113 protein-coding genes, 1 tRNA gene and 4 pseudogenes (1 of these 118 running past the window's edge) are annotated in these 109,796 nt (G+C 71.2%); 57 read left to right on the top strand and 61 right to left on the bottom strand.

Features of this window, described 5'->3' with window-relative positions; translation table 11 throughout:
* A protein-coding gene (gene cdgB, locus AC5WS8_RS17630; RefSeq protein WP_496104341.1) for a diguanylate cyclase CdgB crosses the window boundary here: on the bottom strand, positions 1-1,498 show its 5' portion. Its footprint begins 182 nt before the window's first position; only the first 1,498 of its 1,680 coding nucleotides appear in the window; the start codon lies at positions 1,496-1,498; the stop codon falls past the left edge of the window.
* Positions 1,499-1,869: 371 nt separating this feature from the next.
* Between cdgB and AC5WS8_RS17625 the strand changes: the two genes are divergently transcribed.
* Positions 1,870-2,445, top strand: a complete 576-nt coding sequence (locus AC5WS8_RS17625) for a flavin reductase family protein (protein ID WP_496104340.1) — start codon at positions 1,870-1,872, stop codon at positions 2,443-2,445.
* A gap of 94 nt (positions 2,446-2,539) precedes the next feature.
* On the opposite strand, the gene arfB is transcribed toward AC5WS8_RS17625, so the two are convergent.
* Positions 2,540-2,977, bottom strand: a complete 438-nt coding sequence (arfB, locus tag AC5WS8_RS17620) for an alternative ribosome rescue aminoacyl-tRNA hydrolase ArfB (protein WP_496104339.1) — start codon at positions 2,975-2,977, stop codon at positions 2,540-2,542.
* 151 nt (positions 2,978-3,128) lie between these two features.
* On the opposite strand from arfB, the gene AC5WS8_RS17615 reads away from it, so the two are divergent.
* The 6 genes from AC5WS8_RS17615 to AC5WS8_RS17590 all read left to right on the top strand — a co-directional run bounded on the left by AC5WS8_RS17615 (position 3,129) and on the right by AC5WS8_RS17590 (position 6,729).
* Positions 3,129-3,704, top strand: a complete 576-nt coding sequence (locus AC5WS8_RS17615; protein WP_496104338.1) for a TerD family protein — start codon at positions 3,129-3,131, stop codon at positions 3,702-3,704.
* 121 nt (positions 3,705-3,825) lie between these two features.
* Complete coding sequence (locus AC5WS8_RS17610) at positions 3,826-4,338, top strand: GNAT family N-acetyltransferase (RefSeq protein WP_496104337.1); 513 nt, start codon at positions 3,826-3,828, stop codon at positions 4,336-4,338.
* Between the two features lie 13 nt (positions 4,339-4,351).
* The gene (locus AC5WS8_RS17605) at positions 4,352-4,852 is read left to right on the top strand and encodes a hypothetical protein (RefSeq protein WP_496104336.1); all 501 of its coding nucleotides are present in this window, start codon (positions 4,352-4,354) and stop codon (positions 4,850-4,852) included.
* 115 nt (positions 4,853-4,967) lie between these two features.
* Positions 4,968-5,642, top strand: coding sequence for a pentapeptide repeat-containing protein (locus AC5WS8_RS17600; RefSeq protein ID WP_496104335.1), 675 nt, complete (start codon positions 4,968-4,970; stop codon positions 5,640-5,642).
* A 94-nt stretch (positions 5,643-5,736) separates the two neighbouring features.
* Positions 5,737-5,922, top strand: coding sequence for a hypothetical protein (locus AC5WS8_RS17595; protein ID WP_496104334.1), 186 nt, complete (start codon positions 5,737-5,739; stop codon positions 5,920-5,922).
* A 51-nt stretch (positions 5,923-5,973) separates the two neighbouring features.
* Positions 5,974-6,729, top strand: coding sequence for a PP2C family protein-serine/threonine phosphatase (locus AC5WS8_RS17590; protein ID WP_496104333.1), 756 nt, complete (start codon positions 5,974-5,976; stop codon positions 6,727-6,729).
* A gap of 124 nt (positions 6,730-6,853) precedes the next feature.
* On the opposite strand, the gene AC5WS8_RS17585 is transcribed toward AC5WS8_RS17590, so the two are convergent.
* The 3 genes from AC5WS8_RS17585 to AC5WS8_RS17575 are packed head-to-tail and all read right to left on the bottom strand — an operon-like array spanning position 6,854 to position 9,474.
* Positions 6,854-7,363, bottom strand: coding sequence for a GNAT family N-acetyltransferase (locus AC5WS8_RS17585; protein WP_496104332.1), 510 nt, complete (start codon positions 7,361-7,363; stop codon positions 6,854-6,856).
* Positions 7,364-7,392: 29 nt separating this feature from the next.
* Positions 7,393-8,799, bottom strand: coding sequence for an NAD(P)/FAD-dependent oxidoreductase (locus tag AC5WS8_RS17580; protein WP_496104331.1), 1,407 nt, complete (start codon positions 8,797-8,799; stop codon positions 7,393-7,395).
* 9 nt (positions 8,800-8,808) lie between these two features.
* Positions 8,809-9,474, bottom strand: a complete 666-nt coding sequence (locus AC5WS8_RS17575; RefSeq protein WP_496104330.1) for a rhomboid-like protein — start codon at positions 9,472-9,474, stop codon at positions 8,809-8,811.
* Positions 9,475-9,691: 217 nt separating this feature from the next.
* Between AC5WS8_RS17575 and AC5WS8_RS17570 the strand changes: the two genes are divergently transcribed.
* The 3 genes from AC5WS8_RS17570 (at position 9,692) to AC5WS8_RS17560 (ending at position 12,344) form a co-directional block, all read left to right on the top strand.
* Positions 9,692-10,060: a hypothetical protein gene (locus AC5WS8_RS17570; RefSeq protein ID WP_496104329.1), complete on the top strand. Its 369-nt coding sequence runs from the start codon at positions 9,692-9,694 to the stop codon at positions 10,058-10,060.
* A gap of 132 nt (positions 10,061-10,192) precedes the next feature.
* Entirely contained in the window at positions 10,193-11,257 is a 1,065-nt protein-coding gene (locus AC5WS8_RS17565; RefSeq protein ID WP_496104328.1) for a right-handed parallel beta-helix repeat-containing protein, read from the top strand.
* 58 nt (positions 11,258-11,315) lie between these two features.
* Positions 11,316-12,344: a methyltransferase gene (locus tag AC5WS8_RS17560; protein WP_496104327.1), complete on the top strand. Its 1,029-nt coding sequence runs from the start codon at positions 11,316-11,318 to the stop codon at positions 12,342-12,344.
* Between the two features lie 189 nt (positions 12,345-12,533).
* On the opposite strand, the gene AC5WS8_RS17555 is transcribed toward AC5WS8_RS17560, so the two are convergent.
* The 7 genes from AC5WS8_RS17555 to AC5WS8_RS17525 form a co-directional block, all read right to left on the bottom strand.
* Positions 12,534-12,866, bottom strand: coding sequence for a TcmI family type II polyketide cyclase (locus tag AC5WS8_RS17555; RefSeq protein ID WP_496104326.1), 333 nt, complete (start codon positions 12,864-12,866; stop codon positions 12,534-12,536).
* A 20-nt stretch (positions 12,867-12,886) separates the two neighbouring features.
* Positions 12,887-13,366, bottom strand: a complete 480-nt coding sequence (locus tag AC5WS8_RS17550; RefSeq protein ID WP_496104325.1) for an SRPBCC family protein — start codon at positions 13,364-13,366, stop codon at positions 12,887-12,889.
* A gap of 1 nt (position 13,367) precedes the next feature.
* On the bottom strand, positions 13,368-13,625 hold the full coding sequence (locus tag AC5WS8_RS17545; protein ID WP_496104324.1) for an acyl carrier protein: 258 nt from the start codon (positions 13,623-13,625) through the stop codon (positions 13,368-13,370).
* A gap of 68 nt (positions 13,626-13,693) precedes the next feature.
* Complete coding sequence (locus AC5WS8_RS17540) at positions 13,694-14,938, bottom strand: ketosynthase chain-length factor (RefSeq protein ID WP_496104323.1); 1,245 nt, start codon at positions 14,936-14,938, stop codon at positions 13,694-13,696.
* On the bottom strand, positions 14,935-16,203 hold the full coding sequence (locus tag AC5WS8_RS17535; RefSeq protein WP_496104322.1) for a beta-ketoacyl-[acyl-carrier-protein] synthase family protein: 1,269 nt from the start codon (positions 16,201-16,203) through the stop codon (positions 14,935-14,937). Before AC5WS8_RS17535 ends, AC5WS8_RS17540 begins: the two co-directional genes overlap by 4 nt.
* A complete protein-coding gene (locus AC5WS8_RS17530) occupies positions 16,200-16,667 on the bottom strand; it encodes a cupin domain-containing protein (protein ID WP_496104321.1) in 468 nt (155 codons plus the stop codon). Before AC5WS8_RS17530 ends, AC5WS8_RS17535 begins: the two co-directional genes overlap by 4 nt.
* 69 nt (positions 16,668-16,736) lie before the next feature.
* The gene (locus tag AC5WS8_RS17525) at positions 16,737-17,891 is read right to left on the bottom strand and encodes a SchA/CurD-like domain-containing protein (RefSeq protein ID WP_496104320.1); all 1,155 of its coding nucleotides are present in this window, start codon (positions 17,889-17,891) and stop codon (positions 16,737-16,739) included.
* 235 nt (positions 17,892-18,126) lie between these two features.
* Here AC5WS8_RS17525 and AC5WS8_RS17520 point away from each other — a divergent pair, with 235 nt between their 5' ends.
* The 3 genes and pseudogenes from AC5WS8_RS17520 to AC5WS8_RS17510 form a co-directional block, all read left to right on the top strand.
* Positions 18,127-19,782 (top strand): FAD-dependent oxidoreductase, encoded by a 1,656-nt coding sequence (locus AC5WS8_RS17520; RefSeq protein ID WP_496104522.1) that lies wholly within the window; start codon positions 18,127-18,129, stop codon positions 19,780-19,782.
* 221 nt (positions 19,783-20,003) lie between these two features.
* Positions 20,004-20,399 (top strand): peptidase inhibitor family I36 protein, encoded by a 396-nt coding sequence (locus AC5WS8_RS17515; protein ID WP_496104319.1) that lies wholly within the window; start codon positions 20,004-20,006, stop codon positions 20,397-20,399.
* Positions 20,400-20,580: 181 nt separating this feature from the next.
* A pseudogene (locus tag AC5WS8_RS17510) lies at positions 20,581-20,931 on the top strand (tyrosine-type recombinase/integrase); the annotation flags it as partial.
* A gap of 81 nt (positions 20,932-21,012) precedes the next feature.
* Here the strand turns inward: AC5WS8_RS17510 and AC5WS8_RS17505 are convergent.
* Positions 21,013-21,086, bottom strand: a tRNA-Thr gene (locus AC5WS8_RS17505).
* A gap of 229 nt (positions 21,087-21,315) precedes the next feature.
* Between AC5WS8_RS17505 and AC5WS8_RS17500 the strand changes: the two genes are divergently transcribed.
* The 4 genes and pseudogenes from AC5WS8_RS17500 (at position 21,316) to AC5WS8_RS17485 (ending at position 24,388) form a co-directional block, all read left to right on the top strand.
* Complete coding sequence (locus tag AC5WS8_RS17500; RefSeq protein WP_496104318.1) at positions 21,316-22,404, top strand: ABC transporter ATP-binding protein; 1,089 nt, start codon at positions 21,316-21,318, stop codon at positions 22,402-22,404.
* Between the two features lie 107 nt (positions 22,405-22,511).
* Positions 22,512-22,942 (top strand): annotated as a pseudogene (locus AC5WS8_RS17495) (helix-turn-helix domain-containing protein); the annotation flags it as partial.
* A gap of 227 nt (positions 22,943-23,169) precedes the next feature.
* Positions 23,170-23,613, top strand: a complete 444-nt coding sequence (locus AC5WS8_RS17490; protein WP_496104317.1) for a hypothetical protein — start codon at positions 23,170-23,172, stop codon at positions 23,611-23,613.
* 43 nt (positions 23,614-23,656) lie between these two features.
* Positions 23,657-24,388, top strand: a complete 732-nt coding sequence (locus tag AC5WS8_RS17485) for a nucleotidyltransferase family protein (RefSeq protein WP_496104316.1) — start codon at positions 23,657-23,659, stop codon at positions 24,386-24,388.
* A gap of 508 nt (positions 24,389-24,896) precedes the next feature.
* Here the strand turns inward: AC5WS8_RS17485 and AC5WS8_RS17480 are convergent.
* From AC5WS8_RS17480 to AC5WS8_RS17450, 7 genes are all read right to left on the bottom strand, one after another.
* Positions 24,897-26,567, bottom strand: coding sequence for a DoxX family protein (locus AC5WS8_RS17480; protein ID WP_496104521.1), 1,671 nt, complete (start codon positions 26,565-26,567; stop codon positions 24,897-24,899).
* 146 nt (positions 26,568-26,713) lie between these two features.
* Positions 26,714-27,652 (bottom strand): 23S rRNA (guanosine(2251)-2'-O)-methyltransferase RlmB, encoded by a 939-nt coding sequence (gene rlmB / locus AC5WS8_RS17475; RefSeq protein WP_496104315.1) that lies wholly within the window; start codon positions 27,650-27,652, stop codon positions 26,714-26,716.
* Positions 27,653-27,742: 90 nt separating this feature from the next.
* Positions 27,743-29,143, bottom strand: a complete 1,401-nt coding sequence (gene cysS / locus AC5WS8_RS17470; protein ID WP_496104314.1) for a cysteine--tRNA ligase — start codon at positions 29,141-29,143, stop codon at positions 27,743-27,745.
* Positions 29,144-29,227: 84 nt separating this feature from the next.
* Positions 29,228-29,635, bottom strand: a complete 408-nt coding sequence (locus tag AC5WS8_RS17465) for a PPOX class F420-dependent oxidoreductase (protein WP_496104313.1) — start codon at positions 29,633-29,635, stop codon at positions 29,228-29,230.
* A 173-nt stretch (positions 29,636-29,808) separates the two neighbouring features.
* Positions 29,809-30,327 (bottom strand): 2-C-methyl-D-erythritol 2,4-cyclodiphosphate synthase, encoded by a 519-nt coding sequence (ispF, locus tag AC5WS8_RS17460; RefSeq protein ID WP_496104312.1) that lies wholly within the window; start codon positions 30,325-30,327, stop codon positions 29,809-29,811.
* Entirely contained in the window at positions 30,317-31,078 is a 762-nt protein-coding gene (ispD, locus tag AC5WS8_RS17455; RefSeq protein ID WP_496104311.1) for a 2-C-methyl-D-erythritol 4-phosphate cytidylyltransferase, read from the bottom strand. Before ispD ends, ispF begins: the two co-directional genes overlap by 11 nt.
* A gap of 363 nt (positions 31,079-31,441) precedes the next feature.
* A complete protein-coding gene (locus AC5WS8_RS17450; protein ID WP_003953493.1) occupies positions 31,442-31,924 on the bottom strand; it encodes a CarD family transcriptional regulator in 483 nt (160 codons plus the stop codon).
* A 660-nt stretch (positions 31,925-32,584) separates the two neighbouring features.
* Between AC5WS8_RS17450 and AC5WS8_RS17445 the strand changes: the two genes are divergently transcribed.
* Complete coding sequence (locus tag AC5WS8_RS17445) at positions 32,585-33,238, top strand: copper chaperone PCu(A)C domain-containing protein (protein WP_496104310.1); 654 nt, start codon at positions 32,585-32,587, stop codon at positions 33,236-33,238.
* A gap of 96 nt (positions 33,239-33,334) precedes the next feature.
* On the opposite strand, the gene phoP is transcribed toward AC5WS8_RS17445, so the two are convergent.
* Together phoP and phoR are read right to left on the bottom strand one after the other, a co-directional pair.
* A complete protein-coding gene (phoP, locus tag AC5WS8_RS17440) occupies positions 33,335-34,006 on the bottom strand; it encodes a two-component system response regulator PhoP (RefSeq protein ID WP_004000192.1) in 672 nt (223 codons plus the stop codon).
* 5 nt (positions 34,007-34,011) lie between these two features.
* Positions 34,012-35,283 (bottom strand): two-component system sensor histidine kinase PhoR, encoded by a 1,272-nt coding sequence (phoR, locus tag AC5WS8_RS17435; RefSeq protein WP_496104309.1) that lies wholly within the window; start codon positions 35,281-35,283, stop codon positions 34,012-34,014.
* 246 nt (positions 35,284-35,529) lie between these two features.
* On the opposite strand from phoR, the gene phoU reads away from it, so the two are divergent.
* From phoU to AC5WS8_RS17410, 5 genes are all read left to right on the top strand, one after another.
* Positions 35,530-36,222, top strand: coding sequence for a phosphate signaling complex protein PhoU (gene phoU / locus AC5WS8_RS17430; RefSeq protein ID WP_496104308.1), 693 nt, complete (start codon positions 35,530-35,532; stop codon positions 36,220-36,222).
* 131 nt (positions 36,223-36,353) lie between these two features.
* The gene (locus AC5WS8_RS17425) at positions 36,354-36,506 is read left to right on the top strand and encodes a hypothetical protein (RefSeq protein ID WP_388571943.1); all 153 of its coding nucleotides are present in this window, start codon (positions 36,354-36,356) and stop codon (positions 36,504-36,506) included.
* A 185-nt stretch (positions 36,507-36,691) separates the two neighbouring features.
* Positions 36,692-36,940: an SCO4226 family nickel-binding protein gene (locus AC5WS8_RS17420; RefSeq protein WP_496104307.1), complete on the top strand. Its 249-nt coding sequence runs from the start codon at positions 36,692-36,694 to the stop codon at positions 36,938-36,940.
* 181 nt (positions 36,941-37,121) lie between these two features.
* A complete protein-coding gene (gene mshA / locus AC5WS8_RS17415; protein WP_496104306.1) occupies positions 37,122-38,462 on the top strand; it encodes a D-inositol-3-phosphate glycosyltransferase in 1,341 nt (446 codons plus the stop codon).
* Between the two features lie 38 nt (positions 38,463-38,500).
* A complete protein-coding gene (locus AC5WS8_RS17410) occupies positions 38,501-39,001 on the top strand; it encodes a type III secretion system chaperone family protein (RefSeq protein WP_496104305.1) in 501 nt (166 codons plus the stop codon).
* Positions 39,002-39,101: 100 nt separating this feature from the next.
* Here the strand turns inward: AC5WS8_RS17410 and AC5WS8_RS17405 are convergent, their stop codons facing one another.
* Positions 39,102-40,355 carry an MDR family MFS transporter gene (locus tag AC5WS8_RS17405; RefSeq protein ID WP_496104304.1) on the bottom strand — a complete coding sequence of 418 codons (1,254 nt, stop codon included), beginning with the start codon at positions 40,353-40,355 and terminating at the stop codon, positions 39,102-39,104.
* Positions 40,356-40,551: 196 nt separating this feature from the next.
* Between AC5WS8_RS17405 and AC5WS8_RS17400 the strand changes: the two genes are divergently transcribed.
* The gene (locus AC5WS8_RS17400; RefSeq protein ID WP_496104303.1) at positions 40,552-41,313 is read left to right on the top strand and encodes a phosphoglyceromutase; all 762 of its coding nucleotides are present in this window, start codon (positions 40,552-40,554) and stop codon (positions 41,311-41,313) included.
* A gap of 9 nt (positions 41,314-41,322) precedes the next feature.
* Here the strand turns inward: AC5WS8_RS17400 and AC5WS8_RS17395 are convergent, their stop codons facing one another.
* Positions 41,323-41,490, bottom strand: a complete 168-nt coding sequence (locus AC5WS8_RS17395) for a hypothetical protein (RefSeq protein WP_496104302.1) — start codon at positions 41,488-41,490, stop codon at positions 41,323-41,325.
* 197 nt (positions 41,491-41,687) lie between these two features.
* Positions 41,688-42,644 carry a GlxA family transcriptional regulator gene (locus AC5WS8_RS17390; protein ID WP_496104301.1) on the bottom strand — a complete coding sequence of 319 codons (957 nt, stop codon included), beginning with the start codon at positions 42,642-42,644 and terminating at the stop codon, positions 41,688-41,690.
* A 71-nt stretch (positions 42,645-42,715) separates the two neighbouring features.
* Between AC5WS8_RS17390 and AC5WS8_RS17385 the strand changes: the two genes are divergently transcribed.
* Entirely contained in the window at positions 42,716-43,666 is a 951-nt protein-coding gene (locus AC5WS8_RS17385; protein ID WP_496104300.1) for an NADP-dependent oxidoreductase, read from the top strand.
* Between the two features lie 338 nt (positions 43,667-44,004).
* Here the strand turns inward: AC5WS8_RS17385 and AC5WS8_RS17380 are convergent.
* From AC5WS8_RS17380 to AC5WS8_RS17370, 3 genes and pseudogenes are all read right to left on the bottom strand, one after another.
* A pseudogene (locus tag AC5WS8_RS17380) lies at positions 44,005-44,199 on the bottom strand (site-specific integrase); the annotation flags it as partial.
* Positions 44,200-44,482: 283 nt separating this feature from the next.
* A complete protein-coding gene (locus AC5WS8_RS17375) occupies positions 44,483-45,622 on the bottom strand; it encodes a hypothetical protein (RefSeq protein ID WP_496104299.1) in 1,140 nt (379 codons plus the stop codon).
* 321 nt (positions 45,623-45,943) lie between these two features.
* On the bottom strand, positions 45,944-46,429 hold the full coding sequence (locus AC5WS8_RS17370) for a carboxymuconolactone decarboxylase family protein (RefSeq protein ID WP_496104298.1): 486 nt from the start codon (positions 46,427-46,429) through the stop codon (positions 45,944-45,946).
* 171 nt (positions 46,430-46,600) lie between these two features.
* On the opposite strand from AC5WS8_RS17370, the pseudogene AC5WS8_RS17365 reads away from it, so the two are divergent.
* Positions 46,601-47,540 (top strand): annotated as a pseudogene (locus AC5WS8_RS17365) (RNA polymerase sigma-70 factor).
* A 66-nt stretch (positions 47,541-47,606) separates the two neighbouring features.
* Here the strand turns inward: AC5WS8_RS17365 and AC5WS8_RS17360 are convergent.
* Complete coding sequence (locus tag AC5WS8_RS17360) at positions 47,607-48,980, bottom strand: S53 family peptidase (protein ID WP_496104297.1); 1,374 nt, start codon at positions 48,978-48,980, stop codon at positions 47,607-47,609.
* A 383-nt stretch (positions 48,981-49,363) separates the two neighbouring features.
* Between AC5WS8_RS17360 and AC5WS8_RS17355 the strand changes: the two genes are divergently transcribed.
* The 3 genes from AC5WS8_RS17355 to AC5WS8_RS17345 all read left to right on the top strand — a co-directional run bounded on the left by AC5WS8_RS17355 (position 49,364) and on the right by AC5WS8_RS17345 (position 53,140).
* Entirely contained in the window at positions 49,364-50,182 is an 819-nt protein-coding gene (locus tag AC5WS8_RS17355) for a class I SAM-dependent methyltransferase (protein WP_496104296.1), read from the top strand.
* Between the two features lie 231 nt (positions 50,183-50,413).
* Complete coding sequence (locus tag AC5WS8_RS17350) at positions 50,414-51,517, top strand: C40 family peptidase (protein WP_496104295.1); 1,104 nt, start codon at positions 50,414-50,416, stop codon at positions 51,515-51,517.
* Positions 51,518-51,805: 288 nt separating this feature from the next.
* On the top strand, positions 51,806-53,140 hold the full coding sequence (locus AC5WS8_RS17345) for a PP2C family protein-serine/threonine phosphatase (RefSeq protein WP_496104294.1): 1,335 nt from the start codon (positions 51,806-51,808) through the stop codon (positions 53,138-53,140).
* A gap of 93 nt (positions 53,141-53,233) precedes the next feature.
* On the opposite strand, the gene AC5WS8_RS17340 is transcribed toward AC5WS8_RS17345, so the two are convergent.
* The 6 genes from AC5WS8_RS17340 to AC5WS8_RS17315 form a co-directional block, all read right to left on the bottom strand.
* Complete coding sequence (locus tag AC5WS8_RS17340; RefSeq protein WP_200421102.1) at positions 53,234-53,575, bottom strand: DUF2516 family protein; 342 nt, start codon at positions 53,573-53,575, stop codon at positions 53,234-53,236.
* 156 nt (positions 53,576-53,731) lie between these two features.
* Positions 53,732-54,382 carry a hypothetical protein gene (locus AC5WS8_RS17335; RefSeq protein ID WP_496104293.1) on the bottom strand — a complete coding sequence of 217 codons (651 nt, stop codon included), beginning with the start codon at positions 54,380-54,382 and terminating at the stop codon, positions 53,732-53,734.
* Between the two features lie 145 nt (positions 54,383-54,527).
* On the bottom strand, positions 54,528-55,052 hold the full coding sequence (locus tag AC5WS8_RS17330) for a helix-turn-helix domain-containing protein (RefSeq protein ID WP_496104292.1): 525 nt from the start codon (positions 55,050-55,052) through the stop codon (positions 54,528-54,530).
* Positions 55,053-55,292: 240 nt separating this feature from the next.
* On the bottom strand, positions 55,293-56,441 hold the full coding sequence (locus AC5WS8_RS17325) for a phosphotransferase (RefSeq protein WP_496104291.1): 1,149 nt from the start codon (positions 56,439-56,441) through the stop codon (positions 55,293-55,295).
* A gap of 123 nt (positions 56,442-56,564) precedes the next feature.
* A complete protein-coding gene (locus AC5WS8_RS17320) occupies positions 56,565-57,281 on the bottom strand; it encodes an HAD family hydrolase (RefSeq protein ID WP_496104290.1) in 717 nt (238 codons plus the stop codon).
* Between the two features lie 50 nt (positions 57,282-57,331).
* On the bottom strand, positions 57,332-58,213 hold the full coding sequence (locus AC5WS8_RS17315) for a GntR family transcriptional regulator (protein ID WP_496104289.1): 882 nt from the start codon (positions 58,211-58,213) through the stop codon (positions 57,332-57,334).
* Positions 58,214-58,439: 226 nt separating this feature from the next.
* Here AC5WS8_RS17315 and AC5WS8_RS17310 point away from each other — a divergent pair, with 226 nt between their 5' ends.
* Positions 58,440-58,628 (top strand): hypothetical protein, encoded by a 189-nt coding sequence (locus AC5WS8_RS17310; protein ID WP_496104288.1) that lies wholly within the window; start codon positions 58,440-58,442, stop codon positions 58,626-58,628.
* A 5-nt stretch (positions 58,629-58,633) separates the two neighbouring features.
* Here AC5WS8_RS17310 and AC5WS8_RS17305 read toward each other — a convergent pair whose 3' ends face one another.
* From AC5WS8_RS17305 to AC5WS8_RS17290, 4 genes are all read right to left on the bottom strand, one after another.
* A complete protein-coding gene (locus tag AC5WS8_RS17305) occupies positions 58,634-59,539 on the bottom strand; it encodes a winged helix-turn-helix domain-containing protein (protein WP_496104287.1) in 906 nt (301 codons plus the stop codon).
* Between the two features lie 287 nt (positions 59,540-59,826).
* Complete coding sequence (locus AC5WS8_RS17300) at positions 59,827-61,083, bottom strand: GNAT family N-acetyltransferase (RefSeq protein ID WP_496104286.1); 1,257 nt, start codon at positions 61,081-61,083, stop codon at positions 59,827-59,829.
* Positions 61,084-61,239: 156 nt separating this feature from the next.
* Positions 61,240-62,220 (bottom strand): asparaginase, encoded by a 981-nt coding sequence (locus tag AC5WS8_RS17295; RefSeq protein WP_496104285.1) that lies wholly within the window; start codon positions 62,218-62,220, stop codon positions 61,240-61,242.
* Between the two features lie 104 nt (positions 62,221-62,324).
* Positions 62,325-62,903 (bottom strand): RsiG family protein, encoded by a 579-nt coding sequence (locus AC5WS8_RS17290; RefSeq protein ID WP_496104284.1) that lies wholly within the window; start codon positions 62,901-62,903, stop codon positions 62,325-62,327.
* A 191-nt stretch (positions 62,904-63,094) separates the two neighbouring features.
* Between AC5WS8_RS17290 and dtd the strand changes: the two genes are divergently transcribed.
* Entirely contained in the window at positions 63,095-63,520 is a 426-nt protein-coding gene (dtd, locus tag AC5WS8_RS17285; RefSeq protein WP_496104283.1) for a D-aminoacyl-tRNA deacylase, read from the top strand.
* A 245-nt stretch (positions 63,521-63,765) separates the two neighbouring features.
* On the opposite strand, the gene ygfZ is transcribed toward dtd, so the two are convergent.
* From ygfZ to AC5WS8_RS17260, 5 genes are all read right to left on the bottom strand, one after another.
* Positions 63,766-64,731 carry a CAF17-like 4Fe-4S cluster assembly/insertion protein YgfZ gene (ygfZ, locus tag AC5WS8_RS17280; RefSeq protein WP_496104282.1) on the bottom strand — a complete coding sequence of 322 codons (966 nt, stop codon included), beginning with the start codon at positions 64,729-64,731 and terminating at the stop codon, positions 63,766-63,768.
* Positions 64,732-64,741: 10 nt separating this feature from the next.
* Positions 64,742-65,179, bottom strand: a complete 438-nt coding sequence (locus AC5WS8_RS17275) for a Fur family transcriptional regulator (RefSeq protein WP_496104281.1) — start codon at positions 65,177-65,179, stop codon at positions 64,742-64,744.
* A gap of 412 nt (positions 65,180-65,591) precedes the next feature.
* On the bottom strand, positions 65,592-66,167 hold the full coding sequence (locus tag AC5WS8_RS17270) for a heme-binding beta-barrel domain-containing protein (RefSeq protein ID WP_496104280.1): 576 nt from the start codon (positions 66,165-66,167) through the stop codon (positions 65,592-65,594).
* A 209-nt stretch (positions 66,168-66,376) separates the two neighbouring features.
* Positions 66,377-66,574 carry a DUF397 domain-containing protein gene (locus AC5WS8_RS17265; RefSeq protein ID WP_496104279.1) on the bottom strand — a complete coding sequence of 66 codons (198 nt, stop codon included), beginning with the start codon at positions 66,572-66,574 and terminating at the stop codon, positions 66,377-66,379.
* Positions 66,556-67,398, bottom strand: coding sequence for a helix-turn-helix domain-containing protein (locus AC5WS8_RS17260; RefSeq protein ID WP_496104278.1), 843 nt, complete (start codon positions 67,396-67,398; stop codon positions 66,556-66,558). The genes AC5WS8_RS17265 and AC5WS8_RS17260 overlap by 19 nt, the downstream gene beginning before the upstream one ends.
* Before the next feature lie 177 nt (positions 67,399-67,575).
* Here AC5WS8_RS17260 and AC5WS8_RS17255 point away from each other — a divergent pair, with 177 nt between their 5' ends.
* From AC5WS8_RS17255 to AC5WS8_RS17240, 4 genes are all read left to right on the top strand, one after another.
* Entirely contained in the window at positions 67,576-67,944 is a 369-nt protein-coding gene (locus AC5WS8_RS17255) for a hypothetical protein (protein WP_496104277.1), read from the top strand.
* Positions 67,941-68,147: a hypothetical protein gene (locus AC5WS8_RS17250; protein ID WP_496104276.1), complete on the top strand. Its 207-nt coding sequence runs from the start codon at positions 67,941-67,943 to the stop codon at positions 68,145-68,147. The genes AC5WS8_RS17255 and AC5WS8_RS17250 overlap by 4 nt, the downstream gene beginning before the upstream one ends.
* Positions 68,148-68,169: 22 nt before the next feature.
* Entirely contained in the window at positions 68,170-68,532 is a 363-nt protein-coding gene (locus tag AC5WS8_RS17245; RefSeq protein ID WP_496104275.1) for a DsrE family protein, read from the top strand.
* A 72-nt stretch (positions 68,533-68,604) separates the two neighbouring features.
* On the top strand, positions 68,605-70,296 hold the full coding sequence (locus tag AC5WS8_RS17240; protein WP_496104274.1) for a SpoIIE family protein phosphatase: 1,692 nt from the start codon (positions 68,605-68,607) through the stop codon (positions 70,294-70,296).
* Positions 70,297-70,345: 49 nt separating this feature from the next.
* Here AC5WS8_RS17240 and AC5WS8_RS17235 read toward each other — a convergent pair whose 3' ends face one another.
* From AC5WS8_RS17235 to AC5WS8_RS17200, 8 genes are all read right to left on the bottom strand, one after another.
* Entirely contained in the window at positions 70,346-70,603 is a 258-nt protein-coding gene (locus AC5WS8_RS17235; RefSeq protein WP_496104273.1) for a DUF3099 domain-containing protein, read from the bottom strand.
* 87 nt (positions 70,604-70,690) lie between these two features.
* Complete coding sequence (locus AC5WS8_RS17230; protein ID WP_496104272.1) at positions 70,691-70,978, bottom strand: DUF1416 domain-containing protein; 288 nt, start codon at positions 70,976-70,978, stop codon at positions 70,691-70,693.
* A 32-nt stretch (positions 70,979-71,010) separates the two neighbouring features.
* Positions 71,011-71,856 (bottom strand): sulfurtransferase, encoded by an 846-nt coding sequence (locus tag AC5WS8_RS17225; RefSeq protein WP_496104271.1) that lies wholly within the window; start codon positions 71,854-71,856, stop codon positions 71,011-71,013.
* A 143-nt stretch (positions 71,857-71,999) separates the two neighbouring features.
* On the bottom strand, positions 72,000-72,080 hold the full coding sequence (locus tag AC5WS8_RS17220; RefSeq protein ID WP_355139345.1) for a putative leader peptide: 81 nt from the start codon (positions 72,078-72,080) through the stop codon (positions 72,000-72,002).
* Between the two features lie 256 nt (positions 72,081-72,336).
* Complete coding sequence (locus AC5WS8_RS17215; protein WP_496104270.1) at positions 72,337-73,092, bottom strand: LmeA family phospholipid-binding protein; 756 nt, start codon at positions 73,090-73,092, stop codon at positions 72,337-72,339.
* 138 nt (positions 73,093-73,230) lie between these two features.
* On the bottom strand, positions 73,231-74,397 hold the full coding sequence (locus AC5WS8_RS17210) for a hypothetical protein (RefSeq protein WP_496104269.1): 1,167 nt from the start codon (positions 74,395-74,397) through the stop codon (positions 73,231-73,233).
* Between the two features lie 3 nt (positions 74,398-74,400).
* On the bottom strand, positions 74,401-74,655 hold the full coding sequence (locus AC5WS8_RS17205) for a MoaD/ThiS family protein (protein ID WP_200421040.1): 255 nt from the start codon (positions 74,653-74,655) through the stop codon (positions 74,401-74,403).
* A 38-nt stretch (positions 74,656-74,693) separates the two neighbouring features.
* On the bottom strand, positions 74,694-75,560 hold the full coding sequence (locus tag AC5WS8_RS17200) for an alpha/beta hydrolase (protein ID WP_496104268.1): 867 nt from the start codon (positions 75,558-75,560) through the stop codon (positions 74,694-74,696).
* A 171-nt stretch (positions 75,561-75,731) separates the two neighbouring features.
* On the opposite strand from AC5WS8_RS17200, the gene AC5WS8_RS17195 reads away from it, so the two are divergent.
* From AC5WS8_RS17195 to pstB, 14 genes are all read left to right on the top strand, one after another.
* Positions 75,732-76,511 (top strand): winged helix-turn-helix transcriptional regulator, encoded by a 780-nt coding sequence (locus AC5WS8_RS17195; protein ID WP_496104267.1) that lies wholly within the window; start codon positions 75,732-75,734, stop codon positions 76,509-76,511.
* Positions 76,512-76,640: 129 nt separating this feature from the next.
* On the top strand, positions 76,641-77,663 hold the full coding sequence (locus AC5WS8_RS17190) for a LacI family DNA-binding transcriptional regulator (RefSeq protein ID WP_496104266.1): 1,023 nt from the start codon (positions 76,641-76,643) through the stop codon (positions 77,661-77,663).
* Between the two features lie 141 nt (positions 77,664-77,804).
* A complete protein-coding gene (locus tag AC5WS8_RS17185) occupies positions 77,805-78,902 on the top strand; it encodes a S1C family serine protease (protein ID WP_496104265.1) in 1,098 nt (365 codons plus the stop codon).
* A 67-nt stretch (positions 78,903-78,969) separates the two neighbouring features.
* Complete coding sequence (locus AC5WS8_RS17180) at positions 78,970-79,245, top strand: hypothetical protein (RefSeq protein WP_496104264.1); 276 nt, start codon at positions 78,970-78,972, stop codon at positions 79,243-79,245.
* 123 nt (positions 79,246-79,368) lie between these two features.
* Positions 79,369-80,103, top strand: a complete 735-nt coding sequence (locus AC5WS8_RS17175; protein WP_496104263.1) for a response regulator transcription factor — start codon at positions 79,369-79,371, stop codon at positions 80,101-80,103.
* Positions 80,100-81,557 (top strand): sensor histidine kinase, encoded by a 1,458-nt coding sequence (locus AC5WS8_RS17170; protein ID WP_496104262.1) that lies wholly within the window; start codon positions 80,100-80,102, stop codon positions 81,555-81,557. The genes AC5WS8_RS17175 and AC5WS8_RS17170 overlap by 4 nt, the downstream gene beginning before the upstream one ends.
* Before the next feature lie 213 nt (positions 81,558-81,770).
* Positions 81,771-82,697, top strand: a complete 927-nt coding sequence (gene mshD, locus AC5WS8_RS17165) for a mycothiol synthase (protein WP_496104261.1) — start codon at positions 81,771-81,773, stop codon at positions 82,695-82,697.
* Between the two features lie 340 nt (positions 82,698-83,037).
* Positions 83,038-85,443 (top strand): RNA degradosome polyphosphate kinase, encoded by a 2,406-nt coding sequence (locus AC5WS8_RS17160; RefSeq protein WP_496104260.1) that lies wholly within the window; start codon positions 83,038-83,040, stop codon positions 85,441-85,443.
* Positions 85,424-86,530, top strand: a complete 1,107-nt coding sequence (locus AC5WS8_RS17155; RefSeq protein WP_496104259.1) for a CHAD domain-containing protein — start codon at positions 85,424-85,426, stop codon at positions 86,528-86,530. The genes AC5WS8_RS17160 and AC5WS8_RS17155 overlap by 20 nt, the downstream gene beginning before the upstream one ends.
* Before the next feature lie 68 nt (positions 86,531-86,598).
* Complete coding sequence (locus AC5WS8_RS17150) at positions 86,599-87,012, top strand: NUDIX hydrolase (protein WP_496104258.1); 414 nt, start codon at positions 86,599-86,601, stop codon at positions 87,010-87,012.
* Positions 87,013-87,310: 298 nt separating this feature from the next.
* Entirely contained in the window at positions 87,311-88,453 is a 1,143-nt protein-coding gene (pstS, locus tag AC5WS8_RS17145) for a phosphate ABC transporter substrate-binding protein PstS (RefSeq protein ID WP_496104257.1), read from the top strand.
* Between the two features lie 126 nt (positions 88,454-88,579).
* The gene (gene pstC, locus AC5WS8_RS17140; protein WP_496104256.1) at positions 88,580-89,569 is read left to right on the top strand and encodes a phosphate ABC transporter permease subunit PstC; all 990 of its coding nucleotides are present in this window, start codon (positions 88,580-88,582) and stop codon (positions 89,567-89,569) included.
* Positions 89,566-90,645 (top strand): phosphate ABC transporter permease PstA, encoded by a 1,080-nt coding sequence (gene pstA / locus AC5WS8_RS17135; RefSeq protein WP_496104255.1) that lies wholly within the window; start codon positions 89,566-89,568, stop codon positions 90,643-90,645. The genes pstC and pstA overlap by 4 nt, the downstream gene beginning before the upstream one ends.
* A gap of 48 nt (positions 90,646-90,693) precedes the next feature.
* Positions 90,694-91,470: a phosphate ABC transporter ATP-binding protein PstB gene (gene pstB, locus AC5WS8_RS17130; protein WP_496104254.1), complete on the top strand. Its 777-nt coding sequence runs from the start codon at positions 90,694-90,696 to the stop codon at positions 91,468-91,470.
* A 109-nt stretch (positions 91,471-91,579) separates the two neighbouring features.
* Here the strand turns inward: pstB and AC5WS8_RS17125 are convergent, their stop codons facing one another.
* The 3 genes from AC5WS8_RS17125 to AC5WS8_RS17115 form a co-directional block, all read right to left on the bottom strand.
* The gene (locus AC5WS8_RS17125) at positions 91,580-91,780 is read right to left on the bottom strand and encodes a DUF5988 family protein (RefSeq protein ID WP_496104253.1); all 201 of its coding nucleotides are present in this window, start codon (positions 91,778-91,780) and stop codon (positions 91,580-91,582) included.
* 77 nt (positions 91,781-91,857) lie between these two features.
* On the bottom strand, positions 91,858-92,856 hold the full coding sequence (locus tag AC5WS8_RS17120; RefSeq protein WP_496104252.1) for an inorganic phosphate transporter: 999 nt from the start codon (positions 92,854-92,856) through the stop codon (positions 91,858-91,860).
* A 7-nt stretch (positions 92,857-92,863) separates the two neighbouring features.
* Positions 92,864-93,484, bottom strand: a complete 621-nt coding sequence (locus AC5WS8_RS17115; RefSeq protein WP_055490603.1) for a DUF47 domain-containing protein — start codon at positions 93,482-93,484, stop codon at positions 92,864-92,866.
* Between the two features lie 220 nt (positions 93,485-93,704).
* Here AC5WS8_RS17115 and AC5WS8_RS17110 point away from each other — a divergent pair, with 220 nt between their 5' ends.
* Positions 93,705-94,061 (top strand): metal-sensitive transcriptional regulator, encoded by a 357-nt coding sequence (locus AC5WS8_RS17110; protein WP_496104251.1) that lies wholly within the window; start codon positions 93,705-93,707, stop codon positions 94,059-94,061.
* Positions 94,062-94,088: 27 nt separating this feature from the next.
* On the opposite strand, the gene AC5WS8_RS17105 is transcribed toward AC5WS8_RS17110, so the two are convergent.
* Positions 94,089-94,292, bottom strand: a complete 204-nt coding sequence (locus tag AC5WS8_RS17105) for a hypothetical protein (RefSeq protein ID WP_496104250.1) — start codon at positions 94,290-94,292, stop codon at positions 94,089-94,091.
* Between the two features lie 202 nt (positions 94,293-94,494).
* Complete coding sequence (locus AC5WS8_RS17100; RefSeq protein WP_496104249.1) at positions 94,495-95,337, bottom strand: SCO4651 family lipoprotein; 843 nt, start codon at positions 95,335-95,337, stop codon at positions 94,495-94,497.
* A 587-nt stretch (positions 95,338-95,924) separates the two neighbouring features.
* On the opposite strand from AC5WS8_RS17100, the gene AC5WS8_RS17095 reads away from it, so the two are divergent.
* On the top strand, positions 95,925-97,457 hold the full coding sequence (locus AC5WS8_RS17095; RefSeq protein WP_496104248.1) for an FAD-binding oxidoreductase: 1,533 nt from the start codon (positions 95,925-95,927) through the stop codon (positions 97,455-97,457).
* A 34-nt stretch (positions 97,458-97,491) separates the two neighbouring features.
* Here the strand turns inward: AC5WS8_RS17095 and AC5WS8_RS17090 are convergent, their stop codons facing one another.
* From AC5WS8_RS17090 to AC5WS8_RS17080, 3 genes are all read right to left on the bottom strand, one after another.
* Complete coding sequence (locus AC5WS8_RS17090) at positions 97,492-98,190, bottom strand: phosphatase PAP2 family protein (protein WP_496104247.1); 699 nt, start codon at positions 98,188-98,190, stop codon at positions 97,492-97,494.
* 281 nt (positions 98,191-98,471) lie between these two features.
* The gene (locus AC5WS8_RS17085) at positions 98,472-99,479 is read right to left on the bottom strand and encodes a C40 family peptidase (RefSeq protein WP_496104246.1); all 1,008 of its coding nucleotides are present in this window, start codon (positions 99,477-99,479) and stop codon (positions 98,472-98,474) included.
* Positions 99,480-99,914: 435 nt separating this feature from the next.
* Positions 99,915-100,670, bottom strand: coding sequence for a trypsin-like serine peptidase (locus AC5WS8_RS17080; RefSeq protein ID WP_496104245.1), 756 nt, complete (start codon positions 100,668-100,670; stop codon positions 99,915-99,917).
* Between the two features lie 1,116 nt (positions 100,671-101,786).
* Here AC5WS8_RS17080 and AC5WS8_RS17075 point away from each other — a divergent pair.
* The 6 genes from AC5WS8_RS17075 (at position 101,787) to AC5WS8_RS17050 (ending at position 109,094) form a co-directional block, all read left to right on the top strand.
* On the top strand, positions 101,787-102,095 hold the full coding sequence (locus tag AC5WS8_RS17075; protein WP_451594241.1) for a DUF8827 family protein: 309 nt from the start codon (positions 101,787-101,789) through the stop codon (positions 102,093-102,095).
* A gap of 219 nt (positions 102,096-102,314) precedes the next feature.
* Positions 102,315-103,151: a DUF8175 domain-containg protein gene (locus AC5WS8_RS17070; protein ID WP_496104244.1), complete on the top strand. Its 837-nt coding sequence runs from the start codon at positions 102,315-102,317 to the stop codon at positions 103,149-103,151.
* Positions 103,141-104,466: a hypothetical protein gene (locus AC5WS8_RS17065; protein ID WP_496104243.1), complete on the top strand. Its 1,326-nt coding sequence runs from the start codon at positions 103,141-103,143 to the stop codon at positions 104,464-104,466. The genes AC5WS8_RS17070 and AC5WS8_RS17065 overlap by 11 nt, the downstream gene beginning before the upstream one ends.
* Positions 104,463-106,022 (top strand): SCO6880 family protein, encoded by a 1,560-nt coding sequence (locus AC5WS8_RS17060; RefSeq protein WP_496104242.1) that lies wholly within the window; start codon positions 104,463-104,465, stop codon positions 106,020-106,022. The genes AC5WS8_RS17065 and AC5WS8_RS17060 overlap by 4 nt, the downstream gene beginning before the upstream one ends.
* Positions 106,023-106,028: 6 nt before the next feature.
* A complete protein-coding gene (locus AC5WS8_RS17055) occupies positions 106,029-107,453 on the top strand; it encodes an ATP-binding protein (protein WP_496104241.1) in 1,425 nt (474 codons plus the stop codon).
* Between the two features lie 33 nt (positions 107,454-107,486).
* Entirely contained in the window at positions 107,487-109,094 is a 1,608-nt protein-coding gene (locus AC5WS8_RS17050) for a type IV secretory system conjugative DNA transfer family protein (protein WP_496104240.1), read from the top strand.
* A gap of 32 nt (positions 109,095-109,126) precedes the next feature.
* Here AC5WS8_RS17050 and AC5WS8_RS17045 read toward each other — a convergent pair whose 3' ends face one another.
* Complete coding sequence (locus AC5WS8_RS17045) at positions 109,127-109,708, bottom strand: GNAT family N-acetyltransferase (RefSeq protein ID WP_496104239.1); 582 nt, start codon at positions 109,706-109,708, stop codon at positions 109,127-109,129.
* Positions 109,709-109,796: the final 88 nt, after the last annotated feature.

Here is a 109,796-nt window from a genome sequence, read left to right as displayed (position 1 = left end):
GGACGGCGAGGTCCTGGGCGTCGGCCTTGCCGAGCCCGTCGGCCAGCACGACGAACTCGTCACCGCCGAGCCGGGCCACCGTGTCCCCGTCCCGTACCCCGCGGCTGAGCCTGCGGGCCACCTCGATGAGGACGGCGTCGCCCGCGTTGTGCCCGAACCGGTCGTTGATGGACTTGAAGCCGTCGAGGTCGCAGAAGAGCACCGCGAGGCCCTTGGTGCCGTCGTCGGCGTCGCCGTCCGGCGCGGCGGTGTGCACATGGTGGTCGAAGGCGTCGTACGGCCCCGGCCCGGCGTGGAGGGTGAAGGCGTGCCCGCCGACGTCGTGGACGGCCGGGTGGTCGTCTGCGAACCCGTCGCCGTACGCGGCGTCCAGGGAGTCGGCCGCGCTCGGCGCCGGCAACTGCGGGCGCCGGCACAGGCGGGCGGACAGACGGGCGCGCAGCTCCGCGGAGTTGGGCAGTCCGGTGAGCGAGTCGTGCGAGGCGCGGTGGGCGAGCTGCAGCTCGCGGCGCTTGCGTTCCTCGATGTCCTCGACGTGGGTGAGCAGGAAGCGGGGACCGTCGGCGGCGTCGGCGACCACCGAGTTGCGCAGGGACACCCACACGTAGGTGCCGTCCCGGCGGCCGAGCCGCAGTTCGGCGCGGCCACCCTCGGCGGAGGTGCGCAGCAGGGTGCCGATGTCCTCGGGGTGGACCAGGTCGGAGAACGAGTAGCGGCGCATGGCGGAGGCGGGGCGGCCCAGCAGGCGGCACAGGGCGTCGTTGGTGCGCAGGATCCGGCCGTGCTGGTCGCCGCCCATCTCGGCGATGGCCATGCCCGACGGGGCGTACTCGAACGCCTGCCGGAAGGACTCCTCGCTGGCGCGCAGGGCCTGCTGCTCCCGCTCCAGGCGGACCAGGGCGCGCTGCATGTTGGCCCGCAGCCGGGCGTTGCTGATGGCGATGGCGGCGTGGAAGGCGTACATCTGGAGGGCCTCGCGCCCCCAGGCGCCGGGCCGCCGCCCGTTGCGCGGCCGGTCCACGGAGATGACGCCGAGGAGTTCACCGTAGGAGCTGCCCTGGACGCCGGGCGTGTACATGGGGGCGAAGAGGCGGTCGGAGGGGTGCCACTCGTCCTCGAAGCGGGGCTCGGGACCGTCGGTGTACCACTGCGGCACGTCGTCCTCGTCGAGGATCCAGCCCTCCGTGTGCGGTATGAACCGCAGCGCCCCCCAGGCCTCGCCCATGGTGAGGCGCCGCTCCCAGGAGGCGCGGGAGCCGACGCGACCGGTGATCAGTGCCTCCGCGGCGGAGTTCCCGGCGAGCGCGGCGACGACCAGGTCGCCGTCCGGGCGTACGAGGTTGACGGCCGCCAGCTCGTAGCCGAGGCCGTTCACGATGCCGTCGGCGACCGTCTGCAGCGTGTCCGCCAGGCTGCGGGCGGTGTTCATGTCCGCCATCACCTGGTGCAGCTGCCGCAGGGTGGCAAGGCGGACATACGGCTCCGACTCGGTCTCCATTCGCCCTCCCCTCGAGAACTCGCAGCAACTCCAGGGACGCGTCGGCGTACCACCGTTCTCCCGGCCTTCCGCGGCACGCTACTCCGCGTACTTCCCGGACAGCATCGTGCAGCGTCTCCGCCACTGAATCACAGCGCGCTGCGCACTAGGTACACAGGGTCAACAAAATACGCTTCCTGTGACTCAAGTCACAGCCAAAGATGAACAATTACGGAGAGGTTCCGCATTTTCCCCGTGTTTTCGCCGAACCTGTCGGCCTCGCTGCGGCCCTGTGCGGACTTGAGATCGTACGACGTCCGTCGCCGGACCTAGGTCACGGTTCGGGCCCGGGCCCGATGTGGGCGGCCGGAAGCGGAGACTAGCGTTCTGACGTGCTCAAGACTTCCGCTGTCCCCTCAGTGTCCGCCGTGCCGCCCTCCTCCGGGCATGCTGAGGGGGTGAGCAACGACGAGTTCCGCGCGGCCATGTCCCGGCTGGCCGCGGGCGTGGTCCTGGTGACGTCGCACGAGCCCGCGCTGGACCCCGAGGGGCCCAAGGGCGAGGACGTCGGCATGACGGCGACCGCCTTCATGTCGGTGTCGCTGGACCCGCCCCTGGTCCTGGTCAGCCTGCGCGAGGGCGCCCGCATGGACGACCTGCTCGCCGAGCAGCCGCTGTGGGCGGTCTCCGTCCTCTCGGAGAGCCAGCGGCACATCGCGGGCCGCTTCGCGATGAAGGGCCGCGTCAGCGACCGCCTGCTGTTCGAGGACATCCCCTGCATCCGCGGCGAGGTCTCCGGCGCCCCTCTGGTGGGCGGCGCACTGGCGACCCTGGAGTGCCGCACGGAACAGCGGGTGCAGGCCGGCGACCACACGCTGGTGATCGGCAGGGTGCTCACGGCACGGGTGCCGAGTACGGGGGGCGGACCGCTCACGTACTTCCGGGGGCGTTACCGGCACTTGGCATGATCCCGTCCGCAATCGCGCGGCCGGCCTGCGAGCGGCGAGAGGAACGGCGGGCGGACGACGGGCGTTCCGGGTCCGTCCTGAACCCGCGGAGCCGCTACGTCCAGCCCCGGCCGGATCGCCCCTGCTTGGTCTCCGAGCGCTGTTTCTTCTCCCGCAGCCGCCGCTCGTTGATCCCCCGCGGGACGCGGGTCGGCTTGCGCGGCCGCGGCGGAGGTGCCGTCGCCTCGGCCAGCAGGGCCGCGAGGCGTACCGCGGCCGCCTCCCGGTTGCGCCACTGCGACCGGTGCTCGGAGGCCCGCACGGTGACGACCCCGTCGGCCAGCCGCCCCGCGAGCCGCTCCAGCGCCCGCTCCTTCCACACCGGAGGCAGGGCCTCGGTCCCGGCGAGGTCGAAACGCAACTCCACCTGGGTGTCACTGGTGTTGACGTGCTGTCCGCCGGGCCCGGACGATCGCGAGAAACGCCACATCAGCTCCGCCTCGGGGAGCGAGACGGAGCCGCGGACGACATAGGGACCGGACATGCCGTCCATGTTCCCCGCTCCGCCCGGTCCGCGTCATCCCGATTTCCGAACGGCAGGTAAAAAAGGTAAAGGAACCCGGAACCGCGGACACCCCCCTTGGCGTTGCTGGAGGTGGCGGTAGCTTCATCCGCACACGCAACGAGGGAAGGGACTCCCAACAATGGCTGTAAGCCTGTCCAAGGGTGGCAACGTCTCGCTCACCAAGGAGGCTCCGGGCCTGACCGCCGTCACCGTGGGCCTCGGCTGGGACGTCCGCACCACCACCGGCACGGACTTCGACCTCGACGCGTCCGCGATCGCGGTCAGCGCCCAGGGGAAGGTCTACTCGGACCAGCACTTCGTCTTCTTCAACAACAAGCAGACCCCGGACAACTCGATCGTCCACACGGGCGACAACCGCACGGGCGAGGGCGAGGGCGACGACGAGGCGATCAACGTCAACCTGGCGGCGCTCCCGGCGGACATCGACAAGATCGTCTTCCCCGTGTCCATCTACGACGCCGAATCCCGCTCGCAGAACTTCGGCCAGGTCCGCAACGCGTACATCCGCATCGTCAACCAGGCCGGCGGCCAGGAGATCGCCCGCTACGACCTGTCGGAGGACGCGGCCACCGAGACGGCCATGATCTTCGGCGAGCTGTACCGCAACGGTGCGGAGTGGAAGTTCCGCGCGGTCGGCCAGGGCTACGCGTCGGGTCTGGTGGGCATCGCCCAGGACTTCGGTGTCAACGTCTGACGGAGTCCCCCGGGCTCTCCGCACAGGGGTACGCCCGGCGCGTGACCGGAGCCCCGGCCATTGGAGGCCGGGGCTCCGGTTGCATTCCCGGGCCCCGACCCGTCCGCGATACGTTGCCGGGGTGATCCTCGAGCCCCTCCCGCTCAGCCCCGAGCACGGCCTCCCGGGTGAGCTGCTGACCGAACTCACCGCGCTCCACGCCTCCAACCGGGAGTTCCACGCCCTGAGCGGCGACTTCCCCGACCCGGACGACATCCGCCCGGAGCAGGTGGCGGCCGCGCTGGCCGACGAGTTGGCGCACCCCGACGCGGAGGTGCTGCTCGCCCGCAGTTTCGGGCGGCTCGTCGGGATGGCGATCACCCTCGCGCACCACCCCGACCCGGCCGACCCCGACCCGTGGATCGGCCTGCTGATGGTCGACGCGGTCCTGCATCGGCAGGGGCACGGACGACACCTGGCGTCCCTGGTCGAGGACCGGCTGCGCGCCGCCGGACGCACCGCCGTACGCCTCGCCGTGCTGGAGGACAACGCCGCGGGCCTCGCCTTCTGGACGGCTCTCGGCTACGAGGTCATCGACCGCCGCCCGGACCGTGAGCGGGGCCGCCCGTGCGCCGTGCTGCGCAAGGCCCTGTGACACCATCGCCCCCGTGCTCGACATCGGCTACGCCCTCTCCAACCGCTTCCCCGATCCCCCGCAGACCGACTACCGCCGCGCGGACGTCCACGCCCTGCGGCACGACCTCTTCTGCGGTGACGTCTACCTCGCCGACACCGAGGCGGACCGGGAGCTGTCCACAGCCTGGGGATGGGTGCCGGTGCTCGACTTCGCGTGGGCGCTGTGCGACATCGCCGAGCGGCTCGACCGGGACCCGCTCGGCGGCCGTGCCGCCCGGCCGCAGCGCGCGGAGCTGGACTTCACCGAGTCCACCGACCGCCTGCTGTTCGAGCGCCGTTTCGGCTGGGTGGACATCGAGGCGGAGTGGCTGCCGTCGGCCGGGCCCCCGCTGACGTTCTCCCACACGGAACTGCGCCGCGAGGCCCGCGACTTCCTGCACGACCTGATCGCCGACCTGACCGACCTGCACGAGGACCTCGCGGAGAACCCGGCGATCTGGACGCTGCAGGCCCGTTTCCCCAGGGTCCCCTGACCGGCAGCCCGGAAAGCCCCTCGCCGGGTGCGGCGGCCGCTCCTCACGGCTCCGGCAGCAAGGGCGACATCGCAGGTCCGGGCGATTGTCAGTGGTCGGGTGCAGCATGGGGGGCATGGTGCGGAGGGCGCGGGTGGTGAAGACGGCGCGGCGGCCGGAGGTGCGGCTGCCCGAGCTGGTGGCGTGGGCGGACGGGGAGGTGGTTCCGGACGGGGACTACGACGGGCTGGAGTTCCGGGACGCGGATCTCGCGGGCCAGGACGGCGTGGGCGCCCGGTTCATGGACTGCGCGCTGACGGGGTGCACGCTGGACGGGACGGGGCTGCACCACGCGCGCGTGCTGGACTCGGTCCTGAAGGGCATACGGGGCGTGGGCACCGACCTCGCGGAGGCGACCCTGCGCGACGTGGAGCTGGTGGACGCCCGGCTCGGCGGGACCCAGCTGCACGGGGCGGTGCTGGAGCGGGTGCTGGTGCACGGCGGCAAGATCGACTACCTGAACCTGCGCACGGCGCGGCTGAAGGACGTCGTCTTCGAGGGCTGTGTCCTCATCGAGCCGGACTTCGGGGGCGCCCGGCTGGAGCGGGTGGAGTTCGTGGACTGCGTGCTGAAGGGAGCCGACCTGACGGCGGCGTCCCTGGTGGACGTGGACCTGCGCCGCGCGGCGGAGCTGGACATCGCGCGCGGAGTGGACCGCCTGTCCGGCGCGGCGATCAGCCATGCGCAGCTGCTCGACCTCGCCCCGGTGCTGGCGGCGGCGATGGGGCTGCGGGTGGCGGAGGAGGACTGAGGGGACGGGCGCGAGCGGCGACGTACGACGCGGCTCGCCTCGCCATGGCCGTCCTGGGGGTGGACCATGGAGGGGAACGACGAAGGAGGCCGGCATGAAGTCATCCGGAGCCTCGGAATACGACACCTGGCTCTACTCGCACACCCCGTCGCAGGCCGAGGGCGAGCGCGACGAGCCCGGCGAGCGCAGTGCCAGGGAGCAGCACCCGGAGGTACCCCGCACGGAGCCGTCCCAGGCGGAGGGCGAGCGCGGGGACGAGCTGGGGCGGAAACGCCCCTGACCACGGGTGATCCGGTGATCGCCCGCATCCGGTGATCGGCGGTGGCTTGCGGTGTCGTACGTCGCTGTCAGCGCACTCAGCCACCCGGGCCTGCTGCGGGACAAGAACGAGGACAGTCTCGTCGCCGGCCCGTGGACGCTGTGCGCCACCGTCACCGAGAACCCGCAGACGCTGGTCTTCCCCCTGGGTACGCCCCTGGTCGTCGCCGTGGCCGACGGGCTCGGCGGGCACCCCGGGGGCGAGGTGGCGAGCGCGCTGGTGGCGCGGCGGTTCGCGGCCCTCGGGCCGGCGCTGGGCAGTGAGGAAGCCGTCCGGGGCGCAGTGGAGTCCTGCAACCGTGCCGTCTACACGGCCGCCGAGGGCGGCGAGGACGACGGCCCCGGCCTCGCCATGATGGGCACCACCGTCGCGGGTGCCGTCCTGCTGCCGGAGGAGCGGCTGGTCTTCAACGTGGGGGACAGCCGCGTCTTCGCCGCGCCCGCGGAAGGGCTCCGGCAGGTGAGTGTGGACGACAGCCCGCCCCTGGCGCCCGGGCGGCGCACCACCTCGCTGGTCACCCAGTGCCTCGGCGGCTCCGCGCACTACCGTGCCGTCGTGCCGCATGTGACGGCCGGGCCGTTGTCACCGGGCGACCGCTATCTCCTCTGCACGGACGGCCTCACGGATCCGGTGCCGGAGGACACGATCGACGCGGTGCTGCGGGAGCACGACGACGGACGGGCCGCCTTCGAGCTGTGGAAGGCCGCCATCAGCGCGGGCGGCCCCGACAACATCACCCTCGCGGTCGTCCGCGTCGCCGGCGACTAGGGGGTTACGAAAGCCCTGTGCGGTGCCCGCGGTGTCCGGTGCGTGCTCTGGGGGTCCCCCTGCTCGAAGAGCTTGGGGGAGCGTGCCGGGCGTCGCGACGGGGCGAACGCCGCCTGATGCGGCACTAGGACGGCTCGGCCCCGCACGCCTCCGGACGCCCGAGTTCCGCCAGCGCCCCGTCCGTCAGCCGGTACACCGTCCACTCGTCCTGCGGGCGGGCGCCCAGGGCCTCGTAGAAGTCGATCGACGGGCGGTTCCAGTTCAGCACCGACCACTCCAGACGCTCGTAGCCTCGCTCCACGCAGATGCGGGCCAGTTCCGTCAGCAGCGCCTTGCCGTGGCCGGCGCCACGGGCCTCCGGGCGGACGTACAGGTCCTCCAGGTAGATGCCGTGCACGCCCCGCCAGGTGGAGAAGTTCAGGAACCACAGCGCGAATCCGACAACCGCTCCCCCGTCGTCCTCCGCGATGTGCGCGAAGGCCGCCGGGCGCGCGCCGAACAGCGCCTCGTCCAGCTGCTCCGGCGTCGCCCGTGCCTCGTCGGCCGCCTTCTCGTAGGTGGCGAGTTCACGGATCAGGGTGTGGAGGACGGGGATGTCGTCGGGTGTCGCGGTACGGATCATGCCGGCAGTCAAGCACAGGCGGGGCCGGGCCCGCCCTTTCCTCACGTGCGTCCGGCGACCCGGTCGGCCAGCTGTGCCAGGCGTGACGACTCGATGCCGGGCGCCGTCCTCTCACGCCGGTCCGCCGTGCGGTAGGTGGCGTACATCCCGTGCACCCCCAGCCAGCGCAGCGGTTCCGGCTCCCACTTGCGCACCCGGTGGTTCACCCACGGCAGCGCCGTCAGCTCCGTCGGGCCCGACTGGCCCGCGTCCTGCTGGACGAGGTCGCGCAGCGTACGGGCGGCGAGGTTGGCGGTGGCGACGCCCGAGCCGACGTAGCCGCCCGCCCAGCCGAGGCCCGTGGAGCGGTCCAGGGTGACCGTGGCGCACCAGTCGCGGGGCACGCCGAGCACGCCCGACCATGCGTGGGTCACCCCGATCCCGGCCAGCGACGGGAAGAAGCGGACCAGGATGTCGTGGAGCGCCTGAACGGTGGCGGGCTGGGTGCGGCCGTCGTTGTCCGTGCGGGAGCCGAAGCGGTACGGGACGCCGCGCCCGCCGAGTGCGATCCGGCCGTCGGCGGTGCGCTGGGCGTACATGTACGCGTGCGCCGTGTCGCCCAGCGTCTCGCGCCCCTCCCAGCCGATCCGCTCCCACTGCGCGTCGGTGAGCGGCTCGGTCGCGATCATGGAGGAGTTCATGGGGAGCCAGGTGCGCCGCTGTCCCTTCAGAGAGGCCGTGAAGCCCTCCGTGCAGCGCAGGACGTAGGGGGCGCGGACCGTGCCGTAGGGCGTCACCGCGTGCTTCGGACGGATCTCGGTGACCGGGGTGTGCTCGTGGATCTTCACACCGAGCGCCTCCACGGCCGCCGCGAGGCCCTTGACCAGCTTCACCGGGTGCAGCCGCGCCCCGTGCGGGGTCCAGGTGGAGCCGACCGCGTCCGCGACCCTGATCCGCTCGGCGGTCTGCCGGGCGCCGTACAGCTCGCGGTCCTTCTCGCCGTAGGACAGCTCCCGCTCGTGAGACGCCTTCAGACGGGCCAGCTGCGCGGGTGTGTACGCCACCTCCAGGACGCCGCCGACGTGCACGTCCGCCTCGATGCCCTCCGTCCCGGTGACGCGGACGACCTCGGCGACCGTGTCGTTCATCGCCTGCTGCAGGCGGACGGCGGCCTCGTGGCCGTGCAGCTTCGCGTACCGGTCGCGGCCCGCTATGCCGTTGTAGAGCCAGCCGCCGTTGCGGCCGGAGGCGCCGTAGCCGCAGAACCGCTGCTCCAGCACGGTGATGCGCAGAAAGGGTGCCGCCTTCTTCAGGTAGTAGGCGGTCCACAGGCCGGTGTAGCCGCCGCCGACGATCACCACGTCGGCGGACGCGTCCCCGGCGAGGGGTTCCCGGGGCTCGGGGAGGCCGTCGTCGGCGTACCAGAAGGAGACGCCGCCGTTGACGACGCCACTCACCGCAGTGTTCATGCGCGGACGTTAACCCTTGAGAGTGACCAGTGTCTCCTTCGGATTCCATGGTTTTCCGCGGCCACGGGTGAGCGGATAGCAGGCCAGACCGATGAGCACAGCGATGAAATGCCCGAAATCGGTGAAGGTGGGGGTCGCGGCCAGGGGTATGGAGTACACCAGCAGGACGACGGTCAGATACGCGTAGCTCCAGGGTGCCGCGAGCCGGTAGGTGAGCACGCCGACCACCCCCGCGAGCGCGTAACTGACCCCGAAGTCGAGTGTGTTGACCGCCGACTGGGGGGCCATCCCGTCTCTTATCGCCTGCAGCAGCGCCCCCTCGCTGACGAGCGAGGCCAGCACGTGCGCGGCGGCGCACACGGTCAGCCAGCGGACGGTGCCCAGCCAGCGCTCCGCCTGGGCGTGGAAGACCGTGTAGAGCGCGGCGTACGGCAGCCAGTGTCCGCCGTCGATCCACATCGCGCTGGTGATGAACGCGTGCAGCGGGTCCTGGGACAGCTGGTGGATGTTGGTGGACCGCTGCCGCAGGAAGCGCTCCTCGAAGTGCGGTGACATGTGGTGCAGCGCGATGGTGGTGAAGAACAGGACCAGCAGCCACACGTACGTCCCCGGGGCGCTGCGGAGGTACGCCGCCGCCGCCCCGAGGCCGCGCCGAAACCGCCTGACCCCGTCCACACAGGCCAGTATGGTCGGGAAGGTGATCGAGGTGCCTGGTGAGCCGGCCGCTTCTCAGGAGAAATTCAACGGGCCGGCGGAGCGGGCGATCGTCGCGGAGCCGCCCGACGGGCGGAGGAGTTCGCGGGCGGAGGAGTTCGCGGGTGGTGGGGGCTGCGGGTGGACGGGCCCGCGAGGTACGGCGTGTGCGCGCCGGCGGTTCCGGTGCTGCGGGGGGATGCGACGCCGGCCGTGCTCAAGCTCCGGTTCCTGGACGAGGAGACCGTGGGCGAGCCCCTGCCCCGCGGGTGCGGGACGGGCAGGGAGCCGTCCGTCTGCCGAGTACGACACCGCGCCCCCCTGCCCGGCCATCGACCTTGAGCCGCTCGCCGGCGACCCCGGCTCGGAGCCGCTCCCCGCGAACCGCCGCCGCCACGACCCCGCGGAGGCCCGGTGGCGTTTCGGCGCCCTGACGGACGCGCTGGGCCCGCAGCGGGAGCGGGCGTGGACGCCGGGCCGGGTGCTGCAGCACCGCCTCTGGGACCTCGAGGTCGGCAGGCCGCCGGAGAGGGGCCTGCTGGAGATCGGGCGGACGCTGCGCGGCTGACCACGACCCGGGCGGCCGCCGGCGCGCCGCGCCCGCGTTGCGGCGGCACGCCGGGCCACCACCCGGACCGAGACACGCCCCCGTATGGCCGATCCGGCATTCAACGACTTATCCGGTCATAGCGTATCGAATATGACGAAACGCCATCTCGCTTTCCTCGCGTGTGCCGCAGCGCTCGTCGCGTCGGGGTGCGGCGCCACCGCCGACCCCCTCCCCGCAACCCCCGGCACCCGCACGGTACGCCCGGGTGACTCCATCCAGAAGGCGGTGGACGCCGCCAGACCGGGAGACACCATCCTCATCTCCGCCGGCACCTACCGGGAGAGCGTCCGGGTGACCACCTCCGGGCTGACTCTGCGCGGCATGGGGCGGAACACCGTCATCGCACCGCCCCTCGGGGCGACATCGAACGCCTGCGCCAAGGCGGGCAACGGGATCTGTGTCGAGGGGAAGCGGGGGCACCCCGTCACGGACACCACCGTCGCCTCCCTCGCCCTGACCGGCTTCCCCAAGAGTGGCCTGTGGTCCACGTGGACCGACCGGCTGACCGTCCGGCACGTGACCGCCGAGAGGAACAAGGTGTGGGGCATCGCGCAGGAACGCTCCACCCGGGGCGTGTTCCTGGACAACACCGCCCGCGACAACGGCGACGCGGGCCTGTTCCTCGCCAACTCGGTCGCCACCGAGGGCGGGGCCACGGACACCAAGGGTGCGGTGATCGCGCAGAACCACCTCCAGGGCAACCGGATCGGCGTCACCATCCGCCGCCTGAGGGACCTGACCGTCATGAGCAACGACATCACCGCCAACTGCGCGGCGCTCTTCGTCGTCGGGGACGAGAACACCCCGCGGGCCGGCGCCCTGACCGTGAGCGACAACTTCATCCACCGGAACAACAAGTCCTGCCCGAAGACCGCCCGGCTGCCCGCCCTGCAGGGCACGGGGATCGTCCTGACCGGGGCCGAGAACACCCTGGTGACCCGGAACACGGTCACGGACCACGCGGGCAAGTCCCCGCTCTCCGGCGGGATCGTGCTCTTCAAGAGCATGGTGGGCGCCCCGAACGAACGCAACCAGATCACCGGCAACACGGTGCGGCGCAACACCCCGGCCGACCTCGTCAACGCGGACACCGGCAAGGGCAACACCTTCCAGGGCAACACCTGCGGCGCCTCCAAGCCCGCGGGACTGTGCTGACGCCGCGGCACCGCCGCCTGGGCAAGACCCTCGCGGACCCAGAGAGGAAAGGCAGCACATGACGACCGTAAGCCCTGCCCCACCGCCCTCCATGCGGCTTCGGGAACTCGCGTTCGGGGCGGCGTGTGCCGCCGCCCTGCGCGCCGCCGCCCGGCTGGGTGTCGCCGACGCGCTCGGGGACGGCCCCATGGCCGTGGCGGACCTCGCGGCCGCGGTGAAGACCGAACCCCGGCCACTGCGGCGGCTGCTGCGGGCCCTGACCTGCTACGGCGTCTTCGCCGAGCAGGAGGACGGGACGTTCGCGCACACCGACATGTCCCGGTTGCTGCGCGAGGACGACCCGAACAGCCTGCGCTGCATCACCCTGTGGTGCACCGAACCGTGGACCTGGGACGCCTGGCCGAAGCTGGACGAGGCGGTGCGCACCGGCCGGAACGTCGTCGAGGACCTGTACGGCAAGGAGTTCTTCACCTACCTCAACGAGGACGCCCCCGAGTCGGCAGACGTCTTCAACCGGGCCATGACGACCTCCAGCCGGCAGTCCGCCCGGGACGTCGCCGAACTCCTCGACCTGTCGGGCAGCTCCTCGGTCGCCGACATCGGCGGTGGTCAGGGACATGTGGTGGCGAGCCTGCTGGACAAGTACCCGTCGATGCACGGAACGCTGCTGGACCTGCCGCGCGTGGTGGACAACGCCGATCCGCGGCTGCGTCCCGGAGGTGACCTCGCCGGCCGGGTGCGCATCGTGCCCGGCGACTGCCGCGAGGCCGTCCCGGTCAGGGCCGACGTCTACATCATCAAGAACATCCTCGAGTGGGACGACGACTCCACCGCCCGGTGCCTGCGCAACGTCGTCACGGCGGGCGGGCCGGGGGCGCGGGTCGTGGTCATCGAGAACCTCGTCGACGACACGCCCTCGATGCGGTTCTCCACCGCCATGGACCTGCTGCTGCTCCTCAACGTGGGCGGGGCCAAGCACACCGAGAGGAGCATGGTGGACCGGATCACCGCGGCGGGCCTGCTCATCGACGCGATCCGCCCGGTCAACCCCTACCTGCACGCGTTCGAATGCACCGTCCCGCACTGAACGACCGCGCTGGACGCCCCGCGCCGAACGGACCGGCTGAAGCCGCACCGGACGACCCGCACCGGACGACGAGCGCGACGGGCCCGCCGGGTCCGCCCCCACGGGCCACCGGTCGCCGGGTCCGCGGTGGACGCGGGCCCGGCGACCGGTGGCCGTTCGGGTGGTGCGGACGGTGGGGTCGGGGGTGGTTCAGCGAGCGGCCTCCCGCTCCCAGCGGTAGAAGCACTGCGCCATCGCGTCCTTGGGAGAGCGCCAGGTGGCCGGGTCGTAGGCGCTGACGTACGCCGTGAGCCGCTCGCTGACGTCCCGGAACGCCGGGTGCTCGGCCACCTTGGCGACGGCCGGGCCGGGTTCCCGGTCGGCGTCGATCAGGTGCATGTAGACGTCGCCGAACTGCCACAGGGTGCGCCGGGTGACCCCGACGAGGTGCGGCAGCTCTCCCCGGTCGGATTCCTCGAACACCTTGGCGATGTCCGGGGCCGACCCGGGGGCCATACGGGCGACGATCAGGGCCTGGTGCATGGGTGTGTCCTCCGTCCGGTTCAGTCGGCCAGCACGGGCGCCGGCCGTGACTCGGCGGCGGCCTTCTCGATGCGGTCCCGGATCAGGGCCATCTGCACCTTGGAGTTCCGGTTGATGTTGTCGGTCATCCAGGCGTCGTCGACCGGGGCGTCGGGCTTCATCGCGAAGTCCTGCGTCCACATCATCCGGGTGCCCTCGGGGACCTCCTCGTACTGCCACCGGATGTTCATGTACGCGAAGGGCCCCGGCTCGACCCGGCGGGCCTTGACGGTGAGGGTGGGGCGGTCCGTCTCGCGCTCCGAGACCCAGCTCCACACCGTGCCGTTCTGGTCGGGGTGCATGGTCAGCCGGAAGGTCGTCCTGTTCCCCTCGCGGGAGAGCACGTCGACGGAGGCGTACTCGCTGAACAGGCCGGGCCAGTTCTCCAGGTCGTTGGTCATGTCCCAGACCAGGTCCACCGGCGCTGCGATGGTGATGGCGTTCTCGGTGTGTCCGGCCATGTCAGGCTCCTGCCATAAAAGTGCTGTTGACGAGGTCGAGGAACTGCCGTGGCGTCTTGCAGCGCTCCGCGTCGGGCGGCAGCGGGGTGCCGTGCCGGTTCTCCAGTTCGCCGACGATGCCGAGCAGACCGAGCGAGTCGATGCCGAGGGCGTCGAAGCCGGAGTCGCACCGCTGCTGCAGTTCCTGCGGGGCGACGGTGACTCCGGCGGCCTTCCTCATCAGCTCGGACAGTTCTTCCAGGGTGATGTGGTCGTTCATACGGTGGGTCTCCTTTGCTCCAGGGCTGCCTCGCCGCGAGGCGCCGCTGCTTGGTCGTTCGCTCGGGCTCAGTCGGCTGCGCCGTGCCGCAGCACGAGCGCCGTGTTCGACCCCATGAGGCCCCGGCTGAGGACCAGCGCCGTGCGCGGCTCGGCGGCGCGGGCCCGGCCGGTCACCAGGTCGAGGTCGTGGCAGACGTCGTGGACGTTGGGGGTGGGCGGGATCAGGCCGTGCTCCATCGCGAGCACCGCCGACGCGACGTCCAGCACCGGCGCCGCGCAGTAGCCGCGGCCTATTCCCGTCTTGGGCGCCGTCACGGGTACGCGCCCGCCGTGCGCGCCCAGCGCGTCGGCGATCGCCAGCGCCTCGGCGCGGTCCGCCTCCGGTACGCCGAGGGCGTCGGCGAACACCACGTCGACCTCCTCGGGGGCGCAGCCGGCCTCGTCCAGAGCGCCGCGGATCGCCTGGGCGAGCCCCTCCCGGGACCGCTCCCACCGGGAGGCGCCGGTGAACGTCGCCGCGTGCCCGGCAAGGACGGCCCGCACCCGTACGCCCCGCGCACGGGCGGACGTCTCGTCCTCCACGACGAGCATGGCGCCGCCCTCCGCGGGCACGAACCCCGAGGCCTCCGAGGTGAAGGGGCGGTAGGCGCGCTCCGGGTCGCCGACGGTGCTCAGCTCCTGGTAGCCGAGCTGGCAGACAACCGAGTACGGCGCGAGCGGCGCCTCGGTGGAGCCGGCCACGATCACATCGGTGCCCCGGTGCACGGCCCGCGCGGCGTGCGCGAGGGCGTCCAGTCCGCCGGCCTCGTCGGCGGCGACCACCGAACAGGGGCCCTTGAACCCGCGGCGGATGGAGATCTGACCGGTGCTGGCCGCGTAGAACCAGGCGATGGACTGGTACGGGCCGACGAACCGGCTGCCTTTTCCCCACAGCTGCTGCAGCTCCCGCTGCCCGAACTCGCCGCCGCCGGAACCGGCCGCGGTGACCACGCCCAGGGAGAACGGCGAACCGTGCTCGTCGGCGCGGCCGATCCGGGCGTCGGCCAGGGCCAGGTCGGCCGCGGCCATCGCGAAGTGCGTGAACCGGTCGGTCTGCACGAGGAAACGCTCATCGACCACCGCCGCCGGGTCGAAGGCGCGGACCTCGCCGGCCACCTTCAGCGGCAGATGCTCGCACCCCTCGCGGGTGACCCGGTCCAGGACGCTGATGCCCTCCCGGCTGGACTTCCAGAAGGTGTCGGTACTCGTTCCGTTGGGCGCGACGACGCCGATTCCGGTGACGCCGGCGCGCCTGACGTGGGGTGCGCTCATCGTGTCCTCTCCCTCTGCCGGGTCAGGATCACCGCGGACTGGAAGCCGCCGAACCCGCTGCCCACGGAGAGCACGCTGGTCAGCTTCCGCTCCCGGGCCACGCGCGGGACGTAGTCCAGGTCGCACTCCGGGTCGGGGGTCTCGTAGTTCGCGGTCGGCGGTACGACCTGGCGGTCCAGGGCCAGTACGCAGGCCACGACCTCGATCGCCCCGATCGCCCCGAGAGAGTGGCCCACCATGGACTTGATGGAACTCATGGGCGTGTCGTAGGCGTGGTGGCCCAGGGCCCGCTTCACGGCGGCGGTCTCGTGCCGGTCGTTCTGCCGGGTGCCGGAGCCGTGCGCGTTGACGTAGTCGATGGCCGAACCGTCGAGGCGGGCGTGGTCGAGCGCCGTCTCGATGGCACGGGCCATCTCCAGGCCCTCGCTGGTCAGTCCGGTCATGTGGTAGGCGTTGCCGAAGGTGGCGTAGCCGCTGAGCTCGCAGTACACCCGCGCGCCGCGGGCCCGGGCGTGCTCCAGCTCCTCCAGGACGAGCACCGCGCCGCCCTCGCCCATGACGAACCCGTCACGGTTGTTGTCGAAGGGCCGCGAGGCGTGCGCGGGGTCGTCGTTGTTCGGGGACGTGGCCTTGATCGCGTCGAAGCAGGCCATGGTGATCGGGGAGATCGGCGAGTCGGAGGCACCGGCCACGCAGATGTCGGCGCGGCCCTCCTCCACGGTGTGGAAGGCGTACCCCACCGCGTCCAGCCCCGAGGTGCAGCCCGTGGAGACGGTCTGCACCGGGCCACAGGCGCCGAAACGTTCCGCCACCATCGAGGCCAGCGTGCTGGGCGAGAACGCCCGGTGCAGATACGGACCCGCCTCGCGGTGGTCCACGTCCCAGCGCTGCCCGCGATGGCTGACCAGCACGTAGTCGTGCTCCAGCCGGGTGGTGCCGCCCACCGCGGTCCCCAGGGACACCCCGACCCTCCAGGGGTTCTCCCTGGAAAGGTCGAGGCCGGCGTCCCGTACGGCCTCCTCACCGGCGACGAGGGCGAACTGGATGTACCGGTCGGCACGTTCGATCTGCTCCGGCTCCAGCCCGCACGCCACCGGGTCGAAGTCGCACTCCGCGGCCATCCGAGAGCGCAGGCCGGTCGGGTCGAAGAAGGTGATGCCCCGCGTCGCGGTACGGCCGTTGGCGAGCAGATCCCAGAACGCCGGTACGCCGATGCCGCCCGGTGCCACGACGCCTATGCCGGTGACCGCCACGCGCCGGGTCATGAACGGACCTGACCTCGGTCGGCCGGCCGGGCACCGCCCGCCCCGGCTCCCTCCGCGGCGGCCGCGACCGCGACGGCGTCGGTCTCCTCGGTGTCGACGTGGCCGAGCTGCGGCGTCGGGGCGAGGGGGCCCAGATGGAAGACGAGGCGCGCCTCCTCGTCGCCCACGTTGCGGAAACGGTGCCGCATATAGGCGGGGATCAGCAGTCCCTGCTCGGGCCGCAACGGCTGCGGTTCGCCGTCCAGGTCCACCTCGAGCCGGCCGGACAGGACGTAGACGAACTCCTCGGAGTAGGGGTGGTAGTGCTCGCCGATCCGATCCCCCGGCTGCACGATGGCCACACCCATGAAACCGCTGGTGGAGCCGACCGTGGCCGGGGTGAGCATGGCGCGCAGATCGCCGCCGCGTCTGGTGTTGGGCTCGATCGCGCCGAGCTCCACGATTCTGGGACGGGGTTTGGTCACGTCGTTCCTCCGATGGTGTGCTGCGTCGACATGGGGGGGGGCGGGCCCACCGCGGCCCTGTGGTGCCGGTCAGGCCTCGGCCGAACGGCGGTCGGTGACGAGGTCCATACGGGCCAGCGTGAGGAAGCGCGCCAGGTCGCCGCCCTGAAGCGCACCACCGTCCGCACCGACGGCGGCGCCGTCGAGGAGAGTGGTCAGCTCCGCCACCTGCCCCGGATCGGTCAGACCGAGCGTCAGCACCGGGTCGGCGTCGACACCGCCACGGACATCGATCAGCCGTACGACGATCTCGTCGCGCTGGAAGATCGTGCTGCCGCAGACCGGGCCGCGCTGATCGTCCGCCCGCGCCTCGTCCTGCTCCGCGAGCAGCCTGGCCAGCCGCATGCCGCAGCCCGGCCGGGCCGGGTAGTACAGCGCCAGCCGCTTCGCCTCCGGGCACTCCTGGTCCGACGTCACATGATGGACGGCGGGCAGCGCCGCACGAGTGAAGAAGACCCGTGCCGACTCCGGGTCGTTCAGGTCCCGGTCCTGCTCCAGATAGGGGTTGATGGCCTCCTCCACCGCCCGCACCTCGGGCTGCCGGGAGACGTGCCGCAGCGCCGCGAGCAGGTCGCCGCGCACCTCGATGGCCCGAACCACCCGGTTGCCGTGCATGAACAGCGAGGTCCGGACCAGCCGGGTGGTGTCGTCGACCCGGGCCTCGGGCGAGGCGTAGTCCGCGAGGATCTTCGCCACCGTCTGTTCGCTGCCCGGCTTGACCGTGAAGGTGAGCGCATGGCGGATCACCCCGTCACCGATCCGGGGGGACCCCTGCAGCCGGCGGTTCGCCGACCGGGCGGACGGCTCGCCACCCGTCTCCCGGACGATGTGGAAGCGCAGCGACCGGGTGTCCCGGACACAGCTGTGCAGCGGCTGCACCATCCGCACGTGCTCCTCGCTGTTCACCCAGGCGAGGAACGGCGGCGCGCTCTCCCACTCACTGGTGATCAGCCACTGGGAGGGATTCTCGATCGACTGGCAGAGCTGGTCGCTGACGTGCCCGGGAACAGACGCGACCTGGTTGCACAATTGCTCGTACGCCTCCAGGAACTGCTGCTGCGCTCCGTCGTAGACGTCCACCAACAGGACGACCCGGAGCGGGGAGCCGTCGAACACCGACTGCGACACCCGTTTCGACACCCGTCGCGTCACCGGTTCTGAAAGACGTTCAGACATCGTGGTCATGCTGCGCTCTCTCCTTCGGCGGGGCAGAAGCCGACGTCGGCCGCGGGTGACACGACGTCAGCGTTCCTCGATCGTGTTCCGGCCGCCGGTGGTGCGCGACTCGTATGAACCACGTGGGTGATCACATGGCTGATCACGCGGGTGATTGGCCACGCCGGAGCACGCGGAGCCGCCCGGAGCGGGCATGGAAACCACAACGCGCCCCACACCCCGCACCCCTGCCCTGGAGGCACCGATGCAGCAAGAAGCCGACCACCGGGTTCCGGTCCTCATCGTCGGCGGCTCCCTGGTGGGCCTGTCCATGTCCCTGTTCCTGGGCCGCCACGGTGTACGGCACACCCTCGTCGAGCGGCACGCGGGAACCTCGGTCCACCCGCGCGGGCGCGGCAACAACGTGCGGACGATGGAACTCTTCCGGGTGGCCGGCATCGAACCGGACATCAAGACCGCCGCCTCGCTCCTGGCCGGCAACCACGGCATCCTGCAGACCCCGACACTCGTCGGCGACGCGGGTGAATGGCTGTTCCGGCACATCGACCCGGGTGGCGGACTCGCCCGGTTCAGCCCCACCAGCTGGTGCCTGTGCAGCCAGAACGACCTCGAGCCGGTCCTCCTCGACAGCGCCCGGGAGCTCGGCGGCGACCTGAGGTACTCCCACGAGATGGAGTCCTTCGAACAGGACCCCGAAGGGGTGACGGCCGTCGTCCGCGACCGGGCCACCGACGAGCGGTACACCGTCCGCGCCGACTACCTCGTCGCGGCCGACGGCCCGCGCAGCCCCGTACGGCGTCGGCTCGGCATCGGACAGACCGGACCCGGCGACCTCTTCGCCAACGTCAGCATCACCTTCCGCTCCAAGCTGCTCGCCGACGTGGTCGGCGACCGCCGCTTCATCTGCTGCTACCTCACCGATCGCGAGGCCGACGGCGCCCTGCTGCCCGTCGACAACAGGGAACAGTGGGTCTTCCACGCGCCCTGGCACCCCGAACGCGGCGAAACCCTCGAGGAGTTCACCGAGGACCGGCTCCAGCGGCACATCCGCCGCGCCGTCGGCGTGCCCGACCTCGACGTCGAGGTCACCGGCAGGGCGTCCTGGCGCGCCGCCGAACGCGTCGCCGACCGGTACGCGGCCGGGCGCGTGTTCCTCGCCGGCGACTCCGCCCACGAGATGTCCCCCACCGGAGCGTTCGGTTCCAACACCGGTATCCAGGACGCCCACAACCTGGCCTGGAAACTGGCCGCCGTCCTCGGCGGCTGGGCCGGACCCGGCCTGCTGGACACCTACGACACCGAACGCCGGCCCGTGGCCCTCGCCACCAGCGCCCGCGCCTCGGCCCGCTCCGTGGAGCACAGCCACCCCGGCTTCTCCCCGGCACCCGGAATGCGCGGCGACGGCCCGAGAAGCGGCATCCTCAACGTCGTCCTCGGCTACCGCTACCCCGAGGGCGCCGTCGTGGGGGGCGACCCCGCGCAACCGGTCGTGCCCGACGCGGTGCGGCTGACCGGGGAGCCGGGCAGCCGGGCCCCCCACCTGTGGCTGCGCCGCTCCAGCGCCCGGCTGTCCTCGCTCGACCTGTACGAACGCGCCATGGTGCTGCTCAGCGACGCCCGCTCCACGGCGGGGTGGCACGACGCGGCCCGCCGCATCGCGGTGACGGACCACGTACGCCTCGAGCCGTACCGGATCGGCTCCGGACCGGACGCCGACCTGACGTACGACGAGGGAGAGGGCGCCGGGACCGGCGACTGGGCCCGGGCCTACGGCACGACGCCGGACGGGGCGGTCCTGGTACGGCCGGACGGGTTCGTGGCGTGGCGGGCACCGGGGGCCGTGCCGGACCCGGTGGGGGCACTGCGGGAAGTGCTGGGGGCGGTGCTGCGGAGGGGATGAGCGGCCGACCCGTCCCGGCGGCCCGCCACCCCGTGCCACTTCTTCGCAGGTCAGGGGCCAGACGTCCCGCCCGGTGGCCAACCGGGCGGAGACCGTGGCCGGCGCCCGAGCCGTCGAGCAACATCGTCGGAGCACACGGGCGGCGCCGTCCCGGCGTCCCCGCCGTCCGGCGCCGGCACCTGACGCCGCGCCCGCAACGGACGGGCACCGAGAGGAGAACCATGAGCACACGAAGGACCCTTGTCCGGGTCGCCGCCGCGGCCGTCGCCGCGGGTTTCGCCGTCACCCCGCTCGCCGACGCCGACGCGGCCACGTCCGGGAGTTCCGGCGCCCTGAGCGCACCGGCGAACTGCCCCGCCACGTACGCCTGCGTCTACCCCGAGACCAACTTCCGCGGGACCCCCGTCCTCATCCACGACAACAACCGGTACATCGCCGGCGGAGCCCTCGACCGGCCCGGGTCCGCCTACAACCACGGAAGCCACTGCGTGGTCTTCTACCGTTCGGTCGGCCGCAGCGGCCCCCGGTACCCGCTCAACCAGGGCACCGGCTGGAAGGTCATCGGCTCCAACCTGCCGCAGATCCGCTCCGACCAGTGGACGACGACCTGGTGCTGAATCCCTTCCGGTGGCCGGCCGAGCGCCGGCCACCGGAAGTCGGCACGCGACCGGGTCACACGTGCCGGATGTCGGCCGTGTGGGGGCACCCGTTCGGACCTCGCCGAACGGGACGTCGGTGGCGGTTGCGGCCGTCGTACCCGTACCTCGTCATGAGGACGCTTCCCCCGGGCTCCAGCAGCGTCCCAAGCAGGCGGCACGGCGCGAGGAGGCCGGCCACGACCGGCACGAGAGCGACCTCGGGTTCACGACCCGCGGCGGCCGGCCCCATCGGCCCGCGGAACCCCTACCGGTCATTCCTGCGGACCCCGGAGTCGCAGGTCTCCCGACAATGCGTCCGCACGACACTCGTCATGGCCGCGCTTCTCTGCTCTTCGCGGCCGGCGTCGCGCCCCGCGTCGTGCTGGAGACCCTGGGGCACAGCCGGATCAGCATCACGACGGACGTCCACACGCACATGACCTCGGACATACAGCGGGAGGGCATCAGCCACATGGACCGCCTGCTCAGGCGCCGTGTCGACCGTGAGTGACCGCCCCGGTCGAGGTCACCCGTGGATGTCGAACGCCCCGGACCGATCATCGGCCGGGGCGTTCGTGCTGTTCGGCGAGAGAGCCCCCTGTCGGATTCGAACCGACGACCTTCGCTTTACAAGAGCGGCGCTCTGACCAGCTGAGCTAAGGAGGCGTGCACCTGTGTGCTCGTGCAGTGTACCCAGACCCCGGGGCCGGTCCGTCGAAAATTTCCGCGAAGTTCACATGCCCCCAGGTACTGACAGCCAGGCGAACGCCAGGTACCGTCTCGGTCCAAGTTCACTCTCGTGGACTACACCACAACGGAACTCCGTAGTGGCACACCACCTTCCTACAACGGATCGTCCGGCACGTTCCTGCCGGTAGAAGGGGGCCCATTCACCATGGCCACTGTCACGTTCGACAAGGCGACCCGGATCTACCCGGGTTCCGAGAAGCCCGCCGTCGACTCTCTGGACATCGCGATCGAGGACGGCGAGTTCCTCGTCCTGGTCGGCCCGTCCGGCTGCGGCAAGTCGACCTCGCTCCGCATGCTGGCGGGGCTCGAGGACGTCAACGCCGGCGCCATCCGCATCGGTGACCGCGACGTCACGCACCTGCCGCCCAAGGACCGGGACATCGCCATGGTGTTCCAGAACTACGCCCTCTACCCGCACATGACGGTCGCCGACAACATGGGCTTCGCGCTCAAGATCGCCGGCGTCAACAAGGCGGAGATCCGCAAGAAGGTGGAGGAGGCCGCGAAGATCCTCGACCTCACCGAGTACCTGGACCGCAAGCCGAAGGCGCTCTCCGGTGGCCAGCGCCAGCGTGTCGCCATGGGGCGCGCCATCGTGCGTGAGCCGCAGGTGTTCCTCATGGACGAGCCGCTGTCCAACCTGGACGCCAAGCTCCGCGTGTCCACCCGTACCCAGATCGCGTCGCTGCAGCGCCGTCTCGGCATCACCACCGTCTACGTCACCCACGACCAGGTCGAGGCCATGACGATGGGTGACCGTGTGGCCGTACTGAAGGACGGTCTGCTCCAGCAGATCGACACCCCGCGCAACATGTACGACAAGCCGGCCAACCTGTTCGTCGCCGGCTTCATCGGCTCGCCCGCGATGAACCTCGTCGAGGTCCCGATCGCCGACGGCGGTGTGAAGTTCGGCAACAGCGTGGTGCCGGTGCAGCGTGAGGCGCTGTCCTCGACCACGGACAAGACCGTCACCGTGGGTGTCCGCCCGGAGCACTTCGACGTGGCCGGCCCGGACTCCGGCCAGGGTCTGGCAGTCACCGTGAACGTCGTCGAGGAGCTGGGCGCCGACGCGTACGTCTATGGCACCGCCAAGGTGGGCGACCAGCCCAAGGACCTGGTGGTCCGTGTGAGCGGCCGTGACGTGCCGGAGAAGGGCAGCCTGCTGCACGTCGTGCCGCGCTCGGGCGAGACCCACGTCTTCTCCACCTCCACGGGCGAGCGTCTCTCCGACTGACGCCGACCGACGCCACGGCCTCGGCTGGTTCGCCCGGGTCGACGCACAGGGCCCCGCGGCATCCTGGGTTCCAGCGGTTGTCGCAACACCCCGGCCGGAGGGGTGCGATGGACTTCGGGATCCGTAAGGACCGGAGGCCGCAGGGACGGAAGAAGCCGACCCATGAGCGGGCGGCATGCTTCCAGCTCAGGCAGCAGGGCTACGGCAGCAGGGAGGCCTGCCGGACCGTCGGTGTCGACGTCCGGACCGGCAAGAAGTGGCGCGACGGCCGCCACGCCCGCAAAGGCCGCACGAAGGCGGAGCCTCCGATCCACCAGGAGGCGCCGCCTTCGTGCGGTCCGTCCCGCTGCCGGGGCGAGGCCGGCCGCCTCACACAGCCGACCGGCTGCGCGGGAGAAGGCCACCGTCCGCGCCATGGCCGCGGAGCTGGGCCGCAGCCCGTCCACCGTCAGCCGCGAGATCCGCCGCAACCGGCACCCGTGCAACGGCCGGCGGCCGGTACCGTCCCCACGCCGCCCGGGCCCGGGCAGAGGACCGGACCCTGCCCGGCCGCTGGGAGGGCGGCCTGATCAACACGACCACGTGTGGCGACGCCCCCTGGAAGCCGCCATGCCACGGGTCCTTTTCACCGTCGCCTCATACCCCGACACAGGGGACATTTCATTCGGCCTGCGTCAACCCCTTACCCAGAAATCAGCACGTCCCCATCACTCGAACCGGTGACTAAATGTCGCCAAATCACTACGAGGCGCTACCCTCACTCGCGTGAAGCACACCACTACTCCACCGGGACGGCGCGGCCGGGGCCCCGCCCGCCGGATCGGCCGCACCCTCGCCCTCGTTCTGCCCGTCGTCCTGGTGCTGTCCGGGACGCTGGCGGTCACCCGCGTCAACTGGTCGGGCGGCCCCCACTCGGTGCTCGCCGCCTCTTCCGAAGACGTCTCCACGCGCGCGTCCTCCCGGGCCCCGCAGGACGTGCTGCGCGACAAGCTCCTGCTGGAACTGCAGGAGAAGGACCCGGGTGTCGCCCTCACCCACCTCCAGGAGGCCGTCAACGGCCGCCCGTCGCTGGCGAAGCACTGCGTGTCCATCGCCAGGGCGCTGGGCCGCGCCGCGGTCCGCGTGTACGGTCCCTCGCGCGCCCAGGCCTACGCCCGGCCGGTCTGCGACACGTCCTTCGCCTCCGGCGTGGCGGGCGGGCGCGGCTGAGCCCCGGGCCGGACGGGGGCGTGCGGCGACGTACAGTGCGGTCATGACCGATCCGCACGCCGCCGCACGCCCCGTCCAAGCCGTCGTCCTGGCCGGAGGCCAGGGCTCCCGGCTGCGTCCGTACACCGATGACCGGCCCAAGCCGATGGTGGAGATCCCGGGCACCGGGACGCCGATCATCGGGCACCAGCTCGTCTGGCTGGCCGAGGAGGGGGTCACGGACGTCGTGGTCTCCTGCGGCCATCTCGCCGAGGTCCTGCAGGACTGGCTGGCGTCCGCCGACCTGCCGCTGCGTGTCACGACGGTGGTGGAGTCGGAGCCGCTCGGCCGTGGCGGCGGCCTGCGCTACGCCGCGGAGCACCTGCCACACCCCGACAAGCCGTGGTACGCGACGAACGGCGACATCTGGACCCGGTTCTCGCTGCGCGACATGGCGGACTTCCACACCGAGCGCGACGCGGTCGCCACACTGGCGCTGGCGCGGCCGCGTATCCCCTGGGGCGCGGTGCAGACGGACGGCTTCGGGCACGTCACGGACTTCATCGAGTCCCCGCCGTCGACGTTCGAGATCAACGCGGGGGTCTACGTCTTCTCCGCCGAGTTCGCGAAGATGCTTCCGGAGCGGGGCGACCACGAGCGTACGACGTTCCCGCACCTGGCCCGCGAACGCCGCCTGGCGGGCTTCCCGATCCCGCAGGGCGCGTACTGGCGGGCGATCGACACGGCGAAGGACCTCACGGAAGCGGCAAAGGAACTGACCGCCCAGGGCCACTGACGCCACGACACGGCTCCGCCCTCGCCGGGGCGCTTTCGGCGAGGGCCCGCCCGCCCCGCACCCGAGCACATCCCGCCGCGGACCCACCGGTACCCGAGCACATATCCCGCCGAGGACCCACCCGGTGCCGGAACACATCGGGCCGAGGACCCACCCGCCCCGCGCCGGACACATCAGGCCGCGGACCCACCCCTCGCCGGGGCGCAACCGCCCGAAGAGACGCCCCGCGCCAGGCACAGACCCGGCAGAGCTCGCCCCGCAGACAGCCGCCCCGCCGCGTTCCACCCACCCACCGGACAGCCGCCCGGTCGGGTCACCCGCGGGCCCAGCTCTCACCGGGCGGACCTCGCCGGCCGGGGCCCGCCCGGCCGCGCAGCGGCCCGAGGAGCGGGCACGGGGATCGACGGGCCGCCGGCGGCAGGAGGGCGGCTCGGCTGCGCCGGCCCCGCCTCTCGCACAAGGGCCCGCACACGGCCGTGTGCGGGCCCCCTGCATGACCGTCGTCGGGCTACCCCAGCAGTCCGCCCACCAGGTGTTCCGACCCTCCCGAGCTGCCGCCGCCCCCTGTGCCGCCCGTTGAGCCGCCCGTGGGGCCTGCCGTGCCCGTGCCGCCCGAGGAGGAGGGGCCCGCGCTGGTGCTGGGGGCGCGCCCGCCCGGGGACGAGTGGCGGCGTGGTGTCTGGCCCACGCTGCCCTGGGTCTGGCTCGGCTGGCCGCCGTTGACCGAGCCTGTCGCGCCCGCCGTGGTCGGCGTCCTGGCCGTGCCCGACGGCGACGACGTCGTGCCCTGGGTGGTCGGCGGCTTGGAGGCCGAGGGACTCGCCTTGTGCTGCCGCGCACCCGGCGTGCCGGGCAGCGGCGACCCCGGCAGTTCGTTGCGCGGCGCCTCTCCGGGCCCCGGCACGACCACGCGGTCCGCGTCCCGTACCGCACCGCCGAGCAGCGAGCCGACCAGCAGGGTCACACCGGCCACCAGTCCGGTCATCACCGCTCCCCGGCGCAGCACGTACTGCCGCAGCTCCCAGATGCCCGCCCGCGGCCCGAGCCGGCGCCACGCGCCGCCCGCCAGGCGGCCGTCCACGGAGTACACCGGCGCCCCCGCGATGACCAGCGGCGACCAGGCGGCGAGGTAGATGATGTCGGGCGCGTCGTATCCGTGGCCGACCCGCCAGCTCACCGTCACGATCAGTGCCGCCGACAACAGCGCCCCGGCCCCGGCCGCGACCCGCTGCCACAGCCCGAGGACGGTCAGCACACCCACGATCACCTGGGCGAAGGCGATGACCAGACCGGTGCCGACGGGGTGCTGGAGCGCGAACTGCCGTAGTGGTTCGGCGACTTGCCAGGGGTGCAGGCCGCTGAGCCAGGTGACCATGGATCCCCGTTTGCCGCCGTCGAAGTACACGGGGTCGCACAGCTTGCCCATGCCGGCGTAGGCGGAGGCGGAGCCGAGGAAGACGCGCAACGGCAGCAGCACCACGCCGAGGTTCATCCGGCGCCCGGGGTAGTAGGCGTGCCGTACGTGGTCGCCGCCGTGCCGCCTGCCGCGCGGCCCGTGCTCCAACTCCTCGGTGCGCGCCACATCCGCGAACCCGGCGTCCTCGTAGGGCGGTTGGCCATAGGCGTGCCCCTCGTAGGCGGGTTCGTCGTACGCGCTCCCCGCGCTCCGCATCGGCGGCAGCAGCCGGGTCTCCTCACCCAGCGGCCCGCGCTGGGCACCGACGACCGGCGTCGGAAGCGTCTGTGCGGTCGGGTGGCCGTCGTAGCCCCCCACCGGGCCGTCCACCCCGAGGCGCGGGATGACCCGGGTGGCGCCCGCGTCCCCACCGGCCTCCTCGCCGTGCAGCACGCTCGACGTCCGCACGGCCTGCAGCAGCCGGTGCGCGCCGGTGTCGTCGGGCGCCGACCTCCCGCTCCAGACGACGGGTCGGCGGCGGCCGGCCCCTCCCGCCGTACCGGCGGCGGGCGTGCCCGCGATGCCCTGCGCCCCGCCCGTCTGCCGGGCGACCCGCAGGACCTGGGCGCGGCGCGCCGACGCACCCAACTGCACGCGGAAACTCGCATGATTGACGATGACCTGCGCCGGGTCGCTCGGCACCTTCACCATGCTCAGCGCGGGAGTGTCGTCGAACCCCGACGACCGGTCCCCCGTGGGTGTGCGGCGTGTTCTGGTCTCCACACTCATCTAACCGAGTGACGTGTGGATAGGACACTGCTTTGACTCCGCAGATCTGTCCGGACCCCGTCAAGCTCGCCCTGCACGCCCCGATTCCCTCGCACGAGCGAGGATGCGAACATCCGTCCGCATCCTCCGGCCCGTCGACGTCAGGCGCGTCGGCGGGCCGCCTCGTACAGCACGATCCCCGCCGCCACACCGGCGTTGAGCGACTCGGCCCCACCGGGCATCGGAATGCGCACCCGCAGGTCGCAGGTCTCGCCGACCAGCCGCGACAGCCCCTTGCCCTCGCTGCCGACGACGATGACGACCGGCCCTTCCAGGGCGTCCAGTTCGCCGAGTTCGACGTCCCCGTCTGCGGCGAGCCCGACGACCGTGATCCCGGCCTTCTGGTACGCCTCCAGGGCACGCGTCAGGTTGGTGGCCCGCGCGACCGGGGTACGGGCGGCCGTACCGGCGGACGTCTTCCACGCACCCGCGGTCATCCCGGCCGCGCGCCGCTCGGGCACGACGACCCCGTGCCCGCCGAAGGCGGAGACGGAACGGACCACGGCGCCCAGGTTCCGCGGGTCGGTGACCCCGTCGAGCGCGACGATCAGCGGGTCCTCGCCCTCGTCGTGGGCGGCGTCGGTGAGGTCCTCCGGGTGTGCGTACTCGTACGGCGGGACCTGCAGGACGAGGCCCTGGTGGTTGAGCCCGTTCGTCATCCGGTCCAGCTCGGGGCGCGGCGCCTCCATGAGGTTGATGCCGCCGCGCTCGGCCGCGAGCTGCAGCGCCTCGCGCACGCGCTCGTCGTTGTCGATGAACTGCTGGACGTAGAGCGTGGACGCGGGCACGCCCCCGCGCAGCGCCTCGACGACCGGGTTGCGCCCGACGACCAGCTCGGAAGAGGACTTCCCGCCCGTACGACCCTGCGGGCGACCCTGCACGCGGCGCGACTTCGCCTGTGCGGCGCGCTGCTTGGCGTGTCCCTTGCGCATCTCGGCGGGCGGAGTCGGGCCCTTGCCCTCCAGGCCCCGGCGCCGCTTGCCTCCGCTGCCGACCTGCGCGCCCTTCTTGCCGGACATGCGGCGGTTGTTCGCGGCCATGACCTACCCGTTCTCTACGAAAAAGTGTGCGTACGTCTATGCAGTGTGCCGCCCGGGTGGCCGGGCGGCACAATCGATCAAGGGCCGGGGCTACCGGGACCCGAGGGTCCAGCGCGGTCCCTGCGGGCTGTCCTCGATGGCCAGGCCCGACTGGCCCAGCTGGTCGCGGATGGCGTCGGCGGTGGCCCAGTCCTTGCGGGCGCGGGCGGACTCGCGCTGGTCGAGGACCAGGCGTACGAGGCTGTCGACGACGCCGTGCAGGTCCTCGCTCCGGTCGGACTCGCCGGCCCAGCTCGGGTCGAGCGGATCGAGGCCGAGGACGCCGAGCATGGCGCGCACCTCGGCGAGCCGGGCGACGGCGGCCTCCTTGTCGTCGGCCGCGAGCGCGCTGTTGCCCTGGCGGACGGTGGTGTGCACGACGGCGAGCGCCTGCGGCACGCCCAGGTCGTCGTCCATCGCCTCGGCGAAGGCGGGCGGGACCTCGGTGGCGGGCTCGACCGCTCCCCCGGCCTTCTCCACCACGCGCTGCACGAAGCCCTCGATCCGGGCGAACGCGGACTCGGCCTCGCGTAGGGCCTCCTCGCTGTACTCGATGGTCGAGCGGTAGTGCGGGGTGCCCAGGTAGTAGCGCAGCACGATCGGCCGCCACTGCTTGACCATCTCGGAGACCAGGACGGAGTTGCCGAGCGACTTGGACATCTTCTCGCCGCTCATGGTGACCCACGCGTTGTGCACCCAGTACCGGGCGAAGTCGTCGCCGTAGGCCTTGGCCTGGGCGATCTCGTTCTCGTGGTGCGGGAAGATCAGGTCCAGGCCGCCGCCGTGGATGTCGAAGGCGGAGCCCAGGTACTTGTGGGCCATGGCCGAGCACTCCAGGTGCCAGCCGGGGCGGCCGCGTCCCCAGGGGGTCTCCCAGTCGGGCTCGCCCGGCTTGGCGGCCTTCCACATGGCGAAGTCGCGCGGGTCGCGCTTACCGGTGATGCCCTCCTCGGCGGGCTGGCGCATCTCGTCCAGGTCCTGCCTGGACAGCTCCAGGTAGGACGGCCAGGAACGGACGTCGAAGTAGACGCTGCCGTCGGCCTCGTAGGCGTGGCCGCGTTCGATGAGGGTGCGCATCATCTCGACCATCTCGGTCACGTGCCCGGTGGCGCGCGGCTCGTAGGTCGGCGGGAGGCAGCCGAGGGCGTTGTAGCCGTCGTTGAAGGCCCGCTCGTTCTCGTACCCGATCGACCACCAGGGGCGGTTCTGCTGCTCCGCCTTCCAGATGATCTTGTCGTCGATGTCGGTGACGTTGCGGATGAACGTGACGTCGTAGCCGCGGTACTCGAACCACCGGCGCATGATGTCGAAGTTCAGGTACGAACGGACGTGCCCGATGTGCGGGGCCGCCTGCACGGTGGCGCCACACAGGTAGATCGAGACGCAACCCGGCTTGAGCGGGGTGAAGTCACGGATCTGCCGGGCGCTGGTGTCGTACAGGCGAATAGTCACGAGTCCAGAGTAGTGGGCCGGGGCCGGTGCCCGGCGCCCAGCCCGCCAAGACCGTCACCCGGTGAGGCAGCCGCTCGCGCCTCCTCAGAGCCGCCCCGCCACCTTCCGCGGCACCACCCGTACCACCACCCGGTCCGCGTCCTGCGCCGACGCCGGATTGAACTCCGCGTACTTCTTCCCCGTGTACTTCAGCGACAGTTCGTCGATCAGCTCCCGGGCGCCCTCGGTGGTCGTCTCCGCAGTGCCGCGGATCTCCGCGTACTCGTAGGGCGCGTCCGGGTCCAGGACCACCACGCTCACCCGGGGGTCGCGGTCCAGGTTCAGCTTCTTGCGGCGGTCGACCGTCGTGGAGAAGAGGATGTCGTCGCCGTCCCGCTTGACCCACACGGGGGACAACTGCGGGCTGCCGTCGGGCTGGATCGTGCCGACGACGATGAAGACGGGGCCGTCGAGCAGGCTCTTGAGGCGGTCGGAGAGTACGGCGGTCGGCATGGGTGCCTCCGGGACCTGGGTCGTGTGTCGCTGGTCACTCTGCCGGTACCCTCCCACGCTCTCCGCACACGCGCACCACGAGCGCCGTCGTCACGCATTCAGCACACGTGCGCCACGGAGCGCAGTCGCCCCGCACTCAGCACACACGCACCAGGAGCGCCGTCGCCGCGCACTCAGCACACGCGCACCACGAGCGCCGTCGCCACCGCCATCAGGCCCTCGTCCCGGCCGGGGAAGCCGAGACCGTCCGTCGTCGCACCGGAGACCGACACCGGTGCGCCGGCCGCCTCCGAGAGGATCTTCTGCGCCTCGTCGCGGCGTTTGCCGATCTTCGGGCGCGGCCCGACAACCTGCACGGCGATGTTCCCGATCCGGAACCCCGCCTCGCGCACGATCCGCGCCGCCTCCGTGAGCAGCGTCACCCCGGACGCCCCGGACCACTCGGGCCGCCCGGTGCCGAAGTGCTGTCCCAGGTCACCGAGGCCGGCCGCCGAGAAGAGCGCGTTGCACGCGGCGTGCGCGACCACGTCGGCGTCGGAGTGGCCCGCGAGACCGGGCCCCTCGCCCTCCCACTTCAGGCCCGCGCACCACAGCTCCCGCCCCTCCTCGAACGCGTGGATGTCGGTGCCGATGCCCACCTGGGGCAGCAGCGCGCCCGGCGGCAGCCGGACATCGGACGCTTCAGAAGCCATCGGTGAGCCTCCTGCGAGCGAGGACCGCCTCCGCGAGCACCAGGTCCAGCGGCCGCGTGACCTTGAAGGCCTCCTCGTGGCCGGGCACCACCACGACCGGCAGCCCGAGTTGCTCCACCATGCTCGCGTCGTCCGTGACGTTGTCCGTGACCGTCTCGTGGGCCCGGACCAGCGTCGCCCGGTCGAAGCCCTGCGGGGTCTGCACCGCGCGCAGCCGGGCTCGGTCCGGTGTGGCGACGACCGGTTCCGGCTCGGCGGGCGCGGCGGCCGGCCGGACCTCCTTCACCGTGTCGGCGAGCGGCAGCGCCGGGACGACGGCCGGCGCGCCGTCCCGTACCGCCTCGATCACCGCGTCCACCGTGTCCACCGGCACCAGGGGGCGGGCCGCGTCGTGGACCAGGACGATCCCGTACTCGGGCGGCAACGCGTCGAGGCCGAGCCGTACGGACTCCTGGCGCGTCTCGCCGCCGGGCACGACCAGGAAGTCGGTGCGGTCGGGCAGCGCGTGGGCGTCGAGCAGCGACTTGACCTCGGCGGCCCCGTCGGGCGGGGCCACGACGATGACGAGCGAGACCGCACGGGACGCCGCCATCGCGCGCACGGCGTGGATGAGCATGGGAACGCCACCGAGCCCGCGGAGCGCCTTGGGGGCGCCCGGGCCGAGGCGTACGCCCCGGCCGGCGGCCGGGATCACCGCGGCGGTGCGGACGGCGGGGGGCTCGGTGGTCGAAGGGCGCGAATCGTCAGACATCGGTTCCTGTCAGGTTTGTGTGCTCGGCCGGGATGGGTATGGCCACACCGTGCCGGGCGCGACGCCTTGACCGGACCCTTCCGTGACTTCTGGTCGAGCCGACTGCCCGGGCCCGGCACGCCAAGTATCGGGGGTGTCCCCGACGGCACAGGGATCCGGGCAGGGTTGTCACGTTGACCGGCTGTCGCACCCGAGGTTCCGACCGCGGCGTTTCGGGTACGTCAGGACGGGTCCGGGTACGAACATGCCGCAGCGCCCGGCGACATCCACTGCGTCATCGGGCACCGCGGCATTCGCGTGTGTGCTGTGCGCCGGTCGGTCCGCCGCGCTCCTGGCCGGGGAGCGAGCGGGCCGGGGCGGGCGTCAGGACGCGAGGACCTCGTCGAGCAGAGCCTCGGCCTTGTCCTCGTTCGTGTTCTCCGCGAGGGCGAGCTCGCTCACCAGGATCTGCCGGGCCTTGGCGAGCATCCGCTTCTCACCGGCGGAGAGTCCGCGCTCGCGCTCCCGGCGCCACAGGTCGCGCACGACTTCCGCGACCTTGATGACGTCGCCGGAGGCGAGCTTCTCCAGATTTGCCTTGTAGCGACGAGACCAGTTCGTGGGCTCCTCGGCGTACGGTGCGCGCAGCACCTCGAAGACCCGGTCCAGCCCGTCCTGACCGACCACATCACGCACGCCGACGAACTCCGCATTGTCCGCTGGCACACGCACCGTCAGGTCGCCCTGGGCGACCTTCAGCACCAAGTAGGTCTTGTCCACGCCTTTGATCTGGCGAGTTTCGATGGCCTCGATCAGCGCGGCCCCGTGATGGGGATAGACCACGGTGTCGCCAACCTTGAACGTCATGTGACAGGTACCCCTTCCGTGGCTATCCAGGGTAACACGGAAACCGCGTCTTCTGAATGGCGTTTTCGCAGGTCAGGGCATATCTCGGGGCTTGACAAGCGCGACCGGGACGTGCTTCGAGGGGCGAGCGGAGCAGGGTATTCGCAGGTCGGAGCGGCTGTACGGGCGGGGCGAAACCCGGGCGTTACGCACACTGGAGGACTCCGAACGAGCCCGGAACATCCACTTTTGTCCACTCTCAAGTGATCGACTTCCGCTACTCCGTTCGGTGCGGGGAGGCGGGTACGAGACGAATCCGGAATTGATCAAGAGGCTCGGCGAGGCGTGGTTGTTGTGCCGGTGATCGATTTTCGGCACCCGCCCTCGCATTCCTTGCGGGAAATCTCCGGGCGGGACGAGGAGACGCTTATGTGAATGCTGAGCCAAGCGTTGTCAAAGTGATGGATGGGACCACTGGGGAAGGCGGCACCGTCGTCACGGCGGCGGGAGGGGCGCGCCGCGGCCCGGCCGCACCCCGTGGAAGCGAAGTGCCGGGCTTGGGGAGGGTCGGGTGCGGTGGCCCGAGGGCGGCTCGGTAACCTAAGGCCGCTGACAGATACTTAGGGCGGCTTTATAAGGGAGTCGCTCTGCTACGCCCACGTACAAGGAGTTGCCGCCGCCGTGAGCAGCAGCCTTCGACGCGGCGCCCTCGCCGCCGCCGCCATCGCGTTCTCGATCGCCTCGCTCGCCGCATGCGGCGCCGGCAACGACAGCCAGACGCTCCAGATCAAGCCGGACAACGCGGCGACCAGCGTCGGAAACATCAAGATCCAGAACGCGCTCGTCATCACCCAGCCCGACCCGAAGTCCACCGGGCCCGCCGTGATCTCCGCGACGGTCTTCAACACCGGTCGCACGGACGAGACGCTGGACTCCGTCACGATCGACGGCACCGGCAAGACCGCACAGCTCAGCCCCGCCTCGGGCAAGGGCAAGCTGACCATCCCGGCCGGCGGCTCCCTCGTGATCGGCGGCAAGGGCAACGCCTCCGCGGTGCTGCCCAGCAGCCGGGAGGCCGTCCAGGACGGCAACGCGCAGAAGATCACGTTCAGCTTCAGCCAGGCCGGGGACGTCAGCCTGCGGGCGTTCGTGGTCCCGGCGGAGAGCTACTTCACCAAGTGGGGCCCGAGCAACATCCCGTCGCCGTCGGCCACCGGCTCCGCGTCCCCGTCCATGTCGGGCTCCCCCAAGCCGTCCACGTCGGTGCAGGGCTCCCCGGCTGCGGGCGCCGAGGGCAAGCCGTCGGCCACGGCGTCGAAGTCCCCGAGGCACTGAGGGACTTCCCGGGCACGGCACGAGGGCGGCACCCCCAGGGGGTGCCGCCCTTCGTCGTACGGGTCGTCGCCGAACCCGTCAGCTTCCGCTCACGGCTTACGGCTCGAACTTGTAGCCGAGGCCGCGGACCGTCACCAGGTAGCGCGGCGCACCCGGGTCGGGCTCGATCTTGGCGCGCAGGCGCTTGACGTGGACGTCGAGGGTCTTGGTGTCGCCCACGTAGTCAGCGCCCCAGACCCGGTCGATGAGCTGCATACGCGTCAGCACGCGGCCCGCGTTGCGCAGCAGCATCTCCAGCAGGTCGAACTCCTTCAGCGGCAGGTCGACCTTCGACCCGGACACCGTGACCACGTGCCGGTCGACGTCCATCCGCACCGGACCGGCCTCCAGCGCGGCCGGCGTGACCTCCTCCGGCTCGCCGCGGCGGCGCAGCACGGCCCGGATCCGGGCGACCAGCTCCCGGGAGGAGAACGGCTTGGTGACGTAGTCGTCGGCCCCTATCTCCAGCCCGACGACCTTGTCGATCTCGCTGTCCTTTGCGGTCACCATGATGACGGGGACGTTGGAGCGGCCGCGCAGCTGGCGGCACACCTCCGTGCCGGGCAGCCCCGGCAGCATCAGGTCGAGGAGGACGAGGTCGGCGCCGTTGCGCTCGAACTCGTCGAGTCCGTCGGGCCCGGTGGTCGCGACGGCGACCTCGAAGCCCTCCTTGCGGAGCATGTACGACAGGGCGTCGGAGAAGGACTCCTCGTCCTCGACGACGAGCACACGGGTCACGGAAGGACCTCCGGGGCGGGAAGCGGTTCGTACGGTGATGAGACGGTGGGGGTCGTCCCGGCGGGCCGGCCGTCCTCTTCGTCGAGGCCGGACGGATGGTCGGTCGCACGGTCGCGGGCCGCACCCGCTTCCGGCAGCCGCAGGGTGAAGGTGGAGCCCTGACCCTCGGAGCTCCACACCGTGACCTCCCCGCCGTGCGAGGCGGCCACATGCTTGACGATCGCGAGACCGAGGCCCGTGCCGCCGGTGGCGCGGGAGCGGGCCGGGTCGACGCGGTAGAAGCGCTCGAAGATGCGCTCCTTGTCCTTCTCGGAGATGCCGATGCCCTGGTCCGTCACGGCGATCTCGAGCATGTCGCCGCCGGGCTCGGACACCCGGCGGGCGGCGATGCCGACACGGGTGCGGGCGGGCGAGTAGTTGACGGCGTTCTCCACGAGGTTGCCGAGGGCGGCGGCGAGCTGCCCGCGGTTGCCCCAGACGTGCAGATCGGCAGTGCCTCCCGCGGCCATGGTGATCTGCTTGGTGGTGGCCGCGTGCCGGCAGCGGTCGATGGCCTCGGCGACCAGTTCGTCCACGCGCACGGGCTCGGCGTCCTCCAGCGGGTCGTCGTTCTGCACCCGGGAGAGGTCGATGAGCTCCTGCACGAGGTTGGTCAGGCGGGTGGCCTCGATCTGCATCCGGCCCGCGAAGCGCTGCACGGCCTCGGGGTCGTCGGAGGCGTCCATGACGGCCTCGGAGAGCAGCGACAGGGCGCCCACCGGCGTTTTCAGCTCATGGCTGACGTTCGCCACGAAGTCGCGGCGCACCGCCTCTATCCGACGGGCCTCCGTGAGGTCCTCGACGAGCAGCAGGACCAGCCGGGAGCCGAGCGGCGCCACGCGCGCGGAGACGGCGAGGGCCTCCCCGCGTCCGGTGCCGCGCCGCGGCAGGTCCAGCTCGACCTGGCGTATCTCGCCGTCGCGCCGGGTGTCACGCGCCATCTGGAGCATCGGCTCGACGGCGAGCCTGCCGCCGCGCACGAGTCCGAGCGCGTAGGCTGCCGAGCTCGCCTTGACGACCGCGTCGGCCTCGTCGAGGACGACGGCCGAGGAGCGCAGCACGGACAGCACCGTGTCCACGCCGGGCGGCAGCACGGGGTCGGTGTGCAGGGAAGTGCGGGTGGGGCGTTTCTGGTCGCGCTCGCTCCAGCGGAACGCCAGCATGGCGATGACACCGGTGAGAACCCCGGCGATCGCTGCCGCTGCGGCGACCGCCGCGTTCACGTCCATGCCTCCAGATTAGGCAGGTCCCCGCGCCTGCCCACAGCCATCGGAGTGGGACCTCGAACACTCGTCGCCCAGAGTTCACCTTGGAGCCAGTACTGGTTCATTTGGGATGGCGGAAACCGTCGCGTTCGGGCCGGAACGTGGGAGCGTGGGGTGCATAGGGCGCCGTGTGCGCCGTGTTTTCGCCATGGCGACGACGGGCCCCGGCCCCCCGGCCCCCCGGAGCAGACGTGAGAGAGGGACACCCAGATGCGGGACGCGTATCACGAGGAACTTGACTCGATCGGTGACAGCCTGGTCGAGATGGCCCGGCTGGTCGGGTCGGCGATCGGGCGTGCCACGACGGCCATCCTCGACGCCGACCTCAAGCTGGCGGAGGCCGTGATCGAGGCCGACAAGAAGGTCGACGACCTCCAGCACGACCTGGAGGCACGCGCCATAGCCCTCCTCGCCCGCCAGCAGCCGGTGGCGACGGACCTGCGCATCGTCGTGACGTCGCTCAGGATGAGCGCGGACCTCGAGCGCTCGGGCGACCTCGCCCAGCACGTCGCGAAGCTGGCCCGGCTGCGCTTCCCCGAGCGTGCGGTGCCGCACGACCTGCACGCGACCATCCTGGAGATGGGCCAGCTCGCCCAGCGCCTGATGGCCAAGGCGGCGGAGGTGATCATCACCAAGGACGTCGACCTGGCGCTGCAGCTGGAGCAGGACGACGACGAGATGGACCTGCTGCACCGCACCCTCTTCCAGCACCTGATCGACGATCGCTGGAAGCACGGCATCGAGACCGCCGTGGACGTGACCCTGCTGGGCCGTTACTACGAGCGCTATGCCGACCACGCGGTCGCGGTGGCCAAGCGGGTGGTGTACCTGGTGACGGGTGAGCACGCGGACGAGCTCCAGCAGCAGGACGTCCAGCCGGTGACGGGCGTCGAGGGCGCGTGACGGGGAGCTCGCAAGGGGCCTGAAGAAGGCCGGCCGAGCGCGTGCGAGCCTCCGTGCGCCGTTGATGCGCCCGGCCGGACGGGCATGCAATGGACGAAGGCACAGTCTCGACATCCTTCGAGGAGGGACCCATGGCCGAGACCCCGAGCACGCCCGACCCCACGCAGGAGCGCGAGACCCAGCAACCCGCCGAGATCAAGAGCCTGCCACTGGTCGGCGCGTGCGGCTGCGGCTCCGGCTGCGGGTGCGGGTGCCAGTCGGGTGCGCCCTGCCAGTGCGGCTGACGGCGCATCGCGGAGGACAACCGAAAACAGAGCCACGACGAGGGGCTCCGGCGCGCTGCCGGGGCCCCTCGTATGCGCGGGGACGCCCACGAGCGCAGCATGAGAAAGGAGGAAAAGAACAGAACTGTGCAAACAGGGACGGACCCAAGCAATCACGGAGCGCGAGCAGGAACGAGGTGACGGACGTGGCCCAGTTCATGGACATTCACCGCGGAATGAAGGGCATCACGGCGGATCAGCTGAACGACGCCCACCAGGCCGACCTCGCCGTCGAGGCGGAAGAGGGCGTCCACTTCCAGCGGGCCTGGGCGGACCCGGAGTCGGGAACGGTCTACTGCCTGTCCGAGGCCCCCTCGGCCGAGGCCGTCCAGCGCGTCCACGAACGCGCGGGGCACAAGGCGGACGAGATCCACGAGGTCCCCCTGACGGCCTGACGCCGACGCCATCCGGACCCCGGCCCCACACCTTCACCCCATCGAACAGTTGAGCGGCGAACGGCAATGATTGAGTAAAGCCGCCTCCATGGGAAATGGTGTGCGCTCGAGCGGTGTTCGACCCCTTGGAGGGTGTTCCGCGCCGTCCGACCAGGCAGCCCGCAGCAAGGAGGAACGCCACGTGAGCCAGTACGTCACCAGGCTCGGGCGTCGCTCCCCGGCGACCACCTCACGGCTCCGGCTGCCGCACCGCAGGCCGCGCCGTGTGGCCATGCTCTCCGTGCACACCTCGCCGCTGCACCAGCCCGGCACGGGCGACGCCGGCGGCATGAACGTCTACATCGTGGAACTGGCCCAGCGCCTCGCCGACCTGGGCATCGAGGTCGAGATCTTCACCCGGGCCACCACGGCCGCCCTCCCGCCCACCGTCCAGTTCGCCCCCGGCGTGCTCGTCCGGCACGTCGACGCCGGACCGTACGAAGGACTGGCCAAGGAGGACCTCCCGGCCCAGCTGTGCGCCTTCACGCACGGCGTGATGCAGGCCTGGGCCGGTCACCGCCCCGGCTACTACGACCTCGTGCACTCCCACTACTGGCTTTCCGGCCACGTCGGCTGGCTGGCCGCCCAGCGCTGGGGCGTCCCCCTGGTGCACGCCATGCACACCATGGCCAAGGTCAAGAACGCCAACCTCGCCGAGGGCGACACCCCCGAGCCCGCCGCCCGGGTCATCGGCGAGATGCAGATCGTGGCCGCCACCGACCGGCTCATCGCCAACACCGCCGAAGAGGCCGACGAACTCCTCCACCACTACGCCGCCGACCCCGGCAAGGTGGCCGTCGTCCACCCCGGGGTGAACCTGGAGCGCTTCCGGCCCGCCGACGGCCGGGCCGCCGCCCGCGCCCGCCTCGGCCTCCCCCAGGACGCGCTGGTCCCCCTCTTCGCCGGCCGCATACAGCCCCTGAAGGCCCCCGACGTGCTGCTGCGCGCCGTCGCCGTGCTTCTCGACGAGCGCCCCGAGCTGCGCCCGCGCATCGTCGTGCCCGTCGTGGGCGGCCCCAGCGGCAGCGGCCTCGCCAAGCCGGAGGGGCTGCAGAAGCTCGCCGCCCGGCTGGGCATAGCGGACGTCGTCCGTTTCCGGCCGCCGGTGCGGCAGGACCAGCTCGCCGACTGGTTCCGCGCCGCGTCCGTCCTGGTGATGCCGTCGTACAGCGAGTCCTTCGGGCTCGTCGCGATCGAGGCACAGGCCGTCGGCACGCCGGTGCTGGCGGCGGCCGTCGGCGGACTGCCCGTCGCCGTACGGGACGGGCACACCGGGTTCCTGGTCCAGGGCCACGATCCCGCCGCGTACGCGCGCGTACTGCGCGATTTCGCCGACGACCCGCGGCTGTGCGCCCGCATGGGCGAGGCCGCGGCCCGGCACGCCCGGTCGTTCGGCTGGGACGCGGCGGCCTCCGCGACCGCCGGGGTGTACACGGAGGCCATGCAGGCCCACCGGCGCCGGGCGCGCGCCCACCACAGCTGACGCCCGCCCCGGCTGACGCCTCGCGTACGCTGCCTGGCATGTCCGATGAGCAGCGGGCCGCACAGGTCATCGAAGGGGTCCTGAAGGACGCCGAACTGGAGTGGGAGAGCCCGCGGTCGGGCTCGTACGTCGTGAAACTCCCCGGGACGCGCAAGCTGTCGACGACCGTCTCACTGATCGTCGGCAGGCACTCGCTGTCCCTCAACGCCTTCGTGATCCGCCACCCCGACGAGAACGAGCCGGCGGTGCACCGCTGGCTTCTGGAGCGCAACCTCAAGCTGTACGGGGTGAGTTACGCCGTCGACCCGCTCGGCGACATCTATCTCACCGGTCGGCTGCCGCTGGCAGCGGTCACCCCGGACGAGGTCGACCGGCTGCTCGGCTCGGTGCTGGAAGCGGCGGACGGCAGTTTCAACACCCTTCTGGAGCTGGGGTTCGCCTCCGCGATCCGCAAGGAGTACGCCTGGCGGGTGTCCCGCGGGGAGTCCACCCGCAACCTGGACGCGTTCAGCCACCTGACCCGGCAGCCCGAGGACTGACCTCCACGGGAGCATCCCTCCGGGCCCTGCTCCGCACGTCGTTCACCGCGGCCGGGAGCGCCCGCAGGCAGGTGGGCGGACGGTGACGCGGCGGCCCGCCTCAGGCCGCGCCGACCTCCGCCCCCGCTGTCTCCCTGTCCGCCCCCCGGGACTTCTCCTCCGTCTCGAGGCCGCGCATCAGCACCCCGTACCCGACACCGGCCACCGTGCCCACCCCCGCGCACAGGGCCCACAGCCATCCCGGCCCGAGCCGGTCGATGACGAGGCCGGACAGCAGCGGCGCAACCAGTGCGGCCACCGACCAGGACAGGGTGTACATGCCCTGGTAGCGGCCGCGCCCGTGCACCGGGGAGAGGCGTACGACGAGGCCGGTCTGGGTGGGCGCGTTGACGATCTCCGCGAGGGTCCACACGCACACCGTCAGTGCGAAGACACCGACCGACCCCGCGAAGGCGGTCAGCCCGAAGCCGTACCCCGCGAGGACCGACGACACCACCAGCAGCCGGCGCGGATCGCGGTGCTCGATGAAGCGGGTGACCGGGATCTGCAGCGCGACGATCAGCACGCCGTTGACGGCGATCGCCAGGCCGTAGTCCGCGGGCGAGAAGCCTGCCTCCCCCATGGCGACGGGCAGACCGACGGACCCCTGCTGGAAGACCAGCGCCACGAGGAAGGACAGCCCGACGACGCTCATGAATCGGCCGTCCCGCGCCACCGTCCCCAGGCTGACGCCGTCCGCCGTCTCCTTCGCCGTCCGCGCGGGCCGCGACTCGGGCAACTTGGCGAAGACGACGAGCGCGCAGACCAGCGTCATCCCCGCCTCGATCAGGAACCCGGCGAGATAGCTGAACTCGGCGATGAAACCCGCCGCCATGGAGGACACGGCGAAGCCGAGGTTGACCGCCCAGTAGTTCAGGGAGAAGGCGCGCACCCGGTCCTCGGGCCGCACGATGTCCGCCATCATCGCCTGGGCCGCGGGCCGGGACGCGTTGCTCGCCATGCCGACGAAGAAGGCGACGACGGCGATGGACACGGGATCCCGCACGAATCCGAGCAGCGCCACGGCCCCGGCGGTGGACGTCTGCGCGATCAGCAGCGTGGGCCGCCGCCCGAAGCGGTCGGCCAGCACACCGGCACCGAGGGAGGAGACGACCCCGCCGAGCCCGTTCAGCGAGGCGACGAGACCCGCGTACGAGGCGGAGTACCCGCGGTCCAGGGTCAGGTAGAGCGCCATGAAGGTGGCGACGAAGGCGCCGAGCCGATTGACCAGCGTGCTCGTCCACAGCCACCAGAACGCGCGGGGAAGCCCCGAGACGCTCTCGCGGGCGGCACGTCTGACGGCGGCGATCGACATGAGGTTCCCCCACGGACTCAGGCGTGTGTAAGCAGCTCGAACGGTGATCACAACTTACAGAGGCGGAGCGTGGAGCGGCCACTCGATTAACAGATGCCGTCAACTGCCGTACGGGGCCGGAACCGCCCGCCGCACGGCTGTCCGCCTGCCGGGCAGCCCGTACGAGGGGGCGAATGCGTGGATTACGCTCTGGGGCATGGCCGACGCACCGTACAAGCTGATCCTCCTCCGCCACGGCGAGAGCGAGTGGAACGCGAAGAACCTGTTCACCGGCTGGGTGGACGTCAACCTGAACGAGAAGGGCGAGAAGGAGGCGGTCCGCGGCGGTGAGCTGCTCAAGGACGCCGGCCTGCTGCCCGACGTGGTCCACACGTCCCTCCAGAAGCGCGCGATCCGCACCGCGCAGCTGGCACTGGAGGCCGCCGACCGTCACTGGATCCCGGTCCACCGCTCCTGGCGCCTGAACGAGCGCCACTACGGCGCCCTCCAGGGCAAGGACAAGGCGCAGACGCTTCAGGAGTTCGGCGAGGAGCAGTTCATGCTCTGGCGCCGCTCCTACGACGTGCCGCCGCCGCCGCTCGAGGACGGCGCGGAGTTCTCCCAGTCCGACGACCCTCGCTACGCGACGATCCCGCCGGAGCTGCGTCCTCGCACGGAGTGCCTGAAGGACGTCGTCGCCCGTATGCTCCCGTACTGGTACGACGGCATCGTCCCCGACCTCCTGGCCGGCCGCACGGTCCTGATCGCGGCCCACGGCAACAGCCTGCGTGCCCTGGTCAAGCACCTCGACGGCATCTCGGACGCCGACATCGCCGGCCTGAACATCCCGACGGGCATCCCGCTCTCCTACGAACTGGACGCCGACTTCAAGCCGGTCACCCCCGGCGGCACGTACCTCGACCCGGAGGCGGCCGCGGCGGCGATCGAGGCGGTCAAGAACCAGGGCAAGAAGAAGTAGGGTTGGCGATCATGCCTCCCACCTGCGCAGACGGCGCGAGTGGGAGGCATTTTCGTGCTCGTCCGCGCCGAGTACGCGTTCGGCCTCGGCGATCGTCTCGGGGCGGCTGAGCGGCTCCGGAACGGCTGCTCCCGGATCCCGGAGGGAAGGACGCAGCTCGGTGATCCAGCTCGCCATGGAACGACCGGTCTCCTTCCATACCGCTCATGCCCGGCTCACGCACCCGTGCCCGCGGCCGGCGCCTCCCGGCAGCTCTTGGGGTCACCTCGGAAGGTGGACACCGGTTCGCGGCGTTGTGCGGCGAATGTCATGGTCGCCGGTGCTGACCTTGGGAAGACCGGGCGGCCCCGCGATCGCACTGTACGTGAACAAGGTCAGCGGGCCTTCCGAAAGGTCCGCCGGTACGCCTGCGGGGACACCCCGATCGCCGCCTGCAGGTGCTGCCGCAGGGAGGCGCCGGTCGCGAAGCCGACCTCGGCGGCGATCCGGTCCACCGGCAGGTCGCTGGACTCCAGCAGGTGCCGGGCGCGGGCGAGGCGCTGCTGGATCAGCCAGCGGCCGGGACTGAGGCCCACCTCGTCGTTGAAGCGGCGGGCGAAGGTGCGCAGGCTCATCCGGGCGTGCCCGGCGAGGTCGGAGAGGGTGAGGGGCTCATCGAGGCGCTCCAGGGCCCAGACGCGGGTGGCGGCGGTGCTCGCGGCGCCGCTGACGGGCACCGGCTGCTCGATGTACTGCGCCTGGCCTCCGTCGCGGAACGGAGGCACAACACAGTGGCGGGCGACGGTGTTCGCCAGGTCGCTGCCGTGGTCGGTGCGGACGATGTGCAGGCAGACGTCGACGCCGGAGGCGGCTCCGGCCGAGGTGAGGATGCGGCCGTCGTCGACGAACAGGACGTCCGGGTCGAGCTCGACCTTGGGGTACCGGCTTCGGAACTCGTCGGCCGCCTGCCAGTGAGTGGTGGCCTTGCGGCCGTCGAGGAGCCCGGCCTCGGCGAGGATGAAGGCGGCGGTGCAGATGGAGACGATGCGCGCGTCCGGGCGGATGCGGGCGAGGGCGGCCGTGACCTCGTCGGGCAGTCGCGTCGGGATGTAGTCGGGCGGCATGGAGGTGACCACCACCGTGTCCGCCGTGTCGAGGGTCTCCGGGCCGTGCGCGACGCCGATCGTGAAGTCGGCGTTGGTGCGCACCGGCCGGCCGTCGACGGTGCAGGTCAGCACCTCGTAGCGGCCGTCGGCGGCGCCGAGGATGCGGCTGGGGATGCCCAGCTCGAAGGGGTAGACGCCGTCGAGCGCCAGGACGGCCACGCGCTCCGGTTCCCGCTTGCCACTCATGGCACGATCCTATCGAGTGTTGGCAATCATGCCGTTTCCGGGCCGGGCGGACCTTGGCAGGCTGGGTGACCATGAACGATGCGAACACGATGCGAGCCATCAGCCAGGACGTCCTCGGCGGTCCCGAGGTCCTGAGGGAAGTGCGGGTCGGGCGGCCCGCGCCGCGCCCGAACGAGGTGCTGGTCCGGGTGCGGGCCGCCGGGGTCAACCCCACCGACTGGAAGCACCGGGCCACCGGCGGTTTCCTGGGCGAGCCGCCGTTCGTCCTGGGCTGGGACCTCTCCGGCGAGGTCGCCGAGACCGGGATCGGCGTGGCCGCCTTCAAGCCCGGCGACGAGGTCTTCGGCTTGCTGCCCTACCCGTTCGGCCACGGCTCGCACGCCGAGTACGTCACCGTCCCGGCGCGCGCCCTGACGCACAAGCCGGCCTCGATCGACCACGTCCAGGCGGGCGCGCTGCCGCTGGTGTCGCTGACCGCGTGGCAGGCGCTGACGGAGTACGCCGATGTGCGCCCCGGGCAGCGGGTGCTGGTCCATGCGGCGGCCGGCGGGTTGGGGCACGTCGCCGTGCAGATCGCCAAGGCGCGCGGCGCGTACGTGATCGGTACGGCGAGCGCGGGCAAGCACGACTTCCTGCGGGAGATCGGCGTGGACGAGCCGATCGACTACCGGTCCACCGACGTGACGGAGGCCGTCCGGGACGTCGACGTCGTCCTGGACACGCTCGGCGGTGAGACGTCGGTGCGGTCGCTGCGGGTGCTGCGTCCCGGGGGGATCGTGGTGTCGGTCCTGCCGGTCGGCCCGCCGGAGTTCTACGAGGAGGCCGAGCGGCTGGGCGTGCGGGCGGTGCGGATGCTGGTGGAAGCCGACCGGGCCGGGATGGAGGCGGTCGCGGAGCTGGTGGAGTCGGGGAAGCTGAAGGCGACGATCGCGGGGACCTTCCCGCTGGCCGATGCCGCCAAGGCGCACGATCTGGGCGACACCGGCCGGACGACGGGCAAGCTGGTGCTGCTGGTCGACTGACCGGGGCTCAGAAGGTGAGTCCGGGTCGCCACTTCACGTGGTGGCGACCCGGTCGCCCTCGTTCTTTCGTGGCGCCGCGCAGCGCGAGCACCTGCGGGTTCACGCCATCCGCTACCGCGACAGCCTCGCACTCGCAGCGTGATCACCGTCCCTCAAACAGAGCCGCACCCATCCGCCCAGCCGCGGGTCAGTTGAGGTGCCCGCCGTGCTGACCAGCGCCAAAAACGGGGCGGTCGAAACCCAGGGCAAGAAGAAGTAAGCCTCACCGGTCAAGCCCCCTGCCTGCGGGTTCTCCGCCGGGAGGGGGCTTTTCGCCGCCTCTGGGCCGTCTCTGGGCGTCAGGTGCCGGAGGGGGCCGACCGGGCCGTGTCGAAGACGGTGGCCACAGCGTTGCGGGTGTGCTCCCGGCTCGACGGCATGAGATGGGCGTACACGCGGAGCGTCAGGCCCGGGTCGGTGTGGCCGAGGGACTCGGCGAGGGCCTTGATGTTCTCTCCGGCGGCCAGGAGCACCGAGGCGTGGAAGTGGCGGAGCATTTCGCCCCGCCGGAGGCCGCGGCCGCCGCCCAGGTCGACCATGGCCCGGTACCGCTCAGGCATGCCGGCCCGGACGGCGAAGACCCGTCCCCGCTTCCAGGGGCGATGCGCCGGTTGCCCACGGCGCGTGGTCGAGGGCGTGTGGGGCGACGGCAGACGGGACGGGAACAGGGAGGGTGGCGGGTTGAGGAGGTGGCGAGGTCCAGCGATCCTCTTCGTCACGGTGCGCCGGGGTCTTGAACGGTGCGCCCGGATGCCCGCCGGGTTTGCGGCGTGAGGGTCAGCCGACGCAGCCGGTGACGATGACGAGGCTGCCGGCACAGTTGGTGGGGATGTTGTACCGGATCTCCGACTGGTTCACCGTGAACTGGGTGTCGGTGTACACGCCGCCCGGCGCGACGGTGGAGGCGTTCCTGTCCACCTCGCTGTGATCGAGCGTCACGTTACCGCCGCTGTTGTAGATGCCGCCGCCCTGTGAAGTACCGCCACCGTTCGCGCTGTTGTGGTCGACCGAGCTGTCCTGCAGCACCAGGGTGCCCCCGGCTTCGTAAATGCCGCCGCCCTCGCTGCCGGAGCCTCGTGCGACGTTGCCGACGACCCTGGTCTTGATGAGCGTCAGCGAGGCTCCGTTCCAGATTCCGCCACCGGTGGAGCCCGCGGTGGTGTTGTCAAGGATCTTGCTGTTGACGAACTGCGCGGTGCCACCGTCGAGGTCGATGGCGCCGCCGTCGCTGCCCGAGGTGTTGTTCTTCAGGGTCGTGTCGCGGTAGACCGAGTCACCGCTCTCGTGGTCGATGGCCCCGCCATAGGAGGCGGCGAAGTTGCCGGTGAACTCGACGCCGTCGGTGGTGACGGTACCGTCCGACTGCATGCCTCCGCCGATGCTGCCCGAGGTGTTGGAGGTGAATTCGCTGCGGGTGATGTTCGCCGTGGCTCCGGACTCGACATCGACGCCGCCTCCCTCGCTGCCGGCGGTGTTGTTGTCGAGGGTGACGTCGCTGAGCTTCAGCTTGCCGGAGCCGTCGACGAGGACGCCTCCCCCGTCCCCGGGGGCGTTGCCGCCGCGGATCGTGAGGTCGTCGAGCCGGAGGTCACCGGTGGAGGTGACGTGGAAGATGCGGAAGAGGGCGGCCGTTTGCCACTCACGGACGATGGTGGAGTCACGGCCCTCGATGGTGAGTTGCTTGTCGATGGGGGGCAGTCCGTCGTCGCCGGCGTAGGCGGTGGTCAGGCGGTAGGTGCAGCGGCGGGCGAGGACGAGCGTGGATCCCGCCGGCGCCGTGGCGATCGCGGTGGTCAGGGCCGTGGTGCCGCATGGCACCGCGATGCCCGATCCTCCCGCGACGGCCGGTACCGCGCTCACGCCGTTGACCACCATCGTGGCCAGGACAGCGACGCCGGACAGTGTGGTGTATCGCATGGCTCTCCTTGAAGTGCAGGCACCTTCGGAGCACGGACGGCCCCTCGTCCGCGTCCCGGACACTGGGAGCAAAGCCCCCTCCCGCACCTCTCCCAGTGAGCCGCCACCCCACCTCACCCAGGCACAGCAGAAAATACGGCCAAGTAGCTGAATCCATCGCCCGACAGGGTTGCAAGACGACGGCACTTCCCCGTCACACCCTCCCGGCGAGCAGTGTGACGCCGGGCCCGGCCGCCGGCCGGGCCCGGGGCTCGTGTCGCTGACATCGGCACGGCCCGGCCCTGGTCCGTCGGCCCGGGTCGGGCCCGATTCGTCCGGCGATCAGTTGAGCGCGGCGGCGAACATGCCCGGCTCGTAGGAGCCTCCCCGCTGGTGCACGATCACGGCCAGCCGGTTGGCCGCGTTGATCAGGGCGACCAGGCAGACCAGCGCGGCGATCTGGTCGTCGTCGTAGTGCTTGCGCACCTGGGCCCAGGTCTCGTCGGACACGCCGTGCTGCGCGTCGGCGAGCCGGGTGCCCTCTTCGGCGAGCGCCAGCGCGGCCCGTTCGGCCTCGGTGAACACGGTGGACTCGCGCCAGGCGGCGACCAGGTTGAGCCGGACCGCGGTTTCGCCGGCGGCCGCGGCCTCCTTGGTGTGCATGTCGATGCACCAACCGCAGCCGTTGATCTGGCTGGCGCGCAGCGACACGAGCTCCTGCGTGGACCTGGGCAGCGGCGACTGGTGGATCACCAGGCCCGCGTTGGCGAACCGCTTGAAGAACTTGGCGGCGACGTCGTTGTCGAACATGTTGAACCGAGCGTCCATGACTTCGTCCTCACTCGTGGTGTCGCGGGTACGGACACGAGATGCCGGTGGCCCGCCGCTTGTGACGGGGATGAGGTGTGACGCGGGCCACTTCCCGCGGGTGTCACAAAGCCGCCGGGACCGGCGTCCTGTGCGCGTAGGTAGTCGAGAGCGAACAGGCGGGAGCAGCCGGTGGACAGCGAGCACAGCGAGCGCACGGAGGACACGGCCGGACGGCTCGCCGGCGGTGGCCGCACGGACCCCGCCACCGAGGTGTTCGTCGCCCATCGCAACCTGCTGTTCAGTCGCCTACGAGATGCTCGGCTCGGCCGCCGACGCGGAGGACGTCCTGCAGGAGACCTGGCTGCGGTGGGCGGGTGTCGATCTCGGCACGGTCCGGGACCAGCGGGCCTACCTGGTCCGGATCACCACCCGCCAGGCGCTGAGCCGGCTGCGCACGCTCGGCCGCCGCAGGGAGTCCTACGTCGGTCCCTGGTTGCCCGAGCCGTTGCTGACCGCGCCGGACGTGGCCGAGGACATCGAGTTGGCCGACAGTGTCTCGATGGCGATGCTGCTGGTGCTGGAGACGCTCACGCCGACCGAGCGGGCGGTGTTCGTGCTGCGCGAGGTGTTCGATCTCGGGTACGAGGAGATCGCCGAAGCCGTCGAGAAGAGCCCGGCCGCGATCCGCCAGATCGCGCACCGGGCACGGTCCCACGTCGCGGCACGCCGGCCGCGCGGGATCGTCTCCCCGGCCGAGACCCGAGACGCGCTCGATGCCTTCCGACGGGCCGTGGAAACGGGGGATCTGCAAAGCCTGTGCGACATCCTGGCGCCGGACGTCGTCCTCATGGGTGACGGTGGCGGAGTCAAGCAGGCCGTCCTGCGGCCCGTGGTGGGGGCGGACAAGGTCGCCCGCCTGCTGGTCGGTGGGCTGGGCAAGGTGGCCGCCGCGGTGTCGATGCGGCCGGCTCAGGTCAACGGCCACCCGGCGCTGATCGTCCGGCTCGACGGCGAGCTCGACACCGTCATGGCGGTGCGCATGGACGACGGTCTCGTCACCGGGCTCTACGCCGTGCGCAATCCGGAGAAGCTGTCCCGCATGCGGCGGGAGACCGCCCTGCGCCGCTGAGCGGGCGGCCCGGGTGCGCACCCGGGCCGCCCGCTGCCCGCCGAGCCGGAAGCCGGCGCCGTGGCGTCAGCCGCGGCGGCTCGCCCGGGCGAGGGCCTCCACGAAGCGCAGGGCGTCCACCGTGCCCACGCCCGTGGCCATGTCGTAGCCGTTGACGGCCGTGTAGCCGGTGACGCCTTCGTAGCTGTTGTTCGTGCCGTCGTTGACGTCGACGATCCCGGTGCCCCTGTGCTTGGACAGGGTGTACAGCGCCTTGTTGATGTTGCCCACCCGGTGGCCGGCCGCCTGGTCGGCGAGGGCGACGACGCCGGAGAAGAGCGGGCTGGCCTCGCTGGTGCCGCCGGAGACGTCCCAGCCGGTGGCGGTCGGGTCGAAGCTGGAGTAGACCCAGGCGCCCCCGTTGACCGCGGCGGCCATCGAGATGTCCGGGGTGCCGCGGCGGGTGCCGACGACGCTCTTCACACCGTTCTGGAAGGCGGGGCGGGAGAAGACGTGCGACTGGCCGCCGCCGCCCGCGCCGTAGTCGTTGTAGACGCTGTCCGGCTTGACGCGCCGCCCCTTGTCGTTCAGGTGGAGCTGGGTGCCACCGATGGAGGTGACCAGCGGGTCCGAGGACGGCCAGGAGTTGACGCGCTTCTTGTAGTAGGTCTTGCCGTCCGCCTCCATGTCCGTGGCGCCGCCGTCACCGGAGGAGGCGAGGACCGTCACGTGCTTGCGGTTGGCGTCCCGGAAGGCGTAACGCAGGTTCCTGATGCTGGAGAAGTCGCCCTTGTCGAAGCCCGGGAACGTGTTCTCCGTGGCGCCGAAGCTCTGGCTGATGACATCGCCGACCCCATGGTCGATCAGGTACTTCTCGGCGTTCATCATCTCCGGGAGCCCGGTGGTGCCCTCGGTCTCGGAGACCGCCGTCTCCACCAGGACGATCTTGGCGTCGGGCGCCACGGCGTGGGCCATCTCCACGTCCAGGGACGTCTCGCCGGCCCAGCCGGCCATGTCCCGGTTCTTCGGGTCGAAGCGGGGCACCTTGCCCCACTTGACCACCTTGACCTTGGTGCTGGGCAGGCCGAACTGCTTGCTGTAGACGTCGAGGTCGTGCTGGACGGTCGGGGACCCGAACGAGTCGACGATGACGATGGTGCGGCCCTTGCCTGTGATGCCCTTCCGGTACAGCGCGTTGAGGTTGTACGCGGTGCGGTACTGGAGCGGGTTGTAGCAGGCGATGTGCCACTTGGCCTGGCACTGCTCGCTGGAGAGCGGGCTGGCCACACCATGGACGAGTGTGTGCCCGGCGACGGCCGGGACCGCCTTGGTGTGCGGTACGGCGGCGGGCGCGGCGGTGGTGACGCCGGCCGGCGAAGCGGTCGCCAGCGCGGCGACGGCGAGGGCGGCGGTGGCGGCCGTGGAAGCCGCGACACCCCGCCCGGTACGGGCTGTGGGCATGAATCCCCCCTGAGTGGTCCGGAGTCGTACGAACTGAGTCGTACGAAGTGGAGTCGCACGAACTGGAGTCGTACGAAGTGGTCTCCGCACATCCCACCCAGTGAGTCATGCACAGGACAAGATCGTTGAACCGTAGATGTCGAATCCTTTACCGGCCGGGGGGACAGCCCTGACCGAGTCGGCCGCCGCGCGGAGGCGCGAGCGGTGGTGCCGACCGCGCAGGCGGTGGCCCGACCGCGCAGGGTTTCCAGGAGGGCATCCGCACTCAGCTCACCGCCGCTCCCCACGCTCGGCACTGAGCTCGCCATGCGCTCGTCACCCGCCGCACCAGGGTTGTCCACAGGCCGCCAGGCGGTCCGGCCCGGCCCCTTACTCTCGTAGTCATGTCAACCCGCGTCGCGTCCCGCCCCGTGGGTACGGTGACGCGCGGGACCACCAATCCGAATCGACTGCGCCGGATGGATCGCTGGATCGCAGCGGCCCATGGGGCCGAACTTCGTCGTGCGGCGGAGCCCGTGGCCGTCGACCTCGGGTACGGGGCCGCGCCCTGGACCGCGGTCGAACTGCTGCGACGACTGCGTGCCGCCGCGCCCCGAACCCGGGTCGTGGGGGTGGAGATCGAGCCCGCCCGGGTCGCGGCCGCGCTGCCGTACGCCCGTGAGGGGCTGGTCTTCCGGCACGGCGGGTTCGAGGTGCCCGTGCCGGGGCGGCCGTCACTCATCCGGGCGGCGAACGTCCTGCGGCAGTACGAGGAGGGCGAGGTCGCCGCCGTGTGGGAGCGGCTGTGCGCCCGGCTCGCCCCCGCCGACCCGACGTCCGGCTCCCGTGGCGGGCTGCTCGTCGAGGGCACGTGCGACGAGATCGGCCGCCGTCATGTGTGGGTCGCCCTCGGCCCCGAGGGCCCGCGCAGCGTGACGTTCGCCACCCGACTGGGTTCCCTGGACCGCCCGTCCGACCTGGCCGAGCGCCTGCCGAAGGCGCTCATCCACCGCAACGTCCCGGGCGAGCCCGTGCACGCCTTCCTGCACGACTTCGACCGCGCCTGGGCCGCCGCCGCGCCCTACGCCGCGTACGGCGCGCGCCAGCGCTGGATACGCAGCGTCCGCCTGCTGAGGGCGGACTGGCCGGTCACCGACGGCCCGGCGCGCTGGCGTCAGGGAGAAGTCACCGTGGCCTGGGGGGCCTTGGCGCCCCTCGCATGACCCCTGCCGGACCTGCGGGGAACGATCTTCCGGAGTCCTTCGTCACACTCGCGGGAAGATCTCCGTACGCGGGCCGACGGCAGGGAAGGGAGATCGTCGTACGAGGTGCGGCAGGTGGGGGACTTTTCCGCACGGACGGGTCCCGCCTCTGGGACTTTGCGCTCCGGCGTGGCACGATCCCCGGACGTCCCGTAGGTTACTGACGGTAAATCAGCTTTTTGGGGGCGAAGTATGGGATCCGGGAAGCGGACCCTGATCACGGCGGCCATCGCTCTGGCCTGCACGGTCACCGTGCTGGGCACCCCGGGCGCGGCGTACGCGAGCTCGGCGCGGCCGGCCCCGAGACCCACCTCGTCCGACGGCTCGGACACGGCCACGGCCGACGCGCCGGTCTCCGACGCGGCTCTGGAAGCGCTCCGCAGGGAGCTGGACGTGCTGTACCACGACGCGGCGGTCGCCACCGACGCCTACGACGCGGCCGAGGAGAAGACCGAGAAGCAGTCGTCGCAGATCGTCCGGCTGGCCCGGGAGATCGTCAAGGGGCAGGAGCGGCTGACCGAGTTGAAGGACCGCGCGGGCGCCGCGGCCCGCGCCCAGTACCGCGGCGGCGGCCTGCCGCCCGAGATGCGGCTCTGGCTGAGCCGCGACCCCCAGGAGTTCTTGGACGACGCCGGCACGATCCGCCAGGGGGAACACGCGACCACCGGACTGATCGCCGAATTGACACGCACACAGGAGGACTTGAAGCAGTACGCGAGCGACGCCGCCGACGAGTGGAAGAGGCTCGACGCCAACCGCAGGGCCAAGGCGGAGGCCAAGAAGGAGATCGAGAAGCAGATCACCGCGGCCGAGAAGCTGCAGTCCCGGCTGAAGAAGCAGGAGCGGGAGCGGCTGCAGAAGCTGGAGGACGAGGCCGCCCACCAGGCACAGACCACCTGGCTCGACTCCGGAATACTGCAGGAGGTTCGCGGCAAAGCCTCTGAAGCGGGGCAGAAGGCCGTGCGGTTCGCGACCGACCAGATCGGCAAACCGTACGTATGGGGAGCGGAAGGACCGACGTCGTACGACTGCTCGGGGCTGACCTCCCAGGCCTGGGCCGCGGCCGGCGACCCCATCCCCCGCACCTCTCAGGAGCAGTGGAAGCAGCTCAAGCACGTGGACATCAAGGACATGCGCCCCGGAGACCTGATCATCTACTTCTCCGACGCCAGCCATGTGGCGATGTACATCGGCGACGGCGCGATCGTCCACGCCCCGCGCCCGGGACGGACGGTGACGATCGCGGGCGCGGGGTCCATGCCGATCCTGGGGGTGGTACGACCGGATGCCGACTGACGACGGGCGCCGGCCGAAAGAGAGACGTGTCATGGCGTGACCCGCCCCACGTGACGCGGCCCACCCTCGCACCGGCCGAAACCCGCGCGGGACGTGACATTCGTCATCTTCGCCGGGACGGTCCCGTGTCCAACTGAGGTAGGCGATGCGGCATATGACGCTGGCCGGTTCCACCACCTCCCTCCCTCGGGCATTCCATTGCGGCCTCGGCTACCGCTATGGTCCCCGTCGGTGGGTCGAGTCCCTCGTCCCGCCGTGCCCTCGGGGGGAGGGAAGGAACCGAAGACGATGCCCGTACCCGTGCCGCGGCCCCGAGCGATCCCGGCCGTGGAGGGTGGTCAGGCTCAAGCCGCGTCCCTGCCCGGCGCTCAGACCGCACAGGGGCCGTCCGCCCGTGCCAAGGCCCAGAACGACACGCTCACCCTGCTCGTGATCGAGGACGATCCGGCCGGTTCGCCGATCGTGCCCGAGATGCTCGACGCGGCGGGCCGCCCCATACGGCTGCGCACCGCCCGCAACCTCACCGAGGCCGAGCGGCTGCTCACCGACGACGTCCACTGCATCCTGCTGGACCTCGCCCTGCCCGCCCCCGGCCGTGCGGCCGAGGAGAACGACGAGCTGGCCGTGCTGCGGCACGTCCTGCAGCTCGCGCCCCGCCATGCCGTGCTCGCGCTCACCGCGTCCGGTGACGCCGAGCGCGGTGCCGAGGCCGTGCGCGTGGGCGCCCAGGACTACCTCTTCCGCGAGGAGCTGGACGGGCGGCTGTTGAGCCGTGCGATCCGGTACGCGGTGGAGCGCAAGCGGTCCGACACGGCCGAACGGCGGCTGACCGAGTCCAGGCTGCGCGCGCAGGAGAACGCCCGCCTGGAGCGCGGCCTGCTGCCCACGCCGCTGCTCGAGGGGTCCCCGCTGCGGTTCGCGGCCCGCTACCGGCCCGGCCGTTCGCGTGCCCTGCTCGGCGGCGACTTCTACGACACGGTGCGCACACCGGACGGCACGGTGCACGCGATGATCGGCGACGTCTGCGGACACGGCCCGGACGAGGCGGCGCTCGGCGTGGAGCTGCGCATCGCCTGGCGTGCGCTGACACTGGCGGGGCTGTGCGGGGACGAACTGCTGTCCACACTGCAGCAGGTCCTGGAGCACGAGCGGGACAACGACGAGATCTTCGCCACCCTCTGCACGGTGGACATCGCACCGGACGGCCGTCGCGCCGGGCTGTGCCTGGCCGGCCACCCGGCCCCGCTGATCGCCCGCCCGCCCCTCCCCCACGCCCGCGGCTCCGCTCGAGCAGGGGGAAGCCCCATCGCCGAACTGCTGCCGTACGACAACAACGGCCCCGCGCTCGGCCTGCTGCCGGGTGCGCGCTGGCCGCGGATGCAGGTGGAGCTGGGACCGGTCTGGAGCCTGATGCTCTACACCGACGGACTGATCGAGGGACGGGTCGGGCAGGACGGGGAGCGCCTGGGCCAGGACGGCATGGTGGAACTGGTCCGCCGTCGGCTGGCCGAGGGCCTGACCGGCGAGGAACTGCTGCGCGCGACGGTCAACGAGGTCCGCGACCTCAACGGAGGGGAGCTGGCCGACGACGTGGCGGTGGTCCTGCTCGACCGGGCGCCGTGACCCACAGCGGCGGACGGACCGGGTCGCGACGGACCGGCCGGGCCGCGGCGGACCGACCGCCGTCGCAGCACGGTCCCTGCGGACAGCCCGCGCCTACCGCCCGCCGTTGTACGGCCCGTACGGACCGTCGCTGCTGCTCCCCCGGCGGCGACGGCCCCAGCCGCCGCCCGAGACCTGCTTGAGGGCGGGGCGGACGTCCACGAAGAAGACGATCGTGGCGACGAGGCCGGCGAGCTGCAGGAAGAGCATCGGCACGAACAGGTTCACCGCGACCGCGATACCGAGGATGATCAGCCAGAAGCCCTTGTTCTGCTTGTCGGCGGCGCGGTACGCGTCCTCCCGGTACAGCACGGCCATCGCCAGCGCCACCACGGCGAGCACCAGCATGGCGGTGAAGAGCAGCCACATCAGGCCGCCGAATGCCGTCATCAGCACAATGCCCACCACCCGAGTCGAGTCGTCTCCAGAGCCAACCGTACCCGTGTCCGGCTGCCGCGTACCCGTACAACGGGCCGGGCACCTCGGAAGTGCCCGGCCCGTCGTCCGTCATCCGTCATCCGTCACGCGGCTCCCGCCGGAGTCGCGTGTGCCTCACTTGGCCGGGGGCGTGGTCTTCTTCGCCACCGGCTTGCGGGCCGCCGGGGCGGCCTTCTTCGCCACCGGCTTCGGAGCGGCCTCGCCATTGTTCTCGGGCTCGGCCGGCTTCGGCTCGGCCCTGACCTCTTCCGGCTCGGGCTTGCCCTCGACGGCGATGGCCAGTTCCTCGATCTCCTCGGCGGCCCCGCCGCGCCAGGTCTTCACGGCCTGCTCGCCGTGCTCGGCGACCTTCTCGTAGGTCTCGCGGGCCTTGACCGCGTACTCGGCGGCCACGCCCACACCCCGCAGCGCGAGGTCCTGGGCGCTCTCGCCGAGCTTCTTCAGGTCGGCGTCCAGGCTGCTGCCGAACTTCTTGAGGTCCGAGTCGAGGCTGCCCAGGAACTCGCCCACCTTGGCCTGGATGGTCGACTGCGTCTCCTTGACGCGGGCGCCGGCCTCCTTGGCGCGGGCCGCGGCCTTCTCCTGGACCGCCTTCGGGTCGGTGTTGCGGACGGCCTCGATACGGGCCGGGGCCTCGGCGCGCAGCTGCTCGACCAGCGCCGGAACCTTCTTGGCCTGCTTCAGGGCCAGATCGGCGGTGCCGGCGGCGAAGTAGAGCGGGGTGGGGTCGCTGAGGGTCTTGCGCAGGTCGTCGGTGATGGCCATGGGATGGTCCTCCCGTTTTCGGCTTCGGTTGAGGGTTTTGGGGCGGTCCGCGGGACGTCCGGCCGTCGTCCCGGTGTTCCGGTGTTCCGGTGTTCCGCCGGTCTTCCGGTGTTCCGGCGGCTGTCCGTGGTCCCGGTGGTCCCGGTCAGCCGGCGGCCTGCCGCGGACCGGCATCTCTGCCGTCGGCCGTGCGGGGGCCGGCGTCGGCGGTGTCCTGGGCGTCGTCCGTATCGTGCGCTTCCTGAGACTGCCGAGCCTCCCGGGCGCGAGCCTCCTGAACCGCCTGGCCGTCCTCGTCCGCCGCGCCGGACCGGGCGATCTCGAAGCCGTTCTCCTTGCGGAAGGACTCGTAGATCTGCAGCAGCACCTGCTTCTGCCGCTCGGTCAGCGTGGGATCGGCGAGGATGACGGCACGCGTCTCCACCTCGTCCCGGTCCCGCTCGGCGTCGAGGATGCCGGCCCGCACGTACAGCGTCTCGGCGGAGATCCGCAGCGCCTTGGCGACCTGCTGCAACACCTCCGCGCTCGGCTTGCGCAGCCCGCGCTCGATCTGGCTCAGATACGGGTTGGACACCCCGGCGGCGTCGGCGAGCTGCCTGAGCGACAACTGCGCGTTGCGCCGCTGCTCGCGCAGGTACTCACCGAGATTGCCGACGTTCAGCGATGCCATGCCTCCACCTTGCACCAGAAGCGCTAACAATTGCAAGCACGCCGCTTGCAAGAGTGCGCCAGGCCGCGCGAATGCCGCACCGCGCCGCCCATCCCACACCGCTCGCGCCGGGGACGGCGGGAGGCGCCGTCGTGCGGACGGGTGACGTCGCAAACCGCTGGTGTGCGCTCGCGTACCCCGACAACGTGTCGCGCTGCCCGGGGTGGAACGCCTCACCGCCGAGCTGGAGGCCCATCCGGCCTACGAGGAGGAACAGTTGACCCCCGCTGCTCGGGTGACCGGGCCTTTGCCGACCTGGGCGGGTCGCACCGCCGCGCGCTGCCAGTCGCGGAGCGCTGCCGTGATCTCGTCCGGGCGCGGAACGGAGTCCAGGCCCAGCGGCTCCGCGGCGGCGGTCAGGACCTGTCGTACCTTCAGGGTCTCCTGGCGGAGGACCGCTTCGCCGGACCCGGGCGGGGAGTCGAGGAACTGGGTGGCACGGACGATGTCCGTGAACACGGACTGGGCCCGCTTGAAGTCGAGCAGTCGCGGCAGGTCCTTCTCCCAGCCGCGCGAGCTGCCGGGCCTCGCCTCCTCCATCACCTCGCACCACCGCTCGGTCATCAGCTCCTGCTGTGCCTCCGGGTAGCGCATCAGGTACAGGTGGGTCGCCAGGTCGTAGAGCGGGTCGCCGAGCAGCGCCAACTCCCAGTCGATGGTCCACAGCCGTCCCCCGCCGTCGACGACGAAGTTCTCCCGGTGCAGATCGGCGTGCAGGAGGCAGAAGGGCCGCTCGCTCAGGCCCGCGACATGCTTCCGGAGGCGTTCGAAGGAGTCCGCGTCCACGCCCAGGGAGGCGAACAGGCCGGGAAACCTCTCCGTGTTCTCCCGGTACACGCGCTCCTCGGCGAAGCAGACGAGCCGGTCGAGGAACCCCCCGGTGTCCCCCTCGGTGGACCGGTCCTCGGGACGGCACTCGCGTTCCACGTCGAGCGACAACTGGGTCACCCCGGCCAGTTCCCGGAAGAGCTGGAGGATCTGATCGGCGAGGTCCCCGGGGACCTCGGTCCCCGACGGGTGGAGCGCGCCCAGGGTCCGCCCCTCGATGAACCGCTGCAGCCGCACTCCCTCGGTCACCTCGATGAGGTCCGGGATGGCGCTGATACGTCCCTGCAGGGCCCGGAGCAGCTTCTCCTCCGAGGCGAAGCACCGGCGGTCGAACCAGAGCAGGTTGCTGCGCGGCTCCCGGCACTTGCCCCGGGTCCGGCCGGGCCCGGCGACCCCGGCGGGCAGCGGGATGACATACGTCTCGTGGTGGTAGCCCTCGAGCGGCCCCTCGACCAGGCTCGGGTCGGCGCTCATCCGGGCGGCGCGGGCCCGTGCGGGGGAGGTGAGACGTTCGGCTGACATCGTTCGTTCCTGGCCTGTGGCGCACCGGTGGTGCGGAGGTGAAGCACGGTACTGGCCCGCGGACGAGCATGCTGTCAGAAACGGGTTGCGCGTGTCGCTCCCGTCACCGGGCGATACGCGGCCTCAGTCCGGCTCGCGCAGCACCCGCAGCACCCGCAGCACCGAGTCCAGCGACCGTACGACCGTCTCGGCGCCCGCCTCGCGCAGCAGCTTCTCCTTGCGGTCGTTGCTCCCGTAGCCGAGGAACGGGACGCCGGCCCGGCGCGCGGCCTCGAGGTCGGCGGCGGTGTCGCCGATCATCAGCGCGCTGCCGGAGGCTGCCCCCATGGCCCGCAGGGCGCGGTTGAGGTGGTAGGGGTCCGGCTTCTGCTGGTGCAGTTCCTGGGTACGGCCGTAGATATGGGGGTCGAAGCAGGGCACGAGGTCACGGTTCTCGAGGTACCGGCGGACCGTGACGCCGGCGTTGTTGGTGGTGACCGCGAGGCGTGCTCCTGTGGAGCTCCAGGTGCGTATCAGCGGATCGGCGTAGGGCGTGGGCCGGGCCGAGGGGACGGCTTTCAGCTCCTCCCGTGTCAGCATCTCCTTCAGCGCGTCGACCAGGTCGCTGTCCGGGTGCCGCTCGTCGACCGTGCGCAGGACGAACTGCGGGTCCGGGTGTGTCCGTTCCTGCTCCGTCAGCAGCCCCTGCAACCCCTGCCGAGCCAGCCACCCCACCATCTCCTGCGCGATCTTCTGCGCGGAGTACCCGGCGAACAACCGGCAGATCGGCCCGTCGAAGTCGAAGAGCACACAGCGCGCACCGTTGATCAGTTCACGCAGCCTTCCCGTCCCTGCCGCCATCGGACCGGTCCGCGTCGTGTCGGAAGTCGCATCAGAAGTCGCATCAGAGGTCACCAGGAAAGTGTCAGGTCCGTGGTGATGGTTTCCCAGAGGGCGTCGAACCACTGCTGTGACTGGTCCACGAACAACGCGTCGCGCTGGCCCGTGCGGCGTTCGAAGGAGAAGAGGAGCGAGGTGGCGCCGAGCGTGTCGTACATCTCGAGCGTCCGGCTGTTCACCTCCTCCTCGCGCCGGGTGAGCATGTAGTACGCCATCAGGGCCTCGGCGCCGTTGAGGAGGTAGAGCTTCACCGGTGGGGTGAAGGGCAGCGCCCGGAAGGTCACACGGACGTCGATGCCGTGCGACGAGCGCAGGGCCAGGAGGTTGTGGCGCAGCACGTGGCCCTGGGCGTTGCGCTGTTCGAGCCAGCGCTGGTGGACCGGGTCCCCGTCGTCGCCCGGGTTGTCGACCGAGATCGGGAACGCCAGGTTGATCTTCCGGGAGGGCAGCAGGATCCGCACGTCGATCGACCGGGGGCGGATGCGGCCCTCGTGGATCTGCCGGAGCGGTTCTCCCAGGGCCAGCATCAGGGTCTCGGCGGTCAGGCAGGCGGCGTCGACGCGCACCTGCGAGGCGGCGAACGCCTCCGCGAGCCTCGGCGCGAGCGCCACCATCGTCGGCTGCGGCTCGTCGCCGGTCGGCGAGTGTTCGGCGATCCGGGGCGGGCTGCCCCGGCTGACGCTGCTGAGCAGGCCGTCGTCCTGGAGGGCGCGCAGCGCCTGGCGGACCGTACCCCGCTCGACCCCGAACTCCTCGGCGAGTTCGGCCTGGGTCGGCAGACGCTCGCCCGGCTTCAGGTCTCCCGTGCGGATGCGGTTCCGCAACTCGTCGGCGATCTCCTGGGCCGAGCGCCTTCTGCCGTTCACTGCGACGTTCTCCTGGGTCACGACCAAACGCTACAACCCCCGTCCATCTACCGGGAGTTGTTTGAAAGTTGTTTATAAGGACCGGCCAACTGGGGATAACTTAATCATAGTTGGTTGCCAACTTGCAAGAGTTGGCGGAGGGTGCTCCTCCTCTCACACATCGTCCGCAGGTAGTCCCCGGATGCAGACTGCTCGATCCCCTCTGTCCCGCCACCCGGATCCCCGAGGTCCGCCCCCTGGAAAGAGGTCCGCCATGCCCGCCCTCGCCCTGTTCTCCGCCCTCCTCGTCGTCGGATTCGACCAGTTCGTCCAGTGGAAGTACGGGACGATCGGCATCATCGGGCTGACGCTGCTCATGGTCGGGCTCAAGGCCAACAGTCCCGCCTGCAGCTCCGTAGGAGCCGTCGTCCTCGCCCTGCTGGTCGCCCAGCCGGCACTCTGACCGGGTCAGGCAGACCCCGGATCCAGCTCCGAGCTGATCGTCTCCCACAGGGCGTTGAACCACAGGTGCGACTGTTCCACGAACGTCGTGTCCCGCAGCCCGGCCCCCTGCGCGAACGGGAACAGCATCGACCGGGTGCCCTCCGCGTCGTACAGCTGCAGCGGCTCCTGGTCGATCTCCTCCTCGCGCCGGGTCAGCGTGTAGTACGCGAAGAGCGCCTCCACGCCGTTGAGCAGGTACAGCTTCACCGGGGGCGTGAAGGGCAGGGCACGGAAGGAGACGTGCACGTCGATGCCGTGGGTGCTGCGCAGCGCCAGCAGGTTGTGCCTGAGGACCTGGCCCTGGGCGTTGCGCTGGGCCAGCCAGCGGCGGTGCAGACGGTCGCCGTCCGTGCCTTCCACCGGGGTGGGGAACGCCAGGTCGATACGGCCGCTGGGCAGCAGCACGCGTACGTCGACCTTGGCCGGTTCCATACGTCCCGCGTGAATCTCGCGCAACGGCTCGCTCATCGCGAGCGTCAGCGACACCGCGGTCAGGCACAGGGCGTCGATCTCCACGTGCGGGGCCGCGAAGGCGGCGGATATCCGCGGGGCCAGCGCCACCATCGTGGGCTGCGGCCGGGCCTGCGGCCCGGCCTGCGCCCTCCCCGCGTGCTGCGCCACGGTCGCCGGGCTGCCCTTGGAGACGTTGGTGAGCAGGTGCTCGGTCCGCAGGATGCGCAGCGCCTCGCGTACGGCTCCCCGCTCCACTCCGAACTCGTCCGCCAGCTCGGCCTGCGTGGGCATGCGCTGACCCGGTCGCAGCACCCCCGCCCTGATCCGGCTGCGCAACTCGTCGGCCACGTCCTGGTGCGATCTCCGCGGCCGTTGCGACTTCTTCCGCCCGCCCGCGGCAGCGTGTTCCGGCTCCACGACCGAACACTACAACTTCACGCCATCTTGCGGCAGTTCTGAAGAAGGTGGTTATGAGACGACTCCAAGCGGAGATAAGTGAGATGGAGTTGGTCGCCAACTTCAGCAAAGTTGAACGAGCTTGAGCGTTCCTGACCGACATGGTCGTACAAGTGACCGGGCTCCCTTCCGGAGGGGAGCCGGGAGCCCGGCCGGCACCACCACAACCACAACTGAATCGCTACGGATGCACCAGCCCAGCAGTCACCACCCGCACGGAAGGAGCACCACTCAGGAGCCCGTGGGGCTCAGAAGATGTCCGGGCACCACGGTCGCCTGGAGGTACGCAACAGGGCGTCGGCGACGGAGGCGGCGCCCTCTTGCTGTTCCCGTATCCGTCCGAGCGCCGTGAGCCGCACCGCGGACTCGTCACCCAGCCACAGGGTCGCCAACTCGCCCACCGGCAGGGTCAGCTGGGGCTCCTGGTCGGTCGGCCGGCACTCGGCGCCGTCCGGCCCGGCCTGGAGCCGGTAGCGGCCGCCGGCGAGTCCGGCCTCGTCGGCCACTTCGAGGACGAGCGTGCCGGACGTCGCGTACGTGCGTGCCTCCAGGGCGCGTACGACGTCGAGGATCCGTACCCAGAGCACGTCCGCGTACGTGGTGAGGCGGGCCGCGCGCGGGTCGGGGAGGAAGTGGGGCAGCAGGTCGTCCGGGGCGCGGTGTCCGGACTTCACGGTGGTGACCCAGTCCAGCGAGCACAGGTAGTGCCACAGGGCGCGCTCGGCGGAGGGGCTGGTGGTGATCAGGCCCTTGACGGTCGCGGTCTGCCGGGGCCGCTTGTCGTCGCCCCAGTGGTCGTCGCAGACATAGGCGGCCAGACCGTCGATCTCGCCGGAGGCGGAGCGGTGGACGGCGTAGAAGGGTTCCGTCCAGGAGTGGTCGTCGAAGCGCAGGGCGCCCGTGTTGAACTGCCACCAGCGGTCGTTGCGGGAGATCGCGCCGGGCGTGGCGCGACGGAAGCGCTCGTGCAGCTCGGGGCCGAGTTTGCGGACGTCGTCCGCATCCACGAGGTCGATACGTCCGTCGTCGGGAACCGGGCGGTGGCGGTCGAGGCCGGTGCGGGGGACGTCGATGGTCCACTCGGCGATGTGGGCGGCGGGGCCGAAGCCGTAGCGGCCGTAGATGGGGTATTCGGCGGCGACGAGGGTGGCGACGACGTCGCCGCGTTCCTTCGCGGCGGCGAGGTCGAGGGCCATCATGCGGGTCAGAAGGCCACGGCGGCGGTGGGTTGCGGTGACGGAGACGTTGGTGACGGCGTCGGCGGGGACCGGTGCGCCGCCGACGGCGGTCAGCTCCTGGGGGAAGGAGCGGAAGGTGGCGACACAGCGGGCGTCGTCGAAGGCCGCGAGGGTGCGGGCGGGAACGATGTTGCCGCCGCGTACGGCGAGTTCGTGGTCGGAGACGTGGGGGGAGCGGAGGAACCCGGTGTGCAGGGCACGGATCCAGTCGGGGATCTCGGAGTCGGTGATGGGACGGACGTCGAGGTCCTGAGGAGCGCGGCTCATGGGGCCACGGTAGGAGGGCGGGGGCGGGGGTGTCGCGCGGATTTACGGCTGCGCGGTGGCGCGCGGATTCAGGCTGCGCGGTGCCGCGCGGATTTCAGGCTGCGCTCCCGGGCCCCGCCAGTGGTGTCCGGCCTTCCCGCCAGGTCCCCGACCGGCTCAGAACACCGCCCGTATCTCCCCCACCTCGCGGCCCCCGCCCAGTAGCGGTGCCCTGCCGATCCGCCGGCCCACCGGGGCCTCGACCCCTATCAGGGCCAGTGCCCTGGACAGGACCGGGCCCAGGGTCCGGGCCGCGCCGTCGTCGATCTTGAAGGCCAGGGCGCGGCCGTCCGGGAGGGCCACCGCCTGGACCGCCTCCGCGCCCATCTTCGACAGGGTGCCCGGGATCTCGCGCATCAGCCAGGTGTCGGGGCGTCGCGTGCCCGCCACGTACTCGGGGTGTGCCCGCATCGCGTCCGCCACGCGGCGTTCCGCCGTGCCCGGGGCCGCCAGGACGAAGGAGCGGTAGGCGCGGGCCAGGCCGGTGAGGCTGATCGCCGTCAGCGGCGCCCCGCAGCCGTCCGTGCCCACCGCCGCCACCGGCTCCCCGGCCGCTTCCTCCACCACGGAGTGGATCAGCTGCTGGAGCGGGTGCGCGGGGTCGAGGTACGTCTCCAGCGGCCAGCCCCGCAGCGCGCACGCCGCCAGCATCGCCGTGTGCTTGCCGGAGCAGTTCATGGTGACCCGCTCGCGTACGGCGCCCGAGGCCAGGTACGCCTCCGCCTCCTGCGGGTCCAGCGGCAGGTCCGGCGGGCACTGGAGGCGGTCGGCGGTCAGTCCGTGCTCCGCCAGCATCTTCCGCACCAGGTCCAGGTGGAACGTCTCGCCCGAGTGGCTCGCCGCCGCGAGCGCGAGCCGCTCCCCCGTGAGCTCCAGGCCCGCACGCAGCACACCGGCCGCCTGCATCGGCTTGTTCGACGAGCGCGGGAAGACGGGCGCCGTCACGTCACCGAGCGCGAACTCCACGGAACCGTCCTCGGCGAGCACCACCAGACTCCCCCGGTGGTGCCCCTCGACGAACCCCGACCGCACCACCTCGGCGAGCACCGGGGGTGCGGCGGGCCGGGCGGACACGGAGGGCCGGGCGGAGGTCGACATGGGGTGGCTGCCCTTCGGGACGGGGACCTGGCCGGCACGGCCCGGGACGGGCTCCCTCCCAGGTGGCGGGCACGCCAGGGCCCCGGTGTACCGGGGCCCTGGCGTCACACGAGCAGGTCGTCGACTTGTGCTTCCCCTTCACGGTACCTGCGGGCGATTTCGGCACTGCAGTCGTCCGCCGTGCGCTGCAGTTTCTGCCGCCGCCGGGACACCTGCTGCTCGTACCGCACGAGCCGCCCCATCCCCGCGCCCAACTCCGCATCGGTGCGCGCCTGGAGGTCCGACAGCTCCACCTCGGCGAGCATCTCGGCCGCCAGCCGCCGGTACTCCTCGCCGTGCGGTGTGCCGAGCGTCACATGCCGGGCCGAGGACCGCTGGCGGGCGGGGGCGTCCTTGAGGATCTCCGGAAGCCGCTGCATGACCCCGTCGGGGGCCGCGCCGCCCCCGCGCCGGGCCAGCTCCGCGCGCAGGATGTCGATACGGCCCTGCAACAGCCGCCGCACGTAGCTGAGGTCCGCCTCGTCCCGCTGGGCGTCCCGGCGCAGCGCGCGCAGCTCCGGCAGCCCCAGGACGGACAGATCGGGCCCGGGCAGCGGGGGACTGTCCGTGCGCTGCACGGGTGCCCGGCACTCCGCCATGGTCGCCGTACGGGCGGGCTGCTGCCCGGTGCTCGGTGTGCTCATGTACCTACCGTCCCCTCGACCGGCGCGGCACCCCCCACGGATGCGCCGCTAACACACGCATCGTGCCACTGCAAGTAGCCGTAATGTGGCCAAGTGACCATGGACAGCCCAGATGGGGGTGTTGATGGTCAAGAAGGGACGACCAGTCGGCCCATCCCGGCGCCGTCGGACGGCACGGCATCATGGTCCTCATGCGTGCGGTGGTGCAGAGGGTCGACGGCGCGAGCGTCGTCGTGGACGGCGAGACGGTCGGCGAGATCAGCGGCGAGGGGCTGTGCGTGCTCGTCGGGGTGACGCACGACGACACCAAGGAGAAGGCGGCCCAGCTCGCCCGCAAGCTGTGGTCGATCCGCATGCTGCACGACGAGAGGTCCTGCTCCGACGTCGACGCGCCGCTGCTGGTGATCAGCCAGTTCACGCTGTACGGCGACGCCCGCAAGGGGCGCCGCCCGACCTGGAACGCGGCCGCCCCCGGCGACGTCGCCGAGCCGCTGGTGGACGAGGTGGTCGCGCAGCTGCGGGCGCTGGGGGCGACGGTGGCCACGGGGCGGTTCGGGGCGAGTATGCGCGTGTCGCTCACCAATGACGGGCCGTTCACGGTGCTGCTCGAGCTTTAGGGGCCCCTGCACTGCGCCCGCCCGGGTCGCGCGGCCCGGCGCCGCACTCCCCCAAGCCCTTCGAGCAGCGGCCCCGGCGCCCACCGTGCCGCCCCTGGGGCTCCCCCAGGCCGTCAAGGCTCGGGGGAGGCGGACTGTCCGCAGCCGGGGCACGGCACAGCCGACGGCACCGCGGCTCCCCCGGGAGGCGCGGGAGGCGCGGGGAACTGCGCGATCAGCCACGACCGACCCGCAGTCGCGACTACCTACGGCTGAACCACGACCTCCTGTGCGGCCGCTGTCTCTCCGGCCAGGAGCCTCGCATCCACCGGCACGTTCCGTTTGACCAGGGCCAGGGCGATCGGGCCCAGTTCGTGGTGGCGTACCGAGGTCGTCACGAAGCCGATCCTGCGGCCGTCGGGGCCGTCGTCCGCGAGGCGCAGTTCCGTGCCGTGCGGGGGCAGGTGGACCTCGCTGCCGTCGAGGTGGAGGAAGACCAGGCGGCGCGGCGGCTTGCCCAGGTTCTGGACGCGGGCCACCGTCTCCTGGCCGCGGTAGCAGCCCTTGTGGAGGTGGACGGCCGAGCCGATCCAGCCCAGCTCGTGCGGGATGGTGCGGTGGTCGGTCTCGAAGCCCAGACGCGGGCGGTGCTGCTCCACGCGCAGCGCCTCGTGGGCGAGGATGCCGGCCGCGGGACCGTTCTTCTCCGCATAGGACTCCAGGTCCGTGCGCGGGAGGAACAGGTCGCGGCCGTAAGGGGTCTCGCGGACCACGACACCCTCGGGGGCCTCGGCGATGGAACCGGCCGGCAGGTGCACCACCGCGAAGTCGTCCGTGCGGTCGGCGACTTCCACGCGGTAGAAGAACTTCATCGACTCCAGGTACGCGATCAGCGCGCCCTGGGTGCCGGGCTCGACGTGCGCCCAGACCCTCTCGCCGTCGTCGACCAGGTACAGCGCGTGCTCGATGTGGCCGTTCGCGGAGAGGATCAGCGCCTCGGTGGCCTGGTGTGGGGGCAGTTCGCTGACGTGCTGGGTGAGCAGCAGGTGCAGCCAGCTCAGCCGGTCCTCTCCGCTGACGGTGATGACACCGCGGTGCGAGAGGTCCACGAATCCGGAGCCGTCGGCGAGGGCGCGCTGCTCGCGGAACAGGTCGCCGTAGTGGGCGGCGACGCCTTCGTCCACGCCCTCGGCGGGGACGGCGCCGGGCAGGGACAGCAGGGGACTCTTCATGGTCTCAAGCCTACGACGGGGTAGTTGAAGTCTTGAGGGAACAGTCCCTGCACCGGCCGAAGATCGCGAAGTGCTTCATGTCCGTGTCGAAGCCGAACGTCTCGCGCAGCTTGGCCGTGAACTCGGACGCCACCGCGACGTCCGCCTCGATCACGTTCTGGCAGTCCCGGCAGACCAGGTGGATGTGATGGTGCCGGTCGGCCAGGTGGTAGGTGGGAGCGCCGTGGCCCAGGTGGGCATGGCTGACCAGCCCCAGTTCCTCCAGGAGTTCCAGGGTCCGGTAGACGGTGGAAATGTTGACCCCCGACGCGGTCTTCCTCACCTCGCCGAGGATGTCGTCGGGGGTCGCGTGCTCCAGGGTGTCCACGGCTTCGAGCACGAGTTGCCGCTGCGGGGTCAGCCGGTAGCCGCGCTGCCGCAGATCACTCTTCCAGTCGGTGCTCACCACGCCGTCCAGTCTAGGGCTCCGTCACGAAGCCGGGCCGGGTCGCAACGGCGGTGCCCCCGTCATCCGGGCGGATGTGCGGTGCGACGTGCAACGAACACGGGCCCCGAAGGGCAAGGCGCTGCCACCCCGCGGGCAGAGGCACCGGGTCCGGCTCACGCCGGTCACGGTCCGTACCTCCTCAGCCGTTCTTCGGGGCGCCGTCGGCGGCCGGCGCCCGTGCGCCCACGGTGGTCGAGCGCCGCGATCGCCTCAGGGTCCACCAACCCTGCTGAGCCCCGGCGTACCGACGTGGTCCCGCCCCGCCTCCCGGCCTGGCGCCAGGACGCGTACGCGTGAACCAGTGGGTCGATGCCGCTGTCCGACAACGAACGGCCCCGCGGATGCCCGCGAGGCCCTCTCCTTGTCGCTTGCCCTACTTGAAGAACGCGATGCCGTCGTCCGGGAGGTCGTCCGGAAGGGCCTTCGCCCAGCGCTCGACGTCCTCCGGGGTGACGACCTTCTTCAGGTGCGCCGACATGTACGGGCGCAGCTCGACCTCCGGCGTCTGCTTCTCGCCGACCCACATCAGGTCGCTCTTGACGTAGCCGTACAGGCGCTTGCCGCCGGTGTACGGGCCCGAGGCCGCCGTACGGGCCACCGCGTCCGTCGCCAGATCGATCTGCGGCTTCTTGTCCGCCAGCTCGCCGTACCAGACCTCGACGACGCCGTCGTTGCGGACCATGGTCACCTCGACCCTGCGCTCCGCGTCGATCCGCCAGTAGCCGGACTCCGACTCCAGCGGCCTGACCTTGTTCCCGTCGCCGTCCAGCACCCAGGTGTGCGAGCGGTACTCCAGGAAGTCCCGCCCGTCGTGGGTGAAGGACACCTCCTGCCCGAAGTTGCACTTCTCGGCACCGGGGAAGTCGTGCACACCCGCGCCGGTCCAGTTGCCGAGCAGGAAGGCGAGCGGGACGAGGTCCTTGTGCAGGTCGGACGGGATCTCGATCATGAGCTGCTTTTCGTCGTGGAGGGCGTAGGGGTCAGCGCTGGCCCTGGAAGAGCTTCTTCACGGTCAGTCCGGCGAAGGCGAGCACGCCGACGCAGACCAGGACCAGCAGGGTTTCGAAGAAGATCTCCACGGGGTGCTCCTCGGATGAGCGCGGTACACGTACACAGGGCCAGGTCCCACTGTAGTCGGGTGGGACCCGAGCCTCTTTGTCAGGTCCGCTTGACCTCGTCGATGAAACGGGTCCATGCGGCGGCCTCGAAGACGAGGGTGCCGCATGCCGGGTCCTTGCTGTCGCGGACGGGGACGACGGAGGGGAGGTCGGGGGCGATCTCGACGCAGTTGCCTCCGTCGGAGTTGCTGTAGCTGCTCTTGCGCCAGGTCGCGGTGCTCAGGTCGATCGCTCGCACGGCACTTCCTCCAACATCCGCAGGATGAACTTCCGCGACTCGGCAGGCCCCAGAGCCACGTCACGTACGGAATCATAGGTGCGGTGCAGGCGCTCAACCCTGCCTGTTTCTTCGACGAGTTCACCCCGTACGTCGTTCTCGGCGTACGCCACCGTACGGCCGTCCAGCAGGCGCAGGAACATCACGTCAGTACTGTCCAGGCCGTGAAGTCCGGTGCCGAACGGCAGCACGTGAAGGGTGACATGCGGACGCTCTGAAGCCTCCGCCAGGTGCTCCAGTTGCTCCTTCCACGCTCGAGTGTCGCGCGGCGTGTTTCGCAGCACCGCTTCAGAGAGAAGGACACGGAACGGCGGTGCCTCATCCCCCTCCAGCACCTTTCGCCGGCCAATGCGGGCCTCGACCTGCTGATCCAGTTCTTGCCCCTTGAAACCGCCCGCCGCGAGGGCCTCACGCGCGTACCCGGCCGTCTGAAGCAGTCCGGGTGGCCTGCTCACCGAGTACTGCCACAGGCTCACCGCCTCCGCCTCCAACATCATGTACCGCCGGTACTGCTCCTTGAACTGCGACGGATCCCCCACCGCCAGCTCCCACAGCGCCAGCAGCAACCCCGGAGTCCCGTAGTACTGGTCCAGCGCCTGTACGACCTCCGGGCCGCCCAGTGTCTGGCCGCTCTCCATCTTTCCGAACTGGGAGGCGTCCCAGCCGACCGCCTTCGCCAGCTCCCGCAGGCTCAGGCTCCGCTCCGTCCGCAGCAGCCGTAGCTCCTCCGCGAACCGCTTCCTCGGCTCCTGGCTGCGTCCCGTGATCACCCGTCGAGGCGGCATCGCGCTCCTCCATGCGAGAGAGCCGTGGAAGGTGTGGAAAAAGCACCGACTGGCGGAGAAGCAGACCTCGTCCACGGCGTTTCGGCCCTGCTCGGGGGCCATGCTCGTAACGTCCGACCACGCAGCGTAGTTCACGTGTCGCGCTGCGCGCAGGCGTTGTGGAAAGGAAGAGAACCGATGACGGCCCTGGAACGCGGAGCACTCCTCTACGACCCGGCCACGCGCAAGGTGGGCGAGTACCGGGCCAGATCAGGGCCGTACGCGATGCTGCGCCCGGTCGGTGGTGGCCGGGAGTGGCAGGCGGACCCCGCCGCCCTGCGCCCCGCCACCCAGCGGGAGCGGCTCAGCGCCGGGGTGCGGGCGGCGAACGAGCGGGCCCGGGCCGCCGACGACACCAGCCGCCCTCCCCTGCCGGTCCGGGGCTGCGCCAAGTGCGAGGAGCTGGCCGGTTCACGGGAGGCCGCACGGGCGGTGCACGACCGCAGTGCCGAGACCGACGCCAACGTGCTGCTGCGTCAGCACCAGCGAAAGGAGCACCGCCCATGACCGACCGGCAGCGGCCCGCCCACGCGCAGGAGTACCCGGCCTTCGCACTGCCTCCCTTCTCACCCGTCCACGGGCCCAAGCCGCCAAAAACGCCCCCTCCCGCACGCGTCCGCACCCGTACCCGCCGCCGTGTCCGACCCGACGGCGCCTGCGAGCCCCGGCTGCGCCCGGGCCCGGACGCGCCGCGGGTCGAGGCGACGTGACGGCCGGGACTACGCTTTCGGCATGGCCAACAAGCTCGTGATCAAGGTGACGGCGGGGGCCGATGCGCCCGAGCGCTGCTCTCAGGCGTTCACGGTGGCGGCGGTCGCCGTCGCCAGCGGCGTGGACGTCTCGCTCTGGCTGACCGGTGAGTCGTCGTGGTTCGCGCTGCCGGGACGGGCCGCCGAGTTCGAGCTGCCGCACGCCGCGCCGCTGCCCGACCTGATCGAGTCGGTCCTGGCGGCCGGCCGGATCACCCTGTGCACGCAGTGCGCGGCCCGCCGCGAGATCACGGAGAAGGACGTCATCGAGGGCGTACGCATCGCGGGGGCGCAGGTCTTCGTACAGGAGGCACTGGCGGAGGACACCCAGGCGCTCGTGTACTGACCCGACCGGCCGCAGGACGCGTCGCCTCCGCCTCACGGGGAACTCCGACGAAGGGGGGAGTGGAGGCCGACCATGACGGACCCCGAGGCAACGGGCATACCCGATGAGGTCGCCAGTGCGCTGGAGGCTCTGGGGGTCGGCGCGTACCTGAACGACGAGCGCGGGTGCATCCTTCACGCCAACACCCGGGCCGAGCAGCTCGTCGCCCGGCCGCTCGCCGAGCTGCTCGGGCAGGACGCACACGACGCGCTGCACCGCACCCGCCACGGGGCGACCATGCCGAGGGCCCAGTGCCGGATGCGGCAGGCCATCCTGGCCGGACGCCCGGCGCAGGGCGGCGAGGAGTGGGTGGAACGCGGCGACGGCTCCCTGCTGCAGATCTCGTGGCTGGCGACGCCCTTCCGCATCGGTGACCGGCGCCTCGACGGCACCCTCGTCCTCTTCCACCCGTCCGGCGAGGAGCAGTCGCCCGGTGAACGCGGGGAGCGGGTCACCGCGTCGCTCTCGGAGCTGGATCGGCTGGCGCTGCTGGCCGAGACCACCACGACGCTGAGCTCCACCCTGGACGTCGACGAGGCGATGGACCGGCTGGTGAACCTGGTCGTGCCCCGCCTCGCGGACTGGGCCGTCATCGACCTCATCACCGAACGCGACGAGGTGCGGCGCTTCGCCGTCGTGCACGCGGAGAACGGGGTCCTGGTGCACCGGGAAGACCTCGAGGGAGCGATGCCACCGGTGCCCGAGGAGTCCCCGATGCCCCTGTCCCGGGCCCTGCGGGGCGTGGCGTCCACGCTGGCCGGGCCGGAGACCTACCAGGGCCCGCCGGACTCGGGCATCGCGGTGGAGCAGCGCCGCCTGTTCGAGGCGACCGGCATGCACTCGGCCGCCATCGCTCCCATCCGCACCGTGCGGGAGGTGCTGGGAGCCCTGACCCTCGGCCGCTCCGAACGGCCCGAGCGGTTCACCCCGGCGAACATCGCGCTGCTCGAGGACATCACCCGGCGTGCCGGGCTGGCCCTGGAGAACGCGCGTCTGTACCAGCAACAGCGCAAGGTCGCCGAGACCATGCAGCGCTATCTGCTGCCCCAGCTGCCCCGCGTGCAGGGATTCGCGATGACCGCCCGCTACCTGCCCGCGCCGGACGCCTCACAGGTCGGCGGCGACTGGTACGACGCCTTCACCCTGGCGGACGGCGCCATGGCCGTGGTCGTCGGCGATGTGGTCGGACACGACCTGGACGCCGCGGCGGGCATGGCACAGTTGCGCAACATCCTCCGCGCCTATGCCTGGTCGGAGGAGAAACCACCGAGCAAGATCGTCGAGTGGCTGGACCAGGCGTCCCTGTCCATCGCCGAGGTCCCCCTGGCCACCATGGTGTTCGCCCGCATGACCATAGCCTGCGACGGGCACTGCGAACTGTGCTGGACCAATGCCGGGCATCCGCCGCCCCTGCTGGTCAGCCACGAAGGCGTGACCCGCTACCTCACCGACGGGCACGGCGTCCTCCTGGGCCTCGCGCCGGAGCAGAAGCGCGACGACGCGACCGTGCTGCTGCCGCCCGGATCCACCCTCGTGCTGTACACCGACGGGCTGATCGAATCCCCCGGTCACTCCCTCGACGAGGGTCTGGAGCGGCTGCGCCGCACCGCCGCGTCCCTGGCCCACCGCGACCTGGCCCCCTTCACCGACCACCTGCTGGAGCGGGCCCGTCCGACGCACAACGACGACGACGTGGCCCTCCTGGCCGTGCGCATCCCCGGCTGAGTCGTCCGGCCGAGTCGTCCGGCCCGGACCGGAACCGCCGTCACCGCCGTCACCGCCGTTTCTTGCCGTCCAGCTCGTCCCACCACTCGTCCGACTGCGGGTCCCCGGACGGGTCGTCCCACCAGCGGTCCTCGGGACCCCGGCGGTTCGCCACGATGGCGGCCAGGGGCGGGATCACCATGGCCACCACGCACATCGCCACGGCCGCCGGAACCGACCAGATGCGCACGACTCCCCAGGCCAGGACGAACAGCACCAGGCAGGTGCCCATCATGGCGAAGTACACGTGACGTCGTCGTGCGTACATACCTTCACTATGCCCCGCGGACATGCGGAAGGACCGCACCCGAGGCGTCCAACCCGTGGGTGCGGCCCTTCAGCCGTGCGGTCCCGCTCAGACCGCGATCGCGACCTCCGCGAGGCCGCCCTTCCGGGCGACGACGGTGCGGTCCGCGGTGCCGCCCGGCACCAGGGCGCGGACGGTCCAGGTGCCCTCGGCCGCGTAGAAGCGGAACTGGCCCGTGGCGGAGGTGGGGACCTCCGCGGTGAACTCGCCGGTCGAGTCCAGGAGGCGGACGTAGCCCGTCACCGGCTCGCCGTTGCGGGTCACCTGGCCCTGGATGGTGGTCTCACCGGGCTTGATCGTCGAGGCGTCGGGGCCGCCGGCCTTCGCTCCACACATGTGCTTCTCCGTCTTTTCCGTAGAGGTCGGTCTTACTTGCCGGCGCCGAGCTCGATCGGCACACCCACGAGGGAGCCGTACTCGGTCCACGAACCGTCGTAGTTCTTGACGTTCTCCTGGCCGAGCAGCTCGTGCAGCACGAACCAGGTGTGCGCGGAGCGCTCACCGATACGGCAGTAGGCGATGGTGTCCCTGGCGAGGTCCACGCCCTCGGCCCGGTACAGCTCCTTCAGCTCCTCGTCGGACTTGAAGGTGCCGTCGTCGTTGGCCGACTTCGACCAGGGGATGTTCCTGGCGCTGGGGACGTGGCCCGGGCGCTGCGACTGCTCCTGCGGCAGGTGCGCGGGCGCGAGCAGCTTGCCGGAGAACTCGTCGGGCGAGCGGACGTCGACCAGGTTCTTGGCGCCGATCGCCTCGACGACCTCGTCGCGGAAGGCACGGATCGAGGCGTCCTGCGGCTTGGCCTTGTACTCGGTGTTGGCGCGCTCGGGCACCTCGGAGCCGTCGACCAGCTCGCGGGCGTCCAGCTCCCACTTCTTGCGGCCGCCGTCGAGGAGACGGACGTCCTCGTGGCCGTAGAGCTTGAAGTACCAGTAGGCGTAGGCCGCGAACCAGTTGTTGTTGCCGCCGTAGAGGACGACCGTGTCGTCGTTGGCGATGCCCTTCTTCGACAGGAGTTCCTCGAACTGCTCCTGGTTGACGAAGTCGCGGCGGACCGGGTCCTGAAGGTCCTGCTTCCAGTCGATGCGGACGGCGTTCTTGATGTGGTTCTTCTCGTACGCCGTGGTGTCCTCGTCGACCTCGACGACGACGACCTTGGGGTCGTCCAGGTGCTGCTCGACCCAGTCGGCGTCTACCAGGACGTCGCTGCGGCTCATGCTTTTTCTCCTCCGGGGCAGTTACGGCGGGGCGTTGCGAGTCAGAAGGGGTGCGGGTACGCGGTGTCGCGGTGGCGTACGCGGCGCACGAGTGGCCCTGTGTCAGGAGCCAGGGCGGCGATACGGGAGTGGAACCCTCCCGCTCAGGAAGTGCGACAGAGCATGGCGGCGACGCGGCACAGGTCTACTGCCCGCCGCTTCGTGAGATCCGCCTGTCGCTGCATGGGGTCGATCGTAGGGACCGGGTGCGGGGCGTGTCACCGGCGTGTCGCATCCTGAGATGCGATCGTCCGGAATGTGGGACAGGATGCGATGCGCGGCGGCCGCCGTCCGGCTCTCCGTCGCGGGGGACCGCCCCCATCTGCGTTACGGACGGGAGTGTCTCACCCATCGGACAATCGGCCTGCGCCCGATCCATGCTCGCCCCGGGGCCCTTGGCCGCCGGTCGCCGGTCGCCGGTCCGCGCGACCGGCAGTCGTCCTACCCGGCGAGACGGACGTGCGAACCCTTCACCGTGATCTCCACGCCCTTCTCGCCGGCCTGGACCCGGTCGAGCTCGATGCCGCCGGGAAGCCGGTCGATGCGCTGCTGGAAGTCGGTGATGGCGCGGATCCGGGAGCCCGCGACCTCCATGCCGGCGAGCCTGGGCAGGCTGTCGGCGTGCACCCTGACGGTGTTGCCCCGGGCGGTGACCGAGCTGAGGACGTAGACCGGGTTCGGCAGCTTGATGCCGAGGGCGGGCGCCTCGACCTTCACCGCGACCTTGATCTTCCCGTTGCCGCCGTCGGACAGGCCGATCACCCGGGCGGTGACGCCGGGGGCGACATCGGTGGGCTGTGACGTGGCGGTCTTCAGCAGCTCGTCGTAGGTGATGAGCGCGGTGCCGGTGGCGGTGGCCGCGGTCGCGGAGCTGTAGCCGCCGGAGAACGTCACGTCCTTCATCGAGGCGTTCAGGTCGTCGATGCGGATCTTCTCGGAGCCGGAGCCGGAGCCGTTGACGGTGGTCGCCTCGTAGTCCTTTATGCCGACCTCGACGTCGTCCAGCCGACCGGAGACGACCTGGGTCAGGAAGGGGAAGCCCTTGATGGACACGTCCGGGGTGGTGGTCAGGTTCTCCGTGGTCCTGAGCTTGTCGGCCGCCTCGTTCTGCGCGAAGTGGACCGCGACACGGTCCGCGATGACGAACAGGCCGCCCAGGACCACGACGAGGATCAGCAGTATTCGCAGTGCTCGCATGCTCGGTTGTCCCCCACGTCGGCAGTCGTCACGGCGGTCCGACGACCCGGCGGCCGTCCTGCGTGACAGTACCCGCCGGGGGAAGGGGCGCCGGGGAATTGTCGATCAGCTGTGACACGGAGGGGCGGGCCGGCTCGCTCAGCCCAGCGCCCGGCCCAGTACGTAGATCACCGGCGCCGCCGCCGTCAGCGGCAGGGCCACGCCCGCCGTGAAGTGCACGAAGCGCGACGGGTAGTCGTAGCTCGCCACCCGGTGGCCGATCAGCGCGCAGACGCCCGCGCCCAGGCCGAGGAACGCGCCCTGCGCACCCGACGCGCCGAAGCCCGTCGCCCCGCCCACCGCGATGCCCGCGCCCGCGGCCGCCAGCAGGGCCACCACCACCGACGCCGCCGTCGGCAGCGGCAGCGCGCGGGCCAGGACCGCCGCGGCGACCGCGATCGCACCCACCGTGACCGCCTCGGGCCCGGCCGCCAGATGCCCGGCCGCCACGATCGACAGCGCGGCCGAGGCGACCGTCGCCATCAGGCCGTACATCCGGGTGTCCGGGTCGGCGTGCGACCTGAGCTGGAGGACCAGGGACAGCAGGACCCAGACGCCGAGCGTGCCGAGGATCGCCGCCGGCGCCTGCTCCCGGCCCGCCACCAGCAGCGCCACGTCCGCGGTGACCGCGCCCAGGAACGCCAGCGCGATGCCCTGCCGGGCCGGCCACATGCCGTTCAGCCGGAACCATCCCGCCGCCGTCACGGCCTGCAGCACCACCAGGGGCAGGACCAGCGCGTACGTCCCCACGGCCGCGGCCCCGGCCAGCAGCGCCCCCAGCAGCGCGGTGAGCGCGGCCGGCTGCAGCCCGGGCTCGATGATCGGCGAACGGCCTTCGAGCCGGGCCCGCTGGTTGGCGGGGAGGGCGGACAGGTCGACGGCGTGCGGCTCGGGCTCGGTGGTGGTGGCGGCGGTCCTCGTCGTGGTGGCGGCGACGCCGGGCGCGGCGTGAGCGTGCGGATCGTACGCTGCCGCCTCCGGCGGCAGGGGCTGCGCCGCCCCGTAGGGCTGCTGCTGCCACTGCTGCTGCGGGTGGGCCGCGCCGCTCGGGTCGTACCAGCCCTGTTCCGGGTGCCCCTGACCCCGATGGCTGTGGGGGGACTGCCGGGGTTCGGGCCCCTGGATGCGGTGCGGCTCGGGGGCTTGGGGGCCTTGGTGGGAGCGGGCCTGGTGGGCGTCATGGCCCCCGTACCCGGGGGCCGCGTACCCCTGGTGCCCCTCGTAGCCCTCGTAGCCCTCGTAGCCCTCGTACGGCTGGTTGCTCATCGCTCATCCTCCTGCGAACGGCGGGAGCACCTCGACCGTGCCGCCCTCGGCCAGCCGTACCGTCTCGTGCTCACGGGTCCCGACGGGGTCACCGTCGACCAGGAAGGAGCAGCGCTTCAGAACACGGACGAGTTCCCCGGGATGCCTTTCGCGCGCCGCGTCGAGCGCCTCCGCGAGCGTCGTCGCGTCGTACGGCTCCTCGGCGACCCCCGCGGCTGCCTTGGCGGCGGCCCAGTAGCGCACCGTGCCCTTTGCCATCTGCTTCCTCGACTCGGTCGTGGTGAACACCGCTCAGGCTAGCCCGCCCGCGCGGCCACCCACTCCCCGATGCGGGCCAGCAGGGCGTCGTCGCTGGCGTGCTCGGCGTGGCCCATGCCGGGTTCCAGCCACAGTTCGGCGTGGTCGGGGGCGGCCTCGGCCAGCATGCGGGGGTGGTCGACGGGGAAGTAGCCGTCCCGGTCGCCGTGCACGATCAGCAGCGGGGTCGGCGCGATCAGCGGGACGGATTCGACCGGCGAGGCGGGGACCGGGTCCCAGTCGCGGTGGTGGATGCGGGTGCGCAGGCCGTAGCGGCCCACCAGGCGGCCCTCGGGCCGGGTCACCAGCCAGTGCAGCCGCCGCATGGGGGCCGTCCCCCGGTAGAACCAGCGGGCGGGCGCGCTCACGGACACCACCGCGTCCGGGTCCGCGCCCTCCTCATGCGCTGCCGCGTGCCGCAGCACCACCGAGCCGCCCATCGAGAACCCGACGGTGGCCACGCGCGTGTGCCCCAGCTCCCGCGCCCACCGCACGGCGGCCGTCAGATCGTGCACCTCGCGGTCGCCGACCGTGGACCGGCCGCCGGACGCCCCGTGGCCGCGGAAGGAGAACGTCACCACCGCGCCGTACCGCCTGAGCACGCCCGCGACCCGGCGGACGTGGGGCCGCTCCAGGTCGCCCGTGAAGCCGTGCGCCACGACGATCGCCGGCCCGGTCACCGGCCCGTCCGGGTGGCCGGAGGATGGACGTCCGGTGTCGTATACAACGGATCCCGGATCGTATGCGGCGTCGATCGTCACCCCGTCGACCGTGTGCAGAAACGTCCGCACGGGCCCGGGACGAGCCGTCCCGGATTGCGGACGAACGGTGGATCCTGCCGTTCCACCTGCCGTGCCAGTGCTCATGTGGGCTATTCTGCTGGGCAGAGGACTCGGGCAGCGTAGCCCCCGGGTCCTTTTGTGCTTTCGGACGTGTTGTATACGACGCGGGAAACCGCAGGTGTACGGGCCCCGGGATGCGCAGAGCAGTGCCGCCCCGCCAAACGTCCTCGCAGGGACCGAGGAGGAACCAGACGTATGAGTTCTCTGCTGCTCCTGACCAACGCCCTTCAGCCGTCGACGGAAGTGCTTCCCGCCCTCGGCCTTCTGCTGCACAACGTGCGCGTGGCCCCCGCGGAGGGGCCGGCCCTCGTCGACACCCCGGGTGCCGACGTCATTCTCGTGGACGGGCGACGGGACCTCCCGCAGGTGCGCAGCCTGTGCCAGCTGCTGCGCTCCACCGGGCCCGGCTGCCCGCTGCTCCTGGTCGTGACCGAGGGCGGTCTGGCGGCCGTGACCGCGGACTGGGGCGTCGACGACGTCCTGCTGGACACCGCCGGCCCGGCGGAGGTCGAGGCCCGGCTGCGGCTGGCCATGGGCCGCCAGCAGATCGTCAGCGACGACTCCCCGATGGAGATCCGCAACGGCGACCTGTCCGTGGACGAGGCGACGTACTCGGCCAAGCTCAAGGGCCGCGTCCTCGACCTCACCTTCAAGGAGTTCGAGCTCCTGAAGTACCTCGCGCAGCACCCGGGCCGGGTCTTCACCCGCGCCCAGCTGCTGCAGGAGGTCTGGGGCTACGACTACTTCGGCGGCACGCGCACGGTGGACGTCCACGTACGACGGCTGCGTGCCAAGCTCGGGCCCGAGCACGAGTCGCTGATCGGCACCGTGCGGAACGTCGGCTACCGCTTCGTCACCCCGGAGAAGGTCGAGCGCGCCGCCGAGGAGGCCAAGGCCAAGGCGGCCCGGCCGCAGGCGGACGATGCGGACGACCCGGCGCCGGTGGCCGGGGTCGAGGTGACCGCCGAGGCGTGAGCCTGTGCCACCGCGGCGGCACAGGCGTACGTCGCCGCGGAGGAGACGCAGGCACGGCCCAGGTCACAGGTGGGGCATAGAACGGCGAAAGCCCTGCCCAGAGGTGGTCCATCCGCGTAGACTCCGCGCGTGGCCAAGGTGACTCGGGATGATGTGGCGCGACTGGCGGGGACATCCACCGCCGTCGTCAGCTATGTCATCAACAACGGACCCCGGCCGGTCGCCCCGGCCACGCGCGAGCGCGTCCTCGCAGCCATCAAGGAACTGGGGTACCGGCCCGACCGGGTCGCCCAGGCCATGGCGTCGCGGCGCACGGACCTCATAGGCATGATCGTGCCGGACGCGCGCCAGCCCTTCTTCGGCGAGATGACGCACGCGGTCGAGCAGGCCGCCGCCGAGCGCGGAAAGATGGTGCTCGTCGGCAACACCGACTACGTGGCCGAGCGGGAGGTCCACTATCTGCGCGCCTTCCTCGGCATGCGCGTCTCCGGGCTGATCCTCGTCAGCCACGCGCTCAACGACCACGCCGCCGCGGAGATCGACGCCTGGGACGCCCGGGTCGTCCTGCTGCACGAGCGGCCCGAGGCCATCGACGACGTCGCCGTCGTCACGGACGACCTGGGCGGCGCCCAGCTCGCCGTGCGGCACCTCCTCGAGCACGGGTACGGGTACGTCGCGTGTATGGGCGGCACGGCCGAGACCCCGGCGGTCGGCGACCCGGTCTCCGACCACGTCGAGGGCTGGCGGCGCGCGATGCAGGAGGCCGGGATCTCCACGGAGGGCCGCCTGTTCGAGGCTCCGTACAACCGGTACGACGCGTACAACGTCGCCCTGGAGCTGCTGTCCGGGCCCCACCGCCCGCCGGCGATCTTCTGCTCCACCGACGACCAGGCGATCGGGGTACTGCGGGCGGCCCGCGAACTGCGGCTCGATGTGCCCGGGGAGCTGGCGGTGGCCGGGTTCGACGACGTGAAGGAGGCGGCGCTGACCGACCCGCCGCTCACCACGGTCGCCTCGGACCGTTCCGCCATGGCCCGCGCGGCGGTCGATCTGGTGCTCGACGACGGGCTTCGGGTGGCGGGATCACGGCGGGAGCGGCTGAAACTGTTCCCCTCACGGTTGGTCGTGCGCCGTTCCTGCGGCTGCGAGTAGGTGCCGGCCACCCGCCGGAGTCCACGAACCGGGCGCCCTGTTCCGCGAACCGGGCGCCCTAATATCGGGCATACACGGTTCTGTCGGGCTTCTCAGCGGGGACTCAGGATGCTCTCATGATCACGGGACACTCTCTTTCACATGACCGAGAGCTTCCGCCGCAGCAGCGAGTACGAGTACCCCCAGGGTCACGGACCGCAGTCCGCGTACCCCGAGCAGCAGCACGCCTCTTCCCCGGTGAACCCGGAGTGGCCGCCCCCTCCGGCGTACCGCCCGGCGCCGCCGGCGGCCGCGCCCGGCGGCGGTCATGACGGCGACGGCGGCGGTCATGACGGCGGGGACGGCACCGCCGCCCCCACCCACCCCGAGCCGAAGCAGCGCGCCAAGAGCCCGCTCGCGCTCCTCGCGGCCGTGGCGATCGCCGCCGCCGCGATAGGAGGCGGCACGGCGTACGGGATCCAGGAGCTGACCGGCAAGAACACCGTCTCCTCCAGCGCCACCGGTACCAACGTGGTGCCCTCCAGCGCGAAGGGGACGATCGCCGGAGTGGTCGCCGCGGTCAACCCGAGCATCGTGGAGATCAACGCCACCTCGAACGCCGGTCGGTCGACCGGTTCCGGCGTGATCATCACCAGCAACGGCCAGATCGTCACCAACAACCACGTCGTCTCCGGTGCCACCTCGGTCAAGGTGACGACGAGCGACGGCAAGTCGTACACCGCACAGGTCGTGGGCACCGACAGCAAGAAGGACCTGGCGCTGATCAAGCTGCAGGGCGCGTCCGGACTGAAGGCCGCCACGCTCGGCAACTCCGACGGCCTCCGGGTCGGCGACCAGGTCGTCGCCATCGGCTCCCCCGAGGGCCTGAGCGACACGGTGACCAGCGGCATCGTCTCCGCCCTGAACCGTGACGTCACCGTGCCGACCGACGAGAACCAGCAGCAGGGCGGCGACGGCCGGTGGCCGTTCGCCTTCGGCGGCCGGCAGTTCAACGGCGACACGGGCTCGTCCACGACCACGTACAAGGCGATCCAGACGGACGCCTCTCTCAACCCGGGCAACTCCGGTGGCGCCCTCATCGACATGAACGGCAACGTCGTCGGCATCAACTCGGCGATGTACTCGGCGGGTTCGGACTCGACCTCGTCGAGCGCCGGCAGCGTCGGCCTGGGCTTCGCCATCCCGATCAACACCGTCAAGTCCGACCTGGCGACGCTGCGCTCCGGCTCTCAGAGCTGACTCTCCGAGCCGGCTCACTCTCAGAGCCGAGCGGGCACCCCGCCGGGCGAGTGGTAAGGAGTACGACATGATCACGACGGCTGTGCACGAGGTCACCGATGCCGCCCAGCCCGGCGGAGTCCTGCTGGCCCTGGCCGTGGCGAACCAGCTCCACGCCCCGGCACGGCGCCGGGTCCGGACCCGGCCCCAGCCCCGGCCACGGACCCGGCCACGGGTGGAGCGCGCCCCCCAGGTGGCGATTCCGCAGGTGGCGGTGCCGCAGCTGATGGGGCTGCGGATGACGGACGCGCGACCGCACCGCCGCAAGGTTCCGCTGAACCGGCTGACCGCGGTGACGGGCTGACCACGGCCGCCGCCCGCGGCACGCCTGCCCGCAGCCACGTCCCGCCCTTTCCGTACCCGACCCGAATCGTGCGAGTCTGGATCCGTTCAGTCCGTCCGTCGCACCTTGAGGAACTCAACATCCATGAGCCCCGCCGAAGGCGACCGTGACCCCCAGCGCATCCTGATCGTCGACGACGAGCCGGCCGTGCGTGAAGCACTCCAGCGCAGCCTCGCCTTCGAGGGCTATGCCACCGAGGTGGCCGTGGACGGTGCGGACGCGCTGGAGAAGGCGACCGCGTACAAGCCGGACCTGCTGGTCCTGGACATCCAGATGCCGCGCATGGACGGCCTCACCGCCGCCCGCCGGATCCGGGGCGCGGGCGACACCACCCCCATCCTGATGCTCACGGCCCGTGACACGGTCGGCGACCGTGTCACCGGCCTGGACGCCGGGGCCGACGACTACCTGGTCAAGCCGTTCGAGCTGGACGAGTTGTTCGCCCGTATCCGCGCCCTGCTGCGCCGCACCTCCTACGCGGCGGCCGTGGCGGGCACGGCCGAGGAGAACGACGTCCTCGCCTTCGCCGACCTGCGCATGGACCTCGCCACCCGCGAGGTCACGCGCGGCGGGCGCCCGGTGGAGCTGACCCGTACCGAGTTCACGCTCCTGGAGATGTTCATGGCGCATCCGCGCCAGGTGCTGACCCGCGAGCAGATCCTGAAGGCGGTCTGGGGCTTCGACTTCGAGCCGTCGTCGAACTCGCTCGACGTCTACGTGATGTACCTGCGCCGCAAGACGGAGGCGGGCGGTGAGCCGCGCCTGGTGCACACCGTGCGGGGCGTGGGCTACGTCCTGCGGCAGGGCGGCGCCGAGTGATCAAGCGGTTCCGCTCCCTCCCGCTGCGCTCCCGGCTGGCCCTGCTGGTGGCGGCGGCGGTGGCGTTCGGGGTGGCGGCGGTCTCGGTGACCTGCTGGTTCATCGTGCAGGGCAAGCTGTACGACCAGGTGGACCACGACCTGCAGAAGTCGGTCGGCGACAGGAGGATCCAGGCCCTGGCCTCGGCCGCCGTGGCCAACTGCACCCGGTCCCCCGCGCCGAACGGTGACAACGGCCCCCCGAACATGTACTTCGAGGTGGTCCTGGAGGACGGGACACCCTGCGTCATGTCGTTCTCCAAGGGCCAGATCAAGGTCACCGGAACCGACAAGGAGGTGATCAGGAACGGGGGCCGCAACGGTGACCTGATCATCCACAACAGCGTCGACGGGGACGGCGATGCGGTACGCGTGCTGAGCCTGCCGATCACCGTCACGGACACCAACACCCAGACGACGTCCCCCGCCGCCCTCCTGATCGCGCTCCCCCTGAGGAGCACCCAGGCGACACTCAACGACCTGTCCCTGATCCTCCTCCTCGTCTCCGGCATCGGCGTCCTCGGCGCCGGAGCCGTCGGCCTGGCGGTCGCCCGTGCCGGGCTGCGCCCCGTCGACAAGCTCACCGAGGCCGTCGAACACGTGGCGCGTACGGAGGACCTGAACATCCGCATCCCCGTGGAGGACGACAGCGAGGACGAGATCGCCCGTCTCTCCCGCTCCTTCAACTCGATGACGTCGGCCCTGGCGAGCTCCCGGGAGCTGCAGCAGCAGCTGATCGCGGACGCGGGCCACGAACTGCGCACCCCCCTCACCTCCCTCCGCACGAACATCGAACTCCTCACCCGCAGCGAGGAGACCGGCCGTCCGCTCCCCCCGGAGGACCGCAAGGCGCTCCTCGCCTCGGTCAAGGCACAGATGACCGAACTGGCCTCCCTCATCGGCGACCTCCAGGAACTCTCGCGCCCGGAGAAGGGCCAGCACACCGGCACCACACAGGTGGTGCCATGGCAGGACGTCGTCGAGTCGGCGCTGCGCCGCGCCCGGCTGCGCGGCCCGGAGCTGACGATCACGGCGGACCTCCAGCCGTGGTACGTCCGGGCGGAGCCGTCCGCCCTGGAGCGCGCGGTGGTCAACGTCCTGGACAACGCCGTGAAGTTCAGCCCGGAGGGCGGCACGGTCGAGGTCGTCCTGGCGAACGGTTCCCTCACGGTGCGTGACCACGGCCCCGGGATCCCGGCCGACGAACTCCCCCACGTCTTCGACCGCTTCTGGCGCTCGCCGTCGGCCCGCTCCCTGCCCGGCTCGGGCCTCGGCCTGTCCATCGTGGCCCGCACGGTCCAGCAGGCGGGCGGCGAGGTGTCCCTGACCCCCGCGGAGGGCGGCGGCACGGTGGCGACGGTACGGCTGCCGGGGGCGCCGACTCCGCCGCCCGGGGATCTCCCGGCCGTCCCGTAGCGGCGGTGAAACGGCCGAGGCGGGGCCCCGGAAGGCGGTTCGGGGCCCCGCCTCGTGGTGCGCTGTGCTTCTCCGCGGCGCCGCACAGAACGCGCCAAGACGGCGGTTCGGGCAGCTCGGGGTCAACGCACGTGGCACAAAAGGGGGTTCGAGGTGAGGGCCGGGTTGCCCGCTACCTCCCCTTTCCTTCCCCCGCCCCGTACCCTCATACCCATGACCAGCGACGACACCGCCCGCCCGGCCACGACCCGCTCCCTCGAGACCGTCACCGCGCTCTCGCCCGAACAGGCCGACGGCGTACTGGCGCTCCTCGCCGACGCCGCCCGGGTCGACGGGCAGCAGGCCGTGTCCGAACAGGGGCGGCTGCAGTTGCGCGGGGGCGAGCGGGAAGGCGTCTCCCATCTTCTGCTGACGGTCGACGGCACGCTCGTCGGGTATGCCCAGCTCGAGGACGCCGACCCGGTGGAGGCGCCGGCCGCCGAGCTGGTCGTGCACCCGGCGCACCGCGGCCGCGGGCACGGCCGGGCGCTGGGCTCCGCGCTGCTGGCGGCCTCCGGCAAGCGGCTGCGGGTGTGGGCGCACGGCGGCCACGCCGCGGCGCGGCACCTGGCGCAGGTGCTCGGCCTGACCCTGTTCCGCGAACTCCGCCAGCTGCGCCGCTCGTTGACGGACTTCGACCCGCCGGAGCCGACGCTGCCGGAGGGCGTCACGGTGCGCACGTTCGTGCCCGGGCAGGACGACGCGGCCTGGCTCGCCGTCAACGCGGAATCGTTCGCGCACCACCCCGAACAGGGCTCCCTCACCCAGCGGGACCTCGACGACCGCAAGGCGGAGCCGTGGTTCGACCCGGAGGGCTTCTTCCTGGCGGAACGCGAGGGCGAACTGGCCGGCTTCCACTGGACGAAGGTCCACGCGCGGGAGCGGCTCGGCGAGGTGTACGTCCTGGGGGTCCGCCCCGGGGCCCAGGGCACCGGCCTGGGCCGCGCCCTGACCACGATCGGCCTGCGCCACCTGGCGGGCCGGGGCCTGCCGACGGCGATGCTGTACGTGGACGCGGACAACAAGGCTGCGCTGGCGGTGTACGAGCGGCTGGGCTTCACCACGTACGAGACGGATCTGATGTACCGGACGGAGACCTGAGCCTGCCCCGGTCGGCCCGGTGGGTTTCCGCCCCCGCCGCCCCTCCCCCTCCCTCTCCCCCTCCCGTCCCCAGGGGCTCCCCTCCCGGAATCCCGCTTCTCAGAGGCCGGACGGGCTGAATACGGGCTGGATCCCGGCCCGTCCAGGGGTCCCGCCCGCTCGAAGAGACGGGGGGAGTCCGAGGACGAGGCCGTCAGGCCGACAGCGGGGGCCCGGGGCGCGGCGCCAGGGACGGGACGGGTGGGGGGCGGCGGGGGCGATTTTCCCGGGCCTCCCCCCGCTATCCCGCACGTCATGTCGCCGTAACCATTGATTCAGACGAACTTGCGACCCTCACCCAATGAACCCCGCCGTGCCAGAGCCCTTGCCGCCCCCGGAGAACGGGGCCGGCGCGCACCGTGCGCGCTCGCTGCCGGGCGTTTCCTCCGACGCGCCCCTCACCCGTTCGGCGCGGAACAATGGGTTTATGAGCCAGCAGAACGCCCAGGCGCCGGTCACCCCGTCCCCCGTCACCCCCCGTGAGGGAGAGCCCTCGGGTCGCGCGAACGTGCAGAATCAGCAGCCCTCCGTGGGTTCCATCGCCGCGCACCGCCCGCACACCGTGGCCGCGGCGGTGTCCGGACTCGATCCCGACCTCGACGCCGACCTCGACGCCTACGAGGAGGCCGAGGGCGCCCAGCTGCCCCAGGGCCGCTTCCTGGACCGCGAGCGCAGCTGGCTCCAGTTCAACGAGCGGGTCCTCGAGCTCGCCGAGGACCCGAACACGCCGCTCCTGGAGCGCGCGAAGTTCCTCGCGATCTTCGCCAGCAACCTGGACGAGTTCTTCATGGTCCGGGTCGCGGGTCTGAAGCGCCGTATCGCCACCGGGGTGGCCACCCGGTCCGCGTCCGGGCTCCAGCCCCGCGAGGTGCTGGAGATGATCTGGGCGCGTTCCCGCGAGCTGATGGCCCGGCACGCCGCCGCCTTCCAGGAGGACGTCGCCCCCGCCCTCGCGGAGGAGGGCATCCACATCGTCCGCTGGAACGAGCTGACCGACAAGGAGCAGGCGCGGCTCTTCACGCTGTTCCGGCACCAGATCTTCCCGGTGCTGACCCCGCTGGCCGTGGACCCCGCGCACCCCTTCCCGTACATCTCGGGCCTGTCCCTGAACCTCGCGGTCGTCGTGCGCAACCCGGTCTCCGGCCACCGCCACTTCGCCCGCGTCAAGGTGCCGCCGCTGCTCTCCCGCCTCCTGGAGGCCTCCCCGCAGCGCTACGTCCCCATCGAGGACGTCATCGCCGCACACCTGGAGGAGCTGTTCCCGGGCATGGAGGTGCTGGAGCACCACACCTTCCGGATCACCCGCAACGAGGACCTCGAGGTCGAGGAGGACGACGCGGAGAACCTGCTCCAGGCCCTGGAGAAGGAGCTCATGCGGCGCCGCTTCGGGCCGCCGGTGCGCCTGGAGGTCGAGGAGTCCATCGACCGCTACGTCCTCGACCTGCTGGTGCGCGAGCTGAAGATCTCCGAGGCCGAGGTGTACCCGCTGCCCGGCCCCCTGGACCTCACCGGCCTCTTCGGCATCGCCAACCTCGACCGGGCCGAGCTGAAGTACCCGAAGTTCGTCGCCGGCACCCACCGCGATCTCGCGGAGGTCGAGTCGGCGTCCGCGCCGGACATCTTCGCCGCGCTGCGCGAGCGGGACGTCCTGCTGCACCACCCGTACGACAGCTTCTCCACGTCCGTGCAGGCGTTCCTGGAGCAGGCCGCGGCCGACCCGGACGTCCTCGCGATCAAGCAGACGCTGTACCGCACCTCGGAGACCTCGCCGATCGTCGACGCGCTGATCGACGCCGCCGAGTCCGGCAAGCAGGTCCTCGTACTGGTCGAGATCAAGGCCCGCTTCGACGAGCAGGCCAACATCAAGTGGGCCCGCAAGCTGGAGGAGGCGGGCTGCCACGTCGTCTACGGCCTCGTCGGACTGAAGACCCACTGCAAGCTGTCCCTGGTCGTCCGGCAGGAAGGCGAAACGCTCCGCCGGTACAGCCACGTCGGAACGGGCAACTACCACCCGAAGACCGCACGCCTGTACGAGGACCTGGGATTGCTGACGGCCGACCCGCAGGTCGGCGCGGACCTGTCCGACCTGTTCAACCGGCTGTCGGGCTACTCCCGCCGGGAGATATACCGCCGCCTGCTGGTCGCCCCGAAGTCCCTGCGCGACGGCCTGGTGTCCCGGGTCGACAAGGAGATCCAGCACCACCGGGCCGGCCGGCCCGCGTACGTCCGCATCAAGGTCAACTCGATGGTGGACGAGGCGGTCGTCGACTCCCTCTACCGGGCCTCCCAGGCGGGTGTCCCGGTCGACGTGTGGGTGCGCGGCATCTGCGCGCTGCGCCCGGGGGTGACCGGCCTGTCGGAGAACATCCGGGTGCGGTCCGTCCTCGGCCGCTTCCTGGAGCACTCCCGCGTCTTCGCCTTCGGCAACGGCGGCGAGCCGGAGGTGTGGATCGGCAGCGCCGACATGATGCACCGCAACCTCGACCGCCGTATCGAAGCTCTCGTCAGGGTCACCGACCCGGCGCACCGGGCGGCCCTCAACCGGCTCCTGGAGACCGGTATGTCCGACACCACCTCCTCCTGGCACCTGGGCCCGGACGGCGAGTGGATCCGGCACGCCTTCGACGCCGACGGCCAACCCCTGCCGAACATCCAGGAGATGCTCATAGACGCCCGGAGGCGCCGGCGTGGCACAGCAACACCTTGATCCCCCCACCGGCCCCACCGCCGATCCCGCGGCGCTCGTGACCGGGGACGCCCTCGCGGAGTACCTGCGGGCCCGGGCCACGGAGTTCCTCCGCTCGCTGCGCCAGCACCGCGAGGCCGGCGAGGGGGGTTCCCCCGCTCGGGCGAAGGCGAGAGGGGGAGACGGGGGCGGCGCCGAGGACCCCGGCGACCCCGCACTCGCCCTGCGCCGCTCGGCCCGGCGCATCAGCGGCACGCTGCACACGTTCCGCGCCCTGCTCGACACCGAGTGGTCGGAGGCGATGCGGCCGGAGCTGGCCTGGCTGTCGGGCACGCTGGCCCGCGAGCACGCGTACGCGTCCCGGCTGGAGCGCCTGCTGCTCGCCCTGCACCGGCTGTCGGGCTCGTCGGCCTTCCCGGCACAGTCGACGGGCACCGCGGACGGCGCCGGACCACGCGAGCGGGCCGCCGGCGTCCCCGAACGCGGCAACCTGACCGTGGGCGCCGCGAAGGCGGGCGCCCTGCTGGAACGTCAGCTGACCCTGGCCCGCACCCGCGCCCACTCGGCGGCCCTGCAGGCGCTCGGCTCCGGCCGCTTCCACGCGGTGGCGGACAGCGTCGCCGTCCTCGCCAGCGAGGTGCCGCTCACCCCGGCCGCGGCGACCGCCGACCTGCGCCCGCTCGCCGCGGCGGCCGAGGAGCGGCTGGCCGACGCGGTGGCCGCGCTGCCGCTGGTCACCGCGGGCCATCCGTACAACGCGGAGGCCCTGGTCCACGGCCTGTCCCCGGACCCGGCCCCGCACCCGCAGGACGGCCCCTGGCACCAGGTGCGGCTGCTGCTGCGGCTGCACCGCTACGCCCGGGAGGTGCTGCAGGGCGAGGACACGGCCGTCGATGTGCGGCTCCTCGCGGCCGGACAGGCCCTCGACCGGCACCGGGACGCCTCGGAGGCGGCGGCCGCGGCGGCAGCGGCGGCCCGCACCCCGCGCATCGCCCCGGCGACGGCATACGCGCTGGGCGTGCTGCACGCCGACCAGCGGCACGAGGTGGAGGCGGCCCGCTTCGCCTTCCAGCAGTCGTGGCAGAAGCAGGCGGTGGGTACCCGGTAGGCGCCGCGGGGACGGCAGGGCTCATGGGGGACGCGCACGTATGCGCGAGAGAGGAGCCGGAGCATCCGATGACCGAGGAGACCATCCGTGCGGCGGGCTGTGTCCTGTGGCGCCGCTCGCCCGTAGACGGCACGCTGGAGATCTGTCTGGTCCACCGGCCGAAGTACGACGACTGGTCCCACCCGAAAGGCAAGCTGAAGCGCGGCGAGGACCCCCTTGCCGGGGCGCTGCGGGAAGTGACGGAGGAGACGGGCTACACCGCCGTGCCCGGCGCGGCCCTGCCCACCGCCCACTACCTGGCGAACGGCCGCCCCAAGCAGGTCCGCTACTGGGCGGCCGAGGCGACGGACGGCTTCTTCGCCCCGAACCGCGAGGTCGACCGCGTCCTGTGGCTCCCCCCGGCAGCGGCCCGTCACCGTCTGACGCAGCCGCGGGACCGCGACCTGATCGACGCGCTGCTCGGCTCGCTGCACCAGGCGTGAGCGAGAGGCCCCCGACGCAGTCGTCCGCCCTCGCCCCGGGCCCCGTCCGCTCGGGCGCGGTGAGGCGTATCGGAGGAGAATCCGGGACAACGCCGTGTCCTCAACGTAAGCGTTCCGTGACCTAACCACACCGTCCGCAGGGGTTCACCCTCCGTTCACTTTCGGCCATAGGCGCCTTCACCTGATCTGCCTAATTTCAGCCTTGTCCGGTGGCGGGCGCGCTCTCGCGTGCGCGCCCCACACCACCACCTCGCACGCCGCCGATCAGGACGGCGGCTCCTGGAAGGAACTCCCGAAAGTGAAGCTTCAGCGCATGAACCGGCGGGCCCTCACCCTCGGTGCTCTCGCCGTCTCCGGCGCCCTGGCCCTCACGGCGTGCGGCTCCGACAACAACAGCGGCAGCAACACCGGCAGCGGCAGCGGAAACAGCTCGGCGGCCGCGAGCAACAGCAACATCAAGTGCGACAACGCCAAGGGTCAGCTGCTGGCCTCCGGTTCCACCGCGCAGCAGAACGCCATGGCCCTGTGGGCCAAGAACTTCATGCAGGCCTGCACGGGCGCCCAGATCAACTACAAGGGTGTCGGCTCCGGTGCCGGCATCCAGGAGTTCCTGCAGGGCAGCACCGCGTTCGCCGGCTCCGACTCCCCGCTGAAGCCGGAGGAGATCCAGCAGTCCAAGAAGGTCTGCAGCGGCGGTCAGGGCATCGACCTGCCGATGGTCGGCGGCCCGATCGCGATCATCTACAACCTTCCGGGTGTGGACAACCTGGTCCTGGACGCGAAGACCACCGCCCAGATCTTCGACTCGAAGATCAAGAAGTGGAACGACCCGGCCATCGCGAAGCTGAACCCGGGCGCCAAGCTGCCGGACATGGCGATCCAGCCCTACCACCGCACCGAGGACTCGGGCACCACCGACAACTTCACCAAGTACCTCAAGGCCGCCGCCCCGGACGACTGGAAGTACAGCGGCGGCAAGTCCTGGCAGGCCTCGGGCGGCCAGTCCGCGAAGGGCTCCTCCGGTGTCGCGGCGGGCGTCAAGCAGACCCAGGGCGCCATCGGCTACGACGAGCTGTCCTACGCCACCTCGAACAGCCTGCAGACGGCCAAGCTGAACACCGGTGCCTCCCAGCCGGTCGCGCTGTCCACCGACTCCGCCTCCAAGGCGATCGCCGCCGCCAAGATCGTCGGCACCAACGGCGACCTGGCCCTCAAGCTCGACTACGCCACCAAGGCGGAGGGCGCCTGGCCGATCGTCCTGGTCACCAGCGAGATCGTGTGCTCGAAGGGCAACAAGGCCGACACCCTGCCCGCCACCAAGGCGTTCCTGAACTACATCGCCAGCGAGGACGCCCAGTCCAAGCTGCCGTCCATGGGCTACGCCCCGCTGCCCACGGAGATCGCCACCAAGGTCCGGGACGCCATCAGCAGCCTCTCCTGACCGACAACTCAACGGCGCCGGGTCCCGGTCCCGTGGTCGAACCGACCGCGGGACCGGACCGGCGCCACCACCCATCCGGTGCACCGCCATCGGGGGAACCGTCCCCCATCCAGACCGGAGAGAGTCATGGGAATACCGGCACAGACACAATCGCCTCCGCCCCCCGCCGCGAAGAGCACGAGCGCCGTCACCCGACCCGGTGACCGCGTCTTCTCCGGCCTGTCCCGCGGTTCCGGCATCCTGCTGCTCGTGATCATGGCCGCCATCGCGGCCTTCCTCACGGCTCGCGCCGTGAACGCCATCGCGAAGGACCACGGCAACTTCATCACCACCTTCGAGTGGAACGCCAACAGCACCCCGCCGGTCTTCGGTATCGCGGTCCTGCTGTACGGCACGGTCGTCAGCTCGGTCATCGCGATGATCATCGCGGTGCCCATCGCCGTCGGCATCGCGCTGTTCATCACCCACTACGCGCCGCGCCGCCTGGGCGCCCCCATCGCGTACGTCGTCGACCTGCTCGCAGCCGTCCCCAGCATCGTCTACGGCCTGTGGGGCGCCCTCTTCCTGGTGCCGCACCTGAACGGGCTGACGTTGTGGCTGGACCAGTACTTCGGCTGGACCGTCGTCTTCGACCAGACCAACCGCGGCACCGCGGCCCGTTCCCTTTTCACCGTGGGCATCCTGCTGGCCATCATGATCCTGCCGGTGATCACCAACGTGAGCCGTGAGGTCATCCGCCAGGTCCCCAAGGCACACGAGGAGGCCGCGCTGGCCCTCGGCGCCACCCGGTGGGAAGTCATCCGGATGTCGGTGCTGCCGTTCGCCCGCTCCGGGATCATCAGCGCCTCCATGCTGGGCCTGGGCCGCGCCCTCGGCGAGACCATGGCCGTGGCCACCGTCCTGTCGTCGTCGGACACCCTGAGCCTGCACCTGCTCGACCCGGGCGGCGGCACCTTCGCCGCGAACATCGCCTCCCATTTCGGTGAGGCCTCGGACTTCGGCCGCGACGCCCTCATCGCCTCCGGTCTCGTCCTCTTCGTGATCACCCTCCTGGTGAACGGCGCGGCCCGGCTGATCATCGCCCGCCGCAAGGAGTACTCGGGGGCCAACGCATGAGTGAGACCATGACCGACCAGCGGCCGACCGCGGACGCCGACGCCCCCCGCCGGATGCTGACCCAGCGGAGGCTGCCCCGGTGGGCGCCCGCCGCCATCGCCGGCGCATCGATCGCCGTCGCCGTCGCGATCGGGGCCGGCTTCGGCCTCACCAGCCACATCCAGTGGGGTCTGATCGCCCTGGCCCTGTTCGTCGTCGGCACATACGTGGTGACCTCCGCCGCGGAGGACCGTCGGCAGGCCAAGGACCGCGTGGCCACGAGCATCGTGTGGGCGTGCTTCATCATCGCCGTCGTACCGCTGTTCTCACTGGTCCAGGAGACCGTCGCGCGCGGTGTGAAGGTTCTCGACGGGTACTTCCTGACTCACTCCATGGCCGGAGTGATCCCGACCGATCCGGGCGGCGGCGTCTACCACGCCATCATCGGCACGCTGGAGCAGGTGGGCCTCGCCTCCCTGATCGCCGTCCCGATCGGCATCCTCACCGCGGTCTACCTCGTCGAGTACGGGCGCGGGAAGCTCGCCCTGGCGGTCACGTTCTTCGTGGACGTCATGACCGGCATCCCGTCGATCGTCTCCGGCCTGTTCATCCTGGCGTTCTGGATCCTGATCCTCGGCTTCGGCTACTCGGGATTCGCCGGCTCCCTCGCGCTGACCATCCTGATGATCCCGGTGGTCGTGCGGTCGACCGAGGAGATGCTGAAGCTCGTACCCAACGAACTGCGCGAGGCCTCGCTGGCGCTCGGCGTCCCGAAGTGGCGCACGATCCTCAAGGTGGTCATCCCCACCGCGATCGGCGGCATCACCACCGGCGTCATGCTGGCCGTGGCCCGTATCGCCGGTGAGACCGCCCCCGTCCTGCTGCTCGTGTTCGGTAACCAGCTGATCAACAACGACCCGTTCAACGGGCCGCAGTCGTCGCTGCCGTTCTACATCTACGAGCAGTACGTGTACGGCAACGACGCCGCGTACGACCGCGCATGGGCGGCAGCCCTCGTGCTGATCGCCTTCGTGATGATCCTCAACCTCGTGGCCCGGGCCATCGCCCGCTGGAAGGCCCCGAAGACGGGCCGCTGACGCGGCCGACCAGCGACCCGACCCCGTTTTTGAAAGAAGCAGTGACTCATGGCCAAGCGAATAGACGTCAGCGGCCTGACCGCCTACTACGGCACCCACAAGGCGATCGAGGACATCTCGATGACCGTCGAGCCGCGCTCGGTGACGGCCTTCATCGGCCCGTCCGGCTGCGGCAAGTCCACCTTCCTGCGCACCCTCAACCGCATGCACGAGGTCACCCCCGGCGGCCGTGTCGAGGGCAAGGTCCTCCTGGACGACGAGGACCTCTACGGCACCGGCGTGGACCCGGTCGCGGTGCGCCGCACCGTCGGGATGGTCTTCCAGCGCCCGAACCCCTTCCCCACGATGTCGATCTTCGACAACGTGGCGGCGGGCCTGCGGCTGAACGGCAACTACAGGAAGAGCGAACTGGCGGACATCGTCGAGAAGTCGCTCAAGGGCGCCAACCTCTGGAACGAGGTGAAGGACCGCCTGAACAAGCCGGGCTCCGGCCTGTCCGGCGGTCAGCAGCAGCGTCTGTGCATCGCGCGGGCGATCGCCGTGGAGCCGAAGGTGCTCCTGATGGACGAGCCCTGCTCGGCCCTGGACCCGATCTCCACCCTCGCCATCGAGGACCTGATCGGCGAGCTGAAGGAGCGCTTCACGATCGTCATCGTGACGCACAACATGCAGCAGGCGGCGCGCGTCTCGGACCGTACGGCGTTCTTCAACCTGGCTGCCGTGGGGCAGCCGGGCAGGCTCATCGAGATCGACGAGACCGAGCGGATCTTCTCCAACCCGTCGGTCCAGGCGACCGAGGACTACATCTCGGGTCGCTTCGGCTGATCCGGCGGTCGTCCGAGAACCCCTCGCGGTGCTGCATGGCGGTGCCACCGCGAGGACGAAGAGGGCCCGCCCCCGGTTCCCGGGGGCGGGCCCGCTCGCGTCCGGCCCGCTACTCGGCCACTTCCGTCCGCTCCCACCACCGGTACACGGTGACGTTCTGCTCCTCGACGTCCTCATGGCGCGTGGTGACCTTGTAGTGCTCGTACCCACCACGGTGCGGGATCTTGAGTTCCTGGCCGGGAGGAACGACCGGCACGACCTTCCCGGCCAGCTCCTCGGGTCCACCTTGAAGAAGTGCCTTCGTACCCATATATCCAGTTTTGCCGGCCTGCCGGCACCCGCATCTCGAGACCGCGGGCCGGCCCGGTGACACCGGAGAGCGGGTGCCTACAGGAACGCCAGGTTGATCAGCCCGTAGGCCGTCGCCGCGACCAGCGCCGCCGCCGGCATCGTGATGAACCAGCCCAGGACGATGTTCTTCGCCACGCCCCAGCGCACCGCGTTCACCCGCTTCGTCGCGCCCACGCCCATGATCGCCGAGGTGATCACATGCGTCGTGGAGATCGGCGCCTTGAACAGGAACGCCGTCGCGAACATGATCGACGCCCCCGTGGTCTCGGCCGCGAACCCCTGCGGCGGGTCCAGCTCGATGATCTTGCGGCCCAGGGTGCGCATGATGCGCCAGCCGCCCGCGTAGGTGCCCAGCGACAGCATCAGCGCGGAGATCAGTTTCACCCACACCGGGATGGGGTCCCCGTAGTGCTGGACGTCCGCGATGACCAGCGCCATCACCACGACGCCCATCGTCTTCTGCGCGTCCTGCAGACCGTGGCCGAGGGCCATGCCGGCCGCCGACACCGTCTGGGCTATGCGGAAACCGCGCTTGGCCTTGTGCGGGTTGGACCGCCGGAAGAGCCACATGATGACCATCATCACCAGGTAGCCGACGATCAGGCCCACCACCGGGGACAGGAACATGGGCGTGATGACCTTGTCCACGACGCCGGACCAGTGCACCGTCGTACCGCCCGCGAGGGCCGCGCCCACCAGTCCGCCGAACAGCGCGTGCGACGAGGACGACGGCAGGCCGTAGTACCAGGTGATCAGGTTCCAGACGATGGCGCCGAGCAGTGCGGCGAACAGGATCCCCATCCCGTTGCCGCCCGCAGGCGTCTGGATGAGTCCCTCGCTGACCGTCTTCGCCACGCCGCTGCCCAGGAAGGCACCGGCGAGGTTCATCACCGCCGCCATCGCCAGCGCCGCGCGTGGGGTCAGCGCCCGCGTCGAGACGGAGGTCGCGATGGCGTTCGCGGAGTCGTGGAAGCCGTTGGTGTATGCGAAGAGGAGTGCGACCAGGATGGTCAGGATCAGAGCGAAGGTGTCCATGGACGCCTCAGGACTCCTTGACCGCGATGGTCTCCACGGTGTTGGCCACGTGCTCGAACGCGTCCGCGGCCTCCTCCAGCACGTCCACGATCTGTTTGAGCTTCAGGACCTCTATCGCGTCGTACTTGCCGTTGAACAGATGGGCCAGCAGCTTGCGGTGGATCTGGTCCGCCTGGTTCTCCAGCCGGTTGACCTCGATCCAGTACTCGGTGAGGTTCTCCATCGTGCGGAGGTTCGGCATCGCCTCGGCCGTCAACTCCGCCGCCCGCGCCAGCACCTCGATCTGCTGCTCGACGCCCTTGGGCAGTTCCTCGACGTTGTAGAGGACGACCAGGTCGACGGCCTCCTCCATGAAGTCCATGATGTCGTCGAGGGACGACGCGAGGGAGTAGATGTCCTCACGGTCGAACGGCGTGATGAACGAGGAGTTCAGCTGGTGGAAGATCGCGTGCGTGGCGTCGTCACCGGCGTGTTCCGCGGCCCGCATACGCTCTGCGATCTCGGCCCGGGCGGAGGCGTCAGCCCCGAGCAGTTCCATCAGGAGTTTCGAGCCGGTGACGATGTTGTCCGCGGACGCGGCGAACATGTCGTAGAAGCTCGTCTCCCTGGGGGTCAGACGAAAGCGCACGTGGGGTCCTCAGGATGCTTCGGTTTCGGTCAGGCTGATGCTAAGGGCATCATCCGGCCACGGCTAAGGGGCCGTCCTCCAGTGTCACCCATCGGACAGTGTGGTCCTCACGGGGGCGCCGCGGAGGTGGCCGGACAGTGACCAAGAGCCGTATACCCAGCAAAGTTCGTTACCATATACCGGTGGGGGGTATATGTCCGCGGGGCACGAGGAGGACGCGATGACGACGACCGAGGCCGGCGCGACGGTGCCCCCCGAGGGCACCGAAGCCGTGGTGACCGACCACGACCGCGGCATCCACGGCTACCACAAGCAGAAGGACGAGCACCTCAAGCGGCTGCGCCGCATCGAGGGCCAGATCCGCGGCCTGCAGCGCATGGTCGACGAGGACGTGTACTGCATCGACATACTCACGCAGGTCTCCGCCTCCACGAAGGCCCTGCAGTCCTTCGCGCTCCAGCTGCTGGAGGAGCATCTGCGCCACTGCGTCGCCGACGCCGCACTGAAGGGCGGCACGGAGATCGACGCGAAGGTGGAGGAGGCGACGAAGGCGATCGGGCGCTTGCTGCGGACCTGACGGCGGAACGGGGCGGAGCGGTGCGGATCACTCGCCGAATGTGTCCCGTTCGCCCCCTTCGACCAGTTCGTTCCGTTCCTCGGCCACCTTCAGCACCTCGTCGATGCTTTCCAGACTCAGCCGGTCCTCGTGTGCGGCCGAGGCCGCGATGATCAGGTCACCGCACAGCTCGATCTCGGCGAGGGCCACGTGGTCCTGAACTGCCGTACCGCCGACCGGAGCCACGTGCATCACCTCTTTCTGCCGTCACCGGCTTCCTAGGGCCAGGCCCTAGCGTAGGGAGCGGCCGGGCGCCGCGCATGGCACGGACGGACCATTTCCGGCCCCCTCGACCGCGCCACTTCCGACCGTCGCCCACGACCACATCCGGCCACTCCCCGGCGACCGGGTCCGGCGACTCTCCAACGGCCGCTTCCAGCCACTCGCCCGCATCTCACTGCTCGGCGATCTTCCCGGCGAAGATGTCCCCGGACGCTGGCAGCCGCACGCCGACCGGGGACCCGAAGTCGTACAGCACCGTCGTCGAGGCCACCGCCACCGGCGTCCTCCGCCGCCCGCCCGCGAAACTGAACCGGTGGCGGACCTCGCGGATGCGCCCCTCGTCGTCGAGGTAGGCGTCGAACGGGACCTCGGCCGTGGCGAACCCTTTCGCCGCCGCCTGGAGCGCCCTCCTGTCCCCGGCGGACGCGTCGCGCGCCGCGAGCCCGATGTCGGCGACCCCGCGGTAGTGCCACACCCGGGCCCCACCGATCTCGGTCCTGCCGACGTACGTCGCCTTCCGCACCCCGCGCAGCAGTTCGGCGGCCGCGTACGGGTCGGTGGCGCCGCCGGTGACCAGGTTGCCGTCGGAGAGGGTGGTCGTGTCGACCCGCACCCACTTGTCCGCGGGCACCCCCGCTCCCCGGTTCTTCATGAACAGCGCGCCCGGCGCGAGCAGTTCGGTGATCGGCCGGTGTTCCTCGGCGCCGGCCGGGTCCTGAGGGAGCGTCACCGTCAGTCGGCCGAGCCGGCTCCGGTAGTCGTAGACGCCCTCGCCGCGGATGGTGACCCGGGTGCCGCCGGTCGCCATCTCCATCGACGTACGGGCCTTGGAGCTGCCCGCGCGCTCCAGGGCCGCGGCCGCCCGGTGCAACGCCTGCACGGCGCCCGGGCCGGAGCTCGCGTCCTCGGCGGCGGCCCCACCGCCGGCACAACCGGTGAGCGAGGGGGAGCAGACCAGAAGCCCCACCGTCGCGACCACCGCCGCACCGACCCGACCGCGCTGCCGCACCACCATCGCCTGCCTACCCCCAGCCGGTCCGTCCCGGTGCCCTCCTGTCGTTCCGGTTAACGACCGGTAGGAGGACCCGTCACGCGCGCCACCGGGACTTCACGTGCCCTGGGTAACCTTGTCGGAGTGGAGCAGCAGGACGCCCCCGGCCCCGAGGAACACCGCACGACGACGGTCGAACAGGGCCGTTTCTGTGTGGCCCGGTGCAGTTGCGGCTGGCGGGGGCCGGCCCGCAGGGCGCGCAGCCTGGCACGGTCGGACGCGGAGGTTCACGCGCCCGGCTAGTAGGGCTCCGTTAGGTGTCATTTGCCGGTTGTGTTCGTCCGGGGGCAGGGTGGAGCATCGCAAGGCGGAGCATCGCCCGCGTACTGGATGTACGCGGGTGATGCGACAACGCGGCGAGGTGCCGTGCCGGGCGTCGCGAGCCGGTGAACCTCTCCGGTCACAGCACTGGGCGGCGTCCCCGCACTCCGTCTGCGGCTCCGGCCCCCACGCCCGCACCGCGCTCACCCTGTTGCGATTCTGTGGCACTTCCCGGCGCAACCCCTCGCGAGGAGGCCCCGTCTCGTTCTGCAGAACCAAGGGAGGCGCACATGCGACGGCGTACGTTCATCGGCGGGGCCACCGCCGCGCTCGCGGCGACGGCCACCACCACCGCGTGCGGCAGCGGCACTTCGGCCGGCATCGGCACGTCCCTGCGCACGGGCGGAGCCGGCGCGCAGTCCCCCGCCGACTGGACGGCCCTGGCCAGGGACCTGGACGGCACCCTGGTGCGCCCCGGCGACCACGCCTGGCCCACCGCCCACCAGCTCTACAACACCCGCTTCGACGGGCTGAAGCCGGCGGCGGTGGCATACGTGGCACACACCGACGACATCCGCACCGTGCTGGCGTACGCGCGCATGCACCGCGTCAAGGTCGCCATACGCAACGGCGGCCACTCCTACGCCGGTTGGTCCTCGGGGGACGGGCGCCTGATCGTCGACGTGAGCAGGCTGAACACGATACGGGCGAGCGGGAGCGCGGCGGTCGTGGGCGCCGGTTCCAAGCTGATGGACGTGTACCGTGCGCTCACCGCGAAGGGCGTGACGATACCCGCCGGTTCCTGCCCCACGGTCGGCGTCTCCGGCCTCACCCTCGGCGGCGGCCACGGGGTGGTGTCCCGGGCGTACGGCCTGACCTGTGACAGCCTCACCCAGGCGACCCTGGTCACGGCGGACGGCAAACAGGTCGTGGCCAACGCCACCGAGAACAAGGACCTGTTCTGGGCGCTGCGCGGCGCGGGCAACGGCAATTTCGGCGTCGTCACCGAACTGCGCTTCCGGACCCACCCGGCGCCGCAGGCGGTGTCGGCCTACCTGACCTGGCCGTGGTCCGAGGCGGCCGCAGTGCTCGGGGCCTGGCAGGAGTGGGGCCCGGGCCAGCCCGACGAGATCTGGTCCTCCTGCCACCTCGAGAACGGCGGCACGCCCACCGTCTCCGTCGCCGCCTTCTCGCTCGGCAGCTACGGCGAACTCCAGAACGCCGTCGACCGTCTCGCCGCGAAGGTCGGCTCCCCGGCACGCGGCGTCTCGCTCCGGCGGCACTCCTACGAGGGCGCGATGGAGGCGTACGCGGGCTGCTCCTCCTTCCCCACGGCCGCCCAGTGCCACCTGCCGGGCTCGACGCCGGGCCGCAACCCGCAGGGCGCCCTCGGCCGGGAGACGTACGCGGCCCGCTCCGACTTCTTCGACCGCTCGATCCCGGCGGACGGCGTCCGGACGCTCCTGCGGCAGATCACCCGGGTACGGGGCGGCGCGGGCAGCATCGCGTTCACCGCGCTCGGCGGCGCGGTCAACCGGGTGGCTCCGACGGCGACGGCGTTCGTGCACCGCCGGTCGCGGATGCTGGCGCAGTACATCGCGAGCTGGCAGGCCGGCACCTCGGGTGCGACGGCCCAGTCGTGGCTGAACTCCGCGCACGCGTCGATGCGGAACTACGCGTCCGGGGCGGCGTACCAGAACTACACGGACCCGACGCTCGCCGACTGGCGGAAGGCGTACTACGGGGACGCGGCAACCCGCCTCGCCCAGCTGAAGCACCGGTACGACCCGGACGGCTTCTTCACGTTCCCGCAGTCGCTGTGAGGCGGTGTGAGGCGGTGTCAGGACCTGAGGAGCACTACGCCGCCAGGTCCCTGTCCTGCGGGCGGGACTCCCGCCGCGACCCGGAGATCACGGTCTTCGCGGCGCGCTCCCCACGGGCCCGGACCAGCCGGCCGGCGCGCGGCGCGTGTTCGACGGCCTTCATGACCGGGGTGAGCAGGGCCGTGGCGAGCGGGGAGAGCAGCAGGGCGACGGCGGTGCCGAGGGCGAAGCCGCCGATGACGTCGGTCGGGTAGTGCACGCCCATGTAGACCCGGCAGAAGCCCTCGAGGAGCGCCAGGCCGAGACCGAGAAGCCCGAACTTCCGGTTCGCCACGAAGAGTCCGACGGCCATCGCCATGGTCAGGGTGGCGTGGTCGCTGACGAAGGAGTAGTCGGTCTTGCCGGTGACGAGGACGTCCAGCCCCTGGTGGTCGACGAACGGCCGGGGGCGCTCCACGAAGCCCCGGATCGGCACGTTCACCAGCACCCCGACACCGGCGGCCAGGGGCGCCCAGACGATCGCCGCCACGGACGCCGCCGCGTTCTCGCCGCCCCTGCGGCGCACACTCGTCCAGCACCACAGGACGAGCAGCACCATGACCAACGGCAGACCCCACTCGCCGACGAACTCCATGACCCGGTCGAACCAGTGCGGCGCTTCCTTGGCCAGGCCATTGATGTCGTAGAGCAGGTCGACGTCGGGGTTCGACCCTGATTCGGCCAGTCCAGCCATCGTGCGCGGCCCCTTCGTCGTCCGTCCCGTCCGCGGACACGCCGTGCGCGCGCCGCTGCACCACCGCCGTGGTCGTAGATCCGCTCCACGTCGAGCCCGCAGCCATACGTCAACGCTCTACGGGAGAAGGAACGCACAGTCCTGTTCCCCACGTTCCGCATTCCACCGAATGATCACGCCAACGTTATCGAAGAGAGACACGTCTTCGCAGCTCACGGGGGTGCGTGTGAGGGAGAGTTCCAGCCGGCGCACCCCTGCGCGTGCGCCGTTCACATCCCGGTTCACACCGTCGTGGGCAGCGCTTTCGCGCCATCCGCGGTGACACGCGTCGCCCCGAAGTAGTCGGAGCCGTCGATCGGGTCGAAACGGATCACGGCACCGGTTCTCGGCGCGTCGATCATGTAGCCGCCGCCGACGTAGATCCCGACGTGGTGGATGGCGCGGGAGTCGGTCGGGTCGTGCGAGAAGAACACCAGATCGCCGGGGAGGAGCTCGTCACGGCGGGGGTGCGGCCCGGCGTTGTACTGGTCGTTGGCGACGCGCGGCAGTGTGATGCCGACGCTCGCGTACGCGGCCTTGGTCAGGCCGGAGCAGTCGAAACGTCCGCCCTCCTCGGGCGTGCCGTCGCCACCCCACAGATACGGGGTGCCGAGCTTCTGCTGTGCGTAGTTGATGGCCTCGGCCGCCTGCTTGGAGGGGTCGAGCCGCTGGACGGGTGCGGCGAAGCTCTTCGCCAGGGTCGTGATGGTCTTGACGTAGTTCTGGGTCTCCTTGTACGGCGGCACGCCTCCGTACCGGATGACCGCGTAGGCGCCGGCGTTGTACGCGGCCAGCATGTTCTCCGTCAGGTTGCCGGGCTGGTCCTTGACGTAGGAGGCGAGCTTGCAGTCGTAGGAGGCGGCCGACGGGATCGCGTCCCGCGGGTCCCACACGTCGGCCTTGCCGTCGCCGTTGCCGTCGATGCCGTGGATGGCCCAGGTGCCGGGGATGAACTGCGCTATGCCCTCGGCCTTCGCGGGGCTCTTGGCGTTCGGGTTGAAACCGCTCTCCTGGTAGAGCTGCGCGGCGAGCAGCGCCGGGTTGATGGCGCTGCACATGTTGCCCCACTTCTTCACGAGGGCGGAGTACGCGGCGGGGACGGCGTTCTTGGCGAGGCCGACGGACCCCCCGCCGATACCGTTCGCGAGGTTCCCGGCGACCGTGTAGACCCCGACGACGAGCAGCATCACGAAGCCCAGCGCGGCACCGACGGCTGCGGTCGCCCAGATCCACGCCTTACGCACCGTCAACCGCCCCTCGCCGCCCGGGAGTACGCCGAGGGTCAGTGTAGGCGGGAAGCCGGCCGCCGACCCTGAAAAGGCCTGGCCGGGCCACCCGGGACCGCACAGGACCGGCCACCGCCGAAGCGATGGCCGGTGGTACTGCTCGTGGGAGGCGACGGGGTGCCGCTCGCGGCCTCGCGGGATGCGGCACCGGCCCTACCGGCAGGTCGCGGCCCCGGTCCCACGCGCCGATCGCGGCCCTGCTCCTCCCCGGCGGACGGCGCCCCTGGCCTTGGCTCCCGGAACGGCACCCCAGGCCCTACCCGCCGGACCCGGTGCCGGCCCCACCCGCCGGACGACGACCCTGGCCTTGGCTCCCGGAACGGCACCCCAGGCGCCACCCGCCGGACCCGGCGCCCGACCTACCCGCCGGACCCGATGCCAACCCCCTACCCGCCGGACCTACCCGCCGGACGCGGTCCGGTACAGATCCGCGGCCTCGCGCCCGAGGACCACGCTGTAGGAGATGTCCGGGGTGGAACCGCCCTGTTCGTGTCCGCCGAGGACCCCCACGACCTCGCCGTAGCCGTTCACCCAGGGGCTTCCGCTCGTGCCGCTGGTGAAGCTCGGGCAGTCGATGCGCTGCTGGGTGCGGCTGTGGACGGTCGGCCTGTTGGTACAGGTGATCGGGGACTCCTCGGAGTCCGGGTAGCCGGTGACGGTCACGGCGGTGGCGCCGGTCTCGTGCCCGGTGACGAACCTGTTGCCGCCCACGATGCTCTCGACCTCGACGCCCCCGATGGACTCCACGGTGCCGAACGCCACGTCGCTGTCCTCGTCCTGGCCACCGCTCCAGCGGTCACCGACGAAGGTCTTGGTCACCTTCCACACGCCGTAGGGAGCCTTGCCGTCCCGGTAGCCGGGGGCGAACCAGAGCGTGCCGCTGCCCGCGCAGTGCGCGGCGGTCACGATCAGGTTGCCGTGCTTGCTGTGCACGACGGAGGCGGTGCAGAAGTGACCGCCCTCCAGACCGCCGGACGCGCCGAACAGCGGGCCGATGCGGGAGCTGGCCTGAGAGGCGGGCGCCTGCACGGTCACGCCCAGCGGTCCGGGACTGCCGGCGGCCGCCGCCACGGAGGAGGAGGTGGCAGCGAGCAGCACGACGGCGCCCAAGAACGCGTGCCGCCGGTTACCAGGGGGGCGTGTGATGCCGTTCATCACCTCTTACTGTGGCCCAGAAAGGTGAGAAAAGCTCCGTGACCAATCTGAAATCTTCCTATGAGGTTTCGTTTCCCCAGGTCAGCAAGAGCATTCGGCGCAACGCACGCCCTCTTTCCGGAGGCATCCCGTCCGGTCACCCACGGATACCCGCCCCTCTGCGCACACATCATCCTCGTACACATGCACGATGCACTCCCGTTCCCATACGTAAGTTCGAACGAGTCGGAGCGGCGGCAAGTCGGCGCCACACCCCGCCATCCCGCGGGCATCGACCGGTAAGGCGGGCGCCCGGGTTCGGCGATGCGGAAGTCAGGACTCCAGGAGTCCCTCGTAGGCGCGTACCGAACAAGTCGAAGTCGTCCCGGGCCGCCGCCTCGTCGCCGGGAACACCGAACCGGCGACGCACCCGCACGCACGTCCCCGTCAACCGGAACCAGCAGAACGCACGTTGTGTAGGACACCCCCAACGGACCGACCCGCCCGGCAGGTGGCGCCGTAGGGACTCGGCCGTCGCCGCCACGCCGGCCGCGGCCGTCGCCGTGCGCCCTCGCAGGAATCCGCGCCTTCCCGGGCTCCGCGCCTTCCCGGGCTCCTCGCCTTCCCGGGCTCCTCGCCTTCCCGGGGTTCTCGTCTTCCCGGGCTCCTCGTCTTTCCGGGGTTCTCGTCTTCCCGGGCATCTCGTGCTTCGGCGCACATCGGTGCGATCTGACGTGCCCCCACCCGACGCGTACGCGCCCCCCGTTCAGGGATAGCCTTCCGCTCGTACGGGTGACGCCCGTACGCCACGGGCCGGCCGGTCGGCTCGCGTCACGGGGCTCACCAGGCCCCACGGCGCAGAAGACGTTAACGACGGAACCACACACCAGGTTCCGCTGCGACTTCATTGCCCGGCGTGACCTGCCGTGATACACACAGTAACCATACGCGCCCTCACACACCGGTCCACGCCCCTCGCGAGGGTCCCACGCGGGCCGAACGCAAGGGACACGCACGAAAGCCGCCAACCAATGACGCCAAGTCGACATGCGACAGCGGCATTGTCGGCGAGAATGGCCCTGACCTCTGCGACGGTGACAGGGGGTACGGAACAACCCAACAGGGGCGGTGACTTACATGCAGCTCGCGGCCGCAAAGGGCGACATCAACACGATTATCGGCGGTATCGCCCCGGACTGGGGACCGTTCGGCAGCCTGGGCAACGAGGCTCGCGTGATGGTCGAGGTGGTGATGGCCGTAGCCATCCTGCTCTGCCTGGCGATCGCGATCTGGGGTGCGGCCAAACAGCGCATCGGCGCGACCGCCCTGCGCGACACGTTCAGCGCCGAGCAGGGCAAGGGCCTCATCATCGCGGGTCTGACCGGGGTCTTCATCATCGGCTCCCTGGGCACGCTGTTCACGATCGTGTACGGCATGGCCGTCTAGGCCCGGCCCTGGACCGCCGGGCCCCTCCGGCGCGCCGTCAGTCCCCGGCCGGGCGCGCCCGGTAGCCCCTCCGACCCATTCGTCCGTCGCGCCCACCGGCTGAGGTTGCGTTTCCCTGATGTCGAGTCACCACACCGCGCCCGCGCGGCGACCAGCACGGCTACCGTCGTACTTCTACGCGGTTCAAGTAGGCCAACAGCTGAAGGGGGCGTGCGCGGCGTGAGTCTCGGTGACGGTGCCTCCGGCGGGGGCGACACGGAGTACGGCGGGGTCGGACAGACCCGCACCCGACTCCCCGGCGGCCGGGGCGGTGACGTGTACGGGGGTGCCCGGCGGGGCCGGTCCTCGTCCCGGAGCCTGGTCACGGTGGTCGGCGTGGTCGTCCTGCTGATCGCAGCGATCGCCTTCGCGAACCGGGGGGGCGAGGGTGCGTCGTCGGCGGACGGCGGCCAGAGCAGAGCGGACTCGGCCCCCACGGCGGCGTCGGGGGCGCGGCCGGTGCGGTCGAAGAACGGGGGGATTCCTTCGGGGTTCGCTCATGACCAGCAGGGAGCGGAGTCGGCTGCGGCGAACTACGCGGTGGCGCTGGTGTCGGCCGACATCCTCAAGCCGGTGCGGCGCAGCGAGATCCTGCAACAGGTGTTCGTCCCCAGCCAGGTGTCCGCCCTGGAGGCCAAGTTCAACAAGGTGTACAGCAAGGAGTTCCTGAACAAGCTCGGCCTGGATGACAACGGCAATCCGACCGGGGGCCACACATACGTCTCACGCACCATGCCCATCGGTACCAGGACCACCCAGTACTCGGGCACGGCCGCGACCGTCGAGGTGTGGTGCACAGGTGTCTTCGGTACGACGGGCGACGACTCGACCAACCCGGTCAGCAACGACTACTTCACCATGACGCTCCAGATGCGCTGGTCCGGCGGCGACTGGAAGGTCGACAGCTTCTCCCAGAAGGCAGGACCTGCGCCGGTCAACGGCGACAACAAGGTCTCAACGTCCGAGGAGATCTCGAAGGCCGTCGAGGAGTTCGGAGGCTTCACCTATGCCCGGTAGCCCGCGCCTCGCCCTCAAGGTCACCGCAGCGCTCACAGCCCTGCAGACGGCCACCGTCCTGCTGGCCACCCGAGCCGCTGCAGCGCCCTCCCCGACTCCGTCCCCGTCGGACAACGGGTGCGACCTCATCGTCGGCCCCGCCAGAAGCCGCTGCGACCTGGACCACCACTCCCGCTCCGGCAGCGGTCCATCCCTCGTCCCCGACGACAACCCCCTCGACCCCCTCTCCTCCCTGGCAAAGGGCTGCGCCAAAGCCGCCTCCTGGACCATCGACAAGCTCAGCGAGGCCGTCAAGGAGACCGCGAGCGTCGACTTCACCAACCAGAAGTTCCTCCAGCAGTACGCCATCGTCTTCGCGGCCTCCGCGATCCTCACCCTCGTCCTGTGGCTGCTGGCCGTGGCCAAGCGCGCCGTGCGCGGCGTGCCGCTCGGTACCGCCATCAGCGAAGCCGTCGGGTTCCTCTGGCTCACGGTGCTGGCCTCCGCGTTCACCCCGCTGATCCTCTACACCGTCGTCTCGGCGACCGACGCCGTCAGCGACGTCCTGGCCAAGGCCACCGGCGACCAGACGAACACGTTCTTCGGCACGTTCTCCGGCGCCCTCGCCAAGGGCACCGACATCGGCGGCGGCCCGATCATGCTGATCATCGTCTCGCTGGTGTCGATCCTCGCCGCCGGCGTCCTCTACCTGGAGCTGTTCCTGCGGGCCGTCCTCCTCTACGTCGGCGCCCTGCTCGGCGTCGTCGTCTACTCCGGCCTCGTCGACAAGAACCTCTGGGGCCATGTCCGCCGCTGGGCGGGCATCATGATCGCGGTCATCCTGGTCAAGCCGGTCATCGTCATCGTGCTCGGCCTCGCCGGCGCCCTCGCCTCCGACGGCGGCCCGGACTCCCTCGCCGCCGTGGTCTCCGGCCTCGCCATCATCCTGCTCGCCATCTTCTCGAGCGCCATGATCTACCGTTTCGTGCCCGGGTTCGGTGACGAGATCGTCAACTCCCGCAACAACCGCATCATGCAGGGCGCGGAGCGCAAGGCCGCGGCCGTCATCAGCTCCCCGGCGACCCTCGTCGCCCAGGGCATCAAGACCCACAGCACGCGCGCCGACAGCAACGGCGGCGGGGCCGCCGGCGCCACCCAGCCGCCCCGTCCCGCCAACCCCGCCTCCGGTGGCGTGGCCGCGCACAGCACCCGTACCCCGGGCGGCGGCGGAGCCGTCCCCTCCGCGCCCCCGCCGCGTACCAGCCCGGCCCAGACGCCGCACGCGAGCAGCACCCGCAACAGCAGTACCAACCGCACGGGAGGTGAAGGGCGTTGACGACCGAGTCCCACGTGTCCCATCCGGTCACGCCCCGCCGTACATATCTGATCGGCCGCGCCCGGCCGAACGCGATCATCGGCCGCAACCGCGAGACCGGCGAGATCGCGCTGATCATCGCGGGCGCGTTCCTCGGCATGATGTGCGGGCTCCTCGTCCCCGTCCTGTCCCTGCGCATCGTGCTGCTGATGGGCTTCCCACTGCTGGCGCTGGCCGCCGTGTACGTGCCGTACAAGCACCGCACGTTCTACAAGTGGTTCGAGATCAACCGCAGTTACAAGCGGACGCTCCGGCAGAGCGCCGCCTACCGGTCCGGGGTCATGGAGGCCGGCACCCGGCTCGACGGGCGCGAGGTCGAGATCGGGCCGCCTCCGGGCATCGGCCGCATCGCCTGGCTGGCCGCCCCCTTCGGGCCGGACGAGATCGCCGTCCTCCTGCACGCCGACCGCAGGACGGTCACCGCCGCCATCGAGATCGAGGGCCCCGGCGTCGGCCTGCGCGACAGCGAGGACCAGGAGGCCCTCGTCGACCGCTTCGGCACCCTGCTGAAGCACGTCGCGAACGGCGACGGCTTCGTCACCCGCCTGCAGATGCTCGCCCGCACCCTGCCCGCCGACCCGGACGCGCACGCCAAGGACGTCGCCCAGCGAGGCGACGGGCGCTCGCCGAACTGGCTGCAGCAGTCGTACGACCAGCTGCTCTCCATGGTGTCGACGAGCAGCGAGCAGCACCGCGCCTACCTCGTCGCCTGTATGCACTACACCCGCGAACTGGCGGCCGAGGCACAGGCCATGGCGCGCGCGGCCCGGCCGCAGGGCGGTAAGAAGGTCGACCGGGACGCGGGACTCGCGGTCGTCATGGCGCGCGAGCTGACCGACATCTGCTCGCGGCTGCAGGAAGCCGACATCCGCGTACGGCAGCCGCTGGGGCAGGGGCGGCTCGCCTCCCTCATCCACTCCATGTACGACCCGGACCACCCCATCGACCACATCCAGGCGATGACCAGGCGCAACGCCTGGCCCGCGGAGCTCGACGCCACGGAGCCCACCTACCTCCAGGCCAAGACCCGCGAGTCCTCCACCCGCGCGCCCTGGTGCCACGCCACCGCGTGGGTCAAGGAGTGGCCGATGACCCCGGTCGGCGTGAACTTCCTCGCGCCCCTCCTCGTCCACACCCCGGACGTCATCCGCACCGTGGCCGTCACCATGGACCTCGAACCCACCGAGGTCGCCATCGAGCGGATGCTGACGGAGAAGACGAACGACGAGGCGGAGGCCAGCCGTGCCGCCAAGATGAACCGCACCGTCGACCCCCGCGACATCGCCGCCCACTCCCGCCTCGACCAGCGCGGTGAGGATCTGGCGAGCGGCGCCGCCGGCGTCAACCTGGTCGGCTACATCACCGTCTCCTCCCGTTCCCCGGAAGCCCTGGCCCGCGACAAGCGGACCATCCGTGCCTCGGCAGGCAAGTCGTACCTGAAGCTGGAGTGGTGCGACCGCGAGCACCACCGGGCCTTCGTGAACACGCTCCCCTTCGCCACCGGCATTCGGAGGTAATGCCTGATGCGGGATCCGTTGTCCGTCCTGACCGACGCCTTCACGTCCTTCCTCTTCGGCAAGGTCGAGACGACCCGGCTGCCCGTCCGCACCTCCACGGGCCAGGCCCAGGCCGTCTACCTGCCGACGGCCGCGCCCGGCCTCGGCGACTCCGGCGTCATCATCGGCCGCGAGGTGTACTCCGGTAAGGGGTACGTCTACGACCCCTTCCAGCTGTACGGCCAGCAGCTCCCGGCGCCGCACTGGCTCGTCCTCGGCGAGTCCGGCAACGGCAAGTCGGCACTGGAGAAGACCTACGTGCTGCGCCAGCTCCGCTTCCGCGACCGGCAGGTCGTGGTGCTGGACGCACAGGGCGAGGACGGCGTCGGCGAGTGGAACCTCATCGCCGAGGAGCTGGGGATAACACCCATCCGGCTCGACCCGACGGCCGCCCTGGACCACGGCATCCGGCTCAACCCGCTCGACCCGTCGATCACCACGACCGGGCAGCTGGCGCTGCTCCGCACGATCATCGAGGTGGCGATGGGCCACGGCCTGGACGAGCGGTCCGGCTTCGCCCTGAAGGTCGCACACGCCTACGTCAACGAGACGATCGTCGAACGCCAGCCCGTGCTCAGCGACATCGTCGAACAGCTACGGCACCCCGAGCCCGAGTCGGCGGAGGCCATGAACGTCGCCCTGGACGACGTACGCGCCTGGGGCCTGGACGTGGCCCTCGTCCTGGACCGCCTGGTCGACGGTGACCTGCGCGGCATGTTCGACGGCCCCACCACGGTCGGCATCGACCTGGACGCCCCGCTGATCGTGTTCGACCTGTCCCACATCGACCGGAACTCCATCGCCATGCCGATCCTGATGGCGATCGTCGGTGTGTGGCTGGAGCACACCTGGATCCGCCCCGACCGGAAGAAGCGCATCTTCCTGGTCGAGGAGGCCTGGCACATCATCAACAGCCCGTTCGTCGCCCAGCTGTTCCAGCGGCTGCTGAAGTTCGGCCGGCGCCTCGGCCTGTCCTTCGTGGCCGTGGTCCACCACCTGAGCGACGTGGTGGACGGAGCGGCGGCCAAGGAAGCGGCGGCGATCCTGAAGATGGCGTCGACCAGGACGATCTACGCCCAGAAGGCCGACGAGGCACGGGCGACGGGCCGGGTACTGGGCCTGCCGCGCTGGGCGGTGGAGATCATCCCGACTCTGAGCCCCGGTATCGCGGTGTGGGACGTCAACGGCAACGTGCAGGTCGTCAAACACCTGGTCACCGAGATGGAACGGCCGCTGGTCTTCACCGACCGCGCCATGACGGAGTCGTCGAGCGACCACCTCGCGGACGACGCGCTGCGCGCCGCGGAGCGGGAGGCGGAGGAACGCGCGGCGTCCTTCGTCGAACAACGGCTGAGCGACCTGGACGGCTCGTCCGAGACCACGGTGGCGTAGAGACATGAGAAACATGGGGTTCATGGGGTCCCGATGAAACCGGTCAAGGAACAGCAGGGGCGGCAGCAGGACGGCCAGGGCGGGATCCCCGACGGGCTGTTGGTGGGTGTGCTCGCCTTCCTGCTGGGCGTGACGCTGATGGTGTGGACGGCCACGGGCCTCGCGGGCTGGATCGCCCGGGGCGCGTGGCCGCACGGTGTACGGATCAGCAGCACCCCGGTGGCCATGCGCCACCTGATCACCCGTCCTCACGACATCACGGGCGCCTGGCCGGACACACCGCCGGGCCAGCTCGCCGGATACGGGCTGTTCTGGGGGCTGTTCATAGGCGAACTGATGGTGCTGTTCGTGCTCACGGTGTTCGCGATCGGCACGGTGGCACGTTGGAAGGCGGTACGAGCCCGGAGAAAGGCGGAGGCCGCGGCGGCGAGAGCCCACCGGGCGACACGCGGGAGACCGTACGGGGACGTGACCTCGTCCGGTGGACCGCAGGGGACGGCGCCCGGCGCGGCGGCCGATCCGCTCCCCGCCGTCGCCCCGGGCTCGGCCCCCCACCCGGCCCCGGCTGCCGCACCTCTTCCCCAGCACCTCGGCACACAGCCGCTCGCGCCGGCCACCGGCCCGGGCGCCGCGACCACCGGTGTCGAACAGGCCCTGCCCGCAGGCGCCGCACCCGTGGCTCCCGGCGCCCCCGCTCCCGTCACCGGCACCGGGAAGGCGCCCTCCGTGGTCCTCGGCGGCCCCGATGTCCGTCATCCCGTCGCGGCCCAGGCCGTACGCGACGCGGAGGGGCCCGCGCTGGTCATCACCTCCAGTCCCGCCCTGTGGTACGAGACCAAGGACGCCCGCGCCAAGCTGGGCCCCGTCCTCCTCTACGACCCCTCCCACCTGTGCGACACCCCTGCCCGGCTGCACTGGTCGCCGTTCTCCGACTGCGCCGACAAGGCGACCGCCGCAGCACGCGCTGTCGCGCTTCTCGCCCCCGTCCGTCCCACGGCCCGTATCGACGAGGCGGTGGCCGACGTGGCGGAAACGCTCCTGCGGAGCTATCTGCACGCCGCCGCCATAGACGGCCGCACCGTCCGGCACATCCACCGCTGGGCCCAGGGCACGCAGGTGCAGGAGGCGGTGCGCGCCCTGCGGACGAACCCCAAGGCGTCACCCGGCGCAGCGGGCGAACTGGAGGCCGCGCTCACCTCCCACCCCGAACGCCGGGACATGGCGCAGGAGCTGACGGCCCGCGCGCTGTCCTCCCTCTTCACCGTCAATATCCGCGAGGCATGCACACCCAACCGAACTGACAGCCTCGCCTTGGATTCCTTCGTCGACGAAGGGGGAACGCTTTATGTGGTCGGTGAATCCATCGAGGACCCCCGCCAGCACCCCGGTGCCATGCCACTGCTGACGGCCCTCGCCTCCAGCGTGGTCGAGCGCGGCCGCCGCATGGCCGAACGGTCATCCTCCGGTCGCCTCGACCCACCATTCACCCTGATCCTGGACGACGTGGCAGCGGTGGCTCCCCTGCCCCGGCTCCCGGACCTTCTGACCACGGGACGGGACCAGGGTCTGCCCACTCTGGCCCTGCTCCGCTCCAGGGAACAGGCCCGCAACCGCTGGCCCCATGACGAACTGCCCGCATAGCCGAGGGCAACCCGCCCCCGGCCGGCCCCCGTCTACGGTCGCTCGATGACCAACTCCAGCTCCCGCTCCACCCCGCCGTTGCCGTTGTCGTTCACGGACAACGGCACCGTCACTCCGCTCGGCGTAAAGCCCACCTTCCGGTAGAACGCCTGGGCACGACCGTTGTCCTCGTGCACGATCAGCCGCACCCGCTCCACCCCGAGGCTCCAGGCCCACTCCAGGGCCTCCTCGAACAGCACCTCGGTCAGCCCGCATCCGCGGTGCTCGGGCCGCACGTAGACGCCGACGACGTGCCCCTGCCACCGCTCGACCGGAAAACCAGCCCAGTCCTTCGTACCGGCCTCCTCCAGCAGCACCGTGACGGTACCGACCCACGCGCCGTCCGGCCCCTCCGCGACGAACTGGCGCGCGTCGGCCGCCCCTTCCGCACACCCGGCCGTACGCTCCTGCCAGTAGGAGTCGGGCTTGGCCAGGGCCAGGTCGTACTTCTCCAGGAAGGCGAGGTGCGCCACGGGGTCCTGCAGCGCAAGGAGCCGCAGCGCCTTCACAGCGGGCCATTCCTCGGCACGTATGGCACGAACGACGTACGTCTCAGAGAGATCGGGGCAACTCATGGGGCAACCGTACGTCACCGAGAAGGCTCCGGAACGCGAAAAAGCCCCAACTCACCGGGGTCACCGGGAGTTGGGGCTCTTTCTCAAG

This window comes from Streptomyces sp. PTL18 (genome assembly GCF_059510295.1).
Note: the sequence above shows the minus strand (reverse complement) of the source record. Positions and strands in the feature narration are given on the sequence as shown.

Coding starts and splice junctions, on each gene's coding strand:
- AC5WS8_RS17235 (WP_496104273.1), bottom strand. CDS start 70,603: ATGTACGCACGACGACGTCACGTGTACTTCGCCATGATGGGCACCTGC.
- AC5WS8_RS17045 (WP_496104239.1), bottom strand. CDS start 109,708: ATGAGTTGCCCCGATCTCTCTGAGACGTACGTCGTTCGTGCCATACGT.
- AC5WS8_RS17160 (WP_496104260.1), top strand. CDS start 83,038: ATGAACCCCGCCGTGCCAGAGCCCTTGCCGCCCCCGGAGAACGGGGCC.
- AC5WS8_RS17595 (WP_496104334.1), top strand. CDS start 5,737: ATGAAGTCATCCGGAGCCTCGGAATACGACACCTGGCTCTACTCGCAC.
- AC5WS8_RS17410 (WP_496104305.1), top strand. CDS start 38,501: ATGTCCGATGAGCAGCGGGCCGCACAGGTCATCGAAGGGGTCCTGAAG.
- AC5WS8_RS17105 (WP_496104250.1), bottom strand. CDS start 94,292: ATGCACGTGGCTCCGGTCGGCGGTACGGCAGTTCAGGACCACGTGGCC.
- AC5WS8_RS17290 (WP_496104284.1), bottom strand. CDS start 62,903: ATGAGCACACCGAGCACCGGGCAGCAGCCCGCCCGTACGGCGACCATG.
- phoU (WP_496104308.1), top strand. CDS start 35,530: ATGCGGGACGCGTATCACGAGGAACTTGACTCGATCGGTGACAGCCTG.
- AC5WS8_RS17540 (WP_496104323.1), bottom strand. CDS start 14,938: ATGAGCGCACCCCACGTCAGGCGCGCCGGCGTCACCGGAATCGGCGTC.
- AC5WS8_RS17050 (WP_496104240.1), top strand. CDS start 107,487: ATGAAACCGGTCAAGGAACAGCAGGGGCGGCAGCAGGACGGCCAGGGC.
- pstA (WP_496104255.1), top strand. CDS start 89,566: ATGAGTGAGACCATGACCGACCAGCGGCCGACCGCGGACGCCGACGCC.
- AC5WS8_RS17465 (WP_496104313.1), bottom strand. CDS start 29,635: ATGCCGACCGCCGTACTCTCCGACCGCCTCAAGAGCCTGCTCGACGGC.
- AC5WS8_RS17100 (WP_496104249.1), bottom strand. CDS start 95,337: ATGGTGGTGCGGCAGCGCGGTCGGGTCGGTGCGGCGGTGGTCGCGACG.
- AC5WS8_RS17245 (WP_496104275.1), top strand. CDS start 68,170: ATGGCCAACAAGCTCGTGATCAAGGTGACGGCGGGGGCCGATGCGCCC.
- AC5WS8_RS17565 (WP_496104328.1), top strand. CDS start 10,193: ATGACGAAACGCCATCTCGCTTTCCTCGCGTGTGCCGCAGCGCTCGTC.
- AC5WS8_RS17200 (WP_496104268.1), bottom strand. CDS start 75,560: ATGAGCACTGGCACGGCAGGTGGAACGGCAGGATCCACCGTTCGTCCG.
- ispD (WP_496104311.1), bottom strand. CDS start 31,078: ATGTCTGACGATTCGCGCCCTTCGACCACCGAGCCCCCCGCCGTCCGC.
- AC5WS8_RS17175 (WP_496104263.1), top strand. CDS start 79,369: ATGAGCCCCGCCGAAGGCGACCGTGACCCCCAGCGCATCCTGATCGTC.
- AC5WS8_RS17385 (WP_496104300.1), top strand. CDS start 42,716: ATGAACGATGCGAACACGATGCGAGCCATCAGCCAGGACGTCCTCGGC.
- AC5WS8_RS17110 (WP_496104251.1), top strand. CDS start 93,705: ATGACGACGACCGAGGCCGGCGCGACGGTGCCCCCCGAGGGCACCGAA.
- AC5WS8_RS17210 (WP_496104269.1), bottom strand. CDS start 74,397: ATGAGCAACCAGCCGTACGAGGGCTACGAGGGCTACGAGGGCTACGAG.
- AC5WS8_RS17535 (WP_496104322.1), bottom strand. CDS start 16,203: ATGACCCGGCGCGTGGCGGTCACCGGCATAGGCGTCGTGGCACCGGGC.
- AC5WS8_RS17615 (WP_496104338.1), top strand. CDS start 3,129: ATGGCTGTAAGCCTGTCCAAGGGTGGCAACGTCTCGCTCACCAAGGAG.
- ispF (WP_496104312.1), bottom strand. CDS start 30,327: ATGGCTTCTGAAGCGTCCGATGTCCGGCTGCCGCCGGGCGCGCTGCTG.
- AC5WS8_RS17600 (WP_496104335.1), top strand. CDS start 4,968: ATGGTGCGGAGGGCGCGGGTGGTGAAGACGGCGCGGCGGCCGGAGGTG.
- AC5WS8_RS17295 (WP_496104285.1), bottom strand. CDS start 62,220: ATGTCGACCTCCGCCCGGCCCTCCGTGTCCGCCCGGCCCGCCGCACCC.
- AC5WS8_RS17080 (WP_496104245.1), bottom strand. CDS start 100,670: ATGAACGGCATCACACGCCCCCCTGGTAACCGGCGGCACGCGTTCTTG.
- AC5WS8_RS17095 (WP_496104248.1), top strand. CDS start 95,925: ATGCGACGGCGTACGTTCATCGGCGGGGCCACCGCCGCGCTCGCGGCG.
- AC5WS8_RS17520 (WP_496104522.1), top strand. CDS start 18,127: ATGCAGCAAGAAGCCGACCACCGGGTTCCGGTCCTCATCGTCGGCGGC.
- AC5WS8_RS17270 (WP_496104280.1), bottom strand. CDS start 66,167: ATGATCGAGATCCCGTCCGACCTGCACAAGGACCTCGTCCCGCTCGCC.
- AC5WS8_RS17320 (WP_496104290.1), bottom strand. CDS start 57,281: ATGGCGGCAGGGACGGGAAGGCTGCGTGAACTGATCAACGGTGCGCGC.
- AC5WS8_RS17310 (WP_496104288.1), top strand. CDS start 58,440: ATGCCCGCCCTCGCCCTGTTCTCCGCCCTCCTCGTCGTCGGATTCGAC.
- AC5WS8_RS17065 (WP_496104243.1), top strand. CDS start 103,141: ATGCCCGGTAGCCCGCGCCTCGCCCTCAAGGTCACCGCAGCGCTCACA.
- AC5WS8_RS17180 (WP_496104264.1), top strand. CDS start 78,970: ATGATCACGACGGCTGTGCACGAGGTCACCGATGCCGCCCAGCCCGGC.
- AC5WS8_RS17205 (WP_200421040.1), bottom strand. CDS start 74,655: ATGGCAAAGGGCACGGTGCGCTACTGGGCCGCCGCCAAGGCAGCCGCG.
- AC5WS8_RS17555 (WP_496104326.1), bottom strand. CDS start 12,866: ATGCACCAGGCCCTGATCGTCGCCCGTATGGCCCCCGGGTCGGCCCCG.
- AC5WS8_RS17425 (WP_388571943.1), top strand. CDS start 36,354: ATGGCCGAGACCCCGAGCACGCCCGACCCCACGCAGGAGCGCGAGACC.
- AC5WS8_RS17255 (WP_496104277.1), top strand. CDS start 67,576: ATGACGGCCCTGGAACGCGGAGCACTCCTCTACGACCCGGCCACGCGC.
- AC5WS8_RS17580 (WP_496104331.1), bottom strand. CDS start 8,799: ATGAACACTGCGGTGAGTGGCGTCGTCAACGGCGGCGTCTCCTTCTGG.
- AC5WS8_RS17230 (WP_496104272.1), bottom strand. CDS start 70,978: ATGTGTGGAGCGAAGGCCGGCGGCCCCGACGCCTCGACGATCAAGCCC.
- AC5WS8_RS17075 (WP_451594241.1), top strand. CDS start 101,787: ATGCAGCTCGCGGCCGCAAAGGGCGACATCAACACGATTATCGGCGGT.
- AC5WS8_RS17515 (WP_496104319.1), top strand. CDS start 20,004: ATGAGCACACGAAGGACCCTTGTCCGGGTCGCCGCCGCGGCCGTCGCC.
- AC5WS8_RS17570 (WP_496104329.1), top strand. CDS start 9,692: ATGCGACGCCGGCCGTGCTCAAGCTCCGGTTCCTGGACGAGGAGACCG.
- AC5WS8_RS17055 (WP_496104241.1), top strand. CDS start 106,029: ATGCGGGATCCGTTGTCCGTCCTGACCGACGCCTTCACGTCCTTCCTC.
- AC5WS8_RS17395 (WP_496104302.1), bottom strand. CDS start 41,490: ATGGCGAGCTGGATCACCGAGCTGCGTCCTTCCCTCCGGGATCCGGGA.
- AC5WS8_RS17545 (WP_496104324.1), bottom strand. CDS start 13,625: ATGAACGACCACATCACCCTGGAAGAACTGTCCGAGCTGATGAGGAAG.
- AC5WS8_RS17400 (WP_496104303.1), top strand. CDS start 40,552: ATGGCCGACGCACCGTACAAGCTGATCCTCCTCCGCCACGGCGAGAGC.
- AC5WS8_RS17405 (WP_496104304.1), bottom strand. CDS start 40,355: ATGTCGATCGCCGCCGTCAGACGTGCCGCCCGCGAGAGCGTCTCGGGG.
- AC5WS8_RS17150 (WP_496104258.1), top strand. CDS start 86,599: ATGACCGAGGAGACCATCCGTGCGGCGGGCTGTGTCCTGTGGCGCCGC.
- AC5WS8_RS17215 (WP_496104270.1), bottom strand. CDS start 73,092: ATGCGAGCACTGCGAATACTGCTGATCCTCGTCGTGGTCCTGGGCGGC.
- ygfZ (WP_496104282.1), bottom strand. CDS start 64,731: ATGAAGAGTCCCCTGCTGTCCCTGCCCGGCGCCGTCCCCGCCGAGGGC.
- AC5WS8_RS17325 (WP_496104291.1), bottom strand. CDS start 56,441: ATGTCAGCCGAACGTCTCACCTCCCCCGCACGGGCCCGCGCCGCCCGG.
- AC5WS8_RS17125 (WP_496104253.1), bottom strand. CDS start 91,780: ATGGGTACGAAGGCACTTCTTCAAGGTGGACCCGAGGAGCTGGCCGGG.
- AC5WS8_RS17260 (WP_496104278.1), bottom strand. CDS start 67,398: ATGCCGCCTCGACGGGTGATCACGGGACGCAGCCAGGAGCCGAGGAAG.
- AC5WS8_RS17330 (WP_496104292.1), bottom strand. CDS start 55,052: ATGGCATCGCTGAACGTCGGCAATCTCGGTGAGTACCTGCGCGAGCAG.
- AC5WS8_RS17450 (WP_003953493.1), bottom strand. CDS start 31,924: ATGACGTTCAAGGTTGGCGACACCGTGGTCTATCCCCATCACGGGGCC.
- AC5WS8_RS17120 (WP_496104252.1), bottom strand. CDS start 92,856: ATGGACACCTTCGCTCTGATCCTGACCATCCTGGTCGCACTCCTCTTC.
- AC5WS8_RS17335 (WP_496104293.1), bottom strand. CDS start 54,382: ATGGCCATCACCGACGACCTGCGCAAGACCCTCAGCGACCCCACCCCG.
- AC5WS8_RS17195 (WP_496104267.1), top strand. CDS start 75,732: ATGAGTTCTCTGCTGCTCCTGACCAACGCCCTTCAGCCGTCGACGGAA.
- AC5WS8_RS17345 (WP_496104294.1), top strand. CDS start 51,806: ATGCCCGTACCCGTGCCGCGGCCCCGAGCGATCCCGGCCGTGGAGGGT.
- AC5WS8_RS17370 (WP_496104298.1), bottom strand. CDS start 46,429: ATGGACGCTCGGTTCAACATGTTCGACAACGACGTCGCCGCCAAGTTC.
- AC5WS8_RS17525 (WP_496104320.1), bottom strand. CDS start 17,891: ATGACCACGATGTCTGAACGTCTTTCAGAACCGGTGACGCGACGGGTG.
- AC5WS8_RS17390 (WP_496104301.1), bottom strand. CDS start 42,644: ATGAGTGGCAAGCGGGAACCGGAGCGCGTGGCCGTCCTGGCGCTCGAC.
- AC5WS8_RS17375 (WP_496104299.1), bottom strand. CDS start 45,622: ATGCGATACACCACACTGTCCGGCGTCGCTGTCCTGGCCACGATGGTG.
- pstB (WP_496104254.1), top strand. CDS start 90,694: ATGGCCAAGCGAATAGACGTCAGCGGCCTGACCGCCTACTACGGCACC.
- AC5WS8_RS17360 (WP_496104297.1), bottom strand. CDS start 48,980: ATGCCCACAGCCCGTACCGGGCGGGGTGTCGCGGCTTCCACGGCCGCC.
- AC5WS8_RS17250 (WP_496104276.1), top strand. CDS start 67,941: ATGACCGACCGGCAGCGGCCCGCCCACGCGCAGGAGTACCCGGCCTTC.
- AC5WS8_RS17220 (WP_355139345.1), bottom strand. CDS start 72,080: ATGCAGCGACAGGCGGATCTCACGAAGCGGCGGGCAGTAGACCTGTGC.
- AC5WS8_RS17185 (WP_496104265.1), top strand. CDS start 77,805: ATGACCGAGAGCTTCCGCCGCAGCAGCGAGTACGAGTACCCCCAGGGT.
- AC5WS8_RS17355 (WP_496104296.1), top strand. CDS start 49,364: ATGTCAACCCGCGTCGCGTCCCGCCCCGTGGGTACGGTGACGCGCGGG.
- rlmB (WP_496104315.1), bottom strand. CDS start 27,652: ATGGCCGCGAACAACCGCCGCATGTCCGGCAAGAAGGGCGCGCAGGTC.
- arfB (WP_496104339.1), bottom strand. CDS start 2,977: ATGGACGGCATGTCCGGTCCCTATGTCGTCCGCGGCTCCGTCTCGCTC.
- AC5WS8_RS17240 (WP_496104274.1), top strand. CDS start 68,605: ATGACGGACCCCGAGGCAACGGGCATACCCGATGAGGTCGCCAGTGCG.
- AC5WS8_RS17560 (WP_496104327.1), top strand. CDS start 11,316: ATGACGACCGTAAGCCCTGCCCCACCGCCCTCCATGCGGCTTCGGGAA.
- AC5WS8_RS17090 (WP_496104247.1), bottom strand. CDS start 98,190: ATGGCTGGACTGGCCGAATCAGGGTCGAACCCCGACGTCGACCTGCTC.
- phoR (WP_496104309.1), bottom strand. CDS start 35,283: ATGGACGTGAACGCGGCGGTCGCCGCAGCGGCAGCGATCGCCGGGGTT.
- mshD (WP_496104261.1), top strand. CDS start 81,771: ATGACCAGCGACGACACCGCCCGCCCGGCCACGACCCGCTCCCTCGAG.
- dtd (WP_496104283.1), top strand. CDS start 63,095: ATGCGTGCGGTGGTGCAGAGGGTCGACGGCGCGAGCGTCGTCGTGGAC.
- AC5WS8_RS17500 (WP_496104318.1), top strand. CDS start 21,316: ATGGCCACTGTCACGTTCGACAAGGCGACCCGGATCTACCCGGGTTCC.
- AC5WS8_RS17550 (WP_496104325.1), bottom strand. CDS start 13,366: ATGGCCGGACACACCGAGAACGCCATCACCATCGCAGCGCCGGTGGAC.
- AC5WS8_RS17225 (WP_496104271.1), bottom strand. CDS start 71,856: ATGAGCCGCAGCGACGTCCTGGTAGACGCCGACTGGGTCGAGCAGCAC.
- AC5WS8_RS17485 (WP_496104316.1), top strand. CDS start 23,657: ATGACCGATCCGCACGCCGCCGCACGCCCCGTCCAAGCCGTCGTCCTG.
- pstC (WP_496104256.1), top strand. CDS start 88,580: ATGGGAATACCGGCACAGACACAATCGCCTCCGCCCCCCGCCGCGAAG.
- AC5WS8_RS17350 (WP_496104295.1), top strand. CDS start 50,414: ATGGGATCCGGGAAGCGGACCCTGATCACGGCGGCCATCGCTCTGGCC.
- AC5WS8_RS17300 (WP_496104286.1), bottom strand. CDS start 61,083: ATGAGCCGCGCTCCTCAGGACCTCGACGTCCGTCCCATCACCGACTCC.